General features: G+C 69.5%; 107 protein-coding genes and 2 riboswitches (2 of these 109 cut by a window edge). Of the genes, 61 read left to right on the forward strand and 46 right to left on the reverse strand.

Going from position 1 to position 109296, the window contains the following annotated elements; genetic code table 11:
* The 5 genes from ACWIDZ_RS09535 to ACWIDZ_RS09555 all read left to right on the forward strand — a co-directional run.
* Positions 1-683: the 3' end of an acylase gene (locus ACWIDZ_RS09535; protein WP_453990177.1), read on the forward strand. Its footprint begins 1480 nt before the window's first position; the window shows 683 of its 2163 coding nt (coding positions 1481-2163); the start codon falls outside the window, past its left edge; the stop codon is at positions 681-683.
* An 11-nt stretch (positions 684-694) separates the two neighbouring features.
* Entirely contained in the window at positions 695-2209 is a 1515-nt protein-coding gene (locus ACWIDZ_RS09540) for a CRTAC1 family protein (RefSeq protein WP_453990179.1), read from the forward strand.
* A 226-nt stretch (positions 2210-2435) separates the two neighbouring features.
* Positions 2436-3470, forward strand: a complete 1035-nt coding sequence (dusA, locus tag ACWIDZ_RS09545) for a tRNA dihydrouridine(20/20a) synthase DusA (RefSeq protein ID WP_453990181.1) — start codon at positions 2436-2438, stop codon at positions 3468-3470.
* Between the two features lie 171 nt (positions 3471-3641).
* Positions 3642-4466: a sulfite exporter TauE/SafE family protein gene (locus tag ACWIDZ_RS09550; RefSeq protein ID WP_346485859.1), complete on the forward strand. Its 825-nt coding sequence runs from the start codon at positions 3642-3644 to the stop codon at positions 4464-4466.
* A 97-nt stretch (positions 4467-4563) separates the two neighbouring features.
* Positions 4564-6387 (forward strand): methyl-accepting chemotaxis protein, encoded by a 1824-nt coding sequence (locus ACWIDZ_RS09555; RefSeq protein ID WP_453990183.1) that lies wholly within the window; start codon positions 4564-4566, stop codon positions 6385-6387.
* 211 nt (positions 6388-6598) lie between these two features.
* On the opposite strand, the gene metB is transcribed toward ACWIDZ_RS09555, so the two are convergent.
* Together metB and metX are read right to left on the reverse strand one after the other, a co-directional pair.
* Complete coding sequence (gene metB / locus ACWIDZ_RS09560) at positions 6599-7777, reverse strand: cystathionine gamma-synthase (RefSeq protein ID WP_453990185.1); 1179 nt, start codon at positions 7775-7777, stop codon at positions 6599-6601.
* Entirely contained in the window at positions 7774-8838 is a 1065-nt protein-coding gene (metX, locus tag ACWIDZ_RS09565; RefSeq protein WP_346520131.1) for a homoserine O-succinyltransferase MetX, read from the reverse strand. Before metX ends, metB begins: the two co-directional genes overlap by 4 nt.
* 82 nt (positions 8839-8920) lie before the next feature.
* Positions 8921-9047, reverse strand: a riboswitch (SAM riboswitch).
* A gap of 455 nt (positions 9048-9502) precedes the next feature.
* Between metX and ACWIDZ_RS09570 the strand changes: the two genes are divergently transcribed.
* A complete protein-coding gene (locus ACWIDZ_RS09570) occupies positions 9503-11239 on the forward strand; it encodes an amino acid kinase family protein (protein ID WP_453990187.1) in 1737 nt (578 codons plus the stop codon).
* Between the two features lie 2 nt (positions 11240-11241).
* Entirely contained in the window at positions 11242-12204 is a 963-nt protein-coding gene (locus ACWIDZ_RS09575; protein ID WP_453990189.1) for a homoserine kinase, read from the forward strand.
* A gap of 3 nt (positions 12205-12207) precedes the next feature.
* Here the strand turns inward: ACWIDZ_RS09575 and ACWIDZ_RS09580 are convergent, their stop codons facing one another.
* Together ACWIDZ_RS09580 and thrC are read right to left on the reverse strand one after the other, a co-directional pair.
* Positions 12208-12954, reverse strand: coding sequence for a glutaredoxin family protein (locus ACWIDZ_RS09580; RefSeq protein WP_453990191.1), 747 nt, complete (start codon positions 12952-12954; stop codon positions 12208-12210).
* A 60-nt stretch (positions 12955-13014) separates the two neighbouring features.
* Entirely contained in the window at positions 13015-14403 is a 1389-nt protein-coding gene (gene thrC / locus ACWIDZ_RS09585) for a threonine synthase (RefSeq protein ID WP_453990193.1), read from the reverse strand.
* Between the two features lie 177 nt (positions 14404-14580).
* On the opposite strand from thrC, the gene ACWIDZ_RS09590 reads away from it, so the two are divergent.
* On the forward strand, positions 14581-15525 hold the full coding sequence (locus ACWIDZ_RS09590) for an aspartyl protease family protein (protein ID WP_453990195.1): 945 nt from the start codon (positions 14581-14583) through the stop codon (positions 15523-15525).
* A gap of 65 nt (positions 15526-15590) precedes the next feature.
* Positions 15591-16892 carry a DUF418 domain-containing protein gene (locus ACWIDZ_RS09595; protein ID WP_453990197.1) on the forward strand — a complete coding sequence of 434 codons (1302 nt, stop codon included), beginning with the start codon at positions 15591-15593 and terminating at the stop codon, positions 16890-16892.
* 21 nt (positions 16893-16913) lie between these two features.
* Here the strand turns inward: ACWIDZ_RS09595 and ypfJ are convergent, their stop codons facing one another.
* Together ypfJ and ACWIDZ_RS09605 are read right to left on the reverse strand one after the other, a co-directional pair.
* Positions 16914-17765, reverse strand: coding sequence for a KPN_02809 family neutral zinc metallopeptidase (ypfJ, locus tag ACWIDZ_RS09600; RefSeq protein WP_338576671.1), 852 nt, complete (start codon positions 17763-17765; stop codon positions 16914-16916).
* Positions 17766-17858: 93 nt separating this feature from the next.
* The gene (locus tag ACWIDZ_RS09605; RefSeq protein WP_453990199.1) at positions 17859-18266 is read right to left on the reverse strand and encodes a hypothetical protein; all 408 of its coding nucleotides are present in this window, start codon (positions 18264-18266) and stop codon (positions 17859-17861) included.
* Positions 18267-18381: 115 nt separating this feature from the next.
* On the opposite strand from ACWIDZ_RS09605, the gene ACWIDZ_RS09610 reads away from it, so the two are divergent.
* Complete coding sequence (locus tag ACWIDZ_RS09610; protein ID WP_453990201.1) at positions 18382-18990, forward strand: type 1 glutamine amidotransferase domain-containing protein; 609 nt, start codon at positions 18382-18384, stop codon at positions 18988-18990.
* A 23-nt stretch (positions 18991-19013) separates the two neighbouring features.
* On the opposite strand, the gene ACWIDZ_RS09615 is transcribed toward ACWIDZ_RS09610, so the two are convergent.
* On the reverse strand, positions 19014-19361 hold the full coding sequence (locus ACWIDZ_RS09615) for a HesB/IscA family protein (RefSeq protein ID WP_343831321.1): 348 nt from the start codon (positions 19359-19361) through the stop codon (positions 19014-19016).
* A gap of 108 nt (positions 19362-19469) precedes the next feature.
* Between ACWIDZ_RS09615 and ACWIDZ_RS09620 the strand changes: the two genes are divergently transcribed.
* From ACWIDZ_RS09620 to ACWIDZ_RS09665, 10 genes are all read left to right on the forward strand, one after another.
* Entirely contained in the window at positions 19470-20657 is a 1188-nt protein-coding gene (locus ACWIDZ_RS09620; RefSeq protein WP_453990203.1) for a deoxyguanosinetriphosphate triphosphohydrolase, read from the forward strand.
* 86 nt (positions 20658-20743) lie between these two features.
* Positions 20744-21541 carry an SPOR domain-containing protein gene (locus ACWIDZ_RS09625; RefSeq protein WP_453990205.1) on the forward strand — a complete coding sequence of 266 codons (798 nt, stop codon included), beginning with the start codon at positions 20744-20746 and terminating at the stop codon, positions 21539-21541.
* 13 nt (positions 21542-21554) lie between these two features.
* On the forward strand, positions 21555-22604 hold the full coding sequence (gene nagZ / locus ACWIDZ_RS09630) for a beta-N-acetylhexosaminidase (RefSeq protein WP_453990207.1): 1050 nt from the start codon (positions 21555-21557) through the stop codon (positions 22602-22604).
* Positions 22605-22621: 17 nt separating this feature from the next.
* Positions 22622-23446: a segregation and condensation protein A gene (locus ACWIDZ_RS09635; protein ID WP_453990209.1), complete on the forward strand. Its 825-nt coding sequence runs from the start codon at positions 22622-22624 to the stop codon at positions 23444-23446.
* A complete protein-coding gene (gene scpB, locus ACWIDZ_RS09640; protein ID WP_453990211.1) occupies positions 23443-24123 on the forward strand; it encodes an SMC-Scp complex subunit ScpB in 681 nt (226 codons plus the stop codon). Before ACWIDZ_RS09635 ends, scpB begins: the two co-directional genes overlap by 4 nt.
* Positions 24124-24277: 154 nt before the next feature.
* Positions 24278-24649 (forward strand): AtpZ/AtpI family protein, encoded by a 372-nt coding sequence (locus tag ACWIDZ_RS09645; RefSeq protein WP_291777558.1) that lies wholly within the window; start codon positions 24278-24280, stop codon positions 24647-24649.
* 5 nt (positions 24650-24654) lie between these two features.
* Complete coding sequence (locus ACWIDZ_RS09650) at positions 24655-25443, forward strand: F0F1 ATP synthase subunit A (protein ID WP_291777561.1); 789 nt, start codon at positions 24655-24657, stop codon at positions 25441-25443.
* Positions 25444-25501: 58 nt separating this feature from the next.
* A complete protein-coding gene (locus ACWIDZ_RS09655; protein WP_003168985.1) occupies positions 25502-25726 on the forward strand; it encodes a F0F1 ATP synthase subunit C in 225 nt (74 codons plus the stop codon).
* Between the two features lie 81 nt (positions 25727-25807).
* Positions 25808-26380, forward strand: a complete 573-nt coding sequence (locus ACWIDZ_RS09660; RefSeq protein WP_291777570.1) for a F0F1 ATP synthase subunit B family protein — start codon at positions 25808-25810, stop codon at positions 26378-26380.
* Entirely contained in the window at positions 26380-26895 is a 516-nt protein-coding gene (locus ACWIDZ_RS09665) for a F0F1 ATP synthase subunit B (RefSeq protein ID WP_453990214.1), read from the forward strand. The genes ACWIDZ_RS09660 and ACWIDZ_RS09665 overlap by 1 nt, the downstream gene beginning before the upstream one ends.
* A 112-nt stretch (positions 26896-27007) precedes the next feature.
* Here the strand turns inward: ACWIDZ_RS09665 and ACWIDZ_RS09670 are convergent, their stop codons facing one another.
* The 6 genes from ACWIDZ_RS09670 to gcvT form a co-directional block, all read right to left on the reverse strand.
* Positions 27008-27478, reverse strand: a complete 471-nt coding sequence (locus ACWIDZ_RS09670; RefSeq protein WP_291777576.1) for a DUF6789 family protein — start codon at positions 27476-27478, stop codon at positions 27008-27010.
* 117 nt (positions 27479-27595) lie between these two features.
* A complete protein-coding gene (locus ACWIDZ_RS09675; protein ID WP_312219998.1) occupies positions 27596-28000 on the reverse strand; it encodes a PGPGW domain-containing protein in 405 nt (134 codons plus the stop codon).
* 171 nt (positions 28001-28171) lie between these two features.
* On the reverse strand, positions 28172-29749 hold the full coding sequence (gene gcvPB / locus ACWIDZ_RS09680; protein WP_453990217.1) for an aminomethyl-transferring glycine dehydrogenase subunit GcvPB: 1578 nt from the start codon (positions 29747-29749) through the stop codon (positions 28172-28174).
* Positions 29750-29764: 15 nt separating this feature from the next.
* Complete coding sequence (gene gcvPA / locus ACWIDZ_RS09685; RefSeq protein ID WP_453990219.1) at positions 29765-31111, reverse strand: aminomethyl-transferring glycine dehydrogenase subunit GcvPA; 1347 nt, start codon at positions 31109-31111, stop codon at positions 29765-29767.
* A 118-nt stretch (positions 31112-31229) separates the two neighbouring features.
* Positions 31230-31595, reverse strand: coding sequence for a glycine cleavage system protein GcvH (gene gcvH / locus ACWIDZ_RS09690; RefSeq protein WP_453989478.1), 366 nt, complete (start codon positions 31593-31595; stop codon positions 31230-31232).
* A gap of 133 nt (positions 31596-31728) precedes the next feature.
* A complete protein-coding gene (gene gcvT / locus ACWIDZ_RS09695; protein WP_343830733.1) occupies positions 31729-32838 on the reverse strand; it encodes a glycine cleavage system aminomethyltransferase GcvT in 1110 nt (369 codons plus the stop codon).
* Between the two features lie 160 nt (positions 32839-32998).
* A riboswitch (glycine riboswitch) is annotated at positions 32999-33095 on the reverse strand.
* Positions 33096-33210: 115 nt separating this feature from the next.
* On the opposite strand from gcvT, the gene ACWIDZ_RS09700 reads away from it, so the two are divergent.
* Positions 33211-34179, forward strand: coding sequence for a class 1 fructose-bisphosphatase (locus ACWIDZ_RS09700; RefSeq protein ID WP_453989479.1), 969 nt, complete (start codon positions 33211-33213; stop codon positions 34177-34179).
* A 4-nt stretch (positions 34180-34183) separates the two neighbouring features.
* Positions 34184-34816 (forward strand): bifunctional nicotinamidase/pyrazinamidase, encoded by a 633-nt coding sequence (pncA, locus tag ACWIDZ_RS09705; protein WP_453989480.1) that lies wholly within the window; start codon positions 34184-34186, stop codon positions 34814-34816.
* Positions 34817-34987: 171 nt separating this feature from the next.
* Here pncA and ACWIDZ_RS09710 read toward each other — a convergent pair whose 3' ends face one another.
* From ACWIDZ_RS09710 to ACWIDZ_RS09720, 3 genes are read right to left on the reverse strand one after another with little or no spacing between them, the layout of a single operon-like run.
* A complete protein-coding gene (locus tag ACWIDZ_RS09710; protein ID WP_453989481.1) occupies positions 34988-35998 on the reverse strand; it encodes an adenosine deaminase in 1011 nt (336 codons plus the stop codon).
* A 39-nt stretch (positions 35999-36037) separates the two neighbouring features.
* A complete protein-coding gene (gene argS / locus ACWIDZ_RS09715) occupies positions 36038-37837 on the reverse strand; it encodes an arginine--tRNA ligase (RefSeq protein WP_453989482.1) in 1800 nt (599 codons plus the stop codon).
* Positions 37838-37840: 3 nt separating this feature from the next.
* Positions 37841-38488, reverse strand: coding sequence for a Tat pathway signal sequence domain protein (locus ACWIDZ_RS09720; RefSeq protein ID WP_291777603.1), 648 nt, complete (start codon positions 38486-38488; stop codon positions 37841-37843).
* Between the two features lie 149 nt (positions 38489-38637).
* Between ACWIDZ_RS09720 and ispH the strand changes: the two genes are divergently transcribed.
* The 3 genes from ispH (at position 38638) to ACWIDZ_RS09735 (ending at position 40451) form a co-directional block, all read left to right on the forward strand.
* Positions 38638-39609: a 4-hydroxy-3-methylbut-2-enyl diphosphate reductase gene (gene ispH / locus ACWIDZ_RS09725; protein WP_453989483.1), complete on the forward strand. Its 972-nt coding sequence runs from the start codon at positions 38638-38640 to the stop codon at positions 39607-39609.
* 35 nt (positions 39610-39644) lie between these two features.
* Positions 39645-40100 carry an Lrp/AsnC family transcriptional regulator gene (locus ACWIDZ_RS09730; RefSeq protein WP_453989484.1) on the forward strand — a complete coding sequence of 152 codons (456 nt, stop codon included), beginning with the start codon at positions 39645-39647 and terminating at the stop codon, positions 40098-40100.
* Positions 40101-40211: 111 nt separating this feature from the next.
* The gene (locus ACWIDZ_RS09735; protein WP_312219631.1) at positions 40212-40451 is read left to right on the forward strand and encodes a DUF6356 family protein; all 240 of its coding nucleotides are present in this window, start codon (positions 40212-40214) and stop codon (positions 40449-40451) included.
* 22 nt (positions 40452-40473) lie between these two features.
* Here ACWIDZ_RS09735 and ACWIDZ_RS09740 read toward each other — a convergent pair whose 3' ends face one another.
* Positions 40474-40881, reverse strand: a complete 408-nt coding sequence (locus tag ACWIDZ_RS09740; protein WP_312219630.1) for a TIGR01244 family sulfur transferase — start codon at positions 40879-40881, stop codon at positions 40474-40476.
* 193 nt (positions 40882-41074) lie between these two features.
* On the opposite strand from ACWIDZ_RS09740, the gene ACWIDZ_RS09745 reads away from it, so the two are divergent.
* Together ACWIDZ_RS09745 and ACWIDZ_RS09750 are read left to right on the forward strand one after the other, a co-directional pair.
* The gene (locus ACWIDZ_RS09745; RefSeq protein WP_453989485.1) at positions 41075-42214 is read left to right on the forward strand and encodes an ABC transporter substrate-binding protein; all 1140 of its coding nucleotides are present in this window, start codon (positions 41075-41077) and stop codon (positions 42212-42214) included.
* Positions 42215-42237: 23 nt separating this feature from the next.
* Positions 42238-43305 (forward strand): YncE family protein, encoded by a 1068-nt coding sequence (locus tag ACWIDZ_RS09750; protein ID WP_453989486.1) that lies wholly within the window; start codon positions 42238-42240, stop codon positions 43303-43305.
* A gap of 86 nt (positions 43306-43391) precedes the next feature.
* Here the strand turns inward: ACWIDZ_RS09750 and ACWIDZ_RS09755 are convergent, their stop codons facing one another.
* Together ACWIDZ_RS09755 and ACWIDZ_RS09760 are read right to left on the reverse strand one after the other, a co-directional pair.
* Positions 43392-44180 carry an ABC transporter ATP-binding protein gene (locus tag ACWIDZ_RS09755; protein WP_453989487.1) on the reverse strand — a complete coding sequence of 263 codons (789 nt, stop codon included), beginning with the start codon at positions 44178-44180 and terminating at the stop codon, positions 43392-43394.
* Positions 44177-45235, reverse strand: coding sequence for a FecCD family ABC transporter permease (locus tag ACWIDZ_RS09760; protein WP_338576630.1), 1059 nt, complete (start codon positions 45233-45235; stop codon positions 44177-44179). Before ACWIDZ_RS09760 ends, ACWIDZ_RS09755 begins: the two co-directional genes overlap by 4 nt.
* A 67-nt stretch (positions 45236-45302) precedes the next feature.
* Here ACWIDZ_RS09760 and ACWIDZ_RS09765 point away from each other — a divergent pair, with 67 nt between their 5' ends.
* A complete protein-coding gene (locus ACWIDZ_RS09765) occupies positions 45303-46073 on the forward strand; it encodes an alpha/beta hydrolase (protein ID WP_453989488.1) in 771 nt (256 codons plus the stop codon).
* A 50-nt stretch (positions 46074-46123) separates the two neighbouring features.
* On the opposite strand, the gene ACWIDZ_RS09770 is transcribed toward ACWIDZ_RS09765, so the two are convergent.
* Together ACWIDZ_RS09770 and ACWIDZ_RS09775 are read right to left on the reverse strand one after the other, a co-directional pair.
* Complete coding sequence (locus tag ACWIDZ_RS09770) at positions 46124-47545, reverse strand: YncE family protein (protein ID WP_453989489.1); 1422 nt, start codon at positions 47543-47545, stop codon at positions 46124-46126.
* An 18-nt stretch (positions 47546-47563) separates the two neighbouring features.
* Complete coding sequence (locus ACWIDZ_RS09775; RefSeq protein WP_453989490.1) at positions 47564-49633, reverse strand: TonB-dependent receptor domain-containing protein; 2070 nt, start codon at positions 49631-49633, stop codon at positions 47564-47566.
* Positions 49634-49941: 308 nt separating this feature from the next.
* Between ACWIDZ_RS09775 and ACWIDZ_RS09780 the strand changes: the two genes are divergently transcribed.
* Positions 49942-50859, forward strand: coding sequence for a LysR family transcriptional regulator (locus ACWIDZ_RS09780; RefSeq protein WP_453989491.1), 918 nt, complete (start codon positions 49942-49944; stop codon positions 50857-50859).
* On the opposite strand, the gene ACWIDZ_RS09785 is transcribed toward ACWIDZ_RS09780, so the two are convergent.
* The 3 genes from ACWIDZ_RS09785 to ACWIDZ_RS09795 are packed head-to-tail and all read right to left on the reverse strand — an operon-like array spanning position 50856 to position 54177.
* Positions 50856-52058: an MFS transporter gene (locus ACWIDZ_RS09785; RefSeq protein WP_453989492.1), complete on the reverse strand. Its 1203-nt coding sequence runs from the start codon at positions 52056-52058 to the stop codon at positions 50856-50858. The two genes, ACWIDZ_RS09780 and ACWIDZ_RS09785, sit on opposite strands and share 4 nt — an antisense overlap.
* 57 nt (positions 52059-52115) lie before the next feature.
* Positions 52116-53522 carry an ATP-binding protein gene (locus tag ACWIDZ_RS09790; RefSeq protein ID WP_453989493.1) on the reverse strand — a complete coding sequence of 469 codons (1407 nt, stop codon included), beginning with the start codon at positions 53520-53522 and terminating at the stop codon, positions 52116-52118.
* Entirely contained in the window at positions 53500-54177 is a 678-nt protein-coding gene (locus ACWIDZ_RS09795) for a response regulator (RefSeq protein ID WP_453989494.1), read from the reverse strand. Before ACWIDZ_RS09795 ends, ACWIDZ_RS09790 begins: the two co-directional genes overlap by 23 nt.
* Before the next feature lie 140 nt (positions 54178-54317).
* On the opposite strand from ACWIDZ_RS09795, the gene ACWIDZ_RS09800 reads away from it, so the two are divergent.
* Genes ACWIDZ_RS09800 through ACWIDZ_RS09825 form a run of 6 tightly spaced genes read left to right on the forward strand, consistent with a single transcriptional unit; the run spans position 54318 to position 62773 of the window.
* Entirely contained in the window at positions 54318-55565 is a 1248-nt protein-coding gene (locus tag ACWIDZ_RS09800) for an isochorismate synthase (RefSeq protein ID WP_453989495.1), read from the forward strand.
* On the forward strand, positions 55562-57190 hold the full coding sequence (locus tag ACWIDZ_RS09805; protein WP_453989496.1) for a (2,3-dihydroxybenzoyl)adenylate synthase: 1629 nt from the start codon (positions 55562-55564) through the stop codon (positions 57188-57190). The genes ACWIDZ_RS09800 and ACWIDZ_RS09805 overlap by 4 nt, the downstream gene beginning before the upstream one ends.
* A complete protein-coding gene (locus ACWIDZ_RS09810) occupies positions 57187-57834 on the forward strand; it encodes an isochorismatase family protein (protein WP_453989497.1) in 648 nt (215 codons plus the stop codon). Before ACWIDZ_RS09805 ends, ACWIDZ_RS09810 begins: the two co-directional genes overlap by 4 nt.
* Positions 57831-58094 (forward strand): phosphopantetheine-binding protein, encoded by a 264-nt coding sequence (locus tag ACWIDZ_RS09815; RefSeq protein WP_024353927.1) that lies wholly within the window; start codon positions 57831-57833, stop codon positions 58092-58094. Before ACWIDZ_RS09810 ends, ACWIDZ_RS09815 begins: the two co-directional genes overlap by 4 nt.
* A gap of 9 nt (positions 58095-58103) precedes the next feature.
* A complete protein-coding gene (locus ACWIDZ_RS09820; RefSeq protein WP_453989498.1) occupies positions 58104-62006 on the forward strand; it encodes an amino acid adenylation domain-containing protein in 3903 nt (1300 codons plus the stop codon).
* The gene (locus tag ACWIDZ_RS09825; RefSeq protein WP_453989499.1) at positions 62003-62773 is read left to right on the forward strand and encodes a 2,3-dihydro-2,3-dihydroxybenzoate dehydrogenase; all 771 of its coding nucleotides are present in this window, start codon (positions 62003-62005) and stop codon (positions 62771-62773) included. The genes ACWIDZ_RS09820 and ACWIDZ_RS09825 overlap by 4 nt, the downstream gene beginning before the upstream one ends.
* 21 nt (positions 62774-62794) lie before the next feature.
* On the opposite strand, the gene ACWIDZ_RS09830 is transcribed toward ACWIDZ_RS09825, so the two are convergent.
* On the reverse strand, positions 62795-63946 hold the full coding sequence (locus ACWIDZ_RS09830; RefSeq protein WP_453989500.1) for an amidohydrolase: 1152 nt from the start codon (positions 63944-63946) through the stop codon (positions 62795-62797).
* 185 nt (positions 63947-64131) lie between these two features.
* Between ACWIDZ_RS09830 and ACWIDZ_RS09835 the strand changes: the two genes are divergently transcribed.
* The 4 genes from ACWIDZ_RS09835 to ACWIDZ_RS09850 are packed head-to-tail and all read left to right on the forward strand — an operon-like array spanning position 64132 to position 67792.
* Positions 64132-66627: a heavy metal translocating P-type ATPase gene (locus ACWIDZ_RS09835; RefSeq protein WP_453989501.1), complete on the forward strand. Its 2496-nt coding sequence runs from the start codon at positions 64132-64134 to the stop codon at positions 66625-66627.
* Positions 66627-67046 (forward strand): Cu(I)-responsive transcriptional regulator, encoded by a 420-nt coding sequence (cueR, locus tag ACWIDZ_RS09840; RefSeq protein WP_343830780.1) that lies wholly within the window; start codon positions 66627-66629, stop codon positions 67044-67046. The genes ACWIDZ_RS09835 and cueR overlap by 1 nt, the downstream gene beginning before the upstream one ends.
* Before the next feature lie 60 nt (positions 67047-67106).
* The gene (locus ACWIDZ_RS09845) at positions 67107-67304 is read left to right on the forward strand and encodes a heavy-metal-associated domain-containing protein (RefSeq protein ID WP_291777672.1); all 198 of its coding nucleotides are present in this window, start codon (positions 67107-67109) and stop codon (positions 67302-67304) included.
* Between the two features lie 2 nt (positions 67305-67306).
* A complete protein-coding gene (locus ACWIDZ_RS09850) occupies positions 67307-67792 on the forward strand; it encodes a DUF411 domain-containing protein (RefSeq protein ID WP_453989502.1) in 486 nt (161 codons plus the stop codon).
* Between the two features lie 103 nt (positions 67793-67895).
* Here ACWIDZ_RS09850 and ACWIDZ_RS09855 read toward each other — a convergent pair whose 3' ends face one another.
* Entirely contained in the window at positions 67896-68456 is a 561-nt protein-coding gene (locus tag ACWIDZ_RS09855) for an OmpA family protein (RefSeq protein ID WP_291778398.1), read from the reverse strand.
* Between the two features lie 303 nt (positions 68457-68759).
* Between ACWIDZ_RS09855 and ACWIDZ_RS09860 the strand changes: the two genes are divergently transcribed.
* Positions 68760-69653, forward strand: coding sequence for a hypothetical protein (locus tag ACWIDZ_RS09860; protein WP_453989503.1), 894 nt, complete (start codon positions 68760-68762; stop codon positions 69651-69653).
* On the opposite strand, the gene ACWIDZ_RS09865 is transcribed toward ACWIDZ_RS09860, so the two are convergent.
* Positions 69650-70441, reverse strand: coding sequence for a prepilin peptidase (locus tag ACWIDZ_RS09865; RefSeq protein WP_453989504.1), 792 nt, complete (start codon positions 70439-70441; stop codon positions 69650-69652). The two genes, ACWIDZ_RS09860 and ACWIDZ_RS09865, sit on opposite strands and share 4 nt — an antisense overlap.
* Positions 70442-70620: 179 nt before the next feature.
* Here ACWIDZ_RS09865 and ACWIDZ_RS09870 point away from each other — a divergent pair, with 179 nt between their 5' ends.
* From ACWIDZ_RS09870 to ACWIDZ_RS09895, 6 genes are all read left to right on the forward strand, one after another.
* Entirely contained in the window at positions 70621-71115 is a 495-nt protein-coding gene (locus tag ACWIDZ_RS09870; RefSeq protein ID WP_312220047.1) for a helix-turn-helix domain-containing protein, read from the forward strand.
* Between the two features lie 185 nt (positions 71116-71300).
* Complete coding sequence (locus ACWIDZ_RS09875) at positions 71301-71693, forward strand: hypothetical protein (protein ID WP_453989505.1); 393 nt, start codon at positions 71301-71303, stop codon at positions 71691-71693.
* On the forward strand, positions 71638-71964 hold the full coding sequence (locus tag ACWIDZ_RS09880; protein WP_291777687.1) for a hypothetical protein: 327 nt from the start codon (positions 71638-71640) through the stop codon (positions 71962-71964). Before ACWIDZ_RS09875 ends, ACWIDZ_RS09880 begins: the two co-directional genes overlap by 56 nt.
* A gap of 117 nt (positions 71965-72081) precedes the next feature.
* On the forward strand, positions 72082-74457 hold the full coding sequence (locus tag ACWIDZ_RS09885) for a TonB-dependent receptor (RefSeq protein ID WP_453989506.1): 2376 nt from the start codon (positions 72082-72084) through the stop codon (positions 74455-74457).
* Between the two features lie 214 nt (positions 74458-74671).
* Positions 74672-74992 (forward strand): DMT family transporter, encoded by a 321-nt coding sequence (locus ACWIDZ_RS09890; RefSeq protein ID WP_291777693.1) that lies wholly within the window; start codon positions 74672-74674, stop codon positions 74990-74992.
* Positions 74993-75019: 27 nt separating this feature from the next.
* Positions 75020-75676, forward strand: coding sequence for a glutathione S-transferase (locus ACWIDZ_RS09895; RefSeq protein WP_453989507.1), 657 nt, complete (start codon positions 75020-75022; stop codon positions 75674-75676).
* 201 nt (positions 75677-75877) lie between these two features.
* Here the strand turns inward: ACWIDZ_RS09895 and ACWIDZ_RS09900 are convergent, their stop codons facing one another.
* Together ACWIDZ_RS09900 and ACWIDZ_RS09905 are read right to left on the reverse strand one after the other, a co-directional pair.
* A complete protein-coding gene (locus ACWIDZ_RS09900; RefSeq protein ID WP_453989508.1) occupies positions 75878-77587 on the reverse strand; it encodes a lytic transglycosylase domain-containing protein in 1710 nt (569 codons plus the stop codon).
* A 95-nt stretch (positions 77588-77682) separates the two neighbouring features.
* Positions 77683-78492 carry a uracil-DNA glycosylase gene (locus ACWIDZ_RS09905; protein WP_453989509.1) on the reverse strand — a complete coding sequence of 270 codons (810 nt, stop codon included), beginning with the start codon at positions 78490-78492 and terminating at the stop codon, positions 77683-77685.
* A gap of 189 nt (positions 78493-78681) precedes the next feature.
* Between ACWIDZ_RS09905 and ACWIDZ_RS09910 the strand changes: the two genes are divergently transcribed.
* The 4 genes from ACWIDZ_RS09910 to ACWIDZ_RS09925 all read left to right on the forward strand — a co-directional run bounded on the left by ACWIDZ_RS09910 (position 78682) and on the right by ACWIDZ_RS09925 (position 84335).
* The gene (locus ACWIDZ_RS09910) at positions 78682-80337 is read left to right on the forward strand and encodes an electron transfer flavoprotein-ubiquinone oxidoreductase (protein WP_453989643.1); all 1656 of its coding nucleotides are present in this window, start codon (positions 78682-78684) and stop codon (positions 80335-80337) included.
* A gap of 273 nt (positions 80338-80610) precedes the next feature.
* Positions 80611-82503 carry a tetratricopeptide repeat protein gene (locus tag ACWIDZ_RS09915; protein WP_453989510.1) on the forward strand — a complete coding sequence of 631 codons (1893 nt, stop codon included), beginning with the start codon at positions 80611-80613 and terminating at the stop codon, positions 82501-82503.
* A 7-nt stretch (positions 82504-82510) separates the two neighbouring features.
* On the forward strand, positions 82511-83407 hold the full coding sequence (locus ACWIDZ_RS09920) for a 4-(cytidine 5'-diphospho)-2-C-methyl-D-erythritol kinase (protein ID WP_453989511.1): 897 nt from the start codon (positions 82511-82513) through the stop codon (positions 83405-83407).
* A 34-nt stretch (positions 83408-83441) separates the two neighbouring features.
* Positions 83442-84335 carry a hypothetical protein gene (locus tag ACWIDZ_RS09925; protein ID WP_453989512.1) on the forward strand — a complete coding sequence of 298 codons (894 nt, stop codon included), beginning with the start codon at positions 83442-83444 and terminating at the stop codon, positions 84333-84335.
* On the opposite strand, the gene ACWIDZ_RS09930 is transcribed toward ACWIDZ_RS09925, so the two are convergent.
* A complete protein-coding gene (locus tag ACWIDZ_RS09930) occupies positions 84332-85081 on the reverse strand; it encodes a polysaccharide deacetylase family protein (RefSeq protein ID WP_453989513.1) in 750 nt (249 codons plus the stop codon). The genes ACWIDZ_RS09925 and ACWIDZ_RS09930 overlap by 4 nt on opposite strands.
* Before the next feature lie 111 nt (positions 85082-85192).
* Between ACWIDZ_RS09930 and ACWIDZ_RS09935 the strand changes: the two genes are divergently transcribed.
* A complete protein-coding gene (locus ACWIDZ_RS09935) occupies positions 85193-86092 on the forward strand; it encodes a glycine--tRNA ligase subunit alpha (protein ID WP_234287923.1) in 900 nt (299 codons plus the stop codon).
* On the forward strand, positions 86092-88152 hold the full coding sequence (glyS, locus tag ACWIDZ_RS09940; protein ID WP_453989514.1) for a glycine--tRNA ligase subunit beta: 2061 nt from the start codon (positions 86092-86094) through the stop codon (positions 88150-88152). The genes ACWIDZ_RS09935 and glyS overlap by 1 nt, the downstream gene beginning before the upstream one ends.
* A gap of 154 nt (positions 88153-88306) precedes the next feature.
* On the opposite strand, the gene ACWIDZ_RS09945 is transcribed toward glyS, so the two are convergent.
* From ACWIDZ_RS09945 to ACWIDZ_RS09965, 5 genes are all read right to left on the reverse strand, one after another.
* Entirely contained in the window at positions 88307-88732 is a 426-nt protein-coding gene (locus ACWIDZ_RS09945) for an acyl-CoA thioesterase (RefSeq protein ID WP_088410192.1), read from the reverse strand.
* 6 nt (positions 88733-88738) lie between these two features.
* Positions 88739-89089, reverse strand: a complete 351-nt coding sequence (grxD, locus tag ACWIDZ_RS09950) for a Grx4 family monothiol glutaredoxin (protein WP_291777723.1) — start codon at positions 89087-89089, stop codon at positions 88739-88741.
* A gap of 85 nt (positions 89090-89174) precedes the next feature.
* A complete protein-coding gene (locus ACWIDZ_RS09955; protein ID WP_453989515.1) occupies positions 89175-90452 on the reverse strand; it encodes a hypothetical protein in 1278 nt (425 codons plus the stop codon).
* Positions 90453-90555: 103 nt separating this feature from the next.
* Complete coding sequence (locus tag ACWIDZ_RS09960) at positions 90556-90924, reverse strand: hypothetical protein (protein ID WP_453989516.1); 369 nt, start codon at positions 90922-90924, stop codon at positions 90556-90558.
* A gap of 119 nt (positions 90925-91043) precedes the next feature.
* Positions 91044-91958, reverse strand: coding sequence for a LysR family transcriptional regulator (locus tag ACWIDZ_RS09965; protein WP_453989517.1), 915 nt, complete (start codon positions 91956-91958; stop codon positions 91044-91046).
* A 56-nt stretch (positions 91959-92014) separates the two neighbouring features.
* Here ACWIDZ_RS09965 and ACWIDZ_RS09970 point away from each other — a divergent pair, with 56 nt between their 5' ends.
* Positions 92015-93163, forward strand: coding sequence for an MFS transporter (locus ACWIDZ_RS09970; protein WP_453989518.1), 1149 nt, complete (start codon positions 92015-92017; stop codon positions 93161-93163).
* Here ACWIDZ_RS09970 and yczR read toward each other — a convergent pair.
* Positions 93160-94614, reverse strand: a complete 1455-nt coding sequence (gene yczR / locus ACWIDZ_RS09975) for a MocR-like transcription factor YczR (RefSeq protein ID WP_453989519.1) — start codon at positions 94612-94614, stop codon at positions 93160-93162. The two genes, ACWIDZ_RS09970 and yczR, sit on opposite strands and share 4 nt — an antisense overlap.
* A 67-nt stretch (positions 94615-94681) precedes the next feature.
* Here yczR and yczE point away from each other — a divergent pair, with 67 nt between their 5' ends.
* Entirely contained in the window at positions 94682-95281 is a 600-nt protein-coding gene (gene yczE, locus ACWIDZ_RS09980; protein WP_453989520.1) for a membrane protein YczE, read from the forward strand.
* 77 nt (positions 95282-95358) lie between these two features.
* Positions 95359-96123, forward strand: coding sequence for an SDR family oxidoreductase (locus ACWIDZ_RS09985; RefSeq protein ID WP_453989521.1), 765 nt, complete (start codon positions 95359-95361; stop codon positions 96121-96123).
* 3 nt (positions 96124-96126) lie between these two features.
* On the opposite strand, the gene ACWIDZ_RS09990 is transcribed toward ACWIDZ_RS09985, so the two are convergent.
* Positions 96127-97755, reverse strand: a complete 1629-nt coding sequence (locus ACWIDZ_RS09990; RefSeq protein ID WP_453989522.1) for a peptide chain release factor 3 — start codon at positions 97753-97755, stop codon at positions 96127-96129.
* Between the two features lie 158 nt (positions 97756-97913).
* Between ACWIDZ_RS09990 and ACWIDZ_RS09995 the strand changes: the two genes are divergently transcribed.
* A complete protein-coding gene (locus ACWIDZ_RS09995; RefSeq protein WP_343830819.1) occupies positions 97914-98054 on the forward strand; it encodes a hypothetical protein in 141 nt (46 codons plus the stop codon).
* Positions 98055-98066: 12 nt separating this feature from the next.
* Here the strand turns inward: ACWIDZ_RS09995 and ACWIDZ_RS10000 are convergent, their stop codons facing one another.
* From ACWIDZ_RS10000 to ACWIDZ_RS10010, 3 genes are all read right to left on the reverse strand, one after another.
* Positions 98067-99710, reverse strand: a complete 1644-nt coding sequence (locus ACWIDZ_RS10000; RefSeq protein WP_453989523.1) for a DUF1570 domain-containing protein — start codon at positions 99708-99710, stop codon at positions 98067-98069.
* A 65-nt stretch (positions 99711-99775) separates the two neighbouring features.
* Positions 99776-100156: a hypothetical protein gene (locus ACWIDZ_RS10005; protein WP_003165872.1), complete on the reverse strand. Its 381-nt coding sequence runs from the start codon at positions 100154-100156 to the stop codon at positions 99776-99778.
* Between the two features lie 180 nt (positions 100157-100336).
* Positions 100337-100666, reverse strand: coding sequence for a DUF1491 family protein (locus tag ACWIDZ_RS10010; RefSeq protein ID WP_453989524.1), 330 nt, complete (start codon positions 100664-100666; stop codon positions 100337-100339).
* Between the two features lie 55 nt (positions 100667-100721).
* Here ACWIDZ_RS10010 and ACWIDZ_RS10015 point away from each other — a divergent pair, with 55 nt between their 5' ends.
* The gene (locus ACWIDZ_RS10015; protein WP_088491625.1) at positions 100722-101585 is read left to right on the forward strand and encodes a hypothetical protein; all 864 of its coding nucleotides are present in this window, start codon (positions 100722-100724) and stop codon (positions 101583-101585) included.
* An 8-nt stretch (positions 101586-101593) separates the two neighbouring features.
* On the opposite strand, the gene ACWIDZ_RS10020 is transcribed toward ACWIDZ_RS10015, so the two are convergent.
* Complete coding sequence (locus tag ACWIDZ_RS10020; protein WP_453989525.1) at positions 101594-102535, reverse strand: S41 family peptidase; 942 nt, start codon at positions 102533-102535, stop codon at positions 101594-101596.
* A 50-nt stretch (positions 102536-102585) separates the two neighbouring features.
* Between ACWIDZ_RS10020 and ACWIDZ_RS10025 the strand changes: the two genes are divergently transcribed.
* Positions 102586-103059, forward strand: coding sequence for a MarR family transcriptional regulator (locus tag ACWIDZ_RS10025; RefSeq protein ID WP_453989526.1), 474 nt, complete (start codon positions 102586-102588; stop codon positions 103057-103059).
* 59 nt (positions 103060-103118) lie between these two features.
* A complete protein-coding gene (locus ACWIDZ_RS10030) occupies positions 103119-103742 on the forward strand; it encodes a LysE family translocator (RefSeq protein ID WP_453989527.1) in 624 nt (207 codons plus the stop codon).
* A 3-nt stretch (positions 103743-103745) separates the two neighbouring features.
* Here the strand turns inward: ACWIDZ_RS10030 and ACWIDZ_RS10035 are convergent, their stop codons facing one another.
* Positions 103746-105383 carry a sensor histidine kinase gene (locus ACWIDZ_RS10035; protein WP_453989528.1) on the reverse strand — a complete coding sequence of 546 codons (1638 nt, stop codon included), beginning with the start codon at positions 105381-105383 and terminating at the stop codon, positions 103746-103748.
* Positions 105384-105529: 146 nt separating this feature from the next.
* On the opposite strand from ACWIDZ_RS10035, the gene ACWIDZ_RS10040 reads away from it, so the two are divergent.
* Both ACWIDZ_RS10040 and ACWIDZ_RS10045 read left to right on the forward strand, forming a co-directional pair.
* Entirely contained in the window at positions 105530-105967 is a 438-nt protein-coding gene (locus ACWIDZ_RS10040; protein ID WP_453989529.1) for a SufE family protein, read from the forward strand.
* Between the two features lie 237 nt (positions 105968-106204).
* On the forward strand, positions 106205-106498 hold the full coding sequence (locus ACWIDZ_RS10045; RefSeq protein ID WP_291777782.1) for a hypothetical protein: 294 nt from the start codon (positions 106205-106207) through the stop codon (positions 106496-106498).
* A gap of 22 nt (positions 106499-106520) precedes the next feature.
* Here ACWIDZ_RS10045 and ACWIDZ_RS10050 read toward each other — a convergent pair whose 3' ends face one another.
* The 4 genes from ACWIDZ_RS10050 to ACWIDZ_RS10065 form a co-directional block, all read right to left on the reverse strand.
* Entirely contained in the window at positions 106521-107579 is a 1059-nt protein-coding gene (locus tag ACWIDZ_RS10050) for a linear amide C-N hydrolase (RefSeq protein WP_338576537.1), read from the reverse strand.
* A 39-nt stretch (positions 107580-107618) separates the two neighbouring features.
* Entirely contained in the window at positions 107619-108410 is a 792-nt protein-coding gene (locus tag ACWIDZ_RS10055; RefSeq protein ID WP_453989530.1) for a hypothetical protein, read from the reverse strand.
* 110 nt (positions 108411-108520) lie between these two features.
* Positions 108521-109237 carry a DUF6456 domain-containing protein gene (locus tag ACWIDZ_RS10060; protein WP_453989531.1) on the reverse strand — a complete coding sequence of 239 codons (717 nt, stop codon included), beginning with the start codon at positions 109235-109237 and terminating at the stop codon, positions 108521-108523.
* Positions 109234-109296: the 3' end of a chromosomal replication initiator DnaA gene (locus ACWIDZ_RS10065; protein ID WP_125899924.1), read on the reverse strand. The gene runs 309 nt beyond the window's last position; 63 of the gene's 372 nt are visible here — the last part of the coding sequence; the start codon falls outside the window, past its right edge; the stop codon is at positions 109234-109236. The genes ACWIDZ_RS10060 and ACWIDZ_RS10065 overlap by 4 nt, the downstream gene beginning before the upstream one ends.

Raw genomic sequence — 109296 nt, forward strand, 5'->3', positions numbered from 1 at the left:
TGCAGTTGAGCCACCGCGCCGTCATGGCCGACCGCACCTTGCCGGATCTGATCCCGGCGGCCCTGATCGACCCCGATCCCGAGGTCCAGGCGGCGGCGCGCCTGCTGGCGGCGTGGGATCGCGAGTTCACCAGCGACAGCCGCGCCGCCCTGCTGTTTGAGGAATGGGCGCGTCTGTTCGCCGGTCAGTCTTTCGCCGGCCAGGCCGGCTTCGCCACGCCCTGGTCGCTGGATAAGCCGGTCAGCACGCCCTACGGCGTCCGCGACACCAAGGCCGCCGTCGATCAACTGCGGACCGCCATCGCCAACACCAAGCGCAAATACGGCGCGATCGACCGGCCGTTCGGCGACGCTTCACGCATGATCCTGAACGACGTGAATGTTCCGGGCGCCGCCGGCTACGGCAACCTGGGTTCCTTCCGGGTCTTCACCTGGTCCGATCCTGACGAAAACGGGGTTCGCACGCCCGTCCACGGCGAGACGTGGGTGGCGATGATCGAGTTCTCCACCCCGGTGCGGGCCTATGGCCTGATGAGCTACGGCAATTCTCGCCAGCCGGGCACGACGCACTACAGCGATCAGATCGAACGCGTGTCGCGCGCCGATTTCCGCGAACTGCTGCTGCGGCGAGAGCAGGTCGAGGCCGCCGTCCAGGAACGCACGCCCTTCAACTTCAAGCCATGAAAGGCCTGACCATGACACGACGGATTGGGTATTCGGCGGGCGCGGCGTCGCTGGCGCTGATGGTCGCCGCCTCTGGAGCGGCGGGGGGCGAGCCGGCCTTCACCTCGGTTCAGGTCGAGGGCTTTTCGGTTCCGGGCGCTCTGTCGAACGCCTGGGCGGACTTCGACAACGACGGCGACCTGGACCTGGCCGTTTCCTGGAAGAGCGGCGAAGTTCGCCTCTATCGCAACGATGGCGGCGCTTTCGTCAACATCGGCCCGGAGATGGGCCTGCCGACCTCGGGCATCGAGATTCGCGGGCTGAGCTGGGGCGACTTCGACGGCGACGGGTTCGTCGACCTGATGGGCGGATCGAACGTCATGGGCGATCGCGCGGCCAATCGCTCCTTCGTCTGGCGCAACGACGGCGGTCTGCGTTTTGTGGAGCAGGCCGAGACGCTGGGCCTTGTCGTGCCGGGGCGGATGAGCCGCCAGGCCAACTGGATCGACTACGACAACGACGGCGCGCTGGACTTCTATGCGGCGGACCGTGCAGGGCCGAACCAGCTCTTCCGCAATCAGGACGGCCGTTTCGTTCCGGTGATGGGGGAGGGCGGCGTCAACGACGTTCGCGCCACCGTCGGGGCCTGTTGGCTGGACTATGACCGCGACGGCGACCTGGACCTGTTCCTGGCCAACCAGTCCGGCTCCACCGACGCTTTGTGGCGCAATGACGGCGGCAGCTTCGTCGATGTGGCGCCGGCCCTGGGCATGGATCAGGCTGGGCGGGATCGCAGCACGGGCGGCGTCGGTTGCGCGGTCGGCGACTATGACAACGACGGGAACCTCGACCTCTTCGTCGCCGTCTATGGCGCGGACCTGCTGTACCGCAATAACGGCGACGGGACATTTTCCGAAGTCGCGGCCCAGGCCGGGCTGGACCACGGCGGCCACGCCGTGGCGGCGGCCTGGGGCGACTACGACAATGACGGCTGGCTGGACCTCTTCGTCACCCATTATGAAGGCGAGCCGGGCAAGCAGATTCCCGTCAACCTGCTCTACCGCAATCTCGGCGACGGCCGGTTTGAACAGGTCCTGACCCGCGAGAGCCTGTTGAACGCCGGCGATCACGGCGTCGAATGGATCGACTACGACAACGACGGCGCGTTGGACCTGTCGCTGACCGACGGATACGGCGACGAGGGCGGCCACTTCCTTTTCCATAACGATCTGGCTGAGCCGGCCCGCTCACGCAGCCTCAGCGTTCTGGTCCTGGACGAGGGCGGAAAGCGTATTCCGCCAGGCGCGGAAGTGCGGCTGTTTGACCGGGAGGGCCAAATTCTCGGAACCCGGCAGGTCTCGACGGGGGGCGGCTATAACGCCCAAAGCGCCGGTCCCGTGCATTTCGGCCTGGCCAGGATGCAGCCGGTTCGGGTCGAGGTCAGCTATATGGGCGGCAAGCGGGTCGTGATCGAAGATGTCGATCCTCAAGCCTTCACCGGCCGGCGATTGGCCGTGACGCCGGCGGGCCTGCTGAAGCAGCCATAGGCCTGCCGTCGCGATCACGAAGCGGCTGATAAGCGCCCCCCTTCGCCGTCGCCGAGATCGGCCCTCGGCCTTGGTCGCACGCGCGTCATCGCGTTTGCGGAAGGTCTCGCCTATATAGCGACCCTTCCGTGTCGTGCGGATCGGCCACGTTCCTGACGGGAGTTTCGAGGACGTCGTCGTTTCGCGTGCGCTCCGTGTGCGCCAGTGTTTTGATCTTTCTAGATAAATGACGATAAAACAACCGCATAGGCTATCCGTCGCGCCCATGATGGACTGGACCGACCGCAACTGTCGGGCGTTTCACCGTGCGCTGAGCGCGCGCGCCCTGCTCTATACGGAGATGGTCACGGCGCCGGCGGTGATCCACGGCGATCGCGACCGCCTGTTGGGCTTCGACGCGGTCGAGCATCCGGTGGCGCTGCAACTGGGCGGGTCGGACCCGGCGCAGCTGGCCGAGGCGGCGAAGATCGGCGAGGCCTATGGTTATGACGAGATCAATCTGAACGTCGGCTGTCCGTCGGACCGGGTGCAGTCGGGCCGGTTCGGCGCCTGTCTGATGCGCGAGCCGGAGCTGGTGGCCGACTGCATGGCGGCGATCAGGGAAGCCGTCAGCGTCCCGGCCACCGTCAAATGCCGCATCGGCGTCGATGATCAGGACCCGGAGATCAGCCTGTTCGCCACGGTCGACGCCTCGGCGGCGGTGGGGATCGACAGCTTCGTCGTCCACGCGCGCAAGGCGTGGCTGAAGGGGCTGTCGCCCAAGGAGAACCGCGACGTGCCGCCGCTGGACTATGCGCTGGTGCGACGGTTGAAGCGCGAGCGGCCGCATCTGACCATCTGCATCAACGGCGGGATCGGCGATCTGGATCAGGCCGAGGCGCATCTGAGGGCCGACGACGGGGTGCAGCTGGACGGCGTCATGCTGGGCCGCGCGGCCTATCACGAACCGGCGCTGATGGGGCAGGTGGATCGCCGCATCTTCGGCGAGGCGACGCCGGACGTGGACGTGTTCGAGGCGCTGGAGCGTTACCGCCCCTATATGGCTGCGCGGCTCGACGAGGGCGCCAATCTGGCGAGCATGACCCGGCACATGCTGGGCCTGATGCACGGCCGGGCCGGCGCGCGCGCCTTCCGTCGCATCCTGACCGTCGAGGGCGTGAAGCCCGGCGCGGGGCTGGAGGTCGTGGATCGCGCGGTCGAGGCCGTGCGCGAGGCCGAGGCGCGTCGGGCTCGGCTGGGCGAGACCGACGAAGCCGCCTGAAACTCAATTTCCGTCATTCTCCGGCAAGCCGCGCTGACCGCACCCAGCGGCGCCGGAGGGCGACCGTTGCGCGCCGCGCCTTCCGGTCTTGCTCTGCTCGCCGGGGGATGACGAAGGCCGGGGGCGCTTTCCGGTGATGACGCTGGCGGGTTGTACCGCTATGCCCAAGCTATGAGCGCGCTCCCCCTGTCCGAAATCGCCCTGATGCTCGCCGCCCTGGCTGGAGCCGGCGCGATCGCGGGCGTGATCGGCGGCCTGTTCGGCGTCGGCGGCGGGACGGTGCTGGTGCCGGCGCTGTTCTACGCCTTCTCGGTGCTGGGCGTGGGGGGCGAAAGCAATCTGCACGTCGCCATCGGCACCTCGCTGCTGACCATCGTCGCCACCTCGCTCCGGTCCCTGGCCACGCACCGCGCGCATGGGGCGGTGGACGAAACGGTCTTGAAGACCTGGACGCCCTGGGTGGCGTTCGGCGGCCTGGTCGGTGCGGCGATCGCCGGCTTCACCTCGATGGAGGGGCTGGCCGTCGTCTACGGCGCCTGCCTGCTGCTGGTCGCGACGCAGATGGGATTGACGCCCGAGCGGTTCACCCTGCGAAAGGATCTGCCCACGGGCTGGGGGCGGCGTGGCGTGGGCACGGGCATCGGCCTGCTGTCGGCCATGATGGGCGTCGGCGGGGGCAGTCTGGGCGGCATGACCATGACCTTGTGCGGGCGGCCGATCCACCAGGCGGTGGCGACGGCCTCGGGCTTCGGCCTGGCCATCGGGGCGGCGGCGGCCCTTGGCTTCACCGTCTTCGGCTGGGATGCGCCGGGGCGGCCGCCCTTGTCGCTTGGCTACGTCAATGTGCCGGCGGCCGTCATCATGGGGCTGCTCACGGCGCTGACGGCGCCCTATGGGGCGCGGCTGGCGCACCGGCTGGATCGCAAGATCCTGCGCCGAGCCTTCGCCGTCTATCTGCTGCTGACCGCCCTGTCGGTGGTGCTGAAGGCGCTGTGACCGCGATTAAGTAGATGCCCGCAGGCGGGCGCTAACACTTTGCGAACAGGCGCAGGTTAGGAGCGGTGCTGAACCTCCCTCCCCGAGCCTTGAAGTCATGCTGCAGAACCTGTCCGTCCCCAAGAAGCTGATCTTGTCCTTCATGGCGGTGATCGCGGCGTGCGGGGCGGCCACCCTGATCGTCCTGTGGTGCGTGGCGTCGCTGCAGCGCGCCGATGCGGCGGACCTGACCTCGCGTGAGGTGATGAAGGCGTCGGACCGTCTGATGGCCGCCGCCGTCGAGCAGCAGAACGCCATGCGCGGTTACGTCGCCAATCGCGACCCCGGCTTCGTCGAGGCCTTCAACCAGGGCGGCGCCGATGTGAAGGCGCGGATGGCGGACCTGGCTGCGTCCGACGTCGAGGGCGCTTATGCCGGCGAGCAGCAGAGCCTGATCGCCGCCGCCGCCGCCTTTGAAAAGAGCGCCTCGGACGTCATGGCCCTGGCGCGCGATCCGGCGACCCAGGGCGCCGCCCTGGCCCAGGTCGCCTCGGCGGCGCGCCTGACCGACATTCGCCAGGCGGTCGGGTCGATCCGCGAGAAGGAGGCCGTTCAGGCCCAGGCGCGCGCCGAAGCCAAGGCCTCCGCCTTCACCCAGGCCTACGTCGCCTTCGCCATCGGCGGAGTGCTGGCGCTGGGCATCGCCATGACGGCGGCCCTGTGGCTGATCGGCGCCTTGAGCCGCCCGGTGGAGGCCATGACCCGCGCCATGGGCCGTCTGGCCGGCGGCGATCTGAACGTCGCCATCCCGGCGGTCGGCCGTCGCGACGAGATCGGCCGCATGGCCGACGCCGTCCTGACCTTCAGACAGAACGCCGAGGAGAAGGTGCGGCTGGAAGCCGAGGCCGAGGCCGCGCGCCTCGCCGCCGATGCTGAACGCGAGGCCCAGGCCGAGCGCGACGCCGAGGCCGCCCGCCAGCAGGCCCGCGTGGTCGAGGGCGTGGCCAGGGGACTGGATCGGCTGTCGCACGGCCAGTTGGCCTTCCGTCTCAACGACCCGTTCGCGCCGGAATATGAAGCCCTGCGCGCCGACTTCAACGCGGCGATGGACAAGCTGCAGGGCGTGATGCGGGTGATCGTCGAACGCGCGGCGGCCATCGGCGCCAGCGCCCGCGAGATATCACAGGCCTCCGACGACCTGTCGCGCCGCACCGAACAGCAGGCGGCCAGCCTGGAAGAGACCGCGGCCGCCCTGGAGCAGATCACCGCCACCGTGGCGCGCTCGGCCGAGGGCGCGACGGAGGCGGGCGGCGTGGTGCGCGGCGCCCAGTCGGAAGCGGTCGAAGGACAGGCCGTGGTCAGCCGCGCCATCGCCGCCATGGGCGAGATCGAGCGCTCTTCGTCCGAGATCGGGGCCATCATCGGCGTGATCGACGAGATCGCCTTCCAGACCAATCTGCTGGCGCTGAACGCAGGCGTCGAGGCGGCGCGCGCGGGCGACGCCGGTCGCGGCTTCGCCGTCGTGGCGTCGGAGGTTCGCGCCCTGGCTCAGCGTTCGGCCTCGGCGGCCAAGGAGATCAAGACCCTGATCAACGAGTCGGGCCGCCAGGTCGGGACGGGCGTCGCCCTGGTCGGCGACACCGGCCATGCGCTGGAGCGCATCGCCGGTCAGATCCAGCGCCTGACCGTCATCGCCGAAGAGATCGCCGCCTCCTCGCAGGAGCAGTCCAGCGGTCTGCAGCAGGTCAACATCGCGGTGAACCAGATGGATCAGGTCACGCAACAGAATGCTGCGATGGTCGAACAGTCGACCGCCGCCAGTCACGCCCTGGCCTCCGACGCGGTCGAGCTGGACCGCATGATGGGCCAGTTCGCCCTGGACGACGCTCGCGATCTGGACGCCCGCGGGCGGATGGAAGCCCTGGCGCGAGCCGTGGCTTAAGCGCTGAATTCTCTCTCCCCTTCATGGGGAGGGTGGTCGCGTAGCGGCCGGGTGGGGAGGATGATCCTGACACCCGCCGTCATTCTCGGGTCAAGCCCGAGAATGATGGCAAGATAGAAGACGCGCTCATCGTCCCGCCGCCCCCACCCGACTTCGCCTTGCAGGCTTAGCCACCCTCCCCATGAAGGGGAGGGAGAAGCGCGCCTGGCGCTTACGCCGCCGCCTTCAGCGACACCGCGTCCAGCGCCTGGGTCAGGTCGGCCAGGATGTCGTCCTGATGCTCCAGCCCGACCGACAGGCGCAGCAGGCCGTCGGTGATGCCTGCCGTCACGCGCGCCTCGGGCGTCATGGCGGCGTGGGTCATGGTGGCCGGGTGGGCGACGAGGCTTTCGACCCCGCCCAGGGATTCGGCCAGGGTGAAGACCTCCAGCCGCTCGATCACCTGGCGCACCGCCTCGGTTCCGCCGTTCAGTTCGAAGCTGAGCATGGCGCCCGGCCCCGACTGCTGGCGCGCCGCCAGATCATGACCAGGGTGGCTGGTCAGGCCCGGATAGTGGACGGCCTTGACCGCCGGGTGCAGCTCCAGAACCGCCGCGGCCAAGCTGGCCGTCGCCTGCTGGCGCTCGATACGGGTGAACAGGGTCCGCAGCCCGCGCAGGGTCTGATAGGCGTCGAACGGCGAGCCGGTGACGCCCAGGCAGTTGGCCCACCAAGCCAGCTGTTCATGATCGGCCGGATCGGCCGCGATCACGGCGCCGCCGACCACGTCGGAATGGCCGTTGATGTATTTGGTGGTCGAGTGGACCACGATGTCGGCGCCCAGCTCCAACGGCCGTTGCAGGGCCGGCGACAGGAAGGTGTTGTCGCACACCACCTTGGCCCCCACGGCGTGGGCGCGGCGACAGACCTCGGCGATGTCGGTGACGCGCAGCAGGGGGTTGGACGGGGTCTCGACCAGCACCAGCTTGCAGCCGTCGGCCAGGGCGGCGTCCAGGGCGGCGCCGTCGTTCTGATCGACGAAGGCGACGCGGAAATGCCCCTTCCTGGCGCGGGCGCACAGCAGGCGGTGGGTGCCGCCGTAGCAATCGTGCGGCGCGATCAGCAGGTCGCCCGGCTCCAGCAGGCTGAGCGGCAGGTCGACCGCCGCCATGCCGGTGGCGGTGACCACAGCGCCGGCGCCGCCTTCCAGCTCGGCCAGGGTCTCGGCCAGCACGTCGCGGGTCGGATTGCCCGAGCGCGAATAGTCGTATTTGCGCGGCTGGCCGAAGGCGGCGAAGGAATAGTTGGACGACAGATACAGCGCCGGCATGACCGCGCCGTGGGCCGTGTCCGTATCGACGCCCGAGCGGGCGGCGATGGTGCGGGGATCGGCGGGACGGGCGCGGCTCATTGGTCGATGTCCTTCAGTACGGAGGTCAGGATGTCGGCGACCAGGGCGTCTTCCTTCAGGAAGGCGTCGTGGCCGTAGACGGAGGGGTGCTGTTCGAAGCGCCAGAGATTGGGCAGGCGGTCGGCCAGCTCCCTCATGTCGTCGATGGGGCACAGGCGGTCGGTGGTGAAGCCGACCAGGGTGACGGGGGCGGTGATCGCCTCGGGCTCGACGCGGTGGCGGTCGATGGAGTCCGACAGGCTGAGCCAGCGGGCGGGGGTGGTGCGGTCGCGATAGGCCCGGCCGCGCGCCTGTAGATAGTCGCACACCGGATAGGCCTGGCCCGCATGGCTGGGGGCCTCGGAATCGAAGCGGTCGCCGAACTCTTCCTGGGTGCGATAGGTGGTCATGGCCAGTTCGCGCGCCAGGCCGACGGCCTGATCCACGCGGCCGGTCTCAAGACCCAGTTGCAGGATGCGGCGCTGGATGCCGCGCCAGGCGGTGGCCAGCGGGTGGGGCCGGTGGGCGGCGGACACGACCACCAGCTGCTCGGCCCAGTCGGGGAAGATCTCGCCGAAGGCCAGGGCGATCATGCCGCCGTAGGAACAGCCGACGAAGGCGGCGACCTTCTCCACCCCCAGATGGTCCAGCAACAGGGCCAGCAGCCGGGCCTGATCCTGGGTGGTGATGGTCAGCGGCGTTTTCGGCTCCTTCACGCCTTCGCCGAATTCGGGTGCGAAATCAAAGGCCAGGACGCGGAAGCGGGTCAGGTCGATCGGCGCGCGCACGCCCACGGCGCCGGACCACCAGCCCAGCCCCTTTGTCTCGGTGCGGTGGACGTAGCGATCGGCGGAAATGCCGCCCGCGACCACGATCAGGGGGGCGTCAGCCTTGCCGTGCAGGCGGCCGATGACCTGTTTCTGGGTCAGGGTTCCGCCGAAATCCAGTTCGAAACCATCGGGGATCGGAACCACGACGTCGTGGGCCCCGTCGCGTTGCAGCAGCTCGGACGGACGGCGCGCGGAAGCGGGACGACAGGCGGGCTCTTCAGCGGGAGCGGGGTCGATCAGGGCCAGGGTCATGGGTCTCGGTCACTCAGCAGATACGGCTCGCCAAGGAACCCATGCAGTGACAGACCTGTGGAGCGTCGCCTCGTCGATGCTCCACCCATCTCTCGCGGTCCTATCAGGCAAGCCCGAAGAACCCCGCAGGAGTTGGCACCGTTTCGGGCGGAACCCGATGGTTGCCCCGGCGTCAAAGGGCCTAATCCCTCAGCCGGTCTTGATGAGTGAGCTTACGGTGCGGTTGCGAAGAGCGCCGGTCAAGCGAAAAATTTCACCCCGTTTCACTGAAAGCACCTCGGTGTGATGGTGAAATAGGCCCATTGAGGCGATGTCGCGAAAAATTATTCCGACACGGGGTTGACGCGGCGCGGCGCCCTGGCTCACCCTAAGGCACGATTTTCAACCGGACGCCGCCTGTGCCTTACCGCCTCGCCAGCATGAAGACGACCGCGATCGCCGCCTCGGCGACGGGCCTCTTCGCGTCCATGATTACCACCACCGGTACCACCACCATGCCCTTGCGGGCGGGGACCGGATGATGCGCGCCGTCTAGGCGAGACAACGCAGAAAACCGATCACCCGCCCGGACCTCCGGGCGGGTTTTTTATTGGCCCGAACCCACCTCCGATCACCGCCGACTTCTCTCGAAATCCTCCCAGATCCAGCCTTCAGGAAACCGCCCATGTCCGCCTCTCTCGCCCTCGTCGCCGATCAGTCGAAACCGGTCGCAGCGCTCGTCCCCTCCGCCGATGTGGTGGTGCTGAAGTTCGGCTCCTCGGTCCTGCGCGACGCGTCCCAGGCCCCCGCCGTCGCTAGCGAAATCTACGGCCACGTCCGCGCCGGGCGTAAGGTTGTGGCGGTGGTTTCGGCCCTGGCCGGGCAGACGGATCAGCTGCTGGCCGACGCCCGCAGCCTGGGTCTGGATCACGAGAACGAGCTGCTGCCCGCCTATGTCGTGCTGGGCGAGGAAAAGGCCGCCGCCCTGGTGGCCGTGGCCTGCGACCGGGTGGGGCTGGACGCCGTCGGCCTGTCGGTGCGCGAACTGGGCATCGTTGCGGAAGGCCCGGCCCAGCACGCCCGCCCCGTATCGCTGAAGGGCGAGCGTCTGCATCAGGCCCTGGTTGAGCATGAGGTGGTGGTGGTTCCGGGCTTCGGCGCGGTGCGTTCGAACGGCCGGGTGGCCCTGCTGGGCCGCGGCGGATCGGACCTGACGGCGGTGGTCCTGGCCGCCGAACTGGGTCTGAAGCGGGTGCGTCTGGTGAAGGACGTCGACGGCCTCTACGACCGCGATCCGGCCTCGGAAACGGGCACGCCGCTGCGCTATCGCCGCGCCAGCTGGGACACGGCGCGTCAGGTCGGGGGCGCCCTGGTCCAGCATGACGCCATCGACCTGGCCGAGGCGCGCGGCGTCGACATCGAAGTCGCCGCGCTCGGCCGCGCCGAAGGCACGATCGTCGGCGAACGCGGCGCGCCTCCGGGCCCGGTGCAGGCGGCGGCGCCGTTGAAGGTCGCCGTGGCGGGCTGCGGCGTCGTCGGCGGCGGCCTGCTCAGCCGCCTGCTGCCGGACAGCCGCTTTGAAGTGGTCGGCGTCCTGGTCCGCAACCCCTTGAAAAAACGTGACGTATCGGCGCCCGCCGAACTGTTCACCAATGACGTCGAAGCCCTTCTGGCCAAGAAGCCGGACCTGGTGCTGGAGGCCCTGTCCGAGGGCGAGGCGGGGCACGCCCTGATCCGCCGCGCGCTGGAGGCGGGCTGCGACGTCGTCAGCGCCAACAAGCAGGCCGTGGCCCGCGATCCCAAGGGGCTTCAGGCCCTGGCCGACGTCAATGGCTGTCGCGTCGCCTGGTCGGCCTCGGTCGGCGGCGGCTCGCCGATGATCGAGACCCTGCGCGCCGCGCGCGCCGCCGGTCCGGTGGTCGGTTTCGAGGCGGTGCTGAACGGCACGGTCAACTTCATGCTGCAACGTCTGGGCGAGGGGGCGACCTTCTCCGACGCCCTGGCCGACGCCCGCGCCGCCGGTTTCGCCGAGGAAGACCCCTCGTCGGACCTGGAAGGCTTTGACGCCGCGGCCAAGGTCAAGCTGCTGTCGTTCGAGGCCTTCGGCCGCTCGCCCGAGGACCTGCCGCGCGACGTGCTGGCCGCCGAGACGCCGCTGGGCGAGGCGCCGGTGCGCCAGATCGGAGCCTGCTTCGAGCGCGAGGGCGCCCTGGACGCCTATGTCCGTCTTGACGGCGCGCTGGAGGACGCGCTCTTCCTGTCGCTGAACGGAGAGCGCAACGCCTTGAAAGTCTATGGTCAGGACGGCCGGGTGTGGACGTGCAAGGGGCGCGGCGCCGGGCGCTGGGCCACGACCGAGAGCGTGCTGGCCGATGTCGCCGACGTCATGCGCGCCCGACGCGCCGCTGCGGAGCTTGTCTAGTCATGGCCGTCTTCACGCCCGTCACACCGCAACAGGCCGACGACTATCTCATGCGCTACCCTCTCGGCGGGTTGGTCGAACTGACCCCGATCGCCGAGGGGGTCGAGAACACCAACTATCGCCTGGTGACGGAGAAGGGCGCCTATGTCCTGACCCTGTTCGAGGGGCGGACCGAGGCCTCGGCCCTGCCGTTCTGCCTGGGCCTGACCGGGCGGTTGGCGGCTCAGGGCTTTCCGACGCCCGCGCCCGTCGCGGATCATCGAGGCCAGGTGATCGGCCGTCTGAACGATCGCGCCGCCGCCATCGTCGAATGGACGCCCGGCGCCTGGAAGCGCCAGCCGACGGACAAGGATCAGTATCGCGCCGGTCAGGTTCTGGCCCTGCTGCATCTGGACGCGGCCGACTATGACGGCGTGCGCGACAACCCGGTCGGGCCGCGCGCCTGGGCGGACCTGGCCGCGCGCTGCGATACGGTGGCCAGAGGCGAGGACCGCCGGATGCTGGAGCAGATGCAGCGCCTGCTGCCCGATCTGGCCCGGCCGTGGAGCGATCCGGCCTTGCCGCGCGGGCCGATCCACGCCGACTACTTCCCCGACAACGTTCTGTTCGCGACGAATGAGCATGGGGCGACGGATGTCGGCGGGGTGATCGACTTCTACTTCGCCTGCGTCGACGTGCTGGCCTATGACCTGGCCATCGCGCTGAGCGCCTGGGGGTTCGACGCCGAGGGACGGCCTCTGCCGTCGGCTCTGCGCGCTTTCCAGAAGGGCTATGAGTCGGTGCGGCCCCTGTCGGACGCCGAGCGCCAGGCCCTGCCGGAACTCGGCGCGGCGGCGGCGGTGCGCTTCACCCTGACGCGCCTGCACGACCGGCTGTTCCACGACCCGACCAATCTGGTCACGCCCAAGGACCCGGCGCCCTTCTTCCGGCGGCTGGACTACTGGAAGGCGGCGGAGCCCGCGTAGGTCTCACATACGCGCCAGCATCCATACGGCCATGGCGATCATCATCAGGTTCTCGGTCAGCGACAGGAAGCCGAGCGGAACCTTGCTGTCCCCGCCGACGCAGGCGCACTTCAACTCGCGCCTGTCGATATAGACGGCCTTGAACACCGAGGCGGCGCCGATGCCGCCGATGAAGAGGGCGACGGGCGCGGATAGCCAGGTGAGGGCGTGGGCAGTCATCAGCACCCCCGCGCCCGTCTCTGCGAAAGGGTAGACCCAGCCGTAGGGAACCCAGCGCCGCGCCAGAAGGTCGTAGTTCAGGAACATGGTGGCGAACCCGTTCAGGTTCTGCAGCTTCAACATGCCCAGGACGCACATGCTGAACGAGATGAACCACTCAATCGTCCGGCCGGTCAGCGGCGCGCCATAGGCGGCATGGCTGGCGGCCAGCGCCGTCAGAGCCGTGACCGCGAAGACGACCAGAACGGGCGTATAGCTGGTCGCCTCGGGGTCGCGCACCCGAAGACCGAAAAAGCGACGCAAGTCGTCGAAGCCGCCGATGCGGCGCCCGTCGATGAAAGTCTGGGGCGTGGTTTTCACCCCATGCTCGGCCTTGAAGGCGTCGGTCGCTTCGCGGGTCTCCAGCCAACGGTCATCGACCTGATAACCTTTGGATTTCAGCAGGTGTCGCGCTCTCAGGCCCCAGGGGCAGACATGATCGGGCATGACCATGCGATAGAGGACAGCGACGGGACGTGTGTTGCGAGGCATCGGCGTCTCCTTCGCCGATGACAACGAACCAGGACGGTTCAGGCTCCTCCGGGGATGGCCCTACCCGGCGAACCCCTTCACCGCCGCCAGGGCCGCTTCGGGCGTGTTCTCGATCACCGTCAGCCGCTCGGGACGGTCGCCCAGGGCGCGGATGACAGGCGCCGGTTCCGGCTCGACGCCGATGACGTCCGAGACGAAGGCGCCGAACTTCGACGGATGGGCGGTGGACAGGGCGACGATCGGCGCGCCGTTACGGTCCAGACGACGCGCGGCTGCTAGCGCTACGGCCGTGTGCGGGCAGACGACGCGGCCCCAGGCGGCGTGGGCGTGGGCGATCTCGGCCCTGGTCGTAGCCTCGTCGACCGAGACGGCCGACACCTCGGCGCGCAGGGCGGCCAGCAGGTCGGGGGGCAGGGTGACGGCCCCCTCGCGCGCGAAGGTTTCGAACACGGCGCGGGTCGTCTCGGCGTCGCGGCCGGAGGCTTCATAGACCAGACGTTCAAAGTTCGACGGCGCCTGAACGTCCATCGACACGCTGCCGCTCTCGACCGCCGGGCGGCGGGCGTAGACGCCGTCGTTGATGGCGCGGGCCAGGGCGTCGTTCTGGTTGACGGCGGCGACGAAACCGGCGGCGGGCAGACCCATCTTTTTGGCGGCAATCCCGGCGAAGGCGTCGCCGAAATTGCCGGTCGGCACCACGAAGGTCGCCGCCTGGCCCAGCTGGGCCGTGGCCGAGACGTAATAGGGAACCTGGCCCGCCAGGCGGCCCCAGTTGATCGAGTTGACCGAGGACAGGCGGCCTTGTTCGCGTAAGCGTTCCTCGGCCAGCAGGCCCTTCACCAGACGCTGGCAGTCGTCGAAGTCGCCGCGCACGGCTAGGTTCAGGACGTTGTCGGCCTCGACCGTCGTCATCTGCTTGCGCTGCACCGGGGAGACGCGGTCCAGCGGGTGCAGGACGACCAGTTTGATGCGCTCGGCGCCTGCAAAGGCGCGTACGGCGGCGGCGCCGGTGTCCCCGCTGGTGGCGGTCAGCAGGGTCAGGGTTTCGCCCGTCGCGGCCAGGGCCTCGTCCGACAGGGCGGCCACCAACTGCATGGCCAGATCCTTGAACGCCGCCGTCGGGCCGTGGAACAGCTCGAGCACGAAGAGGCCGGGCTCCAGCTCGACCAGCGGCGTCACCAGCGGATGGTCGAAGCCCTTGGTCAGGCGGTCCAGGGCGCGGTCCAGCGCGCCCGCAGGCAGGGCGTCGCCGATGAAGGGCGTCATCGCCGCCTTGGCGATCTCGGCGTAGCTGCGGCCGGGACGCGTGGCGTCGGCGGGCAGGGCGGGCCAGGCCTGCGGCATGTAGAGGCCGCCGTCCGGCGCGATGCCGCGCAGCAGGGCGTCGCTGAAGCGGGTCGGGGCGGCGTCGCCGCGCGTCGAGATGTAGCGATCAGGGGAGGTCGTCATATCGGGGTCGTTTCTAGCCGCGATCCGGCGCTTCGTCATGATTATTTTGCGCATGCGAAAGGAATTTTCGCGAGATGACGCAACAACCTGGCTCAGCGGGCGGCGGGCGCACGCCTTGACCGCGCGGGGCGGGAAAAGGGGCTGGCGTCGCGCGGCGGCCCGGTTCATGTCAGACGGATGAACCGCCGTTCCCTCCTTATTCGCGCCGGGGCCGCCGCCGCCGCCGTCGGCGGCGGGCTGTGGCTGAAGGATCATGTGCTGTGGCGGCGACCCAGGGTGACCTTCGGCGCCGATGGGACCAGCGGCTGGCTGGGCTTCGTCGTTCCCCGGACCCTGTTGCCGACGGTGCGCGTGCGCCTTGCGGGGCGAGATCTGACCGCCCTGGTCGACAGCGGGGCCCAGTATTCGGTGATCGACCGCCGACTGGTGGCGGAACTGGGGTTGGACAACCTCTTCGACATGCCCCTGATCGCCTATGGCGTGGACGGGCGCGCCCAGATGGGGCGGGGCGTGACCCTGGATCTGGCCGTGGGGGCGGCGCGCGTCGGTCGCCTGCGCGCCGGGATTCTGGATCTGGGCCCCCTGTCGGAGGAGGAGGGGCTGGGAGCGCCCCTGATCCTGGGGCAGGACCTGCTGATGGAGGCGGCGCTGGAGATGGACCTGCGCCAGCGGCGCCTAAGGCTGATTGATGCGGCCCAAAGGGCGCCGTCGTCCGCCTATCGCCCCCTGCCGGTGCGGCGTTCGGGCACCGCCCTGGTCGCGCAGGCCGTGGTCGAGGGCGCGCCGGTCAAGGCGGTGGTGGACACTGGGTCGTCCGCCCTGCTGGCCCTGAGCGAGGGCGTCGCGCAATCGGCGGGCCTGCTGGACGGTCGGCCCGAGCGGGTCGGGTCGAGCATCGTCCTGGGCGGGGTGGCCAGGGCGCGGATGATCCAGGCCCGGACCGTGGTCCTGGGTGACGAGACGTGGCGCGATGTGACGACCGCCGTCTACGCCGATCAGGCCTTGCCCAACTATCCGGACGCCCTGTTGGGCATGGAGGCTTTCGCGGGTCGGGACGTTATTCTGGATCTCAGCGACGGACAGCTTCACCTCGCGCCGTTGATGGATGTGACCATTGTTTAGTTTTGTCCTCTCCCCGGTGGGAGAATCCGTTTCGTTCGCGGCTTGAAGGGGGATAAGCGGCCGACATGACCGCCTTGCCGTCCATGACATCGGTGTCGCCTAGCCAGAGGCTGGAGAGTCTGGATCTCCTGCGCGGGTTCGCCCTGTGCGGCATCCTGCTGGTCAACATCATGATGATGGGCGGCTTCTGGGGCCAGTATCATCCGGATCTGCCGCCGACCCTGGCCAACCCCGACTGGTCGGCGTGGATCATCCAGCACCTGTTCGTACAGGGGTCGATGCGGGGCCTGTTCACCCTGCTGTTCGGCGCGGGGATGCTGCTGATCACCCTGCGCGGAGAAGACGGACGCGGCACGATCCAGGCGGCTGACGTCTATTTCCGACGCTGCATGGCGCTTCTGGCGCTGGGCGTGTTCAACGCCACCATCCTGCTGTTTCCGGGGGACATCCTCTATGTCTACGGCCTGTCGGGATTCCTGCTGTTCGTGTTCCGCACCGCGCGGCCGCGCACGCTGATCGCCCTGTCGGCGGCCCTGCTTCTGCTGCTGACGGTCGAGTCGACGGTGGTCGGGGCCTATCAGGCGATGGAGGCGCGACAAGGGGCGGATCTGGCCAGCCAGGCGGAGACGGGCGCGGCCCTTTCGCCCGCCGACGCCGAAGCCTTGAAAGCCTACGTCCGCGCTCAGGAGGCGCAGAGCCTGTCGCCGGAGACCCCCGTCGAGGAAACCGCCGTACGCACGGGGAGCGCCCTGGGCCTGCTGAAATGGAGCGTGCGGACCTGGCTGGACTACGCCGCCTCCAGCTACACCATCACCCTGGTCATTGAATCGGTCGCCTTCATGTTGCTGGGCATGGCGTTGTTCAAGCTGGGCGTTCTGGGCGGGGCGCGGTCGCTGGGCTTCTATCTGGCCCTGGCGGGCGGCGGTTACGCCCTCGGGCTGGCGGTCAACGGGGGACAGGCCGTCATGCTGTGGAACAGCCAGTTCTCGTCCGAATCCTGGGCGGCGCAGACCAGCTATGAACTGGGGCGTTGCGCCATGACGCTGGGCCATGTCGGCCTGCTGCTGTCGCTTTGGAAGATGAACATGCTCGGCTTCGTGGGGCGGGCCTTGCGGAGCCTGGGCCGGATGGCCCTGACCAACTATCTGGGCCAGTCGGCGATCGCGGGCCTGCTGTTCTATGGTCTGGGCCTATGGGGCAGACTGGACTGGTGGGGCCTGTGGGGCGTGGCGGCGGCGATCTGGGTCGTCCAGATGATCTTCAGCGCGCTCTGGCTGCGAGCCTTCAACATGGGGCCTCTGGAATGGGCGCTGCGCTGGTTCGCCTACGGGCGGCCCTCGCCTCTCAGACACGCCAAGGCCGCCTGACTTCCCAGGTCTAGGGCCGGCCTAGAGTTGGGAGAAGGTGTCGCAGGCGGCCGGATCGCCGGTCTGATAACCGCGCTGCAGCCATTCGACCCGCTGGGCCGAGGAGCCGTGGGTGAAGCTTTCCGGCGAGACGCGCCCGCCGCCGCGGCGTTGCAGCGCATCGTCGCCGATGGCCTGGGCGGTCTTCATGCCCTCCTCCAGATCGCCTGGCTCCAGCGCCACCTCTCCATTCGAGACGACGGCGGCGTTGCGGGCCCAGACTCCGGCGTAACAATCGGCCTGAAGCTCCAGGGCGACGGAATAGCGGTTGCCCTCCGCCTGGCTGCGCGCCGACCGCTGGGCCTGTTGCACCTGCTGGCTGGCTCCCGTCAGGGTCTGGACGTGGTGGCCGAATTCATGGGCGATGACATAGGCCTTGGCGAAGTCGGCGCCGGACGCGCCCAGCTTGCTCTCCATCTCGCGCCAGAAGCTGAGGTCCAGATAGACCTTCTGATCCGCCGGACAGTAGAACGGCCCCATCGCCGCCTGGCCGTAGCCGCAGCCGGTCTGGGTGCCCTGTTCGTACAGGACGGTGGTCGGCGCGGTGTAGCCTTTCAGCTTCGTGCGCCAGACGTCGTTGATGTTGGAGCCGACGACTTCGACGAACTGGCCGGCCTGATCCTCGGGCGAGCCCATCTGGCCCTGCTGTTCCGCCTGGCCGGCGCCGCCGAACTGGCTGGCCAACTGCTGGGTGGTGTTGGGGTCTATGCCGAAGACGAAATAGCCGATGGCCGCCAGCACCAGGACGCCGATGCCGCCGCCCGCGACCGCGCCTCCGCCCATGCCGCGCCGATCCTCGACCCCGCCGCCGCGTCGTCCGCCCTGCCAACGCATCTGTCGCTCTCCGCTGTGCCGTCCATCTCAAGCTAGGCTGAAACGCAGGGCGAGGTGAAGAGATGCAAATGTAACGCTCTTGATCCTTGGGGATCAGTGTGGTTGTCGGTTCAGCCAGGCGTCGATCTCGGGCACGCCCGCCGCGCCCTGATCGACGGGCGGCGAAAGGGACGCCGGCGGGGGCAGGGGCGCAGGACGCGGCGTATAGGCCGTCGCGGGGGGCGTCGGGGGAGCCGGACTCCGCGCGGCCTCCAGCTGGCGCAGGGCGCGGTCCGTCTGAAGCCGCTGCCGCGCGGCGTCGGCCTCGCGCTGGTCGGCCTGCAGCCGCAACTGCTCGATCGCTTGCCGATGCTGTTCGGCGGCCGCCGCATGAGGGTCGTAGCCGGGCGGCGGCGGACCGGGCCAGCCCGGCCAGGTCTGCGCCTGGGCCAGACCGGCCGCGCCCCACTGGACGACGATCTGGGCGACGATCAGCGACAGGATGAGCGGGATACGGCGCATGGGATGAAGATGGGCGCTGCGTCCCGCCGCGCCAAGCGGGGCCGCAACCTCTGGTCGGACGAGCGGTTAAGGGCGGACGCCCCTCGCCATTTCCCCTCATCTCAAGGAGCCCGTCATGCCCGACAACGCCGACAAGACCCTGGCTGGAAAGACCATCGCCGTCCTGGCCGCCGACGGCGTCGAGCAGATCGAGCTTCAGGAGCCGGTCAAGGCGCTGCGCGCGGAAGGCGCGACGGTCGAGGTGATCTCGCTCGAACCGGGCTGGATCCAGGGCTTCGACCACCTGACGCCCGACGAGATGATCGCGGTCGACCGGACGCTGAAGACGACGGACGCCTCCCTCTACGACGGTCTGGTCCTGCCGGGCGGGGTGGCCAACCCGGATCGGTTGCGCACGGAGGAGGCGGCGCTGAAGTTCGTCCGCGCCTTCTTCGATGCGGGCAAGCCCGTGGCCGCCATCTGTCACGCGCCCTGGATTCTGATCGAGGCGGGCGTCGCCGAGGGGCGGACCCTGACGGCCTACAAGTCCATCCGCACCGATCTGCGCAACGCCGGCGCCGAGGTGGTGGACAAGGAGGTGGTGGTCGACGACGGCCTGATCACCAGCCGCTGTCCCGATGACCTGCCCGCCTTCAACGCGGCGATGGTCGAGGTCTTCGCCGAGCCGCCGCGCCGCAGCGGACGCAGGGCGGCGTCCGACGAGACGCGGCCGTCAGCCCACTAGGCCCGACCCGTCAGGTCAGCGCGTCAGATCGAGAAGCTGACGCCGCAGCCGCAGCTGGAGGCGGCGTTGGGATTGCGGATCACGAACTGGGCGCCGGCCAGTTCGTCGACGAAGGCGATCTCGGAATCCTTCAGGAAGGGGACGGAGACCGCGTCGATGACCACGGCCTGGCCGTCGCGGCGCACCACCAGGTCGTCGGCCTCGGGGCCGTCCACCAGCTCGAAGCGGTACTGGAAGCCCGAGCAGCCGCCGCCGTCGACGGCGACGCGCAGCAGGACGGGTTTGCCTTCCGCCTCGGACAGCCGGGCCAGACGGCGCGCGCCGCTTTCGGCCAGGACGATCCCCTCGGGCGACCGGGTTGCGACCGACAGCGACAGGTCGCGGGCTGATTCTGTGGATTGGACGGTGCTCACGGCCCTCTATATGAGGGTCTGACAGGCGTTCGCAAAGGCCTGTCGCCATCACGAAGTCCCGCCGTCTTGAGCCAGACCCGCGCCCCCTACGCCGAAAACCCCGCCGCCAGTCGCGGCCGCCGCGTTTTCGAGCCCGCCAGCCGCACCCGCACCGCCTTCGCCCGCGATCGCGACCGCATCATCCACGCCACCGCCTTCCGCCGCCTGAAGGAGAAGACCCAGGTCTTCGTCGCGCATGAGGGCGACCACTACCGCACCCGGCTGACGCACAGTCTGGAGGTGGCGCAGATCGCCCGCTCCCTGGCCCACGCCCTGCGGCTGGACGATGATCTGGCCGAGACGGTCGCCCTGGCCCACGACCTGGGCCATCCGCCGTTCAGCCATGCGGGCGAGGACGAGCTGCACGAACAGATGAAGGCCTTCGGCGGCTTCGACCACAACGTCCAGAGCTTCCGCGTCGTGACCGAGCTGGAGACCCGCTATCCCGGCTTCCCCGGCCTGAACCTGAGCTGGGAGACGGTCGAGGGCGTGGTCAAGCACAACGGCCCGGTGGCGCACCAGCTGTCGGACCCGGCGTGGAAGGCGGTCGCCGCCTATGCGCCGGGCGGGGCGGCCGACTGGGACCTGCGCCTGGGCACCTTCGCCTCGCTGGAGGCGCAGTGCGCGGCCATCGCCGACGACATCGCCTATAACAACCACGACGTGGACGACGGGGTGCAGGCGGGGCTGTTCAGCCTGTCCGATCTGGCCGACGTGCCGCTGATCGGGCGCTGTATCGCCAGCGCGCGCGCCGACTGGCCCGATGTCGACGAACGGATGCTGCGGCTGGAGGCCGTGCGCCGCATGATCGGCGTCATGGTCGACGACGTCCTGACCGAGACCGAGGCCCGTCTGGCCAAACACCGCATCGAGACGGTCGAGGACGTCCGCAAGGCGCCCGAGACCCTGGTGCAATTCTCGCCCGGCATGATGGCGGAACTGGCGGTGCTGCGCCGCTTCCTGTTCGAGCGGATGTATCGCCATTACCGCGTCAACCGCACACGCAGTCAGGCGCGTCGGGTGCTGGCCCAGCTGTTCCAGCTGTTCATGGCCGAGCCGGAGGTCATGCCCCCGGAATGGCAGGCCTCGGCCCTGACCGACGACCGGGACGCGCGGGCGCGGGCGGTGTGCGACTACATCGCCGGCATGACAGATCGTTACGCTATCGAGGTGCATCGCAAGCTGTTCAGCCTCGACCTCGCCCTCGATCTGTGATTCGAAACCCGCCGGGGGCGGGTTAGACTGAACATCTCCGTGCGCCGATTCGCGCGCGGGTCATTGAGACCACCAAGGCGCGACCCATGTCCTACGACGACGATCACCGAGGCCACCCCAACGCCGGCCGCGACCGGGGCGCCTATACGCCGCCGACCGACGACGACCTGCCCTTCACGCGCGGCGGCTACGACCCGCGCCGGGCCCCGGCCGCCAAGTCGCCGCCGATCACCCTGATCATCAGCGCGGTCGTCCTGCTGCTGCTGATCGTGGCCGTGGTGGTCTTCTATCGTTCGGGCGTGCGCTCCTCGACGGATGCGCCGCCCGCCGTCGGCACGCCGGTCGAGAGCATGAAGGTCGAGGCCCCGCTGGACGCCCAGCCGGTCGACCCGGAAGCCGACATCCGCGTCTATCGCGACGGCGGCGCGCCGACCGACGCCGCGCCGACCTTCACCCCCGGCCCGGAGGAGGTGCTGCCGCGCCCCGCGCCGACGACCCCGGCCGCGCCGGTCGAATCCTCGACCCTGCCGCCCGCCGCGCCCGCGCCGGCGACCAAGGCTCCAGCCGCGCCTGCGCCCGTAGCGCCGGCTCCGGTGACGAAGGCTCCGACCCCTGCGCCCGCTCCGGCCCCGGCCGCGACGGGCGGGTCGTCGGGCGTGCAGATCGGCGCCTTCTCCTCGACCGCCATCGCCGACCGTGAATACGCCGCCGTCGCCGCCCGCTTCGGCCAGTACGCCTCGGGCGCCGAGAAGCGCGTGCAGGAGGTGACGACGGCCTCGGGTTCGACCGCCTACCGCACCACCTTCACCGGCATGAGCCGTGAGCGCGCCGTCGCCTTCTGCAATGCGCTGAAGGCCGCGGGCCGCGACTGCATCGTCCGCTAAGGATCGCGCAAGCATGACCTCCGCCGCCATCTACGGCTGTTCCGGCCACAGGCTGACGGCGGAGGAGCGCGCCTTCTACGCCGAGGCCAGGCCCTGGGGCTTCATCCTGTTCCGTCGCAATGTGGACAGTCCTGAGCAGGTCAAGGCGCTGGTGTCCGAACTGCGCGACAGCGTGGGCCGGGACGATGCTCCGGTCCTGATCGATCAGGAGGGCGGCCGGGTCCAACGTCTGGGCCCGCCGCACTGGCCGAAATATCCGCCGGGCGCCGCCTATCTGAAGGCGACCAACGACCCGGCGGCGGCGCGCGAACTGGTGCGTCTGGGCGCGCGGCTGATCGCCCATGACCTGCGCGACTTGGGCATCACGGTCGACTGCGTGCCGGTGCTGGACGTGCCGGTGCCGGGCGCCCACGACATCATCGGCGACCGCGCCTATGCCCAGGATCCGGCGACCGTGACCCAGCTGGCCCGCGCCGCCGCCGAGGGTCTGCTGGCGGGCGGCGTCCTGCCGATCATCAAGCACATTCCCGGCCACGGCCGCGCCTTTTCGGACAGCCACCACGACCTGCCGGTGGTCGAGACGGCGATCGAGGAACTGGACGCCTGGGACTTCGCCCCGTTCAAGGCCCTGTCGGACATGCCGATGGCGATGACGGCCCATGTCGTCTTCACCGCCGTCGACGCCAAACGCCCGGCCACGACGTCGAAGAAGGCCATCCGCCTGATGCGCGAACGGCTGGGCTTCTCCGGCCTGATCCTGTCTGACGATCTGTCGATGCAGGCCCTGTCGGGCACGCTGACCGAGCGGGCCGAACAGTCGCTGAAGGCGGGCTGCGACGTGGTGCTTCACTGCAACGGCGACCTGAAGGAGATGGCCGCCGTCGCCGAGGGGACGAAGAAGCTGAAGGGCGAGGCCAGGCGCCGCGCCGAGGCTGCGCTCAACCGCATCGTCCGCACGCCCGAGCCGCTGGACGTCGCCGAGGGCCGCGCCCGGCTGGAGGCGGCGCTGAACGGCCGCTTCGACGCCTCCAAGGGGCCGGACGTCGGCGAGGCGCAGGCTTAAATGGCGGGGGAGGGCGCATGACCGAGGCCTTCCAGCCGAACCTCGACTTCACTGCCGTCGAACAGGTCGAGGCGCAGGAGGCCTTCGTCGTCGATCTGGAGGGCTATGAAGGCCCTCTGCACGTCCTTCTGGCCCTGGCGCGGACGCAGAAGGTGGACCTGCTGAAGCTGTCCATCACCCGTCTGGCCGAACAGTATCTGGCCTTCGTGCATGAGGCGCGGCGGCGGAATTTCGCCCTGGCGGCCGACTACCTCGTGATGGCGTCGTGGCTGGCCTATCTGAAGTCGCGCCTGCTGATCCCGCGCAACGAGAAGGACAAGCCGGAGGAGCCGCCGGCCGAAGAGATCGCCGCCGCCCTCGCCTTCCGCCTGCAGAAGCTGGAGGCCATGCGCACGGCGGTGGAGGCCATCACCGGCCGCCCGCAGTTGAAGCGCGACGTCTTCACGCGCGGCGACCCGCAGGCGACGGTCATCATCCCGTCCGACCGGGTGGACGCCAGCCTCTATGAGCTGATGAGCGCCTATGTCGCCCAGCGCCGCCGCGAAGAGCGCCGCAAATACGCCCCCGGCCAGCGGGTCGAGGCTTTCCAGTTGGAGGCCGCCCGAGACTGGCTGCGCGAGATCATGCCGCGCCTGGCCGAATGGACGCCGCTGGAGCGCGTGGCGCCGCAGAAACCGGAGGGGCAGGAAGGCCCCAGCCAGGCCAGCTATACCGCCTCTACCCTGTCGGCCAGTCTGGAGCTGGTGAAGGAGGGCGGCATGGACATCCGGCAGGAGCGGCCATTCGACGCGGTGTGGCTGAAGCGCAGAGGGCTGGGCCAGCCGCTGGAGCTGACGCCGTGACCCTCGACTTCACCCCGGACCACCTCGAGATCGAGCGCCGGGTCGAGGCCCTGCTGTTCGCCGCCGCCGCGCCGCTGTCGTTGGCCGAGATCGCGCGCCGCCTGCCGGAGGGCGCAGACGTCGGCGGGGCGCTGACCGCGCTTCAGGAACGCTATCAGGGACGCGGGGTCGAGCTGGACTGCGTGGCCGAGCGCTGGCGCTTCCGCACGGCGCCCGACCTCGGCTTCCTGATGACCGAGGAGCGCGAGGAGCCGCGCCGCCTGTCCAGGGCTGCGCTCGAGACGCTGGCCATCATCGCCTACCACCAGCCCTGCACCCGCGCAGAGATCGAGAGCGTGCGCGGCGTCTCCCTGTCCAAGGGCACGCTGGACCTGCTGCTGGAGATGGACTTCGTGCGGTTGCGCGGGCGGCGCCGCACGCCGGGACGGCCGGTGACCTACGCCACGACCGACCGCTTTCTGGAGCATTTCAGCCTGGCCAGCCTCTACGATCTTCCTGGCGTGCAGGAGATGAAGGCGGCGGGCCTTCTGGACCTATCCATGCCGGTCGGTTTCGAGGTGCCGGACCCATCGCGCGTGGGTGACGAGGAGGGCGAGGACCTGCTCACGGGGCTGGACGACGCCGCGCCCGAGTTCGCCCAGGATTTCGTCAGCGAGGACGAAGAGTCGCAACCGTGACCGGGACGGAACGTCGCGCCCCCAAGAAGCGCCGAAAAGTCATGGACTTAAGTCCAAGGCGCGCCGCCTTGACCTGAGACCGTCTCGCCTATAGGTTCCGCGCCGAAATTCAGACCCGTTCCGGCCCTGCGCCGGGCGCTGAGCGAACAGGCCCATGTCCCCGACGAAGGAATCGCGCGAAGAGGCGATCAAACGCCTCCACGAAAGCGCATCCGCACTGGAGGCGAAGGTTCAGGCGGACAAGTCCGTCGAGGTCGCCGCGCAGAAGGTCGTCGGCCAGGCCTATCGTATCATCGCCGAACTGCTCGGCGGGGTGTTGATCGGTCTCGCACTTGGTTTTGGCGTCGACCGGCTGTTCGGGACGACGCCGATAGGCGTTGTGGGCGGGGTCCTTCTGGGCTTCGCCTTATCGGTTTATATGGCGCGCCGCACAGCCAATCGGCTGATGGCGCAGGCCAAGGCGGCGGGCGTGCCCCAACAGGGCGAACCCATCGTCGAGGCTGACGAAGAAAACAGGGAACGATAGGCTTAATGGCCGGTCCGATTGAACAATTTGAGGTCAAGCCGCTCGTCGAGTTCGGCACGGTCAATGTTCCCGTCCTGGGCGAGCAGGTGATCGCCATCACCAATTCGCACGTGGCCATGACCATCGCCTTCGTGGGCGTCGTCGGCTTCCTGACCCTGGCGACCTCGGGCGCCAAGGTGGTGCCGGGCCGGATGCAGGCCGCGGGCGAGAGCCTGTTCGGCATGGTCGACAACCTGGCCAACTCCATCATCGGTCATGAAGGCCGGAAGTATTTCCCCTTCGCCTTCACCATGTTCCTGCTGGTGCTGACGATGAACCTGCTGGGCATGTTCCTGACGTTCACCGCCACCTCTCAGTTGGCCGTGACCGCGACCCTGGGCCTGTTGACCATCCTGGTGGTCATCACGGTCGGCATCGTCAAGAACGGCGTCGGCTTCCTCAAGCTGTTCTGGCCGACGGGTGCGCCGCTGCTGTTGCGGCCGATCGTCGGCGCCATTGAGTTCGTCTCCTTCCTGCTGCGTCCGGCCACCCTGGCCCTTCGTCTGTTCGGCAACATGCTGGGCGGTCACGTGGCGCTGAAGATCTTCGCCCAGTTCGTCGTTCAACTGGGCGCGGTGGCCATCGTCACCGGCGGCCTGGCCTACGCCTTCATCCCCGTCGCGGCCCTGTCGCTGGGCATGGTGGTGGCGATGACGGCGCTTGAGTTCCTCGTGGCCTTCCTTCAGGCCTTCGTTTTCACCGTTCTGACCTGCATCTACCTCAACGATGTGGTCAACCTGGGCGAGGGCCATTAAGGCTCTGGTTCAGCACTAACCCCACCCTCCAACGCTCCAAAGAACTAGGAATATCATCATGGACGCTGAAGCCGCCAAGTACATCGGCGCTGGTCTGGCCACCCTCGGCATGATCGGCTCGGCCCTGGCCGTCGGCAACATCTTCGGCAACTTCCTGGCCGGCGCCCTGCGCAACCCGGCGGCGGCTGCCTCGCAAGTCGGCAACCTGTTCGTCGGCGCGGCCCTGGCCGAAGCCCTGGGCATCCTGGCCTTCGTGCTGGGCGTCCTGATGATCTTCGGCTGATCCCAGCCCACGATCTTTCAGAATAGACGGCGCGCGGGCCAGTCCTGCGCGCCGTTGTCCTGACTTAGCGATAGACGGTTCATGGCCATCACCCCCACACACGACGTTCAGATCCCGGCGCACGGCGACCTTCATGCGGAGACGCAGGCGGCGGCCGAACATGCCTCGGGCGGACTGCCCCAGTTCGAATTCCAGCATTGGGCCGGCCAGATCGGCTATCTGCTGATCCTGTTCGTCATCCTCTATGTGCTGGTGGCCAAGGTGTTCACGCCGCGCCTGCGCAAGGTGATGGACGAGCGCGCCCAGACCATCGACAGCGCCATCGCCGCCGCCCGCTCGGTTCAGGCCGAAGCCGCCGAACAGGCTGAGGCCGCCCGCGCCGAGGTCGAAAAGGCCCGCGCCGACGCCCGCGCCACCGCCGCTGCCGCCAAGCAGCGCGTCACCGAAGAATTCAACGCCCGTCTGGCTGCGGACGAAGCCGTGGTGAACGCCCGCATCGCCGATGCGGAGAGCGCCATCGCCAAGACGCGCGACGCCGCCATGACCAATGTCGCGACTATTGCGGCCGATGCCGCCGGCGCCATGCTGGACCGTCTGACCGGCTCCAAGGCCACCGACGCCGAACTGGCCGCCGCGATCAAGGGAGCCGTCTGATGCCCGCCTTCCTGACCAGCCATTTCTACGACATCGCCAATCCCGAGCTGTGGGTCGCCGTCGGCCTGCTGATCTTCATCGCCATCGTGGTGATGGCCGGAGTGCCCAAGCTGGTCGCGACCAGCCTGGACGCCAAGGCCGCTAAGATTCAGGGCGATCTGGACGAGGCCGCCCGCCTGCGCGCTGAAGCCGAAGCCATGCTGGCCCAGATCCGTCAGGAGAAGGCCGAGGCCGAGGCTCAGGCCGCGGACCTGCTGGCCACCGCCCAGGCCGACGCCAAGCGCCTGGAAGCCGACGCCAAGGCGCGGATCGAAGAATCGACCGCTCGCCGCCAGGCCCTGGCCGAGCGCCGCATCGCCCAGGCCGAGGCTGAGGCCGCCCAAGAGGTCAAGGCCGCAGCCGCCGACCTGGCCGCCAAGGCCGCGCAACAGATTCTGGCGACGCGCATCGCCGGCGCCAAGGCCGACCCGCTGATCGACCAGGCCATCGGCCAGATCGGCGGCAAGCTGAACTGATCGCCTCTGGCGTCGAGTCGGCCCCGAAAAGCATCAGGCCCCGCCGGCGACGGCGGGGCCTTTTGCTTGTCCGGATCCGGTTGTCGGGATCGAGACGTCTAGTGCGCCGGGGCTAGTGGGCCGGGGCGGCTCCGATCGGGGCCGCGCCGCGCTTCTCGCGCTCGACCAGCCGGGCGTAGACATTGCCCAGGACGGCGCCGAAGACCATGTGCAGCGCCAGCATCCACCCGAAGGTGCCGAAGCCGGAAGAGCCGGTGAAGGTCCGGTAGTCGCCGACCATGGTGATGAACAGCATCATCGCCACCCAGGCGCCGACGGCGAAGACGATGCCCTTGGTGATGGGCGTGGCGGTCGGCAGCCGCGGATAGGCTATGCCGAACAACGACCCCAGCACGACGGTGCCCATCACCAGGTGAATGGCCCATCCGGCGGCCATGTTGCCCGGCATGCCGAACATCTGGGCCACGACCCCCGGAAAGGGATCGAACAGGTGATTGAGGAACAGATTGACGAGCTCAAGCACGGAAACCGCGACGGTAGCGACGAAGCCGGCGATGATTCCCTTTTTTACGCGTGACATCATGTGAACAGCGCCTCCCAACGCTTTCAACTTCGAGACTACGCAAGGAAGAGCATACGCCGTTCCGGGCGGAAACGGCGTGAACGTCGTTCACATTGCCGTGTTTGCCTTGGCTTGGCCTTATTGTCGAAAGGCGCGCCAAGCCCGGCGCAGGCGACGGCGGAAGCGGGCCAGGGGGCGACGACGACGGCGCAGCACCATCTTCTCGGCGCGCAGGGTCTGCTGCCAGAAGACGGGAGCGATCTCGGGCTTCTTCCGCATCAGGCGGCGGAAGGGATAGACCCATTTGGGTCGGGCGCGCTGGGCGCGGATGAACTGACGCTTGGCCCACCAGGAGTTGCGCAGGACGATGACGAGACCCAGGGCGATGACCGGCACGCCGCCGGGGCCGGGCAGGGGCGCAATCAGCACGCCGAGCAGGATGACCACGAAGCCCACGGCCATCAGGGCCAGGCGACGCAGACGCCGCGCCAGCCCCGGACGGGGCGGCGGAGGCGGGCGCAGCGATGGCAGGACCAGGGTCACGGGGCGGCGTCTCGAGCAAGGATTCGGCCAGGGAGGGCCGACAATCAGTAAACGCACGAGACAAGGCCGAAAGGCGGCGTCGCCATGACGCTTTCGTAAGTCGGCCCAGAAATGCAGAACGCCGTGTCCCGAAAGACACGGCGTTCCCTGAACTCAGGCTTGCAGGCCCGATCAGCCGGCGCGGTTGGAGCCTTCCGGCGCGGCCCAGCGCAGGCGCGGCGAACGTGCGGCGCGGGTTTCGTCCAGACGCCGCAGGGGCGCATGGAAGGGCGCGCCCTTGAAGCGTTCGACGTCGCCGGCCTTCGCTGCGCCCGCCAGCAGGCGCATGGCCTCGATGAAGCGATCCAGTTCGGCCTTGGACTCCGTCTCGGTCGGCTCGATCAGCATGGCCCCGTGGACGACCAGAGGGAAATACATGGTCATCGGGTGGAAGCCCTCGTCGATCATCGCCTTGGCGAAGTCGAGCGTGGTGATGTCCGTGCCCTTCAGCCATTCGTCGTCGAACAGGGCCTCGTGCATGCAGGGGCCGTCGGGGAAGGCCGGGCTCATCAGGTCTTCGAGGCGGACCTTGATGTAGTTGGCGTTCAGCACGGCGTCCTCGGCCACCTGACGCAGGCCGTCGGAGCCGTGGGACATCATGTAGCTGAGGGCGCGCACATACATGCCCATCTGCCCCTGGAAGGCGCACAGGCGGCCAAAGGCCTGCGCGGCCTCGTCTTCCTCGCGCTCGACCAGCTTGTAACCGTCGCCCGTGTTCACGACCCAAGGGGCGGGGGCGAAGGGGGCCAGGGCCTCCGACAGCACGACCGGACCGGCGCCGGGACCGCCGCCGCCGTGCGGCGTCGAGAAGGTCTTGTGCAGGTTGATGTGCATGGCGTCGACGCCCAGGTCGCCGGGGCGCACCCGGCCGACGATGGCGTTGAAGTTGGCGCCGTCGCAGTAGAAATAGGCGCCCGCCTCGTGGGTCAGGCGGCTGATCTCCAGGATGTCGCGCTCGAACAGGCCGCAGGTGTTCGGGTTCGTCACCATGATGGCCGCCACGTCCGGACCCAGCTTCGACGCCAGATCGGCTACGTCGACGCGGCCGTCGTCGGTCTGGGCCACTTCGACCACCGAATAGCCGACGAAGGCTGCGGTGGCCGGGTTGGTGCCGTGCGCCGAGGTCGGGACCAGCACCTTGCGGCGCTGCTCATGCTCGCCCTTGGCCTGGTGGGCGGCGCGGATGGCCATCAGGCCGCACAGTTCGCCGTGGGCGCCGGCCTTGGGCGACAGGGCCACCGCAGGCATCCCCGTCAGCGTCGTCAGCCAGCGGGCCAGTTGGTCCATCAGCTCCAGCGCGCCCTGCACCGTCGACTGCGGCTGCAGCGGGTGAATGTCCGAGAAGCCCGGCAGGCGCGCCATCTTCTCGTTCAGGCGCGGGTTGTGCTTCATCGTGCACGAACCCAGCGGATAGATGGCCAGGTCGATGGCGTGGTTCTTCTGGCTCAGGCGCACATAGTGGCGCATGGCCTCGGGCTCCGACAGGCCGGGCAGGCCGATCGGGTCCTTGCGGACCAGATCGGCCAGGTCCGAGCCGTCGGTCTTGGCTTGCGGCAGATCGACCCCGGTCTTGCCCCAGCCTTCGCCCTCGAAGATCAGCGGCTCGTCCTGCAGCAGGCCGCGCCCGCCGGTCAGGGTGGCGGGCTTGTAGGAAGCGTCCGAGGCGGCGTTCGGGGCGGTCGGGCGGCCGACAGTGTTCATCGTGCTCATGGTTCCAATCTCCCCTTAGGCGGCCAGAACCTTGGCGAGCGCACCCGCCAGGATCTTGATGTCGGCGTCCAGCGTCGTCTCGGTGGCGGCGACCAGCAGGACGTCGTCGAGACCCGCATCAGGGTTCAGGCGGCTGTAGGGCACGCCGCACAGGACGCCGTTGTCGGCCATCGTCTGCACCACGTCAGCGGCGTTCTTCGGCAGCTTGACCGCGAACTCGTTGAAGAAGCGCGGGGTCAGGATCTCGACGCCGGGAATGGCGGCCAGGGCGTCGCGCGTGGCGAGCGCCTTTTCGTGGTTCAGCAGGGCCAGCTGGCGCAGGCCCGTCTCGCCCAGAAGGCTCATGTGGATGGTGAAGGCCAGGCAGCACAGGCCCGAGTTGGTGCAGATGTTCGACGTCGCCTTGTCGCGGCGGATGTGCTGCTCGCGCGTCGACAGGGTCAGGACGAAGCCCCGCTTGCCCTCGGCGTCCACCGTCTCGCCGCAGTAACGGCCGGGCGTCTGGCGCAGCAGCTTCTCGCGGGTGGCGAACAGGCCGATGTAGGGGCCGCCGAAGTTCAGGGCGTTGCCGATCGACTGGCCCTCGGCCGCGACGATGTCGGCGCCCATTTCGCCGGGCGACTTCAGCAGGCCCATCGACACGGCCTCGGTCGTCACGACGATCAGCAGGGCGCCCGCAGCGTGGGCGGCCTCGGCGATCTTCGTCACGTCGGTGGCGGTGCCGAAGACGTTCGGGGTCTGGACGACGACGCAGGCCGTGTCCTTGTCGATGGCGGCGATGACGGCGTCTTCGGCGTCGACGGCGGGCGCCAAAGCCTCGGTCTCGACGCCGACGGCGTGGACCACGGTCTCGGTCGCCTTGACGTAGTGGGGGTGGACCCCGCCCGAGATGACGGCTTTGTTGCGGCGAGTGACGCGGGTGGCCATCAGCACGCCCTCGGCCATGGCGGTCGAGCCGTCATAGAGGGAGGCGTTGGCGACTTCCATGCCGGTCAGGTTCGCGACCTGGGTCTGGAACTCGTACAGGTACTGCAGGGTCCCTTGGGCGATTTCCGGCTGATAGGGGGTGTAGCTGGTCAGGAACTCCGACCGCTGGATCACATGGTCCACCGTGGCCGGGACGTGGTGCTTATAGGCCCCGGCGCCGCAGAAGAAGGGCACGGCGCCCGCCGTGGCGTTCTTGCTCGCCATGGCCGAGAGGGCGCGTTCGACCTCCAGCTCGCCCGCCACGCGGGGCAGGTCTACGAAGCCGTCGCGGCGCGCGGCCTGCGGCACGTCGATGAACAGGTCGTCGATGGATTTGGCGCCGATGGCGGCCAGCATGGCCTCACGGTCGTCGGGCGTCAGGGGGAGGTAGCGCATTCTATATTCCGCTCATCCCCGCGGAAGCGGGGACCCAGGTTTAAGCTTCAAACACCGCTGCTTGACCCCAAGGAACTGGGTCCCCGCTTCCGCGGGGATGAGCGGAGAGGGGAGACCTTTAGAGGGTGGTCAGGTAGGCGTCGTAGGCGGCCTGATCCATCAGGCCGTCCAGCACCGAGGCGTCGGACACCTTGATCTTGGCGAACCAGCCTTCGCCTTCGGGATCGGCGTTGACGGTTTCCGGGGCGTCGGCCAGGGCGGCGTTGCCCTCGATCACTTTGCCCGCGATGGGGGCGTAGACGTCCGAGGCGGCCTTGACCGATTCCACGACGGCGAAGCTGTCGCCGACCGAGACGGTCTTGCCGGCTTCCGGCGTCTCGACGAACACCACGTCGCCCAGGGCGTCAGCGGCGTGCTTGGAGATGCCGACCGTTGCGACGTCGCCGTCGAGGCGAACCCATTCGTGATCCTTGGTGAACTTCATCTTGGTCTTCCCTTTTGTCGTCATCCTCGGGCTTGACCCGAGGATCGAGCCCTGGAGCGGGCGGTTGGTCTAGAACTTCCAGCGTCGAGCGGCGGGCCGCCCGGCCCTCGGGTCAAGCCCGAGGGTGACGGTCTTATTTCGGCTTGCGGTAGTAGCGGGTCGCCACGAAAGGCGTGGCGACGACTTCGGCGGCGGCCGGGCGGCCGCGCACCAGAACCTTCAGTTCCGCGCCCAGCTCGGCGAAGGCCGGCGGCACATAGCCCATGGCGATGTTGTGTCCCAGCGTCGGCGAGGGGCCGCCCGAGGTGACCTTGCCGATCACGGCGCCGTCCATGTCGGCGATCTCGGCGCCTTCGCGGGCGGGAGCGCCTTCCTTGACGTGCAGGCCGACGCGGACGCGGGCCGGGCCGTCGGCCAGTTGTTTCAGAATGGTCTCGGCGCCGGCGAAGTCGGCGCGTTCCTTGCGCGACTTGGACAGGGCGAAGGTCAGCCCCGCCTCGACCGGGGTGATCGTTGCGTCGACATCGTGGCCGTGCAGCGGCAGACCGGCTTCCAGACGCAAGGAGTCGCGCGCGCCCAGGCCGACCGGCTTCACCCGCGCGTCCGACAGCAGCAGGCCCCACACGCGCTCTGCGGCGGCGGCCGGAACTGAAATCTCATAGCCGTCCTCACCGGTATAGCCCGAGCGCGAGACGATGCAGTCCTCGTCGAACAGGCGGATAGCGCGGCAGTCCATGAAGCCCATGTCGGCCAGTTCCGCCGAATGGGCGGCCATGACCTCGGCCGCTTCAGGCCCCTGGATGGCCAGCAGGGCGCGGTCCAGCACCTCCAGCTTGGCGTCGCCCGACAGATGGGCGTTCAGGAAGGCGAAGTCCGCATCCTTGTTGCCCGCGTTGACGACGATGTAGAGGCCGTCCTCGAAAGGCTTGCCCGCCATCAGATCGTCCATGACGCCGCCCTGTTCGTTCAGCAGCAGGGTGTATTTCTGCTTGCCGGGCTTCACGATCGCATAGTCGCCGGGGACGAAGCGCTCGAACTGCGCGATGGCGTCGGCGCCGGTGATGCGCGCCTGGCCCATGTGGGAGACATCGAACAGGCCGGCGTGCTCGCGGGTCCAGCGGTGCTCGGCCAGCACGCCTTCATACTGGACCGGCATGTCATAGCCGCCGAAGCCGACCATGCGGGCGCCAAGCGCGCGGTGCGCGGCGTTGAGGGGGGTAGTCTTAAGGGCCTGATCGCTCATGGCGTCGCCTCCGGGTCGCAGGTTGCGGCGATAGCTTCGCCGTCGTTGCGCCCCCGCTGTCCTGAAGCCTGAGAGATTCCGACCGTTCCCGAAAAGGTTCGGCCTTGCTCCGTCGGCGCGCGTCGGGACCCTCCGTCCTTCGGCGACTTTCCAGCGTCCGTGCGCTTTCGCGGTCCTTTTGCCTGAGCGTTTCCGGGGCGGTTGCGCCTTCGGCTCCGGGCGCCGCGAACGGACCCGATCTCTCCCGCGAGAGCGTTCGACCTAAGGCCTCGACTCCGGCGCAGAGTCAAGCGGCGCCGGACTTGCCGCCGTCGATCCTAAGGGCCATGAGGGGGCGGAACCGCGCTTCGCCCACAGGATTTGAAGGACGTCATGACCGCCCGCACCGATCTCGCCGCCCACCTCGCTTCCCTCGACCTGCCGCAGGGTCTGGTCGAGACGCTGACTACGGCGGCCGCCGCCTGCGTCGAGATCCGCCAGGTGGTGGCGGGCGGCGCCCTGGTCGGCGCCCTGGGCGCGTCGGGCGCCGTCAATGTGCAGGACGAAGAGCAGAAGAAGCTGGACGTCATCGCCGACGATCTGCTGACCGAGGCCCTGCTGGCCTGCCCGGCCGTGGCGGGGGTGGCGTCCGAGGAAAAGGCTGCGATGCAGCCCTCGGCGAACGCGGCGGGCGAATATCTGGTGCTGTTCGATCCGCTGGACGGCTCGTCCAATATCGACATCAATGCGCCGGTCGGCACCATCGTCTCGGTGCTGAAGGCGCCGTCGGTCCAGCCGAGCGAGGCCGACTTCCTGCAATCGGGCCGCCATCAGGTCGCGGCGCTTTATGCCGTCTACGCCGGTCAGGCCATGCTGGTGCTGACGACGGGCAAAGGCGTGGCGGGCTTCACCCTGGCGCCGGACGGCCGGTGGCTGATGACGCATGAGAACGTGCGCATTCCGGCCGATACGAAAGAGTTCGCCATCAACATGTCGAACCAGCGCCACTGGGCCGAGAGCGTCCAGCGCTATGTCGACGGCTGCCTGAAGGGCGCCGACGGCCCGCGCGGCAAGAACTTCAACATGCGCTGGGTCGCCGCCATGGTGGCTGACGTGCACCGCATCCTGATGCGCGGCGGCGTCTTCCTCTATCCGTGGGACAAGCGCGAGCCGAACAAGCCGGGCAAGCTGCGCCTGATGTATGAGGGCAACCCCATGTCCTTCCTGGTCGAACAGGCGGGCGGCAAATCCACCACCGACGGCAAACAGGCCATCATGGACGTGACCCCGACCGAGCTGCACCAACGGGTGCCGGTCGTCCTCGGCTCGGCCAACGAAGTCGACCAGATCGCGGCGGCCTGACGCCATGCAGATCGCCGCCACAGATGCGCTCCTTGTCATCGACGCCCAGAACGATTTCTGCGAGGGCGGCGCCCTGGCGGTTCAGGGCGGGGCGGCGATCATGCCCCTGATCAATCGGCTGGCCGAGCGGTTCGCCACCGTCGTCGCCACCCAGGACTGGCACACGCCGGACCAGATCAGCTTCGCCTCCAACCACGCGGGCGCGGCGCCCTTCACGCAGATCGAGGTGGCCTATGGCCCCCAGATGCTGTGGCCGGATCATTGCGTGCAGGGCACGCCGGGGGCGGATTTCCACCCCGACGCGGCGCCTGCCGTGACCAAGGCGCTGGCCGTGGTCCGCAAGGGCTACAACCCGGCGGTCGATTCCTATTCCGGCTTCTATGAGAACGACCACAGGACGGCGACGGGTCTGGCGGGCCTGCTGCGCGATCTGGGGGTGAAGCGCATCTTCCTGTGCGGCCTGGCCTATGACTACTGCGTGCGCTTCACCGCCGAGGACGCGGTGCGCGAGGGCTTTGAGGCCGTGGTCATCGAAGACGCCTGTCGCGCCATCGCCCCGGACACGGCGACGGCGGCCAAGGCCGGGTTTGCGACGCTGGGCGTGGCGGAGATCGAGGCGGCGTCGCTCCTCGGCTGACCACTCCCTTCGTCATCCTCCGGCAAGCCGCGCAGCGGTGCAGACCGGGGGACCCAGCGGCGCCGAAGGCGATCTTCGCCGCGAGCACCAGCGCGTGGTTGTTTCGCGCTCACGTGCGCCGCTGGGTCCCCCGGTCTCGCTCCGCTCGCCGGAGGATGACGAAGGTAGGGCTCAGTTCGCCGCCGCGTAGGCCTCGACCTCGGCGATCCGTGCGGCCTTGTCGGCGTCGCTGAGGAAGCTGCCCTCGAAGCTGTTCTTCGCCAGTTGCACGACCTGTTCGCGTGTGAGGCCGACCGCCTTGGCCAGTTCGATATAGTTCGCGTTCACATAGCCGCCGAAATAGGACGGATCGTCCGAGTTCAGGGTGACGTGCAGGCCCCGACGCAGCATCTCGGGGACCGGGTGGTCCTTCAGATCCCTGACCACGCGCAGCTTCAGGTTCGACAGGGGGCAGACGGTCAGCGTCATCTGCTCGGCGGCCAGACGGGCGATCAGGGCCTCGTCCTCCATCGAGCGGTTGCCGTGGTCCATGCGGTCGATGTGCAGCAGGTCCAGGGCCTCGCGCACGTATTCGGGCGGACCTTCCTCGCCGGCGTGGGCGCACAGCTTCAGGCCCAGGTCGCGCGCGGCGGCGAAGACGCGCTGGAATTTCGACGGCGGGTGACCGACCTCGGACGAATCCAGTCCGACGCCGATGAAGTGATGAAGATAGGGCTCGGCGGCCTCCAGCGTGGCGAAGGCTTCGTCCTCGCTGAGGTGGCGCAGGAAGCTGAGGATCAGGCCGCTGGTGACGCCCAGCTCATTCTTCGCCCGGTCCATGCCCGCGATCAGGCCCTCGACCACGACGGCGAAGGGCACGCCCCGGTCGGTGTGGGTCTGGGGGTCGAAGAAGATCTCGGCGTGGCGGACGTTGTCGGCGGCGGCGCGCTGGAAATAGGCGAAGGCCAGGTCCTCGAAGTCCTGACGCGTCAGCAGCACGGCCGCGCCCGCGTAATAGATGTCGAGGAAGTCCTGCAGGTTCGAGAAGTCATAGGCCGCGCGCACGGCCTCGACGCTGTCATAGGGGATGGCGACGCCGTTGCGCTGCGCCAGTTCGAACATCAGTTCTGGCTCGAGCGAGCCTTCGATGTGCAGGTGCAGTTCGGCCTTGGGCAGGCCGGCGATGAAGGCGTCGAGGGACATGAGGGGAGGCTCCTTGGCGGTCGCCTCTCCCTTATCACATTACATCCGCTCGGGCGTCTCGATGCCCAGCAGGCGCAGCGCCGTCTCCAGCTGGTGCAGGGTCGCGGCGGCCAGGGCCAGACGCGAGCCCTTGGTCGCGGCGTCCGGCGCGACCAAGATCGGGCAGGCGGCGTAGAATTTCGAGAAGCTCTGGGCCAGCCGATAGGCGTGCTCGGCGATCAGGTTGGGCGAACGCTTGTCATAGGCGTCGGCCGTGGCCGCGTCGAAGGCGTCCAGCGTCAGGGCCAGGTCGCGCTCGGCGGCTTCCTCGATGACGATGGGGGCCAGGGGCACGCCCTGTTCCGCCGCCTTGCGCAGCAGGGATTTCACCCGCACGGCCTGATACAGCAGATAGGGGCCGGTCTTGCCCTCGAAACTCATGAAGCGGTCGAGGTCGAAGACGTAAGAGGTCGTGCGGTTGTTCGACAGGTCCGAGAACTTCAGCGCGGCGACCGCCACCTTGTGGGCGATGTCCTCGAACTCCTCGGCGGGCAGGTCGTCGCCCAGCTTGGCCTCGTGCAGACGCTCGCGCGCCTTGTCGGTCGCCATGTCGATCAGGTCGCGCAGCTTCAGCACGCCGCCGGCGCGGGTCTTGAACGGCTTGCCGTCCGCGCCGTTCATGGTGCCGAAGCCGAGGTGCTCCAGCGACTTCTCGGGGGCGTATCCGGCCAGATAGGCGGCGCGGAAGACCTGTTCGAAATGCTCGGCCTGACGCTCGTCGACGACGTAGAGGATCAGGTCGGGATCAATGGACTTGTGGCGGTCCAGAATGGTGGCCAGGTCGGTCGTGCCGTACATGGCCGAGCCTTCCGAGCTGATGACCAGCAGGGGCGGGGGCGACGGGGCCTCGATCACCGAGCCGTCGGCCAGCTTCTTCTTGCGGGTCTCGCCGTCGCGGGCGACGTGGACCACCTGGGCGCCGTCGTCCTCGACCAGCAGGCCCTTGGCCTTCAGATCGGCGATCATCTCGTCCATCAGGGGATCGGCGTCGCTCTCGCCGTTCCACAGGTCGAAGTCGACCGACAGGTCGTCATACTCGCGCTTCAGCGCCTCGCGGCTGACGGCGACGAAGTGCGACCACAGGGCGCGATAGCCGGGGCGGCCGCCCTGCAGTTCGGCCGTCGCCTTGCGGGCGCGGTCGCGGAAGGCGGGGTCTTCCTTGGCCTTGCCCGCCGCCAGCGGATAGAGGCGGTCGAGGTCGGCCAGCGTCACCGGCGTCTCGGCCGGGAAGGGGCCGTCGCCCTCGGCCATGAAGGCGTCGGCCAGACCCTCGTCGCCGCAGGCGGTGATCAGCAGACCCATCTGGAAGCCCCAGTCGCCGAAGTGGGCGTCGCCGGTCACATGGTCGCCGCGCAGGCGGAACAGCCGCTTCAGGCTCTCGCCGATGATGGCGCTGCGCAGGTGGCCGACGTGCATGGGCTTGGCCACGTTCGGGCCGCCGTAGTCGATCACCACCTTGCGCGGCTCGACGCGCGAGGCGCCGGCCAGTTCCTCATCCGCCGCGACCTCGGCCGCGCGCTGGGCCAGGGCCGCGTTCGACAGCTTCATGTTGATGAAGCCGGGACCGGCGACCTCGACCGAGGACAGGCGCGGATCGGCGGCCAGACGCTCGGCCACCTTGGCGGCCAGTTCGCGCGGATTGGCCTTCAGCGCCTTGGCGGCGGCCAGGGCGCCGTTCGACTGGAAGTCGGCCAGATCGGGACGGTCGGAGGCGGTGACGCGGGCCAGGGCCTTGTCCACGCCTTCGGCGGCGAAGGCGGCTCCGACCGCTTCGCCGAGAGAAGTCTTGAGGTCGGTCATGTCTTAGTTGGTCTGCTGGCCCGCAGTCGGACGGAATCGGCTGCCGGATCGGTTGAACTCGGCCATCTGGGGCGTGACGTCGAAGCCGATGAGGACTTCGAAATTGCCGCCGCTGGTGGAGGCGTCGGCGCGCGGGATGACGATGGTCTGGCTGGCCTCGGCCTGGGTGCGGTCGGCGCCGCCGAAGGTCACGGGCAGGTCGAAATATTCCTTGGCCAGGACGGCGGAGTTCCGCTCGGTCACGGCGATCCAGTAGCGATAGGTGCGGGCGTCGCCTTCGGCCTGCGGACCCTTGCCCAGGCTGAACAGCAGATTCATGTCCAGGCGGATCGGATCGTCTTCGCGGTAGACGCAGTCGGAGCTGACGCCCTCGATCTCGCCGGTGAAGCCGACGCCGGTGGTCGTCGGGCGCTCATAATCCGACAGTTCGACGTAGCGGGCCGCGTCGTAGAGAATCTTCACATAGGGGCAGGGGCCGGCGTTGGCCCGGCGGCTCAGAGGCGCGAAACGCATCGGGCGAGACGGGGCCTTTTCAGCCTGCTGGCCGCCCTGTTGGCCGCCCTGGGGGCGTCCGCTCTGGGCCTCGGCGGCGTGAGGGATCAGCGCGGCCGTAAGAGAGAGGGCGGCGAGGGCGGTCAGGACGCGACGCATCAGGAGCTTTCCGGCAGTCGATGAAGGCGGGGCCGATCGGACGCCCGAACGGGCCACGCTGGGTGGTGATAGCGGCTAAAGCGAGGCGCGGCAAACGGCGTGCGGACTTCCGGTGGCGATCCGGCGCGCAAAGCCTTAAGTTCGCGCCCATGAACGCGCTTGTCCCCCCTTCGCAGTTTCAACGCCGGCCCCTGTCCGTCCGCATGGCGACGCCGCGCGGCTTCTGCGCCGGGGTGGATCGGGCCATCCAGATCGTCGAGCGGGCGATCGAGAAATACGGCGCCCCCGTCTATGTCCGGCATGAGATCGTCCACAACCGCCACGTCGTCGACCGGCTGAAGGGCCTGGGCGCCGTTTTCGTCAAGGAGCTGGACGAGTGCCCGGACGACCGTCCGGTGGTCTTCTCGGCCCACGGGGTGCCCAAGTCGGTGCCCGCGACGGCGCGTTCGCGCGAGATGCTGTTCCTGGACGCCACCTGTCCCCTGGTGTCCAAGGTCCATGTCGAGGCCGAGCGGAATTTCGCAGCAGGCCGCCACGTCATCCTGATCGGCCACGCGGGCCACCCCGAAGTCGTCGGCACCATGGGCCAGCTGCCCGCCGGGGCCATCAGCCTGGTCGAGACGGTCGAGGATGCGGAAGGCTTCCAGCGCCCCGGCGACCAGCCGCTGGCCTACGCCACCCAGACAACGCTGTCGGTGGACGACACCGCCGAGATTCTGGCGGCGCTGAAGCGGCGCTTCCCCGAACTGCCCGACCCGCACAAGGAAGACATCTGCTACGCCACCACCAACCGACAGGAGGCCGTCAAGCGGCTGGGCGAGGGTTGCGGCCTGGTGCTGGTGGTGGGGTCGAAGAACTCCTCCAACTCGGCGCGGCTGGTGGATGTGGCGCTGAAGGCCGGCGCAGGCGACGCGCGTCTGGTCGATGACGCGGGCGATCTGGACTGGGGCTGGTTCGACGGGGTCGAGACGGTCGGCCTGACCGCCGGGGCCTCGGCGCCGGAGCCTCTGGTCCAGGGGGTGATCGAGGCGTTGCGCACGCGCTTCGACGTGACGGTGACCGAGGACGACGGCGCCCGCGAGACGGTGACCTTCAAACTGCCGCGCGCCCTGACGGCCTGAGACGACGGCGTGATCGGCCGGGGAGGGGCCGCGACATGAGCGCACTGGACGCCATCGACCGCCGCCTCCTGGCCATACTGCAGGACGACGCCACCGTGCCCGTCGCCGAACTGGCCGAGCGGGTGGGCCTGTCGCAGACGCCGTGCTGGAAACGGGTGAAGCGGCTTCAGGACACGGGGATCATCGCCGCGCGCGTGGCCCTGCTGGACCGCGAGGCGCTGGACCTGCCGCTGGTGGTCTTCGTCTCGGTCAAGACGCGTCGGCACGACGCCGAATGGCTGGAGGCGTTCAAAGCGGCCGCCGCCCTGCCCGAAGTGGTGGAGTTCTACCGGATGAGCGGCGACGTCGACTATCTGCTCAAGGTGCTGGTCAAGGACATCGCCGCCTATGACCGTTTCTACCGCCGTTTGATCGCCATCGCCCCGCTGGACGACGTCTCCTCCAGCTTCGCCATGGAACAGATCAAGTTCACCACGGCCCTTCCGCTCTGATGGGCAGGCGTTGGAGAATATTATTCTCCTGAACTGTCAAATTCGGGGAACGTGCAGAAATGATTCTCTTCCGAAATCGGAATACCCTCCGCAGTCTGTAGCGGAGGGTTCATGTTCAAGCGTCTGTTCGTCGATCACCCGGCCTCGGTCGGAGAGAGCTATGTGGAGCATATGGGCGTCGCCGCCTCGTTCGGCGCGGCCATGTTCGTCGGCTCCTTGGCCTGCTTTGTCCATGCGGTGTTTCCGGGCCTGTGCGTCAAGACCGGCAGCGGGGTGGTCACGACCCTGCATCGCCGCATGGTGACCCACCGCGTCGACCCCGCCCGGCTGACGGCGCCGGAGCAGGACTGAGGCCGCGGCTTCCTCGCGGGCTCTATAGGCGCGAGGCGAGAGGCGAGACGTCGTAGCCGGCCTGGGCGGCCAGGGTGATGATCTCCTCGGCCGGGCGTTCGCCCGCCTGGGACAGGGCCCAGAGATAGGTGGTGCGCGTGCCCGAGCGGCAGTAGCCGAGGATCGGGTGCGGCAGGTCCGCCAGGGCGGCCTTGAAACGAGCCACGTCGTCCGGCGTCATGGCCCCGCCGCGAATGGGAATGTGGACGAAGGGCAGGCCCGCAGCCTCGGCGGCGGCGCGGATGTCCTCGGTCATCGGCTGGCCCGGCTCCTCGGCGTCGGGGCGGTTGGAGATGATGGCGCGATAGCCCTGGGCGGCGGCCGTCGGCACGTCTTCGGGCTGGATCTGCGGCGAGACGTGCAGACGGTCTTCCAATGGGCGGATGTTCATGGCGCGGGTCTCTGCTCAAGGGGCGGAAGGGACGGAGGCGGGGCGACGAAAGCAGCCCTAGCATGAAAACGGGCCCGCGGATGGTCGTGCGTCCGCTGCGACAAATCAGCGATTGAAGCTGACACTGATTATCATTAAGCGTCGCTCGTGAAACGCCGCTGGCGTCGCTGATGAATGGGCGGAGAACGGGCCGATGGTCGAGGTGAGGTTGGGGCGTCGGGCCCTGCTGCTGGGCGCCGCCGCCCTGATGGCGACCGGGGCGGCCGCCTGCACGCGTCGCGACCAGGCCGGGCCGTCCTCCCTGCTGACCGATCTGCGCGACCGGCCGCTGGCGATCACTCCGCCGGTGACGAAGCTGTCGATCGACGACAGCCGCTTCCTGATCGCCCTGTCGCTGATCCATCCCGATCCGGTCAGTCTGCTGGCGGCCTGGGCGGGCGACGTGAACCGACTCAGCCCCGAAACCTACGCCGCCTATCTGGAGAGGTCGCCGGCGCTGGCGACCTTGCCGAAGACGCCGAGCTCGGCCGCCGCCTTCAACGTCGAGGCCGTATTGGGCGCCCAGCCGCAGGTCGCCCTGGTGTCGCTGGATTCCGGCCCGACCGACGCCCAGACGGCCCAGCTGGAGCAGGCGGGCGTGCGCGTGGCCTATATCGACTTCTTCCAGCACCCGTTCGAAAATCAGTCGCGCAGCCTGTCCCTGCTGGGATCCATGATCGGCCGCGAGGACCAGGCGCAGGCCTACAACGCCTTCCGCGCCGCCCGGTTGAAGGTCATCTCCGACCGCGTGGCGGGTCTTACGGATGCGCAGAAGCCGACGGTCTTCCTGGAGGCCCACGCGGGCAACGGGTCGGACTGCTGCAACTCGGTGGGCGCCGGGAACATCGGCGACTATCTGAGCTTCGTCGGCGCTCGCAACATCGGCGCCGAGGTGTTGAAACAGCCGTCGGGCAAGCTGAACCTGGAGTTCGTGGTCGAGCGCGATCCCGACATCTACATCGCCACCGGCGGCCCGCACCTTGAGAAGACCGGCGGCTTCGTCGTCGGCCCGAAATACGACGTTGAGACCTCGCGCGCCTCGTTGCGCCGCGTGGCCGGGCGGCGCGGCCTGTCGACCCTGAAGGCGGTGCGCGAGGGCAAGGTGCACGGCCTGTCGCACCAGTTGATCAACTCGCCCATCGACATCGTCGCCACCGAAGTCCTGGCCAAGTGGATCCAGCCCGAACTGTTCGCCGATCTGGACCCGCGCGCGACGCTGGACACGATCAACAAGGACTTCCTGGCCGTCCCCTATCGCGGGGACTACTGGACCGATCTGGTCCCGGCCGCCTGATGATTTCACCACGGAGAATCGCCATGACCCCCCTGCGCAACGGCCTGATGACCGTCGCCGCCTTCGCCGCCCTGGCGATCGCTTCGACCGCCTCCGCCCAGACGATCGAGAAGACCGTCAAGGTCGAGCACGGCGGCCTGTATGAGATCGTCTTCAACCCGGCCGACAACGACCTCTATGTCGCCGCCGTCGGCCCGCGCGGCGCCAACCAGGCGCAGATCATCCGCCTGCAAGGCCAGACGCTGGAGCCGGAGTCCTCGATCGACGTCTCGGCCAATCCGCTCTACGGCCTGAATCTGAACACCCGCACCCAGATCCTGTACGGCACCGACACCCGCGCGGGCGTGATCACGGCCATCAACGCCCGCACGGGCGAAGTGATCGGCTCGGTCCGCAATGGCGAGAACGGCGGCCACGTCCGCCAGGTCGTCGTCGATGAGGCGAACAACAAGGTCTACATCACCGACGTCGGCGGCGAAGCGGGCGACGCCGCCAAGCCGAACCTCGTCTGGGTCATCGACGGGGCGACCAACACCCTGGAACGCACCATCCCGGTTCAGGTCGGCACCCTGATGGGCGCCGCGCTCGATGCGTCGACGAACCGCCTCTATGTCACGGGCATGGGCAGCAACGAAGTCGCCGCCATCGATCTGGCCACGGGCGAAACCGTCGGCCAATGGCCGTCGGGTGCCGACGCGGCGATCAATATCGCCGTGGATTCCGAGGGGCGTCGCCTGTTCGTGGCGCATCAGAAGTCGGGCGAGCTGACGGTGCTGAACGCCGACACCGGCGCCCTGATCCACAAGGTCGCCACCGGCGCGGGCGCCCTGAGCGTCGCCTACAACGGCGCAGTCAAGCAGATCTACGTCGCCAACCGGCAGGCGGGTACGGTGACGGTGCTGGATTCGGACACTTATGCCGTGAAGGCGAACCTGGAGACGGGCACCTTCCCCCAGACCATCGCCATCGATCGCGCCACCAACGCCGTCTACGTCACGAACAAGGCGCGCGGCCTGCCGCGCAACGCCCCGGCCGGCACCCCGGTCCCGGTCGACCCGAACGGCGACGTGGTGACGCTGATCCGTCCCTGATCCGATCGGGACTGAATAAGGAAAGGCCCGGCCGCAGATGCAGCCGGGCCTTTTTCTTGGCTTGCAGAGAATGGCGGACGGGACGCTTAGCCCGTCAGCACGTCGTCGATCATGACCTGCAGCGCGCCGCGGTCGCAGCGCTGGACGCGGGCCGAGACGCGATAGACCTCGGCGAGGATATCGGGCGTGATCGCCTCGTCCGGCGTTCCGAAGGCGACCAGCTGTCCCTTGGCCATGACGGCGATCCGGTCCGAGACGCGCGCCGCCGCCTGAAGGTCGTGCAAAACGATCATCACCGTCATGCCCCGTTCGGCCGCGGCCTCGCGCGCCAGGTCCAGCACGCGCAACTGATAGTGCAGGTCCAGGGCGCTGGTGGGCTCGTCCAGCAGCAACAGGCGCGGCTCGCGCGCCAGGGCCTGGGCCAGACCCGCCAGCTGTTTCTGGCCGCCCGACAGTCGGTCCAGCCGCTGTCCGGCCAGCGCCTCGGCGTTGATCCGTTGCAGCACCTCATAGGCGCGTTCGGCCGCCTGGGCGTCGGTGTAGACGGCGCCGCGCAGGGGCGTGGCGCGGATCGAGGCGACGACCGTCTCCAGCACCGTCAGCGCCACGCCCTGCGGCAGGGTCTGGGGCATGTAGGTGACGCGCTTGGCCCGGTCGGCCAGCGACAGCCGGGTCAGTTCCGCCTCGTCCAGCCGGATCGAGCCGTGCGCCGGGATCAGGCCCGCCAGACTGCGCAGCAGGGTGCTCTTGCCCGCGCCGTTGGGGCCGACGACCGAGACGACTTCGCCTGCGGTCAGGGGCGGCAGGTTGAAGCCGCTGATGATGGGCTGGCCGCCGTAACCGGCGTCGAGACCGCTGATCGTAAGGTCGCTCATGCCCGGCCTCCGTTGCGGAAGATCAGCAGCAGGAAGACCGGCACCCCGATGACGGCGGTGACGATGCCGACGGGCATCAGCACGCCCGGCACGATGATCTTGGACGCCGCCGAGGCCAGCGACATGATGACCGCTCCGGCCAGGATGCTGGCGGGCAGGAAGTAGCGGTGATCCTCGCCGACCAGCAGGCGCGCGATGTGCGGCCCGACCAGGCCGATGAAGCCGATGGCGCCGACGAAGGCCACCGCCGTCGCCGACAGCAGGCTGACCCGCAGCAGCGACAGGAAGCGCAGCCGCTTCACATCGACGCCGAAGCTCATGGCCCGGTCCTCGCCCAGCCGCAGCGCCGTCAGGGCGCGCGACGACAGAAGCGAGAAGGGCGTCACCGCGACCAGCACGACCGCCAGGGCCGCGACATTGCTCCAGGTCGCGCGCGACAGCGACCCCATGGTCCAGAACACCAGTTGCTGCAGCGCCTCAGCCGAGGACAGGAACTGCACCAGGGCCGTCAGGGCGTTGAAGGCGAAAACGAGCGCGATGCCGAACAGGACGATGCTCTCGATGCCCGACCCCTTCATCCGCGCCAGGGCCTGAAGCGCCAGCACCGAACCGAAGGCGAAGACGAAGGCGTTCAGCGGCACCAGCCAGTCCGCTCCGATGAAGGAGGCGCCCAGGCCGAGCACTATGGCCAGCGACGCGCCGAATGACGCGGCCGAGGACACGCCCAGCGTGAAGGGGCTGGCCAGCGGATTGTTCAGCACCGTCTGCATCTCGGCGCCCGCCAGGGCCAGCGCCGCGCCGACCATCATCGCCATCAGGGCGTAGGGCAGGCGCACCTGCCAGACGATGGCCTGCTGGGCCGTGCTCAGGCTGGACGGATCGAACACCCCTTGCAGCACCGTCAGGGGCGAGATCGACGACGGGCCGGTGGCGATGTCGAGCAGCAGGGCCGCCGTCGCCAGGGCGGCCAGAACGGCGATGGCGAACAGCTTGGTCCGCACGCTTCTGGAATAGGCGACGACCGCCTCGGGCACGGCGTTTTCAGCGTTCGCCAATTCACGAACTCCACTCAGAGAATGCGTCGCAATACATATCAATGGCCAGATAGGCTAGGGTGGCCGTATGACGCTGACCTCGCCCGCCCCTGCCGACACATCGCCGAACGCCATGGCTCCCGACACGGCCCAGCCCTACGCCATCCGCCTGCCCGCTGTCGATGGCGCGCCCGCCGTGGACGTGCGGGTGGCGACGCCGCAGGGCGAACGGCCGGCCGGCGGCTGGCCGGTCCTGGTGCTGTTGGAGGGGGAGGCCTTCTTTGACACGGCCGCCCAGGTCGCCGGGCGGCTGCTGCGGCGCTCGGCCAAGACGCGGGTGGATGCGATGATGATGGCGGGCGTCACCCTGTCGGGCGTGGCTGATCGCGTGGCCGCCTACGCCTTCACGCCGGGACCGCAGGGCCAGGCGCCCGAGCCGCGCGGCGCGGCCCTGCTGGCGCGCCTGAGTTCGGAGGTGTTGCCGCAACTGGCGGCCCTTGGCGCCGATCCCGCGCAGGCGGTGCTGATGGGGCATTCCATGTCGGGCCTTTTCGTCCTCGAGGCGCGCGCCGCCGGAGCGCCCTTCGCCCGCTACGCCGCCATCAGCCCGTCGATCTGGTGGAACCCGGCGGTGGTCGCCGCCCAGCCCGAGCGCGCGAACCTGCTGGTCGCGGTCGGCGCCCGTGAGGAGATGGCCGGGCTGCCGCCCGCGCACCTGGCACGGCGCATGGTCTCCAACGCCCGCGATCTGGAAGCCCGTGGGGCGAGCCTGCGGGTGCTGGAGGACGAGGATCACGGCTCGACCCCCTATGCGGCCCTGCCGGCCGTCCTGCGGTTCGCCGCGCCCTATCGAGGTTAGGTCGGGCGGCGAGAAAAAAGCCCCCGCGCCGGGCGCGGGGGCTGTTCGGATCAACGCGCCGGGCGGATGCTCAGCACGGAGTCGTTTCCGTCCGTGGTCCAGCCGGACTTGACCGCGACATAGACGTTGCCGCGTCCGTCGGTCGAGACGTGGTTCGCCACCGGCGGGGCGGGCAGGTTGGCGACGATGCGGCCGTCGACATCCGTCACCGTCACCGTGCCCGCGCCGAAGGTGCTGACGAAGGCGCGACGCGACTTCGGCTCGAACACCACGTTCAGGGCGCCCGCGCCGACCGGGGTGTCGGCCATGACCGAACCGTCCGAACCGTTCAGCACCACCAGGTTGTCGGTGCCCTGGGCCGCGACGAAGATGCGGTCGGTCTGCGGATCGTGCGAGACGCCGATCACGCTGCGCGCGCCGGGCACGCGGAAGACGTTCAGCACGGTGTCGGCGGCGGCGTCGATGACCGCCACCTCATTGGTCGAGTTGGAGGCGACGTACAGGCGGCGCGCCTCGCGGTCATAGGAGACGCTGGCGGCCGAGAAGGTCTCGCCGCGCACGGTCGAGTCGATCTTGATGCGCTTGGCCACCGTCAGGGCGGCGGTGTCGAACACCACGATCTCGGGCTGGAAGGTGGCGCTGGCGTAGGCCTTGCCGTGCTCTTCGTCGATGACGACGTCGCGGGCGTGGTTGACCGTGCCCGGCTCGAACTGGCGCACCAGCGACAGGTCCGACTGGCGGTAGACGGCGACCGTGTTCTGGCGGCTGTTCGAGACCCAGACGGTGTCGTGGGCGTCGTCGACGCCGACGCCGTAGACGGCGAAGACGCCGCCGTCCTGGGGCTGGCCGTCGCGGCCGGTGCGGCCCGGCGCGGCGGCCGGGGTGACGCGGGCCTCGACCGCCAGGGTGTCGGCGTTCAGGCGCAGCAGCTCCGACTGGCGCACCGGCGGGCGGCCGACCGCCGAGGTGGCGAAGACGGCGTTGCGCTTGGCGCTATAGGCGGTCTGATAGAGGCCGCGTGTCGGCTGGATGCTGGTGATCCGATAGGCCGCCTCATTCGACAGCGGCACGTTCGGCGAGATCTTCAGATTGGTCAGGACGGCGTTGTAGGGCGACTGCGACACCGCCACGATCGGGTGGTTGCCGGGCTGGGCGTCGGCGGGCAGCGTCAGCCGCGCCTCGAAGCCGCCCTCGGCGTCGGCTGTGATCGGGCCGGTCGACAGCGGCGTCTGGCCGTACATCAGGACGATGCTCTGGCCCGGATGGAAGCCGCGGCCATTGGCCACGACCGGACCGCCCGGCAGGACGGGCTTGCCGCGCTCGCCGGAAGAGAAGCCGACCTGGCCGCCGTCCAGACGCTCGGGCGCCGAGAACAGGGCCTGGGCTGAGGCCGCCGCCGGAACCGCGACGGCTGAAGCCGCCAGAAGGGCGCCGAAGGCGGCGCCCCGAAGGGATTTGCGTAGGTTAGTCATGATCGCAGTTTCTCCGGATCAGAAGCGGGTGGTCAGGCCAACGAAGAAGCGGCGGCCGGGCGAGTAGTAGCCGTCGCCGGCGGTGCCGCTGACCTTCTCGTTGAAGAGGTTGGAGACCCCGGCGCGCAGGGTCACCGTGTCGGACGCCTCATAGGCGGAGGTCAGGTCGAACTCGGTGCGGGCGTTGGTCAGGGTCGAGCCGCCGCTCAGCTGTTCGCCGGTGTACTGAGCCGACAGCATGAGCCCCAGGCGGTCCGTGGCCCGCCAGTCCAGCGAGGCGTAGCCCGACCATTCCGGCGTGGTGATCAGGCTGGCCCCGGTGTCCAGGTTCTTGGCCTCGATCATCCAGGTGGCGTTGCCGCGCAGGGTCAGGTCGTAGGGCAGGGCCGCCGAACCGCTGAGCTCCAGACCCTTGGTGCGGGCGCGCTGGACGTTCTCGTTCTTGGTCCACCAGCGGCCTTCGAAATAGCCCAGCGGCGCGTACTGGATCTTGTTCTCGAAGTCGGTGTGGAAATAGGTGGCGGCGAAGCTGTAGGCGGCGCCGTCATAGGCGAAGCCGAACTCGTAGCTGGTGCTTTCCTCGGGCTTGAGGTTGGGGTTGCCCGCCATCCAGCAACTGCCCGAGGTGTAGATCAGCGGATTGCCGTTTCCGTCCAGGATCGGGTCGCCGTTCTTGTCCTTGGCGGCCATGCCGATCAGGCCCCGGCAGCCGTTGCCGCCCGAGTTGGTCGCGGCGCCGGCGCTGTTCTCCTTCAGGGACGGGGCGCGGAAGCCCTTGGAGACGCCGCCGCGCAGGGTCCAGGCCTCGGCCGGATGCCAGACCAGATAGGCGCGGGGGCTGAAATGCTCGCCGTATTTATCGTGGCTGTCCAGACGGCCGCCGAGCGTCAGCAGCAGGTTTTCGCGCAGGGTGATCTGGTCCTCGGCGAAGATGGCCGCCGTATCGCCCTTCAGCGTGGCGCCGGTGATGACGTTGCCGTCATAGTCGATCGGCACCGTGCCGATGGTGTCGGTGTTGGTCAGCTCTTCCTGGCGGTACTGGGCGCCGAGGGCGAACTTGTGCAGCCAGACGAAATTCTTCTCGAAGTTCCACAGGCCGTCGACGATCCACTCCTCGAACTCGCCGGAACCGCCGTACTCCCCCATCGCCTTGTTCTCGAAGGCGTTGCGATAGACGTCCAGACGCGTCTTGCCGAAGGACCATTCGCCCTCGTGGCTGGCGCGGAAGTTGGTGCGTTCGGTCTCGGAGCCGAAGGCGCCTTGCGGCGTCAGTTCGCCATTGCGGTTCGGCACCAGCAGCTTGGGCGCCAGGGGCTCCTCCACCCCGTAGTTGGCCTCGAACGAGAAGTTGTGATTCTCGACCGGCGCCCAGTTCAGCACGCCGTTCAGGCTCTTGTTGACGACGCCGCCCGCGCCGTTGTTGCTCGAGATGTTCACCTCGTCCGGATTGGTGCGGGCGTAGGTCGCGCCCAGGCGCAGGCCCAGGTTTTCCGTGAGGGGGCCGGCCACGTTGACGCCCAGCTGATAGGCGTCGCCGCGCTCGGAATCCTCGGACCAAGTGTAGCTGGTGTTGGCCGAGCCGCGCCACGTCGGGGCGATCTTGCGGGTGATGATGTTGATGACCCCGCCCATCGCGTCGGAGCCGTAGAGGGACGACATCGGGCCGCGCACCACCTCGATGCGCTCGATCATGTCGGGCGAGATCCAGTTCAGATCCTGGCGGCCCAGGTCGGGGCGATAGCTGATGTCGCGCGAATTGCCGACGCGACGCCCGTCGACCAGCACCAGGGTGTAGTTGTCCGGCAGGCCGCGAATGGTGATCTTGGACATGGCGCCGGTGGGGCTGACGCCGCCGGTCACGCCGGGCAGACGGCCCAGCAGTTCGCCCAGGCTCTGCACCGGCTGGCGCTCGATCTCGTCGCGGGTGATGACGCTGACCGAGGCCGGGGCGTTGCGGACGTCCACGGCCGTGCCTGACGCCGTGACGATGACGTCGCCGACCGAGGTGGCCTGGGGGTCGACGCCGGAGGCGCCCGGCAGGGCGGTCTCGGCCAGAGCCGGCGAGGCGGCGAGAAGGGTTGATGTCATCAGGCCCAGCCCGATGCGGCGTTTCGATAGGTGCATCTGCGCCCCCAGAGGCGTGCGTTAGGCGGGCGCCAGGCGCCCGGGGAGGGGAGGAAAGCTCGACCGTGCGAGCGGCTCGCTCCTAATAATCATTCGCAATATTGTCTCAATGTCGGATTCGGCATGGGGCCTATTCGCCTGGCTGCATGAGGGCGCGGCCGTCGGGAAGCGGCGAGAAACGGGGCGCGAACCACAGGGCGAGTGTGTTGCAATTAAGAGGCGTTCTTAATACAGCCGGGGACGACGCGCCGGGCGTCATGCAGCGAGGCCATATGTCGGGGCGACTTCCCCACCGCGTCGATTTCACCCTGCTTCAGCATCTTCAGGTGCTGATCGAGCAGCGCAGCGTCTCGCGCGCAGCCGAGCGTCTGGGCATCGGCCAGCCGGCGATGAGCCGCATCCTGGCCCGGCTGCGCGATCAGTTCGACGATCCCCTGTTGGTGCGCGGCCCGCGCGGCATGATGCCGACGCCGCGCGCCGAGGCTCTGTCCGGCCCCCTGCGCGCCTGGCTGGAGGCGGGGGAGAGCCTGCTGCGCGATCCCGACCGGGATCTCGGACGCATGAAGCGGGTGTTCCGTCTGGCTTCCACCGACTTCGGCCTGCTCAGCGTTCTGACGCCCGCCCTTGCCCGCATCGCGCAGGAGGCGGCGGGGGTGGAACTGGACGTCGAGCCTCTGTCGGACGCCAGCCTGCGGCGGCTTGAGGACGGGCGGCTGGATCTGGTGCTGACCGGCTGGAGTCCCGAGGGCGCGGGGCTGAAGTCGCGCTGGCTGTTCCGCGAGACTCATCTGGGCCTGGCGCGGCCGGACCACCCAGTGCATCAGGCGACGCCGACGCACGCCGAACTGCTGCGGTGGCCCCATGTCGCGCCGTCAGCCGGGGACGGTTTCGGCGACTGGGTGGCGGACGACCTGCCGGACATGGCCGAGCGCCGCGTCCTGGTGCGGGCCGAGAGCTTCGCCCTGGTTCCCTATCTGTTGCAGACGAGCGAGGCGGTGGCCCTGCTGCCGCGCCGGGCGGCCGAGCATTTCGCCGCCGCGCACGGCTTGCGCGCCTTCCCGGCGCCGCAGGAAATGCGGCCGTTCGACTATCACCTGGTCTGGCACGAACGCTCTGACGGCGACGTTGGAACCCGGTGGCTGGCCGACGCCCTGTCGGCCGGGTTTGAGATCGAACGGGCGCGCGCCTAACCGGCCTTGAGGCGCGTGGCGGGCCACAGCGCCGCGATCAGGATCATCACCGCCGACACGACGTAGGGCGCGCCGTGCGCCGCCTGATAGGCCAGGGTGGCGCCCAGCGGGCCGATCACCGCACCCAGTCCCTGCGCGGCCCCGACGGCCCCGGCGGCGGCGCCTTGCTCATGGGCCTCGACGGCATTGGCGGCCAGCGCCGATTGCGAGGGATAGACCCAGCCCATGCCTGCCGCGATGACGCCATAGGCGGCCCACAGTTGCAGCGGCGTCGCGGCGAAGGCGGCGCCGACGAAGCCGACGGCGGCGACGCTCCCGCCGATGCGGATGAAGCGCGAGGGCGTCCAGGTCAGGCGGCGCAGCACCATCTGGGCCGAGAACAGCACCACGCCGACCACGGCCAGGGCGATTCCCGCCGTGCGCGCCGCCTCATTGGGCGACAGGCCGAAGCGGTCCAGAGCCAGGAAACCGACCACCACCTGACAGACGACGACGCCGCACATGGCGAAGAAGGCGGTGGCGACGGCGCGGCGGATGCGGCCGTCCGACAGCTTCAGCGTCGATTTCTTGCGCGTCTCATGCGGGGCGTCCGCGGGCAGGAAGCGCCAGATGGCGATGAAGGCCAGGATCGGCAGGGCCGAAATGATGAGCAGGGAGGCGCTGAGGCTCCATCCGGCCAACAGGCCCGCCACGCCCGGTCCGAAAACGATGCCCAGCGAGCTGGAGGCGCCGACGGCGCCCATGGCGCGGGCGCGTTCGTGCGGCGCGGTCTGATCGGCCACGACGGCGGCGGAGATCGGCGGGACGGCGGCGTAGAAGGCTCCGGCGGCGGTGCGGGCGGCCGTCATGCCGATAAAGCTGATGATCGCCGCCGGGACCAGGGCCATGGCCGCGCTCATGAACAGGCCCAGCGCCGCATAGCTGACGGCGAACCCGGCCAGGGCGATCAGCAGCACTTTGCGCCGCCCGACCTCGTCGCTGCGTGCGCCCCAGAAGCGGGCCATCAGCATCCACGCCAGACCCGCCGCCGTCACCGCTGCGCCGACGTGCCAGGGCTGCAGCCCCAGCAGCCGCGCCATCGGCCCGACCACGGCGACGAAGGCCATCATCGACATGCTGCCGACGCCCGCGGTGAACAGCAGGGGCTTCAGGCTGAAGCCGCCGCCGGGGGCTGCGACAGTCGTGGTGGCGGAGGTCATGAGCGGCTCTTGAACGGAAAGGAGCGGCTTGATCGACTAATTGAGAACGAATTGCAACTAGGGCTTGGCCATTGTGACCGGCAGCGACAGCTCCACCGCCAGTCCGGGCCAGTTGTCGTCCAGCCGCAGTTCGCCGCCGTGCGCCCGCGCCACCGCCGCCACCATGGCCAGTCCCAGCCCCGCGCCCGAGGCATGGCCGGTCCCGCCCTGATTAAGGCGATAGAAGCGGCGCAGGATCTTCTCGCGTTCGGCTTCCGGCACGCCGGGCCCCTGATCGGCGACGCGGACGACCGCCCGGCCGCCTTCACTGGACGTCGAGACCTCGATCCGCCCGCCGCCGTGGAAGACGGCGTTCTCGATCAGATTGGCCAGGGCCTGTTGGATAAGGGCAGGGTCGGCCTCGACCGTTCCTGCAGGGGCGAGGCCGACGGTCAGCCGCCCGCCCGCCTCTTCAACGAAGGGGCTGTAGATGTCGGCCACGGCGCCGGTCAGCGCCGCGAGATCCAGCCGTTCGGTCTTCAGGGCGGCGTCGCCGCTCTCGATCCGGGCCAGGGTCAGCAGGGCCTCGAACAGGGCGCTGACCTGGTCCGTCTCCTCCAGCGCGCGTTCGACGGCGGCCTCGCGCGCCTGGGCGTCGTCGAGGTTGGCGGCCAGGTCTTCCAGCCGGTTGCGGACCCGGTTCAGCGGCGCGCGCAGTTCGTGGGCCACGCCCTCGGACAGGGTCTTCAGCGTCGTCAGCGCCGCCTCCTGCCGGTCCAGCATCCGGTTGAGGTTGGCCGACAGCTCGTTGAACTCGCGCCCCAGGCCGACGGCGGGCAGGCGGGCCGAATCCTGTCCGGCGATGATGCGTCCGACCGCCTGATTGACGTCCTCCAGCCGCCGCAGGAACAGCCGGCCGGCGAACCAGCCGCCGGCCAGGGCCAGCAGGATCAGGACGATCCCGCTCATCAGGGCATAGCGGCGGATGCCGCCGCGCAGCTCGTCCAGGTGCTGGATATCGCGCCCGACCGCCAGCAGGCCGCCGTCGGACGCCCGCGCGCTCAGCGCCAGCATGTTCGGCGTCTGGTCGGGCCAGCGGGCGGGGCGCGCCTTGTTGGGCAGGTTGCGGCGGAAGCCCGTCTCATTGACCGCCAGCCGCGTCAGGCCGTTGGAGAAGGTGCTGCCGTCCGGCGCCTCGACCAGCAGCAGATAGCGCCGGGCGTCGCGGTTGCGGGCCTCGGCGTTCAGCTCCCGCACCAGCTGGGCCGTGCCGTGCCGGTTGGCGTCGGCGCGCATGACGTCCATCTGATGGTTCAGCCCGTCGCGGACCTCGGCCTCGGCGAAGCGCATCAGGCCGTAGTCCACGCCCGCGATCATCACCGCCGCGCCCAGGCCGAACAGGACCGAGAAGGCGGCGGCGTAGCGCAGGCTGGCCGTGGACCAGACGGAGGGACGTTTCGGTTCAGTCCGGAGCCTTGAGGACATAACCCACCCCCCGGATGGTGTGGATCAGCTCCTGATCGAAGCCGCGATCCACCTTGGCCCGCAGGCGGCTGATGTGGGCGTCGATCAGATTGGCGCGCGGGTCGAAGTGGAAGCCCCACAGGCTTTCCAGCAGCATGGTGCGCGTCACGGCGTGACCGGCGTTGCGGGCCAGACGCTCCAGCAGCTTGAACTCGTGCGGGGTCAGGTCCAGCGGCTTGCCCGCGCGGGTCGCCCGGTGCGCGGCGACGTCGACCTCCAGATCGGCCACCCGATGCCGCGTCGTCGCCTCGGCCAGCGGGGGGCGGCGCACCAGCGCCTGCAGCCGCGCGCTCAGTTCGCTGAAGGCGAAGGGCTTGACCAGATAGTCGTCGGCGCCCGCGTTCAGCCCCGCCACCCGGTCATCGACCGAGCCGAGCGCCGTCAGCATCAGCACCGGCGTCTTCAGCCCGCCCGCGCGCATGGCCTGGACCGCTTCCAGACCGGGCAGGCCGGGCATCATGCGGTCGGCGACGATGGCGTCGTACTCGCCCTCCATCGCCATATGCAGACCGGTTTCGCCGTCGCCCGCCTCATCGACGGTATGCCCCTGCTGGCGCAGGCCTTCGGCCACGAAGGCGCGGGTTCGGGCATCATCGTCAATGACAAGCATTCGCATGAGCGCCCTTCTAAACCTCTGCGGCGAAACGACCAGACCGGCTTGGAATTAATCTCGCCGCAAGACAACGCGAAGGTTGCTCGGCTATAGGCCGGTTGTTGCGAATGATATGCAACAGCTTGAGTGCAGCAGGGATCAGCATGGAGTCGAGAGTAGCGGAATTCTGGGGCGCGCCCGATCTGTCGGTTCAGATCGGTGGCGGCGCATCCGAACGGCATGAGGCCGCCGCGCCGAAGGACGACATGGACTGGGCTTTTGGACTAAGCACGCCGGAGCTGCGGCTCTTCACCACGGGTCTGAAGCAGCGCCTGACGCCGGGGCCGGCGGCGACCCTGGGCGCGCGCGTGCGCGGCTTCTTCGCCGATCTGCCGGTCGCCCCGGAAACCGATGAGCCGTCGCCGCGCCTGCTGGTCGGCGCCCTGCCGTTTGACCGCAGCGCCGACGACTGCCTGTTCCTGCCCGAGCGCGCCGCCAACCGCATCTGGGACATGACCTCAAGCGCGTCGCACCCCTCGATCCGCGCCCTGACGCCCGAGCCGTCGCGCGCGGCCTATGAGGCGGCGGTGACGCAGGCGCTTGAGGCCATGCGCGCCTCTCAGGGCGGCGCCGAGCCGGTCGACAAGGTGGTGCTGTCGCGCAGCCTGAAGGTTCAGGGCGACGGCGCGATTGATCCCTTCGCCCTGTGGCGTGACCTGAAGGCCGACCCGACCGCCGCGCGCTTCCTGACGCCGCTGGGCGAGGGGGCTGGCGGCGCCATGCGCCGTCTGGTCGGCGCCACGCCCGAACTGCTGGCGTCCAAGCGCGGCCCGGCCGTCTTCTCTCATCCTCTGGCCGGATCGGCCCGCCGCAGCACCGACGTGGTGCAGGACGAGGCGGCGGCGCAAGGCCTGCTGGCCTCCGACAAGGACCGCCGCGAGCACGCCCTGGTGGTCGAGGCCATCATGGACCTGTTGGCGCCTTACTGCAGCGACCTGCGCGCGCCGCCCGGCCCGGCGCTGGTCTCGACCCGGACCATGTGGCACCTGGGCACCCGCATCGAGGGGCGCCTGCATCGTCCCGACGAGATCTCCGCCGCCGAACTGGCCGCCCTGCTGCATCCGACGCCCGCCGTCTGCGGCTCGCCGCGCGATCGGGCGGCCGAGATGATCCACGCGCTTGAAGGCTATGATCGGGGCTTCTATGCCGGCGCCGTGGGCTGGACCAACGCCTTCGGCGACGGGGCGTGGTACGTCTCGCTGCGCTGCGCCGAAACGTGCGGCGATCAGGCGCGTCTCTATGCCGGGGCGGGCATTGTCGAAGGCTCCGACCCCGCCGCCGAGGCGGACGAGACGTCAGGTAAGTTCCAGGCCGTTCTGCGCGCCCTGGGCGTGGATGAGGCGAGCGTATGATTCCCCTGCAACAGGTCTGGCCGGACGACATGGCGGCGCATTATCGGGCCAAGGGCTATTGGCGCGGCGAAACCTTCTCCCAACTGCTGCGCAGCCGGGCGGAGGCGCAAGGCGACGCCGTCGCCGTGGTCGGCATGGACCAGCGCTGGACCTACGGCGAACTGCTGCAAAAGGCCGAGACGGCCGCCGCCGGCTTCCTGGCGCTGGGGCTGAAGCCGGGCGACCGGGTGGTGGTGCAACTGCCCAACCTGCCCGAGTTCCTCAGCGTGATCTTCGGCCTGTTCCGGGCGAAGCTGATCCCCGTCTATGCGCTGCCCGCGCACCGCTCGACCGAGATCGTTCACTTCCTGAAACGTTCGGAAGCCGCCGCCTATGTCGTGGCCGACCGGCATGAAGGCTTCGACTATCGCGCCCTGGCCCGCGCCGTTCAGGCCGAGGTTCCGGAGCTGCGCCATGTGGTCGTGGTGGGCGAGGCCGAGGAGTTCGCATCCTTCGACGGTTTCCGCGCCGATCCGGCCTCCCTGCCGACGGACGACGCCGATCCGTCCGACGTGGCCTTCCTGCAGATTTCGGGCGGCTCGACCGGCCTGTCCAAGCTGATCCCTCGCACCCACGACGACTACCTCTACAGCGTGCGTGAAAGCGCCGACATCTCGGGGCTGGAGCCGGAGAGCGTCTATCTGACGGCCCTGCCGGCGGCGCATAATTTCCCGATGAGCTCGCCGGGCTATCTGGGCGCCCTCTATGTCGGGGCGACGGTGGTGATGGCGCCGTCGCCGTCGCCGGACGTCTGCTTCCCCCTGATCGAGCGCGAGGGCGTGACGATCACCGGACTGGTGCCGCCTCTGGCCCTGCTGTGGATGCAGGCGGCGGCCCGGAAGGCGCACGACCTGTCCAGCCTTCAGGTGCTGCTGGTCGGCGGGGCGAAATTCCTGCCCGAGGCCGCGCGGCGCGTGCGCCCGGAGCTGGACTGCACCCTGCAACAGGTGTTCGGCATGGCCGAGGGGCTGGTCAACTACACCCGGCTGGACGACCCTGAGAGCCTGATCGTGGAGACCCAAGGGCGACCGATTAGCCCCGACGACGAAATCCTGATCGTCGACGACGCAGGCGCGCCCGTGGCCGAGGGCGAGCCGGGCAATCTGCTGACGCGCGGCCCCTATACGATCCGCGCCTATCACAACGAACCCGCGGCCAATGCGCGGTCCTTCACCGACGACGGCTTCTATCGCACCGGCGACGTGGTGCGCCGCACGCCCGAGGGCTATCTGGTCGTCATGGGCCGGGCCACCGACCACATCAACCGCGCGGGCGAGAAGATTTCGGCCGAGGAGGTCGAGGATCATCTGCTGGCCCACCCGGCCGTGTTCGACGCCGCCGTGGTGTCGGTGCCGGACGACTATCTGGGCGAGCGCATCTGCGCCTTCGTCATCCCCGACGGCGCCGCGCCGCGCGGCGTCGAGTTGAAGGCCTGGATGCGCAAGCGCGACATCGCCGACTTCAAGGTGCCGGACCAGATCGTCTTCGTCGACGACTTCGCCGTGACCGCCGTGGGCAAGGTCAGCCGCCGCGAACTGCGCGCCGCCCTGCGTCAGCGCATTCTGGAAGAGGAGGGCAAGGCGTGACCGCATCAAAGGGTCTGCCGACCGTCCCGGCCTACGCCCTGCCGACCGAGGCGGAGATTCCCGCCTCGCGCGCCCAGTGGACGTTGCAGCGTGATCGCGCCGCCCTGCTGGTCCACGATATGCAGCGCTATTTCATGCGCCCCTATGCGCCAGGCGCCGAGCCGCTGCCCGGCCTGATCGCCAACATCGCCTGCCAGATCGCGGCGGCGCGGGCGGCGGGCGTGCCCGTCTTCTACACCGCCCAGCATGGCGATCAGGATCGCCGAGACCGGGGCCTGCAGGCCGACCTGTGGGGACCGGGCATGAGCCGCGCGCCCGAGCATGAAGACATTCTGCCTGAACTGGCCCCGGCGCCGGGCGACTTCCCCCTGGTCAAGCACCGCTACAGCGCCTTCCAGCGCAGCAACCTTGAGACGCTGATGCGCGTGCGGGGGCGGGACCAACTGATCGTCTGCGGCGTCTACGCCCACATCGGTTGTCAGCTGACGGCGGCCGAGGCGTTTCAGCGCGATATCGAACCCTTCTTCGTCGCCGATGCGCTTGGCGACTTCTCGCGCGACAAGCATATGGGCGCGGTGGCCTGGGCCGCCGACACCTGCGCCGTGGCCCTTTCGACGGCGCGCGTTCTGGAACGACTGACATGACCAAGCTGACCCCGCAGGACTTGACGCTGGAGCGCATGCGCGCCGATGTCGCCGCCGTGCTGCATGAAACGCCGGACTCCATTCTGGACGACGACAATCTGATGGACCTGGGCGTCGATTCCTTGCGCGCCCTCAACCTGTCGCTGGCGTGGAGCGAGGCCGTGCCGCTGGAGTTCAGCGAACTGGCCGAACACACCACGCTCGCAGGCTGGTGGAGCGTGGTTCAGGCGCGTCTGCGCGCCGCCGGTCATGACGCCTGACCTGACATCATGGACGACGGACGAATGGCGGCGGCGCTGGAACACCCGCTGACGGAAACCCAATCCGGCCTGTGGTTCGCCCAGAGGCTGGACCCGGCCAACCCGATCTTCAACACGGCCCACTATCTCGACATCCGGGGCGATCTGGACGTCGAGGCCTTCCGCGCCGCCGTCGATCAGACCGCCGCCGAGACCGAAGCCCTGTCGCTGCGTTTCGTGGAACGAGACGGCGAAGTGTTCCAGACCCTCGACCCGACCCATCGCCCCTTGCTTCGGATCGTCGACGTGTCCGCCGCCGCCGATCCGGTCGCCGAGGCCATGGCCGCCATGCGCCGCGATCACGAGACGCCGCTCGACCCGACGCGCGACCCGCTGGCCGCCAACATCCTGTTCCGCATGACGGGCGAGGGGGGACCGCAACGCTTCCTGTGGAGCCTGCGCGTTCACCATCTGGCCACCGACGGCTTCGGCATGGCCCTGCTGACCAACCGCGTGGCCGAGCTTTACAACGCCGCGCGCGGCGGCCCGGCGCCGGGCCCGGTCTTCAACCCCATCGCCAAGGTCTGGGACGAAGACGCCGCCTATCGCGCCTCGGACAAGCGCACGGCCGACGCCGCCTACTGGCGCGAGATCATGGGCGACGCGCCCGAGGTCGCCTCTCTGGCGCCCGGCAAGGCCACGACCGCCCACCGCTTCCATCGCATCGAGCGCGCCCTGCCGCCGCAGGTCACGGCCCGCCTGCGCGCCCGCGCTGACGCCGGGCGCCTGTCCTGGCCCGATGTGCTGACCGCCATCGGCGCCGCCTATGTCCGCCGCTTCTCGGGCGCGGAGGAGGCTGTGATCGGCGTGCCGTGGATGGGCCGCATGGGCAGCGCCTCGGCGCGCACGCCGGCCATGATCATGAATGTCCCGCCGCTGCGCCTGACGCTGGACGAGGACGCGCCGCTGGACGAGCAACTGATCCTCGCCTCGAAGGCCCTGATCAAGACCCGCCGCCACGGCCGTTACCGCAGCGAGCAGCTGCGGCGCGATCTCGGCCTGATCGGCGGGGCGCGGCGGCTGTACGGGCCGCTGGTCAACGTCCTGCCGTTCGATCTGCCGCCGCGTTTTACGGGGCTGGACACGACGCTGAAGGTGCTGGGCACCGGCCCGGTGGACGACATCAGCTTCACCTTCCGCGGCGACGCCGCTCCGGCCCTGACGCTGGAAGTCGACGCCAACCCTGACCTCTACACGCTGGAGGAGGCCGCCGCCCACGCAAAGCGTCTGGCCGCCTTCCTGACGAATGCTCTCGATGCGGAGACTCTGGGCGAAGTCCCCATCGCCACGCCGAGCGAGGCTGTGCGCGAACTGGAAGCCTTCAACGCCACCGCCCACCCGGTTCCCGACACGACGCTGACCGCCCTGCTGGAGGCGGCGATGCAGGCGACGCCGGACGCCCCGGCGCTGACCTTCGGTGATGAGACCCTGAGCTACGCCGAACTGGACCGCCGCACGGCGGCGTTGGCCTCGGCGCTGGCGGCGCGCGGCGTGGGGCGCGAGAGCCTGGTCGCCGTGGCCCTGCCGCGTTCGCTGGAGCTGGTCATCGCGCTAGTCGCGACCTTACGCGCAGGCGGCGCCTATTTGCCGCTCGATCTGGAGCACCCGGCCGAGCGCATCGCGGCCATCGTCCGCGCAGCCGGGCCGAGCGTCGTCCTGGCCCACGAAGACATCGGCGGCGCCTTCGGCGAGGCCCTGCTGGCGCCCGCCGACTGGCCGCTGGCCGATGCTGCGCCTGCCGTCGCTCAGGCGGGCGAGGACGCCGCCTATGTCATCTACACCTCGGGGTCGACCGGCGATCCCAAGGGGGTGCTGGTCGAGCATCGGGCCATCGTCAACCGCCTGCTGTGGATGCAGGCCGAATACGGCATCGGCGCCCAGACGCGAATCCTTCAGAAGACGCCCGCCACCTTCGACGTGTCGGTGTGGGAGTTCTTCCTGGCCCTGATTTCGGGCGGGGAACTGGTCGTGGCCCCGCCCGGCGCGCACCGCGATCCGGCGGCCATCGCCGGGCTGATCCGCCGCCATGCGATCACCGACCTGCACTTCGTCCCCTCCATGCTGTCGGCCTTCCTGGCCGATCCTGCGGCGAAGGGAATCGCGGTCGCCCACGTCTTCTGCAGCGGCGAGGAGCTGCCCGCCGAGCTGCGCGACCGGTTCCACCAGACGGTGAGCGCCGAACTGCACAACCTCTACGGCCCGACCGAGGCGGCGGTGGACGTCAGCTATTGGGCCGCCGGGCCGGAGGATGCGTCGCGCCCCATGCCGATCGGCTGGCCGGTGTGGAACACGCGGCTGGTCATTCTGGACGAGCGGCTGCGCCCCGTGGCGCCCGGCATGGGCGGCCATCTGCATCTGGGCGGCGTCCAGTTGGCGCGCGGCTATCTGAACCGGCCCGACCTGACCGAGGCCGCCTTCATCCCCGATCCGCACCATCCGGGTCAGCGGCTGTATCGCACCGGCGACGTGGCGCGCAGGCGGGCGGACGGGGCGGTGGTCTATCTGGGCCGCAGCGACCATCAGGTGAAGATCCGGGGCCTGCGCATCGAACTGGGCGAGATCGAAGCCGCGGTCATCGCCAGCGGTCTGGCGCGCGAGACGGTGGTGCTGGCCCGCGAGGACCGTCCCGGCGAGCGCCGTCTGGTCGCCTATCTGGTCCCGGCTGAGGGCTACGATCCCGCCGCCCTGAAGGCGAAGTTGGCCGCGCGCCTGCCTGATTACATGGTCCCCGCCGCCATCGTGGCGCTGGACGCCCTGCCGACGACCTCCAACGGCAAGCTGGACCGCAAGGCGCTGCCCGCCCCGGTGTTCGAGGCCGCAGCAGGCCGGGCGGCCGAGACGCCGACCGAAAAAATCATCGCCGAACTGTTCGCCGAGACGCTGGGCAGGGGCGAACCGGCGGGCGCCGACGACGACTTCTTCACCCTGGGCGGCGACTCCCTGCTGGCGGTGCATCTGATGATGCTGATCCGCGAGCGGCTGGGGCGCGATCCGGGGCTGGGCGCCCTGTTCGACCGGCCGCGCGTGGCTGAACTGGCCGCCCTGATCGACGCCGAGGCGCTGGACTTCGACAACGGGCTGGGCGTGCTGATCCGTCTGGCCGAGGGCGATCCAGCCCTGCCGCCGCTGTTCCTGATCCACCCGGCGGGAGGGCTGTCGTGGGGCTATCGCACCCTGGCGCGCGCCCTGTCGCCGCGCCGCACGGTGTGGGGCGTGCAGTCGCCCGCGCTGGACCCGGCCAACGCTCTGCCGGACGGGATCGAGGCGCTGGCGTCGGTCTATGTCGATCATATTCTGGCGCTCGGCTCGCCAGGCCCGGTCCACATCGCAGGCTGGTCCGTCGGCGGCATCATCGCCCAGGCGGCGGCGGTCGAGTTGGAGCGGCGTGGCGTCAAGGTCGGGCTGATGGCCATGCTGGACTCCTATCCGGCCGAGTGCTGGCGCGCCGAGCCGGACCCGGATCCGGTCGACGCGATGCGCGCCCTTCTGGCCATCGCCGGATATGACCCGACCCAGTATCCCGAGCTGCGTAGCCGCGCGGCCATTGTCGCCTTCCTGAAGGCGGGCGACAGCGCGCTGGGCGGCCTGCCTGAGGCGGCGCTGGACGGAGTGATCCGCGTGGTGCTGGACACCAACCGTCTGGTGCGTGAACACCATCACAAGCCCTTCGGCGGCCGCACCACCCACGTCCGCGCGGCGCTGGACCACAAGGAGCGCGACCTGACGCCGGGCCTGTGGCGCGCTTACGCCGCCGATCTGGACGTGGTCGAGGTTCCCTTCCTGCACCCGCAACTGACCGGCCCGGCGGCGACGGCCCTGATCGCCCCGGCGCTGGACGCTCGTATGACCGCCTTCGAGGAGACCGCACGATGAGAGACAGCGGACTGTCCGGCCGTCTGGCCCTGGTCACGGGCGCGGGCGGCGGCATCGCCGCCGCCGTGGTGCGCCTGCTGGTCGAGGAGGGCGCGCGCGTGGTCGCGACCGACCTGCCGTCCACCGCCCTGTCGGGGCTGGCGTTTCTGAACGGGGTGCGGGTCGAGCCGCTGGACGTGTCCGACGGCGCGGCGGTCGAGGCCCTGTTCGACCGCATCGAGGCCGAGGACGGCCCGATCGACTTCGTGGCCAGCGTGGCGGGCGTCCTGTCCAATGTGACGGTGGATCAGACCTCCGACGCCGAATGGCGCCGCGTCTTCGCCGTCAATACGGATGGGGTCTTCCATCTGGGCCGCGCGGCGTCGCGGCGGATGGGCGAGCGGGGCAAAGGCGCCTTCGTCACCGTCAGCTCCAACGCGGCGGGCGTGCCGCGTCATGCGATGGCGGCCTATGCCGCATCCAAGGCGGCGGCGACCATGTTCACCCGCTGTCTGGGGCTGGAGCTGGGGCCGAAGGGCGTCCGCTGCAACATCGTCGCCCCCGGCTCGACCCTGACGCCGATGCAGACCGGCATGTGGGCCGACGAAGACGGCGCCGCCCGCGTCATCGCCGGCTCGCCCGAGACCTTCAAGGCAGGCATTCCGTTGCAGAAGCTGGCGACGCCGGACGACATCGCCGAGGCGGTGGTCTTCCTGCTGTCCGACCGCGCCGCCCACATCACCATGACGGACCTGTACGTCGACGGCGGGGCCACGCTGCGCGCCTGATCCCGCCGTTCGCGCCTGCCTTCAGGACAGCTTCGCCTCGACGATCCGGGCGAAGACCGAGGCCACGTTCGGCAACAGGTCGTCGTTGAAGTCATAGGCGGTCTGGTGGACCATCGTCCCGCCCTGTCCGACGAAGAAGTAAGCCCCCGGCGCGATCTGCAACATATAGGCGAAGTCGTCGGTGAACGGGTACGGCTTCAGGTCGCGGTGCACCTTGTCCGCGCCGAACACGCCGCCCGCCGCCGCCGCCGCCGCATCGGCCTGAGCGGCGGCGTTGAAGACAGGGGGCACTCCCGCCGTCTCGCGCACCGTGACGGTGCAGCCGGTCATGACGCCGACGCCCGCGCAGATGGCCTGAAGTTTCTCCCACATCGTCTCGATCACTTCGGACGAGGTGGCGCGCAGGGTGCCCGCCAGGCTGGCTTCGTGCGGCACGACGTTGTGCGACGACCCGGCCTGAAGCTTGGTCACGGTGATCAGGGCGGGCTCCATCGGGTCGACATGACGGCCGACGATGGACGAGATTTCCGAGGCCACGCGCACGGCGGCCTGAACGGGGTCTTTCGTCTTGTGCGGGGCGGCGCCGTGGCCGCCGACGCCCTGAATGTCGATCTCCCACACCTTATAGCCGTTCATGGTCGGGCCGGTGTGGACCGCCGCCTCGCCCAGCGGCAGCAGCGGCATGTTGTGGTAGCCGTAGACCTCGTCGCACGGATAGCGGTCGAACAGGCCGTCCTTGATCATGGCGACCGCGCCCAGACCCGTCTCTTCCGCCGGTTGGAAGATCAGCACCACGCGGCCGCGCGCAGGCGGGTTGGCGGCCAGGTGGCGCGCCACGCCCAGCAGGGTCGCCGTATGGCCGTCGTGGCCGCAGGCGTGCGAGACGCCGGGCTTGGTCGAGGCGTGCGGGACGTTGCTGTCGTCGTTCATGGGCAGGGCGTCCATGTCGGCGCGCAGGCCGATGGACGGGCCGGGTTCGCGCCCTTCAATGACGGCGACCACGCCTTGTCCGCCGACGCCGCCCTCGGGCTTCAGGCCCAGCCCTTCCAGCACGTCGAACACCAGCTTTGCGGTGCGCGATTCCTGACCAGACAGTTCCGGGTGGGCGTGGATGTCCCGGCGCCAGGCAGTCATTTCGGGGGCCAGGGCGGCGAGGGCGGGCAGGGGCGTCATAGGGGCTCACGCATCCGTCGGAAAAGGGGAGGGCGCCAAGCTATCACCACCCCTCTTCAAACGACATAGCCGCATCCGGGCGGGGGAGGCGCGGGCGTCCGACGACCGTCAAAGGCGGGCGCTTGACCTTCCCTTGATGGGAAGGTTTAGAGGTGTCGTCGTCAAGGATTTGCGAGGACGACGCCATGGCCGCCGAAGGCTTGAAAACACTGGATCTGCCCGTGCTGGGCATGACCTGCGCCAGCTGCGTGGGCCGGGTCGAAAAGGCTATCCGCGCCGTGCCGGGCGTGACGCAGGCGCAGGTCAATCTGGCCGCCGAGCGGGCGCAGGTGTCGCTGTCGTCGGAGGGCTCCGCCGCCGCCGTCGCCGCCGCCATCAAGAGCGCGGGCTATGAGCCGATGGAGGAGGAGGTCGTCTATCCCGTACGGGAGATGACCTGCGCCTCCTGTGTCGGCCGCGTCGAAAAGGCGCTCGCCGCCGTGCCGGGCGTGCTGTCGGCTAGCGTCAATCTGGCGACCGAGCGGGCGACGGTGCGCTTCCTGTCAGGAGCGAAGACGTTCCAGGATCTGGCCGCCGCCGTCGAACAGGCAGGCTATGTGCTGGAGGCGCCCGAGGACGCCGGGCCGGACGCCGGCGACCGCGAACAGGCCGCCCGCGACGCCGAGATCAGGAAGCTGGGCCGCGCGGTGCTGATCGCGGGCGCGGCGACCCTGCCGCTGTTCGTGCTGGAGATGGGCTCGCACTTCGTGCCGGGGATGCACCACTGGATCGGCGAGACCATCGGCGCCTTCAACTGGAAAGTCATCAGCTTCGTGTTGGCGACCTTCGTGCTGTTCGTGCCGGGGATCATCTTCTACCGCAAGGGCGTGCCCGCTCTGCTGCGCTGGGCGCCGGACATGAACTCCCTCGTCGTGCTGGGCGCGACGGCGGCGTGGGCCTTCTCGACGGTGGCGACCTTTGCGCCGCAGTGGCTGCCGGAGGGCACGGCCAACATCTATTTCGAGGCGGCGGCGGTGATCGTCACCCTGATCCTGGTCGGGCGCTGGATCGAGGCGCGGGCGAAGGGCCGCACGGGTCAGGCGATCCGTCGCCTGATGTCGCTGCAGGCCAAGACCGCCCGCGTGGTGCGCGACGGCGTCGAACAGGACGTGGCCGTCGATGCGGTCAAGGTCGGCGACGTGGTCGTGGTGCGTCCCGGCGAGCGGGTGCCGGTCGACGGCGTGGTCACGGACGGCGCTTCCTTCGTCGATGAATCCATGCTGACGGGCGAGCCGATCCCGGTCGAGAAAACCGCCGGGGCCGACGTCACGGGCGGCACGCTGAACACCACGGGCGCCTTCCGCTTCGAGGCGCGTCAGGTCGGCGCTCAGACCGTGCTGGCCCAGATCGTCAAGATGGTCGAGGCCGCGCAAGGGGCCAAGCTGCCCATTCAGGCGCTGGTGGACAAGGTGACCGGCTGGTTCGTGCCCGCCGTCATGGCCATCGCCGCCCTGACCTTCGTGGCGTGGTTCCTGTTCGGGCCCGATCCGGCGATGGGGATGGCGCTGGTCGCGACCGTGGCCGTGCTGATCATCGCCTGCCCGTGCGCCATGGGTCTGGCGACGCCGACCTCCATCATGGTGGGCGTGGGGCGTGCGGCCGAACTGGGCGTGCTGTTCCGCAAGGGCGAGGCGCTTCAGGCGCTGCAGGGCGTCGAGGTGGTCGCCTTCGACAAGACCGGCACCCTGACCGAAGGCAAGCCGACCCTGACCGATCTGGTCACGGCCGAGGGCTTTGAAGAGACGACGGTGCTGGCCCAGGTGGCGGCGCTGGAGATCCGCTCCGAGCATCCGGTGGCCCGCGCCCTGGTCGCCGCCGCCGAGGCGCGCGGCGTGACGGTGGTCGAGCCGCAGGACTTCGCCTCCATCCCCGGCAAGGGGGTGACGGGTCTGGTCGAGGGCGCGCGCGTCGCCGTCGGCGCCGACCGCTACATGGCTGAACTGGGTTGCGACGTGGCTGTGTTCGCCGAGGCGGCGGCCCGTCTGGGCGACGAGGGCAAGACGCCGCTCTACGCTGCCGTAGACGGCCGACTGGCCGCCATCATCGCCGTGGCCGACCCGGTCAAGGCGACGACGGCCGAGGCCATCCGCGCACTGCACGATCTGGGGCTGAAGGTCGCGGTCATCAGCGGCGACAACCGCCGCACCGCCGCCGCCGTGGCGCGTCGTCTGGGCATTGATGAAGTCCACGCCGAGGTCATGCCGGACGGCAAGGTGGCCGTGATCGAGGCGCTGAAGGCCGGCGGGCGCAAGGTCGCCTTCGTCGGCGACGGGGTGAACGACGCCCCGGCCCTGGCGGCGGCGGACGTGGGTCTGGCGGTCGGCGGCGGCTCGGACGTGGCGATCGAGAGCGCGGACGTGGTCCTGACGGGCGGCGACCTGCGCGGCGCGGTCAGCGCCATCAGCCTGTCGCGGGCGACCATGGGCAACATCCGCCAGAACCTGGCCTGGGCGTTTGGCTACAATGTGCTGCTGATCCCGGTAGCGGCGGGGGTGCTGTATCCCGTCTTCGGCCTGATGCTGTCGCCCATGCTGGCGGCGGGGGCGATGGCCCTGTCCAGCGTCAGCGTGGTGCTGAACGCCCTGCGCCTGAAGACCTTCAAACCCCATATCAACACCGGCAGCATGAAGGGAGCCGCGTGATGAACATCGGCAAGGCGGCCCAGGCGACCGGCGTCTCGGCCAAGATGATCCGCTATTATGAGGCGCAGGGCCTGATCCGCCCTGCGGACCGCACCGAGGGCAATTATCGCGATTTCAGCGACCGCGACGTGAACGATCTGCGCTTCATCCGCCGGGCGCGCGGGCTGGGTTTTTCGATCGAGGAGATCAGCCGCCTTCTGTCCCTGTGGCGCGACGACGCCCGCCCCAGCCGCGAGGTCAAGGCGATGGCGCAAAAGCACCTAGCCGACCTGGACGCCCGCATCCGTGAAATGCGCGAGATGGCCGACACCCTGCGCCATCTGGCCCATTGCTGCGCAGGCGACGAACGGCCCGACTGCCCCATTCTGTCCGATCTGGCGGGCGATCGGCCGCAGGGCGTTCACGCCGGAAACGCTTGACCCTGCCACGACGGCAAGGGGTCGGATGAACTGTCGCGTATCAAGAAAGGGAGCATCATCATGATCTCGCTGAACATTCCGAAAATCCGCTGCGGCGGCTGCGTCGCCTCCGTGGAAAAGGCCGTCCTGTCCGTCGATCCGGCGGCCACGCTTACAGCCGACGTCCCGGCGCGCCGGGTCGAGGTCGAGACGACGGCGCCGCGGCAAGCCCTCGCCGACGCCCTGGCGGCGGCCGGCTATCCCGTGCAGGAGCACTGAAGATGAAGATGTCTGTAAAGCTGGCGGCGATCGCCGTCGGAGCCGCGGTCGTCGGCGGCGGCTTTGTCCTGGCCGAGGGGGCGGTCAGGCCCGCAGAGGCGGCCGAGATGACCGTCTACAAGAGCGACTCCTGCGGCTGCTGCGGCGGCTGGGTCGAGCATATGCGGCGCTCGGGCTACCAGGTGCGCGTGGTCCCCACTGATGACCTCGCCCCCATCAAGCAGCAGTTGAACGTGCCGCAGTCGCTGTGGAGCTGTCATACGGCCGTGATCGACGGCAAGATCGTCGAGGGCCACGTCCCGGCGACGGCCGTGAGGGCCTTTCTGAAGACCTCCGGCGAGGCGCGCGGCGTCGGCGTGGGCGGCATGCCCATCGGTTCGCCGGGCATGGAGGCGCCCGGTCATGCGTCCGAACTTTATGACGTTATGAGCTTCGGCGCGGGCGTGCCGACGCGCTTCATGACCTTCGTGGGGGCTGATCCGGCCTGACGTCGATCTCGAGATGAAAAACGATGACGGCGGCGCCCCTTGCGGGACGCCGCCGTTTCTCGTTCCGGCCGGGGCAGGAGGCCGGAACGAAAGCCGTCAGCCGTTAGGCCAGAACCATGATGGCGACGCGGCGGTTTTGCGCGCGGCCTTCACGGGTGTTGTTCGGCGCCACCGGCTTGGTGGAGCCGTAGGAAATGGTCGCCATGCGGTTCAGGGCGATGCCCTGGTCGCTCAGGAAGCGACGAACGGCCTCGGCGCGTTCCTGGCCCAGACGCTCGTTGATCTGGTCGTTGCCCGTCGAGTCGGTGTGACCCTGGATCTCCAGATAGACGTTGGCGTTTTCGGCGCGCAGGCGCTGGACCAGTTCGGCCAGGCGCTGCTCGGCTTCGGGGGACAGCTCGGTGTGGTTGACCGGGAACTTCACGGAATCGTCCGACAGAACGACTTCGTACAAGAACTTGCCTTGGGCCAGTTTATGCGCGGCGTTGGCGCGGGCCAGGGCTTCGCCCGCCGTGCCTTCGACCTGGGTCAGGTGGGCGTCGACGCCGTCGACACGTTCGTTCACGACCTGGACGTTGTCGCGGACGAACCGGTGGCTGGCGCAGCCGCTGACGGCGATGCCGAGAACGGCGACAGCGCCGACGAGAGCGGTCCTAGATGCCAATTTGATCAAATCAAGTCTCCTTCGTGCCCGGCCCAACTCCGGGGGATGTTACGCGCCGCACCGGTGTCGGTTGCAAAACGGCGGAGCAAAGACGCGCGAAGAAGTGAAAAGGTTCAGCTTGACTGTAAAAAAATTTCAATAATCGGCGTTCTTGCTGTTCTGGCGAATACAGCTCTGGCTTGAAGGCGCCATCTTCCTGACGCTCTCTGGTGGTGGACTCTGACTGTAAAAGGGCGAGGAGCGTCTATTGAAAGCCTGGGTGTTTCCGTCTCCCCGTAACTGCAAGGCCAGGAGGGCCTGGGGGTGAAGACCGGGCTTCGCCGTAATCGAAACAAGGCCGGACGAAACAAGGTCGGGCCGGTCCTCGCCAGTCTGGTCGCGCACGGCCTGGTGCTGGCGATCATCTGGGCCGCGCCGGTCGAACGTCCGCCGCAAGCGCCTGTTCCGCCGGTGGTGGAGGTGATGCTGATCGACCCTCCGCCGCCTCCGCCGCCTTCAGAGCCCGCGCCGGGGGACGCGCCGGCGGGCGGCTCCGAGCCTGCGCCCGCGCCGGAGCCGGAACCCGCTCCCGCGCCTCCGGCTCCGGTCCCTCCCGCCGTTCCCGCCAAGACGCCCGAGAAGGCTCGCGCCGCTCCGACGGCGCCGACCCCCCGGCCCAGTCGCCCGACGCCGCCTCAGACGCAGGTGGAGCCTCTGCCGATCTCGGCGCCCGAGCCGAGCGTCTCCTTCGTCTTGCTGGGCGACGGCGCCCTGAGCGGCGCCCTGACCGCCGGCCAGGGCGCGGGCGGCGGAGGAGGGGCGGGAGCCGGCGTGGGCGGCGGCAGCGGCGGCGGCTCGGGCTCGGGAATAGGCGGGGGTTCGGGCCAGGGCTGCGACATGGTCAAGCGCATCCAGGACGCCCTGCGCAACGACGCCCGCATCAACGCCGCCATCGGTCAGGCCTATCGCACTTCCGGCGCCTCGGGCCGCGCCATCCTGATGTGGAACGGCGACTGGCTGCAAAGCCCCGGCGAGGAGGGCAAGGGTCTGGCCGGCGTGCGTCAGGCCATCGCCGTGACGGTCGGCTTCTCGTCCCGCGCCTGCAAGGCCGAGACGGTCAACGGCTATGTGCTGCTGACGCTCAGCGACCAGCCGGGCGCGCCGCGCGTGGCTCTGGGCGGCGGTCGCTGGCGCTGGTCCGACCTGCTGTCGCTCTAGCTAAGAGCGCCCAGGCCCAGCGGGCCGTAGAGCCAGGTCATCCACGCCCCGACGGCCAGGAAGACGCCGAACGGCAGGCGATCGGCGGAGGCCACGGGACGGCGGAGCACAAGCTTGGCCGCCACGACGGCGAGACCGGCCGCCGAGGCCCACAGCAGCACGCTGGGCAGGCCCGCCCATCCGACCCAGGCGCCGATGGCCCCCAGCAGGAAGGGGTCTCCGCCGCCCAGGCCGTCCCGACCGCGCACGCGTCTGTAAAGGAAGGCCAGAAGCCACAGCCCGCCGAAGCCGACGGCCGCACCGATCAAGGGCGGCGTCAGCGGCCCGACCAGCGACCATTGCAGCCCGCTCTGGACGTTCGCCGGGTCCAGCGCCACGGCGGCGAACAGGCCGCTGAGAAACAGCGGCAGCGTCAGGGCGTCGGGCAGCCAGAAGTGCTCGGCGTCGATCACGGCGATCAACAGAAGCTGCCAGCCCAGGACGGCCGTCGCCAGGGCGTGCGCCGGGTCCGGAAAGCACAGGGCTGCCCATGCGCCGACGGCGCCGGCCGCCAGTTCGATCAAGGGATAGCGCACAGGGATGACGGCGCCGCAGTCGCTGCATTTGCCGCGTGACAGCGCCCAACTGACGACGGGAACCATCCGCCAGGGCTTCAGTGGGCGACCGCATCCCCCGCACCGCGACCGCCCGAGCATGACGCCTTCGCCGCGCGGCAGGCGCAGGCTGACAAGACCTAGAAAACTGCCCACGATCAGGCCCAGCCCGCCCATCAGAAGCGCCAGCATCATGCGTTCGACATCCCCCGCCTTGAATGAACGTCCTATTGCGCCGACGGGGCGAGGCGGCGCAATCAAAATGCCTGAGTTCACGTTAAGTGTCGGCCCCGCTCCGGTTGTGTCGCACGGCGGCGACACTCCCTTCTGAACGACGACCCAGGCAAACGAGGGCTGGACGCTAGGCCCGTCCCATGGATAGTCACATCCCTGTGAAAAGTCCTGCGCTCATCGACAGCCTGACCCCGCGCGAACGTGAGATTCTCCGTCTGGCCGCCCTGCGCCTGGGCGACAAGGAGATCGCGCAGCAATTGAGCCTCTCGCCCCGAACGGTCCAGAACCACCTGCATCGGGCCTATGAAAAGCTGGGCGTTTCCAATCGTATACAAGCGTCTCGGCTGCTGAGTGATCATTACTCAGGGGAATCAATCACAATGTCGCCGCCTGCGCCGATCACGGCAGATAGGGGCGTCACCGAGGCGGCGATCAAGCCTCTCGAGGATGGGAAGGCGCCGGGGGGCGTGCTCTATCGGCGCTATGCCGCGCTGAACGAGTGGCGTCGCCCCCGCAAGCTGGGCGGCTCCGTACTGTGGTTGATCCTGCTCTGGGCGCTGGCCTGGATCGTGATCGCCCTCGTCGGCGCCGGCCTGATCAATCCCGTCCTGGAGTCGATCGACCGTCTGCGATGACGTCTTTGACGGCGGAGCGACGCATGATTCATCAAGGTTAGAACTGATCGTATGCGCAGCGGGATCGTTACGTCGCGAAACGCACGACGCGAGAGCGTCTGATGCATCCTGTCCAGATCATTCTGCTGGCGGCCAACGCCATCGCCTTTCCGCTTCTGTTGTGGCGCGGACGCGGGGCGGATCGGTTGGCGACGCTGGCCATGATCGCGGCTCCGATTTTGTCCCACGTCGCCTACGACCTGAACTGGAACGGCGTCTACGCGGGCATCTTCATGGTCGATGTCCTCTTCTTCATCAGCCTCTGGCTGTTGGCCGAGCGCGGCGGGCGCTGGTGGATCGTGGCGATCGCCGGCTTCCAGCTGATCGGGACGCTGGGACATCTCGCGCCCTTCCTCGCGCATCAGCGCCTGGCCTGGGCTTACTTCACGCTGATGTGGGCGGTGTGGGCGCTCATCAGCGTGACGGCATTCTTTGGCGTCTGGGAGGTCGAGGCCGACCGGCGCTACGCCCTGGGGGGGCGTCATGGCTCGAAAATGGTCGATGGAGGCGGCGCGGGCGCTGCTGCGGCAATGGAATAAGCGCGCCGTCGAAGCGTCGGTGCAGAGCGGCGGCCTGACCGCCGACCTGAACGCGGTCGAGGCCTGGCTGCTGGATCAGCGGCCCGAGACTCTGGAGGAGGCCGAGCGGTTGCTGGACCTCATCGTCTCGCACGAGGCCGGCGGGGGCCGGGGCCTGGAACAACTCTGCCGGGTCGGCGGCGCGGTCCGCAACGACGTGGACCCGCACCGCAGCCGGGTGGAGCACAGCTTCGCGCCGCGCGCCTCGGGCCCTCTGGCGGGACGGGCGTGAAAGTCATCGTCTGATGATCCGTGAGCGGGGTTTCTCCGCCCCGGCTTGACTGTTACATCCGCTGACAGTCCGCGACGAAGCCTTGCGCCGTCGCTCCGCCAAGCGGTTTTTCCTCCCATGATTTCTGCTGTTCGCGCCGCGTCTCTCGCGTCCGCCTCCCTGTCCGTGCTCGCTTTCGCCGCGCCTGTTCTGGCGGATGCGCCCGCTGACGCCGGACCGAGCCAGGTGTCCGAGATCGTGGTGACGGCCGAGCGGCGCGAGGCGCCTCTGGCGGCGACGCCGCTGTCGCTGACGGTGGCCGCCCAGCCCCTGCTGGACGACATCGGCGTGCGCGACATCAAGGATCTGCAGATTCTGGCGTCGGGCCTGATCGTCGCCTCGACCTCGAACCAGACCTTCACCACCGCCCGCATCCGCGGCGTCGGCACGGTGGGCGACAATCCGGGCGTGGAGAGCTCGGTCGGCGTCATGATTGACGGCGTCTATCGCCCGCGCAACGGCGCGGCCCTGGGCGATCTGGGCGAGGTCGAGCGCATTGAAGTGCTCAAAGGCCCGCAGGCGACCCTGTTCGGCAAGAACACCTCGGCAGGCGTCATCAACGTCGTCACCGCCGCGCCTTCGTTCGACGCGCGCATGGCGGGCGAGGCGACGTTCGGCGACTATGGGACGCATGGCGGTTCGGTCTCCCTGACCGGCCCCATCGTGGACGAGGTTCTGGCCGGGCGGCTGTATGTCGCCGCGCGTCGCCGCGACGGCCTCTATGACGTGAAGACCGGGGAGGGGCCGCGCACCTCGACCGACGATCAGACCGAGAATTACGACACCGTGCGCGGTCAGTTGCTGTGGCGAGCCACGCCGAACCTGACCGCCCGCCTGACCGCCGACTGGACCGAGCGGGACGAACGCTGCTGCGTCGGCGTGCAGATCGTCACCGGCGATACGGCGCCCCTGCTGGCGACCTTTGCGCCCGACGGCGGCGTGGCGGCGTCGCCGAAGCCTTGGGATCGCACAGCCTGGTCGAACCGCGACACCAACACCCGCATCCGCGACAAGGGCCTGGCCCTGCACCTGACCGCCGACCTGGGCTGGGCGACGCTGGAAAGCACCTCGGCGGTGCGCGACTGGCGCGGCGTCATCAGTCAGGACTGGGACTTCACCTCGGCCGATCTGGCCTATCGCCCCGACGACGGCAGCTGGTCGAACCGCTTCCGCACCCTGACGCAGGAGTTCCGCCTGTCGGGTCAGAGCGGAAAGCTGGACTGGTCGGCCGGCGCCTTCTTCGCCGATGAGAAGCTGACCCGTCGCGACAGCCTGTTCTACGGCGCCGACTACGAAGGCTATGTCAGCCGCCTGCTGTCGCGCTCGGCGTCGAACCCGCTGGGCGACCCGGCCTTCGTGTCGAGCATCACCGGGCTTCCCGTCGGCCAGAGCTTCGTCGAGGGCGAGGGCCAGTTGGATCGCTACTGGCAGACCGCTCGCAGCGCCGCCCTGTTCGGCCAGGCATCCTACGCCGTGACCGACCGCCTGACCCTGACCGGGGGCCTGCGCCGCACACATGAGAAGAAGGAGATGACGGCCGCCTATCACAACACTGACGGCGGGCGGGCCTGCGCGGCGGCGCTGGCCAACGGCGTCAGCAACGTCATGCTCTGCCTGCCGTGGTCGAACCCGGCCTTCAACGGTCTGAGCCAGTCCGAGACGGTCAAGGACGAGGCCTGGACCGGCATGGCCCGCGCCGAGTTCAAGGCGACCGAGGGCGTGCGCCTCTACGCCTCATGGTCGCGAGGGCGCAAGAACGGCGGCTTCAACCTGGACCGGGGGCAGACCAATCTGGTCCCCGACGCCTCGCGCGCCTTCCCGGCCGAGAGCGCCGACGCCTTCGAGGCGGGGATCAAGAGCGTGATGCTGGACCGGCGCCTGCTGGTCTCGGCCGCGGCCTTCCGCCAGACCTATGACGACTTCCAGCTGAACACCTTCCTGGGCACGACCTTCCTGGTCCGCTCCATCCCCGAGGTGCGGGCCAAGGGCGTCGAGGCGGACTTCATGTTCCTGCCGTTCGAGGGCCTGTCGCTGCAGGGCGGCCTGACCTACGCCCAGACCGAATATGGCGACGACGCCGTGCCGGGGCTGCCGCTGCTGGCGGGCAAGCGGATGAATTTCGCGCCGTTGTGGAGCGGATCTCTGGCCGGAACCTATGAGCGGCCGGTGGCGGCGGGGCTGACGGGCCGCGTCACCCTGGCGGCCAAATATTCGTCGGAATACAACACAGGCTCGGACCTGGACCCGGCCAAGAGCCAGCCCGGCTTCTGGCTGGTTGACGGTCGCGTCGCCCTGGCCCGCGATGACGCCTGGAGCGTGGAGCTGTGGGGCCGCAATCTGTTCGATCAGGACTACCGCCAGGTGGCCTTCGGCGCGCCGTTCCAGACGGGCACGCTGGGCGCCTTCCTGGGCGCGCCGCGTACGGTGGGCGTGACCCTGCGCGTCATGCGTTAATGACAGGCGGGGGGCAGGCGAGGGCCGCCTGCTCCCCCTCCACTGATGCAAAATGGCCTCCACCCGACGGCATATTGCGCCTGCGAAAGCCTTCACGGGATGGAAGCCTTGACTTGAAACCCGCCTGTCCCAGATAGGCGGGATCAGAGGACGACCTCTCCCATCTTGGGCATGACGCTGGGACGACCCGGCACGCCATGCAAGGGAGCACGTCATGGCCTGGATCTTCCTCCTTCTCGCCGGTCTGTTCGAGATTGTCTGGGCCTTCCTGATGAAGGCGTCCGAGGGCTTCACCAAGCCCTGGCCGACCATCGGCACCATCGGCTTCATGATCGTCAGCTTCGGCCTGCTGTCGATCGCGATGAAGACGCTGCCGCTGGGCACCGCCTATGTGATCTGGACCGGCATCGGCGCCGTCGGGGCCTTCCTGGTCGGCATCGCCGTGCTGGGCGAGCCGGTCACGCCGATGCGCGTCATCGGCGCCGTCCTGATCGTCAGCGGCCTGGTTGTGCTGAAGCTCGCTTCCAGCCAATAAACGCGGCGACAGCCTCGGAGCCTCGCCATGGAACTGATCATCGGGCCGCGCCTCTTCTCCACCTGGTCCCTGCGGGCCTGGCTGGTGCTGAGGCGCGCAGGCGCCGTCTTCGCGACGCGCGAGGTCTGGTATCGCTCCGAGGCTGAAAAGGCCGAACTGCGCCGTCTGTCGCCCTCGGGCTTCGTACCGCTGCTGAAGGTCGAGGGCGAGACGATCTGGGACACCCTGGCCATCAGCGAATGGGCGGCCGAACGCTATCCTGAGGCGAAGCTGTGGCCGGTCGATCCGACCGCGCGCGCCCTGGCGCGTTCAGCGACGGCCGAGATGCACTCCGGTTTTCACGCCCTGCGCGACCTGTGCGGCATGAGTCCAGGCCATCCGATCACGGGCGAAGCGCGCAGCACGGCGCCGTCCGATCCGGGGCTGGACCGAGAGCTGGCGCGGCTGGTCGAACTGTGGACGCAGATGCGCGGCCGCTTCGGCGCAGGCGGGCCGTGGCTGTTCGGCGACTGGTCGATCGCCGACGCCTTCTTCACCCCCGTGGCGGCGCGGGTGCGCCACTATCAGATCGACCTGTCGGCCCATGGCGACGACGGGACGGCCGCCGCCTATGTCGCCGCGCTTCTGGCCCAGCCGCACTTCCGCGAGTGGGAGGCGGCGGCCCTGTCATCTAACGTTGATTAACCGATCCTGAGAACGCGGGTTTAAGAGAGCGGACTTACAGTCCAGCTTGTTCTCGGAGGGGCGGAGCCATGCGTACGATCAGCAGAAACACCGATTGGGCGCGCACGGCGCGCGCCTATGGCCTGGCGGCTATCGTCCTGGCCCTGGTCTGGGCCTCGCTGGCGTCCCTGATGATCTGAGGCCGCGCCTCAGATCATTGTTCTAGCGCGAGCCGCCGCCCAGCACGGCCTCGGCTACCCGCAGGGGCGCCGGGGCGGGCGGGACATAGTCCAGGCGGATCGGCACGGCGCGCGCGCCCGAGGCGACGGCGTCCAGCGTCTTCACCGGCCCGCCCATCATGCGCTGATAGATCCAGTAGGCCGCGACGACCTTCTCGACGTATTCGCGCGCCTGAGGCACGTCGATGGTCTCGATCAGCAGCAGCGGATCGGCGTCGGCGCCCAGCTTGCGGATCGCCGCCAGCATCGGTCCCGGCCCGGCGTTGTAGGAGGCCACCGCCTTCAGCAGATCGCCCTGGAAGGACTCGATCTGGAACAGGCGGTTCACATAGTCCTGGCCCAGCTTCATGTTCACCGCCGGGTCCAGCAGGCGCTGGGGCGTGCGGACATAGCCCTGGTCGCCGGTCATGTGCGCGGCCGTGGTCGGCATCACCTGCATCAGTCCATAGGCGCCGGCGCCGGAACGGGCGTTGGCGTTGAAGTCCGTCTCCTTGCGCGCGATGGCGTAGACGAGCGCCTTCTCGATGGTGAAGCCGCCCATCGGCTGCAGGTCCGGCATCGGATAGCGCAGGGCGTCGATGCGGCCGGCCTCGGACTGGGCGGCGCGGCCGGGCGCGACCAGGCGATACAGGCCGACCCACATCTGGCGCGCGGCGCTGTCGCCGCTGGCGGCGCGCAGGCCGTTGCGGGCCGCCAGTTCGGCGTCGTTGCGACGGCCGACTTCGTACAGGGCCACGGTGCGGCGGGCGTCCTCGTCCGACTGGATGAAGGCGTTGAGCGCGCGCGTGTCGACGCCGAGAGGCTCGGGCGTCAGGGAGGCGCGCTGCAGCGTCGCCTCATAGGGGCGCGGCCCCTGGTTCTCGATCACCGGCTCCTCGCCCAGCTGGCGCAGGGCGATCTGGCCGTAGAAGGTGGCCGGCCAGCGCGCGGCCTGACGCAGATACTCGGCCACGCGGTCCTGGCGCCCCGACTGGCCCGCCGCTCGCGCCGCCCAGAAGGCGCCGCCCGAACGGACCCACGGATCCTCGGTCGGGTCCTGGGCGACGTGCTCGAAAGCGCGGAAGGCGTCGGAGTGCTGCTCCATCCGCCAGGCGGCCAGACCCGCCGTCCACCAATCGCCGATCTGCTGGCCCATGGCGTAGGCGCCGGGCAGGTCGTCGTTGTTCAGGGCCACGCGCGCCGCCTTGGCCGGGTCGTTGACGCCGCCGTCGCCAGAGCCGGAGCTGGTCAGGCTGGCCCAGGTGCGGGTCAGAAGGCCGCCGGGACGCTTCGGCTCGGCCGCGCCGTCGGGCAGGCGGCGCATGGCCAGCGTATAGACCCGATCGGCCATCGGCAGGTCGGAATAGGCCTCGAGCCAGGCCGTCAGCTCTTCATAGGTGGCGACATGGCTGGGGTGGAACAGGCGCTCGAACTCGACCTGGCCCAGCAGGACGCGGTCCTTGGCCTGACGCGCCGAGGCGCGGGCCAGCTCCAGGTCGCCGCGCCGCAGGGCGTCGAAGGCGGTGGTGTAGCTGAGGCGGTCCTCGCTGCTCAGCGCCGTAGGCGACGGCGAGGCGTCCGCGCTCGTCTCGGCGCTCGCCTCGGCGTAGGGGCGGGAGGCATCGACGTCCTCGGCATGGGCGACGGTCGCAGCCGTGGCGCAAAGGGCGAAGGCGAACAGGGACGCATGACGCGTCCGGCGGAAAGAATACATGACGCGGCGGCCCCCTTCGTCGGCGTCGGCCCCGTCTCGATTCGGGATTCTACGACGCTCTGCGGACTGGTCTCCAAGGACGCAGGATGCCTGAATCAGGCGCTCGGCTCAACCACTTCGCCGCGCAGGCGAGCGGACAAATCCAGAATGTCCTTCCAAACCAGCCCCTTGGCCTGCGGCTGACGCAGCAGGAAGGCGGGGTGGAGGGTGGCCATGACGGGCGCGGCGATTCCGTCTTCGGCTGATCGCCATTCGCGCCATTGGCCGCGGGTGCGCATGATGCCGTCGTCGGTCTTGAGCACCGCCTTGGCCGCCGCCGCCCCGACCAGCAGCACCGCCTTCGGCTTCAGCAGGGCCAGGGTCCGCTCGACGAAGGGGGCGCAGGCGGCCTGTTCCTGGGGCGTCGGGGTGCGGTTGCCCGGCGGGCGCCAGAAGACGGTGTTGGTGATGAAGGCGTCGTCCAGCAGGTCCGCCGCCGTCAGGATGCGGTCCAGAAGCTGACCCGCCTTGCCGACGAAGGGTTGGCCGCGCGCGTCCTCCTCGGCGCCGGGGCCTTCGCCGACGATCATCAGCGACCCTTGCGGATTGCCGCGCGCGAACACGGCCTGACGCGCGCCCATTCCGCGCAGGGGGCAGCCCTCGAAGGCGGCGATCGCCTCGGCCAATTCGTCCAGGGTGGTCGCCGCGGCGGCCAGCCGCCGCGCCTCGGCCGCCGCCTCGCCGACGGACGGCGCGCCGCCGGGGGCGCGCAGGGGCGTGATCGTGGCCGGTCCCTTGGCCGCGACGGGGGCCACGAAGACGGTGCGGTCGATCGGCGCATCCTCGTAACAGGCGTCCACGCCCGCATCGCGCCAGAAGGCGAGCAGGGCTTCGGTTGCGGCCATGTCCAAGGGTTGGGCGTTCATCTATCAAGGCAATAAGCCTTGACCGCCGTCGCGTCACCTCACGATAAGGCGGATAACCACGACGACAACAAGGATTCAGGGGACATGGCTGAGGAAATGATCGAAGGCGGCGCCAGGAACGCATGGCAGGAAGCCGTCATCGATAATCTGCCGCCGCTGGAGGCCCTGGCGGGCGTCGAGCGCGAGGTCATGGAATATGACGTCGTCATCGTCGGCGGCGGCCCCGCCGGTCTGTCCGCCGCCATCCGCCTGAAACAGCGGGCCGAGAAGGACGGGAAGGACATCTCCGTCGCCGTGTTGGAGAAGTCGGCCGAGATCGGCGGCCACGTCCTGTCGGGCGCGGTGATCGACCCCAGGGCGCTGAACGAGCTCTTCCCCGACTGGAAGGAACGCGGCGCCCCGCTGGAGACGCCGGTGACCAAGGACAAGTTCCTGGTGCTGGGCCCGCAGGGGCAGGCCTCCCTGCCGATGTTCGCCATGCCGCCCTTCATGCACAACGACGGCTGCTACATCGCCTCTCTGGGCAATGTCGCGCGTTGGCTGGCCGAACAGGCGGAAGGCCTGGGCGTCGAAGTCTATCCCGGCATGGCCGCCAGTCATGTGGTCTGGGAGGAAGAGACGGGCCGGGTGAAGGGCGTCGTCGCCGGCGTCTTCGGCATCGACCGCGAGGGCAAGCCGACCGGCGAGTTCCAGCCGGGGCTGGAGCTGCACGGCAAATACGTCTTCATCGCCGAGGGCGTGCGCGGCTCGCTGGCCAAGACCATCATGGCCCGCCACAACCTGTGCGACGCCGCCGATCCCCAGAAGTTCGGCATCGGCCTGAAGGAGCTGTGGCAGATCCCGGCCGAGAAGCACCAGCCCGGCCTGGTCCAGCACACCACCGGCTGGCCGCTGGACGACAAGACGGGCGGCGGCTCGTTCCTGTATCACTTCGGCGATCGCTATGTGTCCGTCGGCTTCGTCGTCCACCTGAACTACAAGAACCCCTTCCTGTCGCCGTTCGACGAGTTCCAGCAGTTCAAGCACCACCCGGCCATCGCCGAGCATCTGGAGGGGGGCACGCGCGTCTCGTACGGCGCCCGCGCCATCACCGAGGGCGGCTTCCAGTCGGTGCCGAAACTGGCCTTCCCCGGCGGCGCCCTGATCGGCTGTTCGGCGGGCTTCGTGAACGTGCCGCGCATCAAGGGCAGCCATAACGCCATGAAGACCGGCATGCTGGCCGCCGACGCCGCCTATGACGCCGTCATGGAAGGCCGTTCGGGCGACGTGCTCGACGCCTATCAGGCCGCCTATCTGCGCTCGTGGGTCCATAAGGAGCTGAAGGTCGTCCGCAACGCCAAGCCCCTGCTGTCCAAGCTGGGCACCATGATGGGCGGGGCGGTCGGCATGTTCGACCTGTGGGTCAACCACCTGACGGGCGGCTTCTCCTTCTTCGGCACCATGCGCCACGGCAAGACCGACGCGGCCTCGACCGAGCCCGCTTCGCAGCACAAGCCGATCGTCTATCCCAAGCCGGACGGGAAGCTGTCGTTCGACAAGCTGTCGAGCGTCTTCATCTCCAACACCAACCACGCCGAAGACCAGCCCGCGCACCTGAAGCTGCTGGACCCGTCCGTGCCGATCGCGGTGAACCTGCCGAAGTATGGCGAGCCGGCGCGGCTGTACTGCCCGGCCGGGGTGTATGAAGTCGTCTATGCGGACGAGACGAACCGCGCCGATCCGCGCTTCGTCATCAACGCCCAGAACTGCGTCCACTGCAAAACCTGCGACATCAAGGACCCGTCGCAGAACATCGTCTGGACCACCCCCGAAGGCGGCGGCGGCCCGAACTATCCGAACATGTAGGTCTTAACCCTCTCCCGGCGGGAGAGGGCTTGAGCGCACGGCGGCGCAGCCGTCGTTCTTGCGCGAAAGGGTGAGGGGCTTGTCCTGTCCGTCGGCGTAAGCCGTTGTGGATACGTTTAGCCACGGCCTTCGGCCGACTTCACCCGCGAACCCTCACCCTTTCGCCTTCGCCAATCGCCTTCGGCTCTTGGAGGCTCAAGCCCTCTCCCAACAGGAGAGGGATTTGCGTGGCGAACTCTTGCGGGCGAAAGGGAAAGCGTGAAGGGTCCGGCCATGCGTTTCGTCTCTTCTCGCCCTGTCCTGTTCCTGGCGGTCTCCGCCCTTGCGCTGTCTCTGGCCGCGCCGTCGCCGGCGCAGGAGGCGCCTGAACCCGCGCCGGAAACGCCGACCGAAGCTCCGGCGGAAGCTCCGGCGGACGCACAGGACGTCGAACCGAACGGCGACCCCGTTCCGCACATCATCATCGCCGACGAGCCGGAAACGCCCGAAGAGCCGAAGGTCGCGCCAATCCCCGCCGTGTGGGCGCCGATCCCGCTCGACGCCCAGAAAAACAGCGCCTACGGCCTGTATCTGGCGGCGCGTAACGCCCTGACCAGCGGCGAGAGCGCGGTCGGGGCCGCCTATCTGGCCCGCGTCTACGCCTTGACGCCGGAACAGCCGCGCGTGCGCGAACAGGCCTTCACCGCCGCCCTCCTGGCCGGAGACCTGGACGAAGCGGGCCGCATCGCCCCGACCGATCCCGAGGTCTCGCCGGTCATCGTCCAGGCCGGGCGCCTGGTTCAGGCGGTGCAGGCCTATGCCGGAGGCGACGCTCGGCGCGCCGACGATCTGCTGAAGACCGCCCCCGTCGGCGAACCGCACGACCGCGCGGGCTTCTACGTCCAGGGGTGGATCGCGGCTGCGGCCAAGGACTGGGACCGCGCTCTGGCCATGCCGCCGACCGACTTCGATCCGGTCAGCGCCCTGGTGGCGCGCAGCAACCGCGCCCGCCTGCTGGAGCAGCGTCGCCGCTATGACGAGGCCGACGCCGAGTGGCGCGACCTGACCAGCCACGCCATCGCCGGCGCCCTGTTCCGCCAGCCCTATGGCGAGTTCCTGGAGCGGCGCGGTCGCCGTGACGAGGCCCTGGTCCAGTATGACGCCGCCGTCACCGCCGGAACGGCTGACCGTCGCGTGATTCAGGGACGCGAGCGGGTGCTGGCCAAGGGCCGTCCGCCTGCCCTGCCGAGCTTCCGCGAGGGCGCGGCCCAGGCGCTGCGCACGGCTGCGGATCAGATGATCGCCCAGCGCGCCCATGAGTTCGGCGTCGTCTACCTGCGCCTGGCCCAGAATCTGGACCCGAGCGACAACACCCAGCTTCTGGTCGGCCAGACCCTGATTCAGGGGGGGATCGAACCGGCGGGCCGCGCCGCCCTGGCCCAGGTCAGCGAGGCCTCGCCCGCCCTCTACGCCGCCGCCCGCATCCAGACGGCCATCAGCCTGGGCAAGGCGGATCGCGACGAGGAGGCCCTGGCCGAACTGCGCCGCGCCGCCGCCGTCCGCCCCGACGAGGCGGGCGTGGCCTATATGCTGGCCGGGCAGCTGATGCAGATGAACCGCTATGAAGAGGCGCTGGACCTGCTGAACGGTCCGCTGCTGAATACGGCGGATCAGGGCTATGAGGTCCATTTCCTGCGCGGCGCCGCCTATGAATCCCTTGATCGGGACACCGAGGCCGAGGCCGAGCTGTGGGCCGCCCTGCAGATGCAGCCCGACAATCCGACCCTGCTGAACTACCTCGGCTATCTGTGGGTCGACACGGGCGCGCGGGTGCAGGAAGGCGCCGCCATGATCGCCCGCGCCCACGCCGCCGAGCCCAAGGACGGCAACATCCAGGACTCCCTCGGCTGGGCCCAGTTCCGTCAGGGACAGTATGAGGAGGCGGTGGTCAATCTGGAGGGCGCCGTCGACAAGGAGCCCGCCAACGCCGAGATCAACGATCACCTGGGCGACGCCTATTGGGCCGTCGGGCGTCAGCGCGAGGCGGGCTTCCAGTGGAACCGCGTCCTGACCCTGGACGTCGACGACAAACGCAAGGCCGAGGTCGAAGGCAAGCTGCGCGACCGCCTAGACCAGGACCCGACCGGAGACAAGGGGCTGGGGTCCGCAGGCGGCGCGACCGACTGACGCCGCCATGTCTGTTTCCGACGCTCTGAGCGGCCTGGCGCCGGCCAAGATCAATCTGTTGCTGCATGTCGGGCCGGTGCAGGCCGACGGCTATCACCCCCTGGTCAGCCTGGCCGCCTTCGCCGACGTCGGCGACCGGGTGACGGTGCGCCGCGCCGAGACCCTGTCCCTGACGGTCGAGGGGCCGTTCGCGGCGGGTCTGGACGGGCAGGGGGACAATCTGATCCTCAAGGCCCTGCGCGCCCTGGGCGAGGCGGCGGGGATCGGCGAACCGCCCGTGGCCGTGACCCTGGACAAGCGCCTGCCCATCGCGGCGGGCCTTGGCGGCGGCTCGGCGGACGCGGGGGCGGCGCTGCGGCTGACCGCGCGCCTGCTGGACCTCGACATGCCGGAGGCGGAACTGGAGCGCCTCGCTCTGGCCGCCGGGGCGGACGGCCCCATGTGCTTGCGCGCGCGTCCGGCCTGGGCGTCGGGGATCGGCGAGGTGCTGGAGGACGAACCGCGCCTGCCGACGCTGCATGGCGTGTTGCTGAACCCCGGCCTGCCGTCGCCGACGGGCGGGGTTTACCGCGCCTATGACGCGGCCCCGAAGGCGGCGGATCGACCCGCGTCGCCCGCCGACTGGTCCGCCGCCTCGGTCATCGCCTGGCTGGCGGCGCAGAGAAACGATCTGGAGGCGCCGGCCCTGGCCGTCACGCCGGGGATAGAGGAGGCGCTGGCCGCCATGCGCGCCGCGCCGGCCTGTCGCCTGACGCGGATGTCGGGATCCGGCGCGACGGTTTTCGGCCTGTTCGACGACCGGGCGGCGGCGATCGAGGCGGCCTTCGCCCTGGATCGGCCGGGCTGGTGGGCGCGGCCGGTGGTGCTGGGCGCGCCGGATATCGAACCGCGTCCGGTAATTTAACCGGATTTACAGCCCCTGCGGCCAAGCTGGCGTCATGACCCAGCTCTCGCCCGAACAGACCGCCGCCTTTGAACGCGCCCTGTCGCGCCTGTCGCCCGCCGACCGCGCCCGCGTCGAAGAGATCAAGGACGCCGCCGCCCGCGCTGCCGCCGAGGTCGCGCCGCACTGGGACTTCGAACTGGCCGCCCGCACCGTCGACGGCCTGCTGGGCGAGGGTGCGAACGACGACCAGAGGCGCGGCCTGATCGCCGCCTGGGCGCTGGAGCTGCCCGGCCGCATCGCCGCCGAGCGCCTGCCGCAGGCCGTGCTGGCGGGCTATCCGACCTATATCGACCGGCTGGCGGCCTATCTGGACAGCGGGGCGGACCCATATGATCCCGACTTCTGGGCCAAGGACGTGCGGGTATCCCTGGCGCTCAGCGTGCCGGGCAGCAACACCCAGATGCTGGATCTGTCTTCGCCCGTCGGGCCTGGGCTGGTGGTGCGGCACATGCTGGGCGGGCGCGGACCCGGCCCCCTGATCGCCTGGGGCCAGGTGGGCGGCTGGCGTCCGTGGCTTGAGACCCACACCGAGGCGCGCGACCTGTCGGATTTCAACGAAGCGGGCTGGGAACGGAACTGGGCCGCCGCCGCCGCCCTGCTGAAGACGCGGCCGGAGCTGGCGGGCGTCATCGGCTCCAGCTGGTTCTTCGATCCGCCGCTGGAGACCATCAGCCCGCGCCTGACCTATCTGCGCACCACGCCGACGAAGAACGGCGCCTTCATGATCCATCAGGGCGGCGGCGACATCCATGACGAGCGCGCCTCCGCCTCCTCGCCCACGCGCCGCGCCATGATCGAGAAGGGCGAATACGCCGCCTGCTCCTGGCTGTTGTGCTGGCCGCGCAGGCCCCTGATCCGCTGGGCCGAGGCGAAGGGCCTGATCTAGGCGTCGCGGCCCAACCGCTCCCACGCCTCGCTGACCGGCAGGATCTCCAGCCCGGCCGTTTTGGCTAGGCGGATCAGGTGGTCCAGATCCTCGGGCGTGCAGCCGTAGGGGGTGGGGGCGCTCTCGACATCATGGCCATAGGCGATCAGCCAGCCGGGCGCCTCGGCCGCGCGGGCGACCAGCGCCTCAAGATCGTAGTGGGGCAGGCGGCGCGCTTCCAGGCCGATGGCCTGCAGACTGGCCCGGTCGGCGCGTCCGGCGTTGACCCCGTCGCGCACGCCGCGTCCCAGCAGGAACCGCTCGTCGATCACCGCCTTGGCGCCCAGGGCCACGTCGCCGAACGGCCAGGCGAAGGTGGTCATGACGTGGCCGTCCAGCCGCTCGGCGACCCAGGCGGCGTTCTTCGCCAACTGGTCCGTCAGTTCGGCGGGGCTCAGGCGCAGGGCGCTGACGTGGTCGAAGGTGTGGCAGCCGACCTCGTGTCCCGCCTCATGCGCCGCCTGCAGGTGTTCGACCTCGAACTGGGCCTTGCCGATGTTCTCGCCGCCGCATAGCCCGCCCGCGACGTAATAGGTCGCCCTGATCCCGTGTTCGGCCAGGATCGGCCCGGCCTCGGTCCAGGCGCTGGCGGGGAAATCATCGAAGCTGAGGCTGAGAATCCCGCGCGCAGGCGCGACCGTCACCGGCCTGACGCCCAGGTAGCGCGCCGCCCGGCGGCGCATCTGATCGATCCGTTGCTGCATCATGGCCGCCTTCTAGCGCATCCGCGCTTGCAGAAGGGTGAAGGATTGCACCGCCTCGCCTTGCTGGCGAAGCGTGGCGGCCCTATGGTCCGCGCCTCCCGAAATCGGACCGAAATGTCGACCGTGGCCGCTGCTGAACCTCTCTCGTTTCAGGACCTGATCCTGACCCTGCACCACTATTGGAGCGAGCAGGGCTGCGCCATCCTGCAGCCCTATGACATCGAGGTCGGCGCCGGCACCCTGCACCCCGCCACCGTGCTGCGGGCGCTGGGCAAGAAGCCGTGGAAGGCCGCCTATGTCCAGCCGTCGCGCCGCCCCGGCGACGGCCGATACGGCGAGAACCCCAACCGGCTGCAGCACTATTACCAGTATCAGGTCATCCTGAAGCCGAACCCCGACAACCTGCAGGAGCTGTATCTCAACTCCCTGCGCGCCATCGGCATCGACCCCAGCCTGCATGACATCCGCTTCGTCGAGGACGACTGGGAGAACCCCACCGTCGGCGCCTGGGGCCTGGGCTGGGAGGTCTGGTGCGACGGCATGGAGGTGACGCAGTTCACCTATTTCCAGGGCGTCGGCGGCATCGAGGTCGACGTCGTCTCGGGCGAGCTGACCTACGGGCTGGAGCGTCTGGCCATGTATGTTCAGGGCGTCGACAACGTCTATGACCTGAAGTTCAACAAGGAGGGGCTCACCTATGGCGAAGTCTTCCTCGAGAACGAGCGCCAGCAGTCGGAAGCCAACTTCCACGGCTATGACGTCGCCGCGCTGAAGCGCCGCTTCGAGGACATGGAGCGCGAGGCCGCCCATTTCCTGACCATGAAGGGGCCGCAAGGCCAGCCCTTGGTCCTGCCTGCCTATGACCAGGTGCTGAAGGCCTCGCACCTGTTCAACCTGATGGACGCCCGCGGCGCCATCGCCGTCGCTGAACGCCAGAGCTACATCGGCCGCATCCGCGACCTGTGCAAAGCCTGCGCCCTCGCTCAAGTCGAACACGAACGGGCGACCGCCTGATGTCCCAGCTTCTCCTCGAAATCTTCTCCGAAGAAATCCCCGCCCGTATGCAGCCCGGCGCTGCGCGCGATCTGGAGCGCATGGCGTCCGACCGTCTGAAGGCCGCAGGCCTGATCTGGGACGCGCTGACCACCTACGCCGGGCCGCGCCGCCTGACGCTGGTCATCGACGGCCTGCCTGCCGCCACGCCCGACCGCAATGAAGAGCTGAAGGGACCGAAGACCTCGGCGCCCGCGCAGGCGCTGGAAGGCTTCCTTCGCAAGACCGGCCTGACGCAGGACCAGCTGGTCGAGCGCGACGGCGTCTGGTTCGCCGAGATCAGCAGCAAGGGCCGCGCGACCACCGAGGTCGTGGCCGAAAGCGTCGACGACATCATCCGCCACTTCCCCTGGCCCAAGTCGATGCGCTGGGGCACGGGAACCCTGCGCTGGGTGCGGCCGATCAAGCGCATTCTGGCTCTGTATGACGGGGCGGTGATCCCGTTCGAGGTGGATGGAATCCCATCGGGCGACGTGACTGAAGGCCACCGCTTCATGGGCGCGGGCCAGCCGTTCGCGGTCAAGGATTTCGCCGACTATCGCGCCAAGCTGGAGCGCAACTTCGTCCTGCTGGACGCCGCCGACCGCAAGCTGCGCATCCTCGAGGGCGCCAAGGCTGTCTGCGCGGCCAAGGGGCTGGCTCTGGTCGATGACGACGGCCTGCTGGACGAGGTGTCGGGTCTGGCCGAATGGCCGACGCCGATCCTAGGCGACATGGACCCGCAGTTCCTGGCCCTGCCGCCGGAAGTGGTCCAGCTGTCGATGAAGGTGCACCAGAAGTATTTCGCCGTGCGCGAACCGGGCAAGGAGGGGCTGGCGCCGCACTTTGTCGTCGTCGCCAACGTCGAGGCGACCGACGGCGGTGCGGCCCTGGCCGCCGGCAACGCCAAGGTGCTGTCGGCCCGCCTCAGCGACGCCGAGTTCTTCTGGACCGAGGACCAGAAGGTCGGCTTCGACGCCTGGAACGCCAAGCTGAAGGACGTCACCTTCCACGCCAAGCTGGGCACGCTGGCCGAGCGGGTGGACCGCATCGCGGCGCTGGCGCGTGAGATCGCGCCGCTGGTCGGCGCCGATCCGGCTCAGGCCGAACAGGCCGCGCGCCTGTCCAAGGCCGATCTGGCCTCGGGCATGGTGGGCGAGTTCCCGGAACTGCAGGGGATCATGGGCGGCTATTACGCTCGTCTGGCCGGTCAGCCCGACGCCGTGGCCGACGCCATCCGCGACCACTACAAGCCGCAGGGACCGGGCGACACCGTCCCGACCGCCCCGGTCACGGTCGCCGTCGCCATGGCCGAAAAGCTGGACACCCTGGTCGGCTTCTTCGCCATCGACGAAAAGCCCACGGGCTCGAAGGATCCCTATGCGCTGCGCCGCGCGGCGCTGGGCGTGATCCGGCTGGTGCTGGAGAATGGGGTGCGGGCTCCGTTGAGCAAGGTCATTCACCCGGGAGGCGTGATGATCGTCACTGGCCAGAAGCTTTCAGGGGAAACGCAGTATACTGCTGATCTTCTCGCCTTCTTCGCTGACCGCCTGACCGTCCTCCTGCGCGACAAGGGCCAGCGCCACGACCTCGTGGCGGCCGTCTTTGCGCTGGGCGACGACGATCTGGTGCGGATCGTGCGTCGGGTGGAGGCGCTGGCCGCCTTCCTGGCGACGGACGACGGGGCGAACCTGCTGGCGGGCTACAAGCGCGCCGCCCAACTGCTCAAGGCCGAGGAGAAGAAGGGGCCGCTGCCCTATGGCGCCGTCGCGACCGGTCTGCCGAACCAGCCGGCGGAAGAGACCGCCCTGGCCTTCGCCGCCGCCGCCGCCGCCTCGGCCGTGGACGCGGCGCTGGAGGCCGAGGACTTCGCCGCCGCCATGACGGCGCTGGCCGCCCTGCGCGGTCCGGTGGACGCCTTCTTCACCGCCGTCATGGTCAACTCCGACGTGGCCGAGGAGCGTGAAAACCGCCTGAAGCTGCTGGTCCAGGTGCGCGGCGTGATGAACCGGGTGGCCGACTTCGGCCAGATCGCGGGCTGATCCATCGTCCTTCTCCCCTTGTGGGAGAAGGTGGCCCGTCAGGGCCGGATGAGGGGTCTTGCGACGGTGAATGAGGGGGCGAGGCGAATGTCCCGCTACCCCTCATCCGTCTCGCTTCGCGAGCCACCTTCTCCCACAGGGGGAGAAGGGAGGTTTAGGCCGTGAACGGTCCCAGCATCTCGGCGGGAATGCGGGCGGGGCGCAGGGTCTTGGCGTCGACCAGGCACCATTCGGACAGGCCTTGCGCGCACAGGCGGCCTTCGGCGTCCTCGATGCGGACATAGCGGTTGAAGCGCGGCCCTTGCGGATCGCCGACCCAGGTGCGGGCGACGACGCCGGTCGCGTCGGGCGCGATGGCGCGCAGGTAGTCGATCTCGTGCCTCAGGGCGATCCAGGACCAGCGCGCGCGCGTCTCGTCGTCGAAGCGCGCGTTCCAGTGGGCCGTGCCCACGTCCTGCAGCCAGCCGACGTAGACGACGTTGTTGACGTGGTTGTTCTCGTCGATGTGTTCCGGCCGCACGTCCAGCGGGACGACGAAGACCTCGCGGTCCTCACGCGGTTGCAGCTGCGGCCGGGCCATCGGCGCTTAGGCCTCGCCGAGGGCGACGCCCTTCTCGGCCATCAGGGCGGCCAGTTCTCCCGACTGGAACATCTCGCGCACGATGTCCGAACCACCGACAAACTCGCCCTTCACATAGAGCTGGGGGATGGTCGGCCAGTCGGTGAAGGCCTTGATGCCTTCGCGCAGGGCTTCGTCCTGCAGCACGTCGACGCCGACGAAGGGGGCGCCCACATGGTCCAGGATCTGGACCGTCACCGAGGAGAAGCCGCAGCGCGGCGAATCCGGCGTGCCCTTCATGAAGAGCACCACGTCATGCTCGGCCACCGTCTGGGCGATGAAGGCGTGGACGGGATCGGCGGCGGTTTGTTCGGTCACTGTGTCGGAACCCTTCTGCGAAGCCCGTGAGCTAGGCGCCCAATGGGGCCGGGTCAAGGCCGGGCGGCGTCTCGGCGCCCCCCGATCAGACGGTTTGCGGGCGGGGCGCCAGACGCTCGGCGCGTTCGGCCAGGCTGGAGGCGCCGTGCTCGCGTGCGGTCTGGGCCGCCTCGGCCAGCATCAGGCCGACGGCGCGGGGCGTCTCGCCGGTCCAGCGGGCGCGGGCCAGGGCGATGCGCGCCAGGCCGATCTGCTCGGCCGCCCAGTCCAGCGGCGTAGCCGAGACCGAGGGCCGCACCAGCCGGCGCCGCAGCGACCCCTCGATCTCCAGCAGGGCCGACAGGTCGCCGACGGCGCCCGCGCGCGCGGCTTCCTGGGCCACGCGCTGCTCGTGGGCGAGGGCGCCCAGGATCAGGCCGCCGCCCTCGGTCAGGGCCTCGGCCTGGACCAGCACCAGCGGCGGCAGGGCCTCGCGCTCGGCGCGCATCACCTGGATGGCGGCCCAGTCCAGCGGGCTGTGGTCGGGGGTGAACAACTGGGCGGCGGCGTCGAACAGGGCGTGGGCCTGATCGCGGGCGGCGGCGTCCTCGGCCACGGCGGCCAGGGCGGCCATGCCCGCGCCGCACAGGGCCAGGGCGCGGGCGCGGCTCAAGGGGCGCTGTTCCGGCGAGGCGGCTTCGACCAGGGCGCGCAGGTCGCGACCCGCCTGATCCAGCAGGCGCGGGTCGCGGGCGATCAGCCCGGCTTCCAGCGTCACGACGGCGCGATCCATGCGCAGCTCGTCCTCGACCGCGCGTCCGATCTTCAGCCGCGCCAGGGCGGCGTCCAGTAGCGCCGTCGCCTCGGTCAGGTCGGGCAGGCGGCCCGACAGCAGGGCCTGACGCGCGCGCAGCCGGGCGTGCAGGGCGGCCATGGCGGCGGCCGTATCGGTGCGGCGCGCGGTCGGCAGGTCGGCCAGCAGCTCCAGCGCCGCCGTCAGCCGCTCGGGCCCGCCGCGCAGATCGAAAGCCAGCATCCCGGTTTGGGCCATGTCGAGGGCGGCGCGGATTCCCTGGTCGTCGTTGGCGGCGGCCTTGGCGGCGTCGCGTCCGGCGGCCTCGGCGCGGTCGATGCTGGCGGCGGCGCCGCAGCGACGGGCGTGCTCGCGCCACAGGGCGGCGGCGCGCAGGGCGGCGTCGTAGGGCCGGGCGCAGGAGACGCGGCCCGCGTCGACCGCCTGTTGCCGGGCCTCGACCTCGACCAGACCCGCGCCGATCAGCTCCAGCCAGCCGAGGTCGTCGCTGTCGCGCGCCTTCTCGAACAGCCGTCTCAGATCTCTGCCGAATTCGAACATGGCGCTCCAGTCGTCCCGCTTCGGGATCACGAGGGTGATCCGGGGGTCGTCCAAGCAAACGCAGCGCCGTTCGAAGGGTTCGGCTTAACCATATGACAAGAAAAATAGACGCCCGCTCGGGCGTCGCCCGACCCTAGCCCAGTCGCGGCGCGGCGCGGCGGCACCGTTGCAGGCCGGCGCGGGCGTCGGCGTCGCCGGCTGACAGGCGCCGCACGGACTGGAGCCGGGCGCGCGTCTGGTCGTTCTCGGCCGCCGTGGGATCGCGGCCCGCGACGGTCGCCGCCTGCATGGCCGCCAACGACCAATAGAGGGCGGCGTCGTAAAGCTCCCGGCCATAACGGCTTTCACCGCCTTCCAGCTCGGATCCGGCCTGGGTCAGGCCGGCGCACCGCACCGCCTCGTCATAAGAGACGAGGCGCGGGGCCGGAGCTTCGGTCCGTCCCTGGGCCTGAGACTGAGCCTGAGCCAGCGCCAGGGCGGCGGTGAAGGCGACGAAAAGCATCTGAACTCCACAGGGGGCCGCAAATTCGGCGACCCATCATGATGATGCAGCGGGGCCGATTTGCGTCCTCTTAGAGAACCACGTCCCCGCGAAGGATGAAAGACGTGTTCAGCTAAGCTTCAGGTTGCATCCGGCGCGGCGGGCATGGCGCGCCCCTGGTCCGTCAGCCAGCGCAGGAACAGCCGCCGCCCCTGCGACATCTCGCCTGCGCCCGGAATGGCCGCCACGGCGCCGTCGTCGCGCGCGAAGCCGAAGGGCGCCAGCAGCCGCCCGTCCGCCACGGCCTCGGCCGTCAGCGCCCAGGGCAGGACCGCCGCGCCCCAGCCCGCCAGGGCGCCGTCCAGGGCGAAGTGCAGGTGGGCTACGGCCCGCTCGGGCGCATCGGGCGGACGCCGCCCGGTGAGATCGGCCCAGTCCCGCCAGGCGGAAAGGTGTGTCCGCGGGACCAGGCGCGGTGCGGTCAGGGCGTCGGAACGGGCGTCTGTCTTGACCAGGGCGGGCGCGATCACCGGCCCGATCGCATTGGAGATGACGGCGACGGCCCCCAGAGCCTCGATCCGGCGCGCGTCCAGCAACCGCAGCAGCAGGTCGGCTCCGCGCCGACTGACCGCGTGCGGCGCCAGTTCGACCAGATGGACCCGCACCTGGGGGTGCAGGCGGTTGAAGTCGGCCAGGCGCGGGATCAGCCATTTGACCGCCAGGCTGGCGTTGGCGGCGACGTGCAGATCGCGCCCGGCCCCGCGCGCCTCGGCCACGGCGGCGGCGATCTGGTCGAAGGCGACGGTCAGGCCGGGCAGAAGGCCGCGCCCGGCCTCGGTCAGCGTCAGGGCGTGACGCGGCCCCTCGAATAGGCGCAGGCCCAGCTGCGTCTCCAGCGCCTTGACCTGCCGGCTGACGGCGCTGTGGGTCACGTTCAGTTCGGCCGCCGCGCGCGTGGCGCTGCCGGTGCGCGCCATGGCCTCGAAGGCGCGCAGGGCGTTCAGCGACGGCAGGGCGCCGCCGGGGGCGCCGGAGGTTGTGAGGTTTTCGAACATCCGGCGTTCGATAGGTCGCTTTCGCCAGGCGGGCAAATCCGCTGACAGAGCGCGCCATGTCGCACCTCGCCGTTTCTCGCCTGATCATTCCCGTCCTGGGCCTGGGGATGATCGTCTCCTTCGCCTCCAGCTACTACCTGCTCGGAGTCTTGGCCGAGCCTCTGGCGGCGGGCGTGGGGACGACGCCCGGCGTGGTGTTCTCGGCCCTGTCGGGGGCCTTCCTGGTCTCGGCGGCGCTCAGCCCGTTCGGCGGACGCTGGATCGACCGGCGCGGCGGGCGCGAGGTGCTGTCGGCGGCGGCCGTGATCTTCGCCCTGGCCCTGACGCTGCTGGGGCTGGCGCGCGAGCCGACGGCGATGGTCGCGGGCGTGCTGATGCTGGGCGCGGGCATGGGGGTGGGGCTGTACGGTCCGGCCTACGCCGTCCTGGTGGCCCTGCACGGCGAAGCGGCGAAGAAGCCGATCACCGCCGTCTCCCTGCTGGGCGCCTTCGGCGGCGCGCTGGGCTGGCCGCTGACGTTGCTGATGATCCAGACCCTGGGTTGGCGCGGCGCCTGTTTCGTCTGGGCGGGGGCGCATCTGCTGCTGTGCCTGCCGCTGTATGCGGCGGTGCTGCCGGATGGACGGGCCGGCGCCCGGCCGCCGGCGTCCGGCCGCGTGCGCTGGGACGGGACCATGATCCGCCTGGCGGTCCTGTTCGCCGGGGCCTGGTGGGTGGCGACGGCCATGAGCGCCCATCTGCCGCGTCTGCTGACCCGCCTGGGCCTGACGCCTGCCGAGGCGGCCCTGGCGGCCGGATTGATGGCGAGCGCGGCCATCGCCGTGCGCCTGATCGCCCTGGCGGCGCCGGGGAAGGGTTCGCCCGTCGCGGCGGCGCGGACGGCGACCCTGCTGCATCCGCTCGGCGCCCTGATCGCCTCTGTCGGGGGCAAGGGCGCGGCCGGCGCGGTCGCTCTGGGCCAGGGGGCGGGCAACGGCCTGCTGGCGGTGGCCTCGGGAGTCCTGCCGCTGCATCTGTTCGGGCGCGAGAACTACGGCGCGCGCCAGGCTCTGGTGCTGACGCCTGCGCGTTTCGTCCAGGCGGCGGCGCCGGCGCTGTACGGCCTGGTGCTGGACCGTTCGGCCAGCCTGGCCTTGCTGGTCTCCAGCGGCGTCTGCCTGGTCATGTTCGCCATGACCTTTGGCCTGAAGCGCGACGCGCCCTAAAACACGGCGGGCAGCAGCGGCTCGGGCGTCGGCTGACGCGGCGCGCTGCGGTCCAGTCCCTGCCAGGCGGCCGCCAGCCGGACCACCGCTAGGTCCAACTCCGTCTCGTCGCGGCTGAAAGGCAGGCGGATGAAGCGGTCGAAGGCGCCGTTGATCCCGAATCGCACGCCCGGCGCGATCCGCACCCCCTGATCGGGCGCGGCGATGGCCAGGCGCACGCCGTCCGGCCGGGGCAGTTCGACCCACAGAGACAGGCCGCCGTCGGGGCGGCGCGTCCGCCATTGCGGCAGATGCTCGGCCAGCCGCGCCCGCAGATGGGCCTCGCGACGCGCCAGCAGCCGCCGCCGCGCGTGCAGCGGCGCCGGGTCGCCGGTCAGCAGCATGGCGGCCGCCAACTGTTCCATCACGGGCACGCCCAGATCCAGCGACGGCCTGTGGCGCACCACCGCATCAATGACGCCGACATGGGCGCGCAGCCAGCCGACGCGCAGCCCGCCCCAATAGGGTTTGCTGGTCGAGCCTAGCCGCACGACATGGGGGCCGTGATCGACAGGCGGCGGCGCCGGGCGGTCGAACCATAGTTCGCGCAGGCTGTCGTCCAACACCAGCGTCGCCCCGACGCGGGCGGCGGCGGCGGCGACGGCGGTCTCGTCCTGGGCCGACAGGACATGGCCGGTCGGATTGTGGTGCGCGCCGATCAGATAGATCAGCCGCGGCCGGACGCGGGCGATGGCGGCCAGCATCCCGTCCATGTCCCAGCCTTGGGGCGTCATGGCGACGGGGCTGAGCGCCAGCCCGGCCTGGATCAGGGCGTCCAGCGCGTGGGGATAGCCGGGGTGCTCGACCACCGCCCGGTCGCCGGGCCGCGTCGCCGCCCGCAGCAGCAGCGCCAGCCCGCCCAGCGCGCCCGCCGTGACCACCACCTGCTGCGCCGTGGTCGCCATGCCGTCGTCGCTGTAGCGGTCGGCGACGACGCGACGCAGGGCTTCGATCCCGACCGGCTCATAGCCCGGCCCCGGCAGGTGGGCGGGCAAGGCCTCCAGCGCGCGGGCGTAGGCGGCGTGCACCTGTTCGTCGGCGGCCATGGCGGCGGAGGCCATGTCGATGACGCCGGGCGCATCGACCCGCTGCATCGGCCCGTTTAGATAGTTCGCGAGCGGCGACGCCGGGCTGGCGGGCAGGGCGGTGAAGCTGCCCGCCCCGGTCCGGCTGACGATGAAGCCGTCGGCCCTCAGCCGATCCAGGGCGGCGCTGACGGTGATGCGGCTGACGCCCAGGGTCGCGGCCAGCCGCCGCTCTCCGGGCAGGCGCGCGTTCAGCGACAGCCGCCCGTCCAGGATGATCAGCTTCAGCGCCTCGGCCAGGCGGCGATACGCCGGCTCGCCGTCCGGCCTGCGCCAGCCGTCCAGCTGACGCGACAGGGAGGCGGCGTTGACCAGGGTGTCGCGCATAAGGCCACCCTCTTTAGATTGGCCCTATAAAGCAAGGCCGATTTGGTGGCTTATGGCGCCCATGTTCATGCGTCGTTTCATTCAGCTTCAGCTGGGCCTGTGCCTGTATGGCGTGGCCGCCGCCCTGATGGTGCGCTCCAACCTCGGGCTGGACCCGTGGAACGTCTTTCATCAGGGCCTGTCCCTGCGGACGGGCATCAGCCTGGGGACCGCCTCGATCATCATGGGCGTCCTAGTGATGCTGGCCTGGATTCCGCTGCGTCAGAAGCCGGGGCTGGGCACGCTGTTCAACATCTTCGTCATCGGCCTGTCGATGGATGCGGCCCTGGCCCTCCTGCCCGAGATCACGGGCCTGCCGCTGCGACTGGCCTTCATGACGATGGGCGTGGTCCTGACCGCCATGGGCGGGGCCGCCTATATCGGCGCCGGCATGGGCACGGGGCCGCGCGACGGCCTGATGATCGGCCTCAACCAGCGGCTGGGCTGGTCGATACGCGTGTCGCGTATGCTGATCGAGGTCAGCGTCCTGACCGGAGGCTGGTTGCTGGGCGGCTCGGTCGGCCTGGGCACGGTGGTCTTCGCCGTGGGCATCGGCCCGCTGATCCAGATCTTCCTGCCGTGGTTCCAGGCGCTGGGACGCGAGACCCGCGTAGCGCCCTCGACCTGAACGCCGAGTCCGAACCTCGCCAGACCACGCCCTGAAGGCATGAAAGGAAGGCGGCCTCTTTCACGCACGAGGTCGTCATGCCCGCACTCACCGACAAGGTCGCCGTCATCACCGGAGCCAGCTCCGGCATCGGCGCCGCCGCCGCTCGTTTGTTCGCGCGCGAAGGCGCGGCGGTGGTCGTCACCGCCCGGCGCCAGGCCGAGCTTCTGGCCCTGGTCGCCGAGATCGAGGCCGAGGGCGGCCGCGCTGTCGCCGTCTCCGGCGATATCCGCGACGAGGCTCTGGCCGAGCGGCTGGCAAGCACGGCGGTCGAGCGGTTCGGCGGACTCGACATCGCCCTGAACAATGCGGGAGCGACCGGCGCCAATGAGCCTACGCCCGAGATCGCGCTGGACCGCTGGTGCGACACCCTGGACCTCAACCTGACCGCCGCCTTCCTGGGCGCCAAGCACCAGATCCCGGCCATGCTGGCGCGCGGCGGCGGGTCGCTGATCTTCACCTCGACCTTTGTCGGCCACGCCATCGGCATGCCGGGCATGGCGGCCTATGGCGCAGCCAAGGCGGGGCTGGTCGGCCTGTCGCGCGTCATCGCCGCCGAGTTCGGAGCGCAAGGGCTGCGCAGCAACTGCCTGCTGCCCGGCGGCACCGACACCGAGGCGGGGCGCGAGTTCGCCCATACGCCCGAGATCATCGCCTTCGTCGAGGGAATGCACGCCCTGAAGCGGATGGCGAGCCCCGAAGAGATCGCCCGTGCCGCCCTGTTCCTGGCCTCCGACGCCTCCAGCTTCATGACCGGCACGGCCATGCTGGTCGACGGCGGGGTGTCGATCAGCAAGACCTGAGGGTCAGCCCCGCTCCTTGGTCTTGGTGAAGGCCACCTTGGGGAAGCGTTCGGAGACATAGCCCGTCTCCCAGGCCGACTTGGCCAGGAAGACCGGGTTCTGGTCGATGTCGGTCGCCATCTGGGGCCGATACTTCCCGGCGAAGTCCTCCAGGTCGGCCTTGGCGCCTGACACCCAACGGGCTTCGGCGTAGGGCGACGGCTCGAAAATGACGTCCAGACCGTATTCCTCGCCCAGACGATCGGCCATGACCTCGAACTGCAGCTGGCCTACGGCGCCGACGATGAAGTCCGCGCCCAGTTCCGGGCGGAACAGCTGGGTCACGCCTTCCTCGGCCAGACCGACCAGCGCCTTCTGCAGGTGCTTGGCCTTCAGCGGATCCTTGACGCGGACGCGCTGCAGGATTTCCGGCGCGAAGTTGGGCAGGCCGGCGAAGCGCACCAGACCGCTTTCCGACAGGCTGTCGCCGACGCGCAGCACGCCGTGGTTCGGAATGCCGATGACGTCGCCCGCATAGGCCTCTTCGGCCAGTTCTCGATCCGAGGCGAAGAACATGATGGGGGCGTTCACCGACAGCTGCTTGCCGGTGTTCTGGACCTTCAGCTTCATGCCGCGTTTGAAGCTGCCCGAGGCCATGCGGAACATGGCGATGCGGTCGCGGTGGTTGGGGTCCATGTTGGCCTGGACTTTGAAGACGAAGCCGGTGACTTCGTCCGTGCTCGGCTCGACCGTGATGTCTTCGGGCGCGGGGGCGTTGCGGGTTTCGGGCGGCGCCTCCTTGCGGGCGCTCATCGTCTTGGGCGGCGGCGCCCATTCGCCGATGGCCTTCAGCAGTTCCTCGATGCCGAAGTGGCGCAGGGCCGAGCCCCACAGCACAGGCGTCATGTGCCCTTCCAGGAAGGCCTGATGGTCGAACGGCTTGTAGCCCGCCTCGACCAGCTCCAGCGCATCGACCATGTCGGCCCGCTCCGTGCCCTCGAAGTAGGACGCGGCGTCGTCGAAGGGCAGGGGGGCGGGGTGTTCGCCGTCGTTGTCGGCGGTCTTGCGGGTGTAGGGCTGGAACCGGCCCTGACCGCCGACCTCGGCCAGGCCGCGCAGGCGGTTGCCGCTCTCGGCCGGCCACCAGATGGGCGAGGGGTCCAACTGCAGACGCGATGCGATCTCGTCCAGCAGGGCCATCGGGTCCTGCGCCTCGCGGTCCAGCTTGTTGATGAAGGTGATGATCGGGATATCGCGCAGGCGGCAGACCTCGAACAGCTTCAGCGTCTGCGGCTCGATGCCCTTGGCGGCGTCCAGCACCATGATGGCGCAGTCGGCGGCGGTCAGGGTGCGATAGGTGTCTTCCGAGAAGTCCTCGTGCCCCGGCGTGTCCAGCAGGTTGAACATCTTGCCGTCGTGCTCGAACGTCATGACCGAGGCGGTGACCGAAATGCCCCGTTCCTTCTCGATCTTCATCCAGTCCGAGCGCGCCCGGCGGTTCTCGCCGCGCGCCTTGACCGCGCCCGCCGCGCGCACGGCGCCGCCCGCCAGCAGGATATGCTCGGTCAGGGTCGTCTTGCCCGCGTCCGGGTGGGCGATGATGGCGAAGGTCCTGCGGCGCAGGGCCTCCTGGGCGAGAGTCAGTTTGGACATGGAGCTTCCTTCAGGACGCGCGACCTAGCGCGCCACGGCCCGATTGTCGACGTTCACGATGCCGTGAGAGACCCTTCGCGTATGAGGGTTATTCGAGGCATGCTCGTTTTCGGGAGACGGCGGGCCATGAGTCCGCCGCACTAGGGAAGGGAAACATCATGGCTCTGGTCCACCCAGGCAAGTCCGCGCCCGTACAGCACGAGCGCAAGATTCACCCGCTGGTCTGCTTTCTGGCGGGGTTCGCCCTGATCGTCCTGGCGGCGGCGTTGGTGCACACGGTGTTTGGCATCCTGCTCTAAAGCACAGTCAGGTCAGGCTGCGTCGGACACAGACGTTTCGTCGGCCTCCTCAAGCTCGCCGGTCGCTTCAAGCGGGGCTTGGCCCAATGCTTGCCGTGCACGATCGATCATGGCCCGCGCCTGACGCTTGTAACCGCTGGAGTGCGGGCTGTTGGACACCGGCGTCAGGACTGCGATAGCTTCAGCATTCATTTCGCGCGCCATATAGGCGTGCCCCAGCCGAGTGCGGCAGTCGAACGACTGCGGAGCCAAGGCGCAGGCGACCTCCAGCGTGGAGATGTCGTTGTCCGTCGGATAGCGGGGCTGCCCGCGCCGTACGTCGTTCAGGCCCAGATAGATGCGGAAATCCAGCGGTTCAGAATCCATGGCCCGGGCTAGATAGGCGGCGGCCTGACGGCGAAGGTCGTTGGCGTCGTCGACGGAGGCCGCCGACTCGGTCTGATCCAGCAGGGCCAGGGCGGCGACCCGCAAGACGTTGGCGTTGGTCGTGTGGTCGTCAAGGCCGGGGGCCAGCGCCGCCAGCGCCAGATCGGGGCGCTGTGACAGCCGGTGAGCTCGGGCCGTCAGCAACCGGCCGACGTCGGAGTCCGCGTGGCGCTCGCCCGTGGCGAAGGCCGAGCGGATGAGTTCGATCCTGTTCTCGTTAGCCTGTCGCCGATCTCGAGCCCGGCGCGCCTTCTGCGCCTCCGACTGCGTGTCCTCGTCGGCCGCTTCCTCGACGGGAGGCTTGATCGGCGCATTATCAAGGCGAACATCCAACCAGATGGCGTCGCCTTCAGCCTTCGACATGCTGCTGATCGTCACCTCAGGATGCGTAATCGCGATCTGGGGAGACACCATATTGATGGGGCCGGATACATAGCGCCAAACGTCATCCTGAAGTTGAGCCGCAGTCCGGCCTGTCGCCGCTTGCATGGCGTCGACGGAGTCCTCGCCGCCGGCCACAGCGGCCAGGTATCGTCCCAGCATCTGGGTGCGTTCGGGCGTACTCATGAAGTAATGGGTCATGGCCCAGGACTGGGCATAGTAAAGGTGCGCGGGGAATCGCCCGGAATCCGAGATGCGCCATTTCAACACATCCTCCATCTTGGCCCAGGAGTTGAAGCCTCCGGTCAGGGAGTTCATGCGGCCGGGGTCGTGTCGCCCGAATTGGATGCGCTCATCGGTAAGGCTGGCGGTGGAGTAGTACTCTGCGAAGCCTTCGACGAACCACGACGGGTAAGCGTTTGCCTTCATCTGAAACATGAAGTGGTGCGCATACTCGTGGAAGACGACGACGTCGCCCATCGAGCTGCGCATATCGACAACCGTATAGATGCGGCCGCTATTGGGCGAATAATAGCCTGCGACGCCTGCACTGATGCCGGGGGACATGCGGTTCATGCCCCGTCGTCCCTCGGCCATGAAGATCTCCAGCTTCGGGATCTCATGGTCGGTCTGGATGGGATAGTAGGTTCGCAGCAGGGCGTCGAAACGCTCGACCTTTTGAGCGTAGCGCCGAAGACTGCCCTCAGAGGCGTCGCCATAGACGATAAAGTGTTCGGTTTCGGCCCGACGCCATTCGGCCATGGCCGGCGACGAGGCGAGGCTTCCCAGAGCTATCGCCGCGCCTAGCGCAGCACCGCGCGTCAGATGAAACCGCGTTTTCTTGTTCATCGCCTCTCGTCCCCTCCGAGTCTGAAGGGGATGACCTAAAGAACGACGGTGTTCTATGGAAGTCCCTAGGCGGCCAGACGGCTCCAGACCGCCTTGTCCGCCGTGGCGGCGTTCAGGGCGCCGCGGCGGGCGCGTTGTTGCAGGTGGTGCAGAACGACCTCGGGCAAGGCGCAGAAACGCGGCTCGACCAGTTCGGGGGCGCAAGCCTTTTCGGGGGCGGCGAACAGGGCGGCGTTGACGCCTTCCGCCTTGTGCGCGATCAGCCAGGCCAGACGACGCGCGCGGGCCGGGTCGGTCCGGTGCAGCAGCGGGTCTTCGGCGAACAGCTCGCAGCCCATCTCCAGCACATAGTCGAAGGACAGGCTCTCGAACCGACGCACGTCGTGGCTCGGGGCCGGGCAGGCCTCGTCCAGATCGAAGACGACATCGTTCAAGAGAAACAGCATGGACCGCGTCCGCTCGCAGGACCGTTCTGGCCCCAGGCGTCGGGTTGTAGGGCGCCTGCGCTTGCGGTCCGGTTCACGAACGCGGTGAAGGGGCCGGTTACCATTTTGAGCGGCCCTAACGCGCCTTGCGCTGCTTGAGGGCGGTTTGCGCGACCCTGTCGGCTATCGAGAGAGCGGGCGTCAGTCCTGCGTCTTCTCGGTCAGGAAGTGGCGGCCCTGGCGGTCCTCGATCTCGACGATCCAGAGGTCGGGGTCATAGCGGCGCTGGCGATCCAGATAGGCGTCCAGTTCGCTCTCGGTCTCGCTGGCGACGGGTTGGATCCACAGGGGCTCGCCGTCCTGGCCGGTCGCCTCGGTCCACAGACGGGCGGTGCGGGCGGCGGTGTCATAGGCCTTGACGATGACGGCCCCGGCGCGGGCGTCGCCCTTCTTCACCACCACGGCGTTGGCGCCCTCCAACTCGGCGCGGCGGATCAGTGCGCCGACCCAGACGTCAGTGGAAAGAAGCAATTGGTTCACCCTGTTTGGACACGGACCCGGAACCGGCGGCGGCTAGGGTGGGGCCATGAAGATAGCGCCGTCGCCCCGCATAGTCAGCAGAACGCTGGCCGCGATCGTCGCCCTGACCCTCGCGGCCGGGACGGCGACGGCTGCCGGCGACGTCTATTATGAGCGCGCCTTCGTGCGGGCGGCGCAGGACAAGTGCCGCCTGTTCGAGCCGCGTCTGACCCAGGCGCTGGAGGCGGCGACCCTGCAGGCGCGCGGGGCGGCCCTGCGCGCGGGACGCCCGGCGACCGAACTGGCCGCCACGGCCGGGCGGGCCAAGGCGCGGGCCGCAGCCACTCCGTGCAACGACGCCGAGCTGGACCGGGTCAAGACGCGCGTGCGCCACGCCTTCGCCGGCTGGTCGCGCGCGGCGCGGATCAACTTCCCCGGCGACAGGGCCGGCTGGAGCGCCGACCGTTTCGAAAGCGCCCGCGACGGCTGGCGTCTGTTTCAGGACGGGGCGACCGGCGCCTCGCCCGTGCGGTTCGGCCTGACCGGCAGAGCGCCCCAGGATGCGCGCCCGGCGGCGGTCGTCTCCTTCGTCGGCAAGCCCCGACCCTATGCCGCGCGCATCGTCATGCGCGATACGGCGCGCTCGCCCCGGCCGTGGCTGGGGACGGACGGTCTGCCGCCCGAGGCCGCGCGCCGCGCCGTCTTCGCCGCCGGTTCCGACATCGCGCCGCGCGATCTGCTGGCCTCCGGCGCGCGGGCGGGCGAGGTCTGGCGCTTTCCCGACAGCGCGGCCGAGGCTCTGGCGGCGCTGGACCCGCGCGAGCCCTTTCTGATCGAGTTCCTGTTCCGCGACGACAGCGTGGCGACCGCCCGTTTCGAGGCGGGCGACTTCGCCGCCGCCCGCGCCTTCCTGGCCATGGGGCCGGTCTAGGCGGCCGTTCAGCTCTTCGGCGTTCGGCCCAGCTTCGCCAGCAGGCGGTCGCGGGCGGTCAGCAGGGGATCGTCGCCCCCGGGCGCGTCGGGACGGACGCCGCCGCCTTCCCAGTTCTTTCCCGTGACGGCGTTGACGGGGCGGGCGTCCGGCACGCTGACGGCGTAGCCGTGGGGCAGGGGCTGCGGCGGTCCCAGCATGTGGGCGGCGCCGCCCGACCGGTCGCCGATCACCTCGGCCCGCCCGGCCGCCTGCAGCGTATAGGCGGTGAACTCGGCCGCCGAGCCTGAGCGGCGATCGATCAGGACGGCCACCGGCGTGTCGGCCCGGACGGCGGGCAGGGCGCGGGGCGGGGCGGCGTGAGGAAGCCGGCCCTCGCGTCGTTCGATCCAGCCGAACGCGGCGCCTTCGGGCAGCAGGCTGGCGACCAGTTGATCGGCCGTGCGTCCATCTCCGCCGCCGTTGCGGCGCAGGTCGATGATGAGGCCGTCGACATCTCCCAACAGGGTCAGGGCGGCGGCCAGGCGCGTCTCGACCAGGTCCCAGGGATAGAAGGCGCTGAGCCGCAGATAGCCGATGTTGCCCTCCAGCACCCGCACCTCGCGTACGCCGCCGCCTGCGGCGCGGGCCTCGTCGCGCCAGGCCTGCAGGGAGGCGGGGGCGGGACCGGTTGACGGTCCTGAAGACGGCGGGGGCGTCAGGCGGAAGTGCCCGTCCAGCGTGCGCAGGTCGCGCGTCGTCGCCTCGGCGAAGGCGGCCGGGTCGTCGCATTGTTCGGCATAGCGTCCCTCCGCCGCCCAGTCGCGGACGCGGCGCGCCACGGCCTGCCCCTCGGTCTGGGTGATGTAGCCGGCTCCTATGCGGTCGGCGGCGGCGTTCAGAACCTCGACCTGCAGGGGGCAGGTCGTCAGGGCGACGGCCAGGAAGGGATGGACAAGCGCGGAGAGCATGGGGCCTCGCATGGGTTGATTTATAACAGCCCTTATATATTTATGAGGCCATGTCCGAACGCCCGTCAAGTCTTGGAGCCCTGCTGCGGCGTCTGGCCGACCGTCTCGACGGCGAGGTGGAGGCCGCCTACGCCGCGCGCGGGCTGGCGTTCAGGCCGCGCTATACGGTGATCATGCGCGCCTTGATGGAGGCCGAGCGGGGGGCGGAAGAACCGATGGCGCTCAGCATCAAGGCCCTGGCCGAGGCCGCGGGCCTGACCCATTCGGCGCTCAGTCAGACGGCGGCGCAGATGACCCGCGAGGGATGGCTGGTTTCCGGCCGTGCGGCGGACGGACGACAGCGCGCGGTCATGCTGTCGGATCAGGCGCGCGCGGCCTTGCCGGCCCTGACGGATCAATGGCGCGCGACCAGTCGGGCGGCGCGGTCGCTGGATCAGGATCTGGGACTGGAGCTTGAGGCGGTTCTCACGGCGGCGTTGAGGGCGCTGGACGCGCGCGGCTACCGCGACCGCATGGAGGGATGAGGCGGCCGGGTTGAGATCGGACGTTGTCACCTTCGCTCAGCGCATGATCTAGTGCGCCCATGTTCGATCCCGCCCTGTTCGCCGCCTTCCTGGTCGCCATCACCATTCTGACGATCACGCCGGGGGTGGACACGGCCATGGTGCTGCGCTCGGCGGCGGCCGAGGGCGGGCGTTCGGCCGTTTTCGCCGGGGCGGGCATCCTGCTGGGCTGTCTGACCTGGGGCGCGGCGGTGTCGCTGGGGTTCGGGGCGCTGCTGCGGGTGTCGGAGCTGGCCTATACGGTGGTGAAGTGGGCGGGCGCGGCCTATCTGGTCTGGCTCGGCGCGCAGATGCTGTTCAAGCCGCGCAGGAGCCTGGGCGAAGCGGGCGCCGCATTACCCCCCAGTGGTCCCGTCGCCTTCCGGCGCGGCCTGCTGACCAATCTGCTGAACCCCAAGATCGGCGTCTTCTACGTGACCTTCCTGCCCCAGTTCGTGCCGCAGGGGGCCAATGTGGCGGTCTTCACCTTCTTTCTGGTCGGGGTGCATGTGGCGCTGACCATCGTCTGGTTCGCAGGGCTGATCCTGGCGACGGCCCCGCTGGGCCGGTTCCTGCGTCGCCCGGCTGTGGTGCGGACGATGGACCAGGTGGTGGGCGTCGTCTTCATCGGCTTCGGTCTGAAGCTGGCCGCCTCGCGCGTCTGAGGTTCAGGCGTCAGGCGTCTCGAGCGGCAGACGCACTGTCGCCGCCGTGCCGACGCCCAGAGCGCTGTCCAGCGCCAGCGTTCCGCCGTGCAGCCCGGCCAGGGCGCGCACCAGCGCCAGCCCCAGCCCTGAACCCTGCGCCCGCTGTTCGGCGTCGCCTGCCTGCTCATAGGGGCGGCCCAGACGCGCCAGATCTTCGGCCGAGATGCCGACGCCGGTGTCGGCCACCGTCACTTCCAGCGCATCATCCGCCGCCTGCACCGACACGGTGACCGTCCCGCCCGGCGGGGTGAATTTCACCGCATTTGCCAGCAGGTTCAGCGCCATCTGCTTCAGCGCGCGGCGGTCGGCGCGAACGCTCAGCGCCTCGGGCGGCAGGACGGCGGCCAGTTCGACGCCCTTGTCGTCAGCCTGAATGCGGACCAGGGCCAGCGCCGCCAGCACCGGCTCGCGCGCGTCGAAACGCTCCAGCGACAGCTCATAGCGGTCGGCCTCGATGCGGCTGACGTCCAGCACGTCGTTGATCAGGTCCAGCAGGTGGCCGCCCGCTTCGTGGATCGAGGCGGCGTAGTCGGCGTAGCGCGGCGGGACGGGGCCGAACAACTCCTGCCGCATGGCGTCGGAGAAGCCGACCACGGCGTTCAGCGGGGTGCGCAGCTCATGGCTCATGTGGGCCAGGAAGCGGGTCTTGCCGAGGTTCTGGGCCTCGGCTTCGGCGCGGGCGGCGTCCAGCTCGGCCTCGCGCGCGTGCTGCAAGGTGGCGTCCAGCGCCTGGACGATCAGGCGCGGCCCCTTATCGAGTCGCCGGGCGACCAGCAGGATGCGCCGGTCCAGCGCCAGGCGGGGGGTGAAGCGGACCTGGGCCTCGGCGCCGCCGCGCGCGCGGGCCAGGGCGGCGATGACGGCGGGACGGTCGGCCTCGTCCACGACGGCCAGCAGCCCGTCCTCGAACAGCAGATCGACGGGCAGGGCGGCGGGCGCCGCGCCATAGGCGGACAGGGCGCGATGGCGGCCTTCGGCGTCCAGCGTCAGGGTCAGGCCCGGCTGACCGGACAGGACGGCCTCGACCCGCGCCACGGCGGCCTCGGCGAGGGAAAGGCGGCGCGTCTGGCGACGAAGGCCCAGAACCAGGCCGAGCAGGGCGGCGCCCGCCGCGATCAGGGCCGAGGCGCCGGCCAGGCCGCCGCCCGGCGTCGCCGGTCCGACGGCCAGGGTGGAGACCAGGCCGACCAGGGCCGCTCCGACCGAGGCCAGGGCGCCGACGCCCGCGCGGCGACGCCCGCCCAGGGCCAGCCCCGCCGCCAGGGGGGCGAAGACGAAGCCGGCCAGCGGTCCCGCCGCGCCGCCCGCCAGGCCCGCCGCCGTCAGGGCCGCCAGGGCCCACAGCGTCATCAGCGCCGCTCTCAACGCCATCGTGTCGCGCGCCAGCAGGGCCAGGCCCGCCACGCCCGGCGCGGCCGTCACCGCCAGCGCCAGCGCCTCGGGCGCCGCCAGGGGCCGCCCCAGCCAGACGGCGCCCAGCGCCGTCAGCCCGACGACCGCCGTCCACCCGGCGTGCCAGGCGGCCACGGCGGCGCCGTCCCCGGCCACGGCGGCTTCGGGGCGGCGGATGGGATCGAGAAGGGCGGTCCGAGACGTCACGGCCATCCGGGCGCAAGGGTTGAATCAGCCGTATAGCCTAGACCGCGCCCCAGGCGCTCCCTAGCGCGCTCGCCTGTCGGGGGAGCGCAGAGCCGGTTGTGAGAGGGGCGGTTGTGGCGAGGGCGCGCGCGGCCTATGTCGCGGCCATGACTTTCACCGCCGCTCCCGCCCGCTCCATCGACGACACCCTGGCCGAACTGGTCGAGGAATTCGATCTGCTGGGCGATTGGGAAGGGCGTATCGAATACGTCATCGACCTGGGCAAGGACCTGCCGCCCCTGCCGGAAGAGGCGCGGATCGAGGCGAACAAGGTGCCGGGCTGCGCCGCCCAGGTCTGGCTGTCGACGCGGCGGGAGGCCGACCGTCTCTTCTTCGACGCCGACAGCGACAGCGCCCTGTCGAAGGGCAATATCGCCCTGCTGCTGCGGCTCTATTCCGGGCGGCTTCCGGCGGAGATCCTGGGTTTTGACGCCAGGGCGGCGCTGGACCGGCTGGGCCTGCCTTCGGCCCTGACCCGGCAACGCGCCAACGGTCTGAACAGCATGGTGGGGCGGATCAGGGAAGCGGCGCTGGCGGCGACCTGACCACGTTTCTCCCTCCCCTTCATGGGGAGGGTGGCTGAGCCCGTAAGGGCGAAGTCGGGTGGGGGCGGCGAGGCTATTCAAGCGCGACGCCCAGCGGGACCGGTTCCTCCCCACCCGGTCGCTGCGCGACCACCCTCCCCATGAAGGGGAGGGAGAGGCATTACGCGCGTCGTCTCGCTTCCGATTGCGCGCGATCGGGCGCATGATGAGACGTCTCATCCTGTGCGGAGCGGTCCGATGTCGATCCTGATGAAACGCGCGCCCGCCTTCTTCAATCCGATCCGAACGGCCGGCTGGAGCGCGGTCGGGCTGATCCTGCTGACGCCGCTGGCGGCCATGCAGTTCACCTCCGAGGTCGCCTGGGACGCGCAGGACTTCCTGTTCGCCGCCGTCCTGCTGATCGGGGCGGGCCTGCTGCTGGAGCTGTTGCTGTGGAAGGCGCGGACTCCGCTGGTGCGGCTGATGCTGGCCGCGGCGGTGATCCTGTCCGTGCTGCTGATCTGGGCCGAAGCGGCGGTCGGGATCTTCTGAACCCCGACCGCGCTCCGACGCCTCAGGATTGCGGACCCAGGAAAGGGAAGGCCCGGGCGTTGCTGAATTCGGCGGTGGCGTCGCCTGCATGGGTGTGGATCTGGTTCTCGCCCAGCTCCAGCCGCTTGACCGGGGCGCGCTCTGAGAAGTCGATCTTCTTCAGGTCCACCCAGAAGGTGTTCGGCGTCAGGGCCGACTCGAAGAAGTACAGCTTGCGCTTGTGATCCACGACCGTCCGCCAGCGGGTCGAGGAGATGTTCGGCTGGTCCGGGGTCGAGATGCCGAACGGCACCGAAACGTTGCGGATCACGCTGAACACGCTGGCCAGGGCCATGTTCTGATCTTCGAACTTGGGGATGGCGTTGACGTAGAAGGCGGCCCGCGCATAGCGGTCGGCCGCCCGGTTGGTGCCCGGCAGCATGACCGTGCCGCCGATGCCCTGCCAATAGGTGTTCAGCGCCAGCTGCTGGTCGAAGGTCGGCGAGTTGGTCATCACCTGATAGTCGCGGCTGTGGTGGATCACCAGCTTGCCGTCGATGTATTCGAAGATGGCGCTGTCGCCGCCGGAATCCGACAGGGACAGGTGCAGGGTGGTCAGGCGGTCCTGACCCGGCACACTGTCGCTGACCAGGACGAAGGGCTCGTCGCGCAGGGCCTCGACCGCCTCGGCCACGGTGGCGAAATTGTCGAGGGCGTACTGGGCCCAGGCGGCGATGCTGAGGGCGGGCTTGTTCGGGTCGTAGGCCGGATACTCCGACTCCACCAGCCACAGGACGTTGGCGACCAGGCCCATCTCGTTCACGCCGTCGACGGTCGAGATGTCATAGCCGCTGGCGATGACGCTGCCGTATTTGGACGTCCAGGTCAGGGAGTTGGGACCGCCGGACCCGTCCCGCGCCATGCCGCGCGGAAAGATCCAGAGATTGGTCATGATCTCGTCCTTCCAGTCCATCGACCGGGCCGTGATCACGGCGCCGTCGTGGCCGTGGTAGACAAGGCGCGTGCACGCCTCGGCCGCCGGAACGGCCACCATGAAGGCGGCGGCCAGGGCAGCGACGCCCTTCTTCATTCCGTTGCGCATGTCGTCTCCTGAGGTGAGGGGATCGTCGGGGGATGGGGGTCAGTAGGTCAGCGACAGGCCCAGGACGGGGCCATGGCGGGTCACCTTCCAGTCGAAGCGCTGGCCAGTGAAATCGTCCTGCTCATAGTTCTGATGTAGCAGGCGGTAGCCGGCGTTGATCGAGACGGCGCCGCCCGCCAGCGGGGTGCGGTAGGAGGCCAGAGCCTGCCAGGCCAGGCTGTGGCGGTCGTCGTCGCCCAGGCCGCCGGCGTCGACCTGGGCGCGCAGGGTCCAGCGCTCGGACACGTCGCCCTCGACTCTCAGGCCCAGCAGCAGGTCCGTCCATTCGGCGCCCTTGTGCACGGCGCCCAGCGGGGTGTTCAGATCGGCCCGCAGCTGGCTCCAGCGGGCGCCCACCAGCGGCTCGACGCGGAAGCTGCGCGCGTCGCCGAAGGCGGTGCGGCCGCCCAGCGGGTCGTCGATCAGGCGGAACAGCACCCCGCCCGAGACGGTGGTCGAGCGGGTCCCCAGTTCGGCCGGGACGCCCATCAGGGACACGCCCTCATGGGTCTTGGCGTACTGATAGTCGACGAAGGCGCCCCAGCGGCCCTTGCGCACCTCGACATCGCCCATGACCACGCTCTCCAGCTGGTCGAAGGCGTCCGAGGCGGACACGTCCACCGGCGCCTTGTGGCCCGCCAGCGTGACGTTTCCGTCCAGCGAAGTGGCCCAGACATAGGGGCTGACCGTCACGCGCCACTGATCCTCGGCGCTGGTCTGGGCGACGGCGGCGCCGGCGAGGGCGGTCGCCGCCAGACCAGGAAGAAGCGAGGCTGGGCGGAAGAACGTCATGGGGAGTCTGCTCACGGCGACCGAGGGGGTGGCCTCTGGATAGAACGGCCATGCTTAAGTAATCGTGGACCGGCAATCTGTGATTGTATTTCGCCGATCGTCGCGCGCCGTCACCCGATGCCGTAATGCTCGGCCAGAGCCTGCAATCCCTGTTTCAGCAGGGTCTTGCCTTGTCGGCGGCGCAGGGACAGGGCCTGCTCCGCCAGTTGCAGCGACGTGCCGTGGATGCAGACCTGTTCGACCATGGCGCGCAGACGCGGGCCGCAGGCGTCCAGCGCCGCCTTGACCCGCGCCGAGGCCGACAGGGCGCGGTCGCCCGGTTCGATCCGCACGCCCCCGCCGCCCGAACGCGAGGTCGGCAAGGCGTCCCAGCGCATGGTCAGGGAGAGGCCGGCGGCCGCGATCTCGGCCTCGGCGCGCAGGCGTTCGCCCGCCGCGACCTCGGCCGGCGTCAGCCAGGGGCGGCCCGATTGGTCCTTGCGCCGGGCCAGCCACAGGATCGGGCTCTCGCCCAGATTGGCGCGGCGGGTGATCAGGCGGCCGTCGCCCTCCATCATGGCGCGCTCGCCCTCGATGACGCCGGGTCGGCCGGGCGGAGGAGCGGGTCGGGCATGGTCGTTGGCCGCGCGGGGCAGCCAGCCGCCGCCTTCGCGCAGGCGCAGCCCCGGCCGCTCGATCACGGCGCGGAAGACGGCCTCGTCCAGCGTCAGCACCACCCGGCTGCGCCGGTCGCCGCCGAGGCGCAAGGGATAGGCGCCGTTCGCCTGGTCCAGCCAGGCGCCGGGGCGTTGCAGCAGGCTGCGGGCGCGTTCCAGCTGGCGGCTCATCGGCGGGCTCCGATCTCGGGCGCCAGATCGACCAGGGGCAGCTCCATCACCGCCCGCAG

It is taken from the genome of Brevundimonas sp. NPDC055311 (genome assembly GCF_053645695.1).

Excerpts from the sequence above, each read along its gene's own strand:
- ACWIDZ_RS09670 (WP_291777576.1), bottom strand. The coding sequence starts at position 27,478 with ATGATGTCACGCGTAAAAAAGGGAATCATCGCCGGCTTCGTCGCTACC.
- gcvPB (WP_453990217.1), bottom strand. The coding sequence starts at position 29,749 with ATGAGCACGATGAACACTGTCGGCCGCCCGACCGCCCCGAACGCCGCC.
- ACWIDZ_RS10060 (WP_453989531.1), bottom strand. The coding sequence starts at position 109,237 with ATGAGCCGCCAGCTGGAACGCGCCCGCAGCCTGCTGCAACGCCCCGGC.
- ACWIDZ_RS09730 (WP_453989484.1), top strand. The coding sequence starts at position 39,645 with ATGAGCGCACTGGACGCCATCGACCGCCGCCTCCTGGCCATACTGCAG.
- ACWIDZ_RS09960 (WP_453989516.1), bottom strand. The coding sequence starts at position 90,924 with ATGCTTTTCGTCGCCTTCACCGCCGCCCTGGCGCTGGCTCAGGCTCAG.
- ACWIDZ_RS09625 (WP_453990205.1), top strand. The coding sequence starts at position 20,744 with ATGTCCTACGACGACGATCACCGAGGCCACCCCAACGCCGGCCGCGAC.
- ACWIDZ_RS09930 (WP_453989513.1), bottom strand. The coding sequence starts at position 85,081 with ATGATGCAGCAACGGATCGATCAGATGCGCCGCCGGGCGGCGCGCTAC.
- ACWIDZ_RS09605 (WP_453990199.1), bottom strand. The coding sequence starts at position 18,266 with ATGCGCCGTATCCCGCTCATCCTGTCGCTGATCGTCGCCCAGATCGTC.
- ACWIDZ_RS09770 (WP_453989489.1), bottom strand. The coding sequence starts at position 47,545 with ATGACTAACCTACGCAAATCCCTTCGGGGCGCCGCCTTCGGCGCCCTT.
- ACWIDZ_RS09550 (WP_346485859.1), top strand. The coding sequence starts at position 3,642 with ATGAGCGCGCTCCCCCTGTCCGAAATCGCCCTGATGCTCGCCGCCCTG.
- ACWIDZ_RS09925 (WP_453989512.1), top strand. The coding sequence starts at position 83,442 with ATGACCCAGCTCTCGCCCGAACAGACCGCCGCCTTTGAACGCGCCCTG.
- ACWIDZ_RS09775 (WP_453989490.1), bottom strand. The coding sequence starts at position 49,633 with ATGACATCAACCCTTCTCGCCGCCTCGCCGGCTCTGGCCGAGACCGCC.
- ACWIDZ_RS09865 (WP_453989504.1), bottom strand. The coding sequence starts at position 70,441 with ATGATGCTGGCGCTTCTGATGGGCGGGCTGGGCCTGATCGTGGGCAGT.
- ACWIDZ_RS09990 (WP_453989522.1), bottom strand. The coding sequence starts at position 97,755 with ATGTCCAAACTGACTCTCGCCCAGGAGGCCCTGCGCCGCAGGACCTTC.
- ACWIDZ_RS09895 (WP_453989507.1), top strand. The coding sequence starts at position 75,020 with ATGGAACTGATCATCGGGCCGCGCCTCTTCTCCACCTGGTCCCTGCGG.
- ACWIDZ_RS09645 (WP_291777558.1), top strand. The coding sequence starts at position 24,278 with ATGTCCCCGACGAAGGAATCGCGCGAAGAGGCGATCAAACGCCTCCAC.
- ACWIDZ_RS10050 (WP_338576537.1), bottom strand. The coding sequence starts at position 107,579 with ATGCGCAACGGAATGAAGAAGGGCGTCGCTGCCCTGGCCGCCGCCTTC.
- ACWIDZ_RS09870 (WP_312220047.1), top strand. The coding sequence starts at position 70,621 with ATGGATAGTCACATCCCTGTGAAAAGTCCTGCGCTCATCGACAGCCTG.
- ACWIDZ_RS09555 (WP_453990183.1), top strand. The coding sequence starts at position 4,564 with ATGCTGCAGAACCTGTCCGTCCCCAAGAAGCTGATCTTGTCCTTCATG.
- ACWIDZ_RS09755 (WP_453989487.1), bottom strand. The coding sequence starts at position 44,180 with ATGAGCGACCTTACGATCAGCGGTCTCGACGCCGGTTACGGCGGCCAG.
- metX (WP_346520131.1), bottom strand. The coding sequence starts at position 8,838 with ATGACCCTGGCCCTGATCGACCCCGCTCCCGCTGAAGAGCCCGCCTGT.
- ACWIDZ_RS09635 (WP_453990209.1), top strand. The coding sequence starts at position 22,622 with ATGACCGAGGCCTTCCAGCCGAACCTCGACTTCACTGCCGTCGAACAG.
- cueR (WP_343830780.1), top strand. The coding sequence starts at position 66,627 with ATGAACATCGGCAAGGCGGCCCAGGCGACCGGCGTCTCGGCCAAGATG.
- glyS (WP_453989514.1), top strand. The coding sequence starts at position 86,092 with ATGTCCCAGCTTCTCCTCGAAATCTTCTCCGAAGAAATCCCCGCCCGT.
- ACWIDZ_RS09880 (WP_291777687.1), top strand. The coding sequence starts at position 71,638 with ATGGCTCGAAAATGGTCGATGGAGGCGGCGCGGGCGCTGCTGCGGCAA.
- yczR (WP_453989519.1), bottom strand. The coding sequence starts at position 94,614 with ATGCGCGACACCCTGGTCAACGCCGCCTCCCTGTCGCGTCAGCTGGAC.
- ACWIDZ_RS09735 (WP_312219631.1), top strand. The coding sequence starts at position 40,212 with ATGTTCAAGCGTCTGTTCGTCGATCACCCGGCCTCGGTCGGAGAGAGC.
- ACWIDZ_RS09790 (WP_453989493.1), bottom strand. The coding sequence starts at position 53,522 with ATGTCCTCAAGGCTCCGGACTGAACCGAAACGTCCCTCCGTCTGGTCC.
- ypfJ (WP_338576671.1), bottom strand. The coding sequence starts at position 17,765 with ATGCGTTGGCAGGGCGGACGACGCGGCGGCGGGGTCGAGGATCGGCGC.
- ACWIDZ_RS09650 (WP_291777561.1), top strand. The coding sequence starts at position 24,655 with ATGGCCGGTCCGATTGAACAATTTGAGGTCAAGCCGCTCGTCGAGTTC.
- ACWIDZ_RS09970 (WP_453989518.1), top strand. The coding sequence starts at position 92,015 with ATGTCGCACCTCGCCGTTTCTCGCCTGATCATTCCCGTCCTGGGCCTG.
- ACWIDZ_RS09995 (WP_343830819.1), top strand. The coding sequence starts at position 97,914 with ATGGCTCTGGTCCACCCAGGCAAGTCCGCGCCCGTACAGCACGAGCGC.
- ACWIDZ_RS09910 (WP_453989643.1), top strand. The coding sequence starts at position 78,682 with ATGGAATATGACGTCGTCATCGTCGGCGGCGGCCCCGCCGGTCTGTCC.
- ACWIDZ_RS09835 (WP_453989501.1), top strand. The coding sequence starts at position 64,132 with ATGGCCGCCGAAGGCTTGAAAACACTGGATCTGCCCGTGCTGGGCATG.
- ACWIDZ_RS09985 (WP_453989521.1), top strand. The coding sequence starts at position 95,359 with ATGCCCGCACTCACCGACAAGGTCGCCGTCATCACCGGAGCCAGCTCC.
- ACWIDZ_RS09800 (WP_453989495.1), top strand. The coding sequence starts at position 54,318 with ATGGAGTCGAGAGTAGCGGAATTCTGGGGCGCGCCCGATCTGTCGGTT.
- ACWIDZ_RS10005 (WP_003165872.1), bottom strand. The coding sequence starts at position 100,156 with ATGCTGTTTCTCTTGAACGATGTCGTCTTCGATCTGGACGAGGCCTGC.
- ACWIDZ_RS09780 (WP_453989491.1), top strand. The coding sequence starts at position 49,942 with ATGTCGGGGCGACTTCCCCACCGCGTCGATTTCACCCTGCTTCAGCAT.
- ACWIDZ_RS10045 (WP_291777782.1), top strand. The coding sequence starts at position 106,205 with ATGTCGATCCTGATGAAACGCGCGCCCGCCTTCTTCAATCCGATCCGA.
- ACWIDZ_RS10020 (WP_453989525.1), bottom strand. The coding sequence starts at position 102,535 with ATGCTCTCCGCGCTTGTCCATCCCTTCCTGGCCGTCGCCCTGACGACC.
- ACWIDZ_RS09890 (WP_291777693.1), top strand. The coding sequence starts at position 74,672 with ATGGCCTGGATCTTCCTCCTTCTCGCCGGTCTGTTCGAGATTGTCTGG.
- ACWIDZ_RS09610 (WP_453990201.1), top strand. The coding sequence starts at position 18,382 with ATGCCCGACAACGCCGACAAGACCCTGGCTGGAAAGACCATCGCCGTC.
- ACWIDZ_RS09710 (WP_453989481.1), bottom strand. The coding sequence starts at position 35,998 with ATGTCCCTCGACGCCTTCATCGCCGGCCTGCCCAAGGCCGAACTGCAC.
- ACWIDZ_RS10000 (WP_453989523.1), bottom strand. The coding sequence starts at position 99,710 with ATGAACAAGAAAACGCGGTTTCATCTGACGCGCGGTGCTGCGCTAGGC.
- ACWIDZ_RS09590 (WP_453990195.1), top strand. The coding sequence starts at position 14,581 with ATGAACCGCCGTTCCCTCCTTATTCGCGCCGGGGCCGCCGCCGCCGCC.
- thrC (WP_453990193.1), bottom strand. The coding sequence starts at position 14,403 with ATGACGACCTCCCCTGATCGCTACATCTCGACGCGCGGCGACGCCGCC.
- ACWIDZ_RS09935 (WP_234287923.1), top strand. The coding sequence starts at position 85,193 with ATGTCGACCGTGGCCGCTGCTGAACCTCTCTCGTTTCAGGACCTGATC.
- ACWIDZ_RS09945 (WP_088410192.1), bottom strand. The coding sequence starts at position 88,732 with ATGGCCCGGCCGCAGCTGCAACCGCGTGAGGACCGCGAGGTCTTCGTC.
- ACWIDZ_RS09830 (WP_453989500.1), bottom strand. The coding sequence starts at position 63,946 with ATGACGCCCCTGCCCGCCCTCGCCGCCCTGGCCCCCGAAATGACTGCC.
- ACWIDZ_RS09660 (WP_291777570.1), top strand. The coding sequence starts at position 25,808 with ATGGCCATCACCCCCACACACGACGTTCAGATCCCGGCGCACGGCGAC.
- ACWIDZ_RS09580 (WP_453990191.1), bottom strand. The coding sequence starts at position 12,954 with ATGCCTCGCAACACACGTCCCGTCGCTGTCCTCTATCGCATGGTCATG.
- metB (WP_453990185.1), bottom strand. The coding sequence starts at position 7,777 with ATGAGCCGCGCCCGTCCCGCCGATCCCCGCACCATCGCCGCCCGCTCG.
- ACWIDZ_RS09905 (WP_453989509.1), bottom strand. The coding sequence starts at position 78,492 with ATGAACGCCCAACCCTTGGACATGGCCGCAACCGAAGCCCTGCTCGCC.
- ACWIDZ_RS09540 (WP_453990179.1), top strand. The coding sequence starts at position 695 with ATGACACGACGGATTGGGTATTCGGCGGGCGCGGCGTCGCTGGCGCTG.
- ACWIDZ_RS09740 (WP_312219630.1), bottom strand. The coding sequence starts at position 40,881 with ATGAACATCCGCCCATTGGAAGACCGTCTGCACGTCTCGCCGCAGATC.
- ACWIDZ_RS09750 (WP_453989486.1), top strand. The coding sequence starts at position 42,238 with ATGACCCCCCTGCGCAACGGCCTGATGACCGTCGCCGCCTTCGCCGCC.
- ACWIDZ_RS09795 (WP_453989494.1), bottom strand. The coding sequence starts at position 54,177 with ATGCGAATGCTTGTCATTGACGATGATGCCCGAACCCGCGCCTTCGTG.
- ACWIDZ_RS09805 (WP_453989496.1), top strand. The coding sequence starts at position 55,562 with ATGATTCCCCTGCAACAGGTCTGGCCGGACGACATGGCGGCGCATTAT.
- ACWIDZ_RS10040 (WP_453989529.1), top strand. The coding sequence starts at position 105,530 with ATGACTTTCACCGCCGCTCCCGCCCGCTCCATCGACGACACCCTGGCC.
- ACWIDZ_RS09785 (WP_453989492.1), bottom strand. The coding sequence starts at position 52,058 with ATGACCTCCGCCACCACGACTGTCGCAGCCCCCGGCGGCGGCTTCAGC.
- ACWIDZ_RS09720 (WP_291777603.1), bottom strand. The coding sequence starts at position 38,488 with ATGCGTCGCGTCCTGACCGCCCTCGCCGCCCTCTCTCTTACGGCCGCG.
- ACWIDZ_RS09920 (WP_453989511.1), top strand. The coding sequence starts at position 82,511 with ATGTCTGTTTCCGACGCTCTGAGCGGCCTGGCGCCGGCCAAGATCAAT.
- ACWIDZ_RS10055 (WP_453989530.1), bottom strand. The coding sequence starts at position 108,410 with ATGACGTTCTTCCGCCCAGCCTCGCTTCTTCCTGGTCTGGCGGCGACC.
- dusA (WP_453990181.1), top strand. The coding sequence starts at position 2,436 with ATGACGATAAAACAACCGCATAGGCTATCCGTCGCGCCCATGATGGAC.
- ACWIDZ_RS09570 (WP_453990187.1), top strand. The coding sequence starts at position 9,503 with ATGTCCGCCTCTCTCGCCCTCGTCGCCGATCAGTCGAAACCGGTCGCA.
- ACWIDZ_RS09765 (WP_453989488.1), top strand. The coding sequence starts at position 45,303 with ATGACGCTGACCTCGCCCGCCCCTGCCGACACATCGCCGAACGCCATG.
- nagZ (WP_453990207.1), top strand. The coding sequence starts at position 21,555 with ATGACCTCCGCCGCCATCTACGGCTGTTCCGGCCACAGGCTGACGGCG.
- ACWIDZ_RS09745 (WP_453989485.1), top strand. The coding sequence starts at position 41,075 with ATGGTCGAGGTGAGGTTGGGGCGTCGGGCCCTGCTGCTGGGCGCCGCC.
- ACWIDZ_RS10025 (WP_453989526.1), top strand. The coding sequence starts at position 102,586 with ATGTCCGAACGCCCGTCAAGTCTTGGAGCCCTGCTGCGGCGTCTGGCC.
- ACWIDZ_RS09665 (WP_453990214.1), top strand. The coding sequence starts at position 26,380 with ATGCCCGCCTTCCTGACCAGCCATTTCTACGACATCGCCAATCCCGAG.
- gcvH (WP_453989478.1), bottom strand. The coding sequence starts at position 31,595 with ATGAAGTTCACCAAGGATCACGAATGGGTTCGCCTCGACGGCGACGTC.
- yczE (WP_453989520.1), top strand. The coding sequence starts at position 94,682 with ATGCGTCGTTTCATTCAGCTTCAGCTGGGCCTGTGCCTGTATGGCGTG.
- ACWIDZ_RS09700 (WP_453989479.1), top strand. The coding sequence starts at position 33,211 with ATGACCGCCCGCACCGATCTCGCCGCCCACCTCGCTTCCCTCGACCTG.
- pncA (WP_453989480.1), top strand. The coding sequence starts at position 34,184 with ATGCAGATCGCCGCCACAGATGCGCTCCTTGTCATCGACGCCCAGAAC.
- ACWIDZ_RS09820 (WP_453989498.1), top strand. The coding sequence starts at position 58,104 with ATGGACGACGGACGAATGGCGGCGGCGCTGGAACACCCGCTGACGGAA.
- gcvT (WP_343830733.1), bottom strand. The coding sequence starts at position 32,838 with ATGAGCGATCAGGCCCTTAAGACTACCCCCCTCAACGCCGCGCACCGC.
- ispH (WP_453989483.1), top strand. The coding sequence starts at position 38,638 with ATGAACGCGCTTGTCCCCCCTTCGCAGTTTCAACGCCGGCCCCTGTCC.
- ACWIDZ_RS09965 (WP_453989517.1), bottom strand. The coding sequence starts at position 91,958 with ATGTTCGAAAACCTCACAACCTCCGGCGCCCCCGGCGGCGCCCTGCCG.
- argS (WP_453989482.1), bottom strand. The coding sequence starts at position 37,837 with ATGACCGACCTCAAGACTTCTCTCGGCGAAGCGGTCGGAGCCGCCTTC.
- ACWIDZ_RS09595 (WP_453990197.1), top strand. The coding sequence starts at position 15,591 with ATGACCGCCTTGCCGTCCATGACATCGGTGTCGCCTAGCCAGAGGCTG.
- ACWIDZ_RS09900 (WP_453989508.1), bottom strand. The coding sequence starts at position 77,587 with ATGTATTCTTTCCGCCGGACGCGTCATGCGTCCCTGTTCGCCTTCGCC.
- ACWIDZ_RS10030 (WP_453989527.1), top strand. The coding sequence starts at position 103,119 with ATGTTCGATCCCGCCCTGTTCGCCGCCTTCCTGGTCGCCATCACCATT.
- ACWIDZ_RS09575 (WP_453990189.1), top strand. The coding sequence starts at position 11,242 with ATGGCCGTCTTCACGCCCGTCACACCGCAACAGGCCGACGACTATCTC.
- ACWIDZ_RS09885 (WP_453989506.1), top strand. The coding sequence starts at position 72,082 with ATGATTTCTGCTGTTCGCGCCGCGTCTCTCGCGTCCGCCTCCCTGTCC.
- ACWIDZ_RS09815 (WP_024353927.1), top strand. The coding sequence starts at position 57,831 with ATGACCAAGCTGACCCCGCAGGACTTGACGCTGGAGCGCATGCGCGCC.
- ACWIDZ_RS09845 (WP_291777672.1), top strand. The coding sequence starts at position 67,107 with ATGATCTCGCTGAACATTCCGAAAATCCGCTGCGGCGGCTGCGTCGCC.
- ACWIDZ_RS09655 (WP_003168985.1), top strand. The coding sequence starts at position 25,502 with ATGGACGCTGAAGCCGCCAAGTACATCGGCGCTGGTCTGGCCACCCTC.
- ACWIDZ_RS09825 (WP_453989499.1), top strand. The coding sequence starts at position 62,003 with ATGAGAGACAGCGGACTGTCCGGCCGTCTGGCCCTGGTCACGGGCGCG.
- ACWIDZ_RS09850 (WP_453989502.1), top strand. The coding sequence starts at position 67,307 with ATGAAGATGTCTGTAAAGCTGGCGGCGATCGCCGTCGGAGCCGCGGTC.
- ACWIDZ_RS10015 (WP_088491625.1), top strand. The coding sequence starts at position 100,722 with ATGAAGATAGCGCCGTCGCCCCGCATAGTCAGCAGAACGCTGGCCGCG.
- ACWIDZ_RS09915 (WP_453989510.1), top strand. The coding sequence starts at position 80,611 with ATGCGTTTCGTCTCTTCTCGCCCTGTCCTGTTCCTGGCGGTCTCCGCC.
- gcvPA (WP_453990219.1), bottom strand. The coding sequence starts at position 31,111 with ATGCGCTACCTCCCCCTGACGCCCGACGACCGTGAGGCCATGCTGGCC.